This is a genomic window from Pseudomonas sp. MWU12-2345 (genome assembly GCF_023242385.1).
Lineage (GTDB): Bacteria > Pseudomonadota > Gammaproteobacteria > Pseudomonadales > Pseudomonadaceae > Aquipseudomonas > Aquipseudomonas gingeri_D.
Map to the genome: position 1 here is coordinate 1 of NZ_JALLJA010000011.1, position 114715 is coordinate 114715.

Consider the following 114715-nt stretch of genomic DNA (forward strand, 5'->3'; position numbering starts at 1 on the left):
GTAAACAAGATCACCGACAACACCAACGCCATCGCTGACCTCAGTAAAGAAGTCTCCGATATGAGGCAGAACAATGCCCAACTGGAACAAAAGCTTATTGCCGCTCAAACCACAAACCAGCCCCAGCAGGATGATCCAAAGGGCGGACAAGGCGGCAATGTCGGCCAACCATTCCCCAGGCCGGTCGATTCCCCACTGCGCACGGCCCTGAACAAACTGGGCACGGCGGCAAAAAGAGACGCCCGCATGCAGCTTTCCGGCGCCGGCAATGCCAGCCTGGGTGCAGCCACCCTCAGTGGTGCCAGCCAGGTGGGCAACAGCGCCCTCGCGGCCATGCGCCAGCTCGGCAATGACCCCACCCAGCGCCTGCTCGCCGGACAAAACGGCGCGCCCGGCCAGGTCTCGCTGTCGGGGCGTTCGGAAATCAAGCCCAATGAAAGTCGTGTGTGGGTAGACGCCCTGAACAACGCCAGCGCCTTCGATCAACCGGCAGGCCAGAAGGCCTTCGAACAGGACACCCGAGGCCTGGTGGTGGGCGTCGACTGGGCCCTGGACAATGAATGGCGCATGGGCCTGCTGGGCGGCAAGTCGCAATCCAAGCATAAAGCCAACCGCTTCGAAGGCGGCCTGGACAGCTGGCATGTCGGCACCTACGCCCTGCACCAGAGCGGGCCCGTGGCCCTGCGCCTCGGCGCGGTCCACAGCCAGCACTATGGCAAGACCGAACGCAACGTGGAGTTCAGCGGTTACAAGGACCGTCTCACCGGCAACTACAACGCCAACAGCCAGCAGGCCTTCGCCGAACTCGGCTACAACCTGGGCAGCGGCAGCCTGAGCGCCGAACCTTTTGCCAGCCTCGGCTACCAGCGCTACTCGCGCCAGGGCTATACGGAAAAAGGCGGTGAAGCCGCGCTGAAGGCCGATGCCCAGACCCAGAGCAACTTCAACACCACCCTGGGCCTGCGCACCGCCAGCATCAAGCACATGGACAACAAGATGAGCCTGGCCCCGCGCCTGAGCGCGGGCTGGAAACACCTGTACGGTCCGGTCGAGAGCACCAGCACCCAGTCCAATCAGGTCACCGGCGACGTCTTCAACACCAAGGGGATCACCCGGGACCGCGACACCCTGGTGGTCGAAGCCGGGCTGGATCTGAACCTGTCGGCCAGGCACTCCATCGGCGTGGCCTACAACGGTGAAGTAGGCAATAGCAGCCGGACCCATGGCGTCATGGGGCAGTGGAAGATGAGTTTTTAATCCCTTGAACCTAAGGACTTATCCCGCCTGTCGGAGGTAAAAAGGCCGACATTTATCGATTAAATACATAGATAGATTTCCGGCCCCGAATCAATCCGAGGCCGGAAATCCAATGCCCCCCACCCCTCATCGCCTAGCACTCGCGGTCACGCTGGCACTCACGACTATCGTCTTGCGCGACACACACGCCAGCCCCACGCCCTCAGCCCCTCAACAGCAGGGGAATGTCAGCCACCTGCACGCCGAGAAAGGCCATGCGGTCTTGCTGAGCGAGTCGTCAATCGGCTACACCAATCAACGTGATGGCAACATTCAAGCGATCACCGGAAGCGCCATCAAGGTCATCGGACGCGTTGAGGGACGCATCGTCAACGACGGGAAAATCAGCAGTGAACATCATGACGGCATAGACCTGGGCCCCTCCGATATCACCCTGATCAATGTCGGCACCCTCTCGGGCGGGCGTCACGGCGTCAGCACCCGACGCGCGGGAGAACTCACCAACCGCGGCCAGGTGAGCGGATTCAATGGCGCGGGATTCCATTCCACGGGCAATGGCAAGGTCACCAACTCCGCCAGCATCACCGGTGATGCACGCACCCTGGATGCCGACGGCGATGGCATACGGATCATCGGGGATGCGGAGATTTACAACGTCGGCAAGTGTCTACGCCCTGCGCCAAAGCGGCCCGCTGGCCCTGCGGCTCGGCGCGGTGTACAGCAGCCATTCCGGCAAGACCGGACGCAACGTGGCGTTCAATGGCTACCGTGATCGTTTCAAAGGCGACTACGACGCCAACAGCCAACAAGCTTTCGCCGAAGTCGGCTACAGCTTCGGTGGCGCCGACCTGCGTGTCGAACCCTTCACCGGCCTCGGTTACGAACGTTATCACCACGACCGCTTCACCGAGCGCGGCGGCGAAGCGGCCCTGGCCGTCGGCAGTCAGACCCACGGCAACCTCAGCAGCACCCTCGGCTTGCGCGCGAGTAGCGTCACCCCCTTCGACAATAAAATGAGCCTGACCCCACACCTGAGTGCTGGCTGGAAGCATCTGCATGGCGACGTTGGCAGCACGACCCAGCAGAAATTCACGGTGAACGATCGCAGCTTCAAGGTCAAAGGCGCCGCCCTGGACCGCGACAGCCTGCTGCTGGAAGCGGGCCTGGACCTGAAGCTGTCGCCCAGCCAGAACCTCGGCGTCGGCTACACCGGGGAAGTCAGCAGCAACCAGCGTAATCATGGGGTCATGGGTCAATGGAGGCTGACCTTTTAAACAAGGTTCCCGCCACCCGGCCGGGTCAGGCCGGGCCGCGGGAAGGTGTCAATCCTGCCCAGGACCAAACATCGCTCAAACAAGGACGTGTCTCGCACAGCAGGAGCCCAAGGCCCGACATCCGCCAGGGAAACGAATAATTACATTCTCATCTCAATTGAACTTGAGGTGACAAGGAATGCAATTTACTCAGCCTCGTTTAAGCATCGCCGTGACGCTCGCCCTCGGCATAACGGCGACACAACACACTCAAGCCTCCGACATCGTCAACAGGGGCATCATTTCCAATAACTCCCATGGCCTTACCAGCCAAGAGGATCTCTTGCTGTTCAATGCGGGAACAATCGTCGGTCGAGACGGGGCCGGCGTCTATGCCCAAGGCAATGGCAACGTGGACAATAAGGGACGTATCACCGGTAGTCTCGGAGAGAAGGGCAGCCCTCTCAATGACGGCATCCGCATCGGCAAGGTCGCCCGTATCTCGAACGCCGGGACCATTGAAAGCACCCACCCGCTCGGCTCAGGCCTGGTGATCGGCAACGGTAGCGTTACAAACGGCTCGTCGGCACTGATCAGCGGCAAGGGCTACGGCATTCTGGCAAAGGGCGGCGGTACGACCCATGTGACAAACTCGGGAACCATCCAGGGTGCCCGAGGCATAAAGTTCGAAGGCAACTTCAATGACGTCGTCGTCAACAGCGGTTCAATCATCGGTTCCGGAGGCGGTCCCACGATTGACCTCGGCGGTGGCGACGATGTGCTGTCCCTCCACAGCGGCTCCCGAATCGGCGGATTTATCGACGGCGGTCAAGGTTACGACCGGGTGGTTCTCAATGGCGCCGGGAGCGGAACCCTCAGAGACACCCTCAGGTTCGAAAAGCTCCATGTCGATTCAGGGACCTGGACGCTGCTCAGCCGCGGCGACTTCAGTGACGGCGCCGAGATTGCCTGGGGCGCGAAGCTGATCAACCAGGGTGCGATCACCGGGCAGACCCTGGTCAAGGGTGAGTATACCGGCCAGGGTTACACCCATAGCTTGCTGGTAAAGGGTACGTTGCGGGTCAATCGGGCATCGGGCGCTGCCAGTATCGGTCAGGACCTCACCTTGAGCCGAGGTTCGAAGTTGATCTACGGGGTCGACGCCAATGGTGGCAGCGCCACCGTCCAGGTCGGGGGAACAGCGAATTTGGGTGGGGCCACATTGCTGGTAAACGCGACGGGAGGCCGTGCGCCCGTGAACAGCCAGCACACTCTTCTGCGAGCGGGCAACGTGGAGGGTACCTTCGGCCAGGTCACCACTGACCTGGCGCTGATGACCCCGGAGGTCCGCTATGGCAAAACGGAGGTTGGACTGAGCTACCGGCGTAACGATGTCGCCCTTGAGAGTCTTGCGCAATCCGATAATGCCAAGAGCGTTGCCAGACACCTGGAACCCCTGACACGTTTTGGGAAAGTAACCACCGGGATCAAGGGCCAAGCCGTCAACCGCGAGGAATTTTTCTCGGACGGCATGAACAAATCCATCATACGAAAGCGCAGGAGCCTGGACGACGACATGGACAGCGATCTTGAGCTGGCGATGGCTGATGTCGAGGAGATGGACGATGTCCCGGCCGTGGGCGCCGCCCTGACCACCAGTAATGAAGCCACGCTGACACGCGCCTTGGAGCAACTCGCCAGCAGCCACACTGCCAACCTGGGTAACGCAACCTTGAGTGGTGCCAGCCAAGTGAGCAGCAGCATGCTCTCGGCCATGCGGCAACTGGGCGACCCCGCCAATCGACAGACCCTGAGTTCGACCGCCCTCGCCACCGGCGATTCGAGTCGTAACGGTGCCAATGGCCGACTCTGGGTCCAGGGCCTGGGCAACTCCGGAAAGTTCGAGCGCAGCCAGAGCAGCCAGGTGCTGCAGCAGAACACCTGGGGCCTTCTCCTCGGTGCCGATTGGGCGCTCGATTCGGAATGGCGCCTGGGGGTGCTGGGCGGCAAATCACAGACCCGCCTCAAGGGCACCGACTTCGGGGGTGACCTCGATAGCTGGCACCTGGGTGCTTATGCCCTGCGCCAAAGCGGCCCCCTGGCGCTGCGTCTCGGCGCGGTACACAGCATCCACGAGGGCAGAACCCGGCGCAACGTGGACTTCGCCGGCCTCAGTGATCGCCTCAAAGGCAACCACCGTGCCGACAGCCAACAAGCGTTCGCCGAACTCGGCTACAACCTGGGTAGCGGCAACCTGCACGCGGAGCCGTTCGTCAATATCGGTTATCAGCGCTACCACCACGAGGGTTTCAAGGAAAAAGGCGGTGACACGGCCCTGAACGTCAAGGCACAGACCCAGGACAATCTCAGCAGCACCTTCGGTGCCCGCCTGGCCAATCAGTACACACTGGACAGTGGCATGCGCCTGACCCCACACCTGAGCGCCGGCTGGAAACATCTGTATGGCCGCACCACCCACCAGACTGAACAGAACCTGATGGCACTGAACGACGATTCGTTCAAGATCAAAAGCAGTGCATTGGACCGCGACAGCCTGGTGCTGGAGGCCGGCCTCGACCTGAAGTTATCGCCCCGCCAGAACCTCGGCGTCGGCTACAGCGGGGAAGTCGGCGGCAACAGCCGCAAGCATGGCGTCATGGGGCAGTGGGCGCTGGCCTTTTAACCGGGCTTGGGCTGTTCGGCCAGTCGTCCGCCGTGCAAAAGGTGGCGCGAACCCGTCAGCCTGAAGTCTTGCGAAGTCGCACCACGCCCATCTGCAACCCGAAGGGTTTGAACACCGAGTTCAACGACTTGAGCGTCGGATTGCCCTCCTCGTGCTCGATATGAACAAGGGTCCGTACCGAAATCCTGCACATCCGAGCAAATTGAGTCTGGTGCAAGCCGGTGACCTCGACACGCAAGCGCCTGACCGCCGCGCCGATACCGATCACGCCCTGGGTAAGCTCGTCTTGAATGGCTTGAATCAGCAGTGCACGGACATCAAGGCTGAGGGTCATTTCAGCCCCTAAGTCCAGTTCGCATAAATCTGGAGTGTCAGTGTGTACATGGCCCAACCTGCAATTTAATGCGTCCGATGAGCAAAGATCGTCGACAGAACTGCAATATAGTACAGATCAGTCCATCTTCATTACCTCGCGAACGCAATAAAATGCATTTTTAGGCCGCCAAGTGGTTGATAGACGCAATAAAATGCAGATTTCAGACCGTTTGCCATCGCTCACGGAAGGAAGCGGCTCATCAACCGATATCGCCAACAAACACCTCATCAATCCTGGCCAGATCGCCCTCATTCAGAATGCCCGCATGGAAACGCAACTTCACCCACGCCATCAGATAATCGTAACGGGCCTTGGCCAGCTCGCTACGGGTACTGAACCGTTGTTGCTCGGCATTCAGCAGATCGAGGTTGACCCGCTCGCCCCCCAGCAAGCTCTTTTGCGTCGAATCCACCAACGACTCCGCTGAAGCCAGGGCCTTCTGATAAGCGCGTAATTTGCTCTCCCCCGACAGGCAAGCGCTGAACTGGCGACGCAACTCGATCAACGTCTCACGGGTCTTGGCCTCCAGTTCGTACTCCGTTTGCTCAAGGCTCCGACTGGCCTTGCGCACGGAGGCCGAAACGCCGCCCCCCGCAAACAACGGCACGCTCAACTCGACACCAATGCTATTGGTGCTGTTGCGCTGGTCATAAGTGCTGCTGCTATCGGACTCCGATTTGCGCAGGCTGGCGTAGGCCGTGACCTTGGGCAGGTGTCCGGCACGGCTGCGCTCCACCTCGAACCTCGCCACCTCGACCGCCTGGCGTTGAGAAGCCAGCAACGGGTTCTGGACCAGCGCCATGCGATGCCAATGATCAAAGGTCGCCGGCTCCATGGGAAAGGCCTGGAAAGTCGCGGATAGCGGCGCCAGATCATTGATGGCGATCCCTGGTTTGCCCATCAAGGCCCCCAACTCCCGCAAGGCGGCCTCCTGTTCGTCATGGGCCTCGATCTGCTGCGCCGTTGCCAGCTCAAGACGCGATTCGGCTTCGAGAATATCGGTACGCGTGCCCTCTCCCTGGTGAAACAGGTGGGTATTGCGCTGGAACTGCTGCTCAAAGGCCTTTTTTCGGGCCTGGGCAATTTCGATCTGGTCCTGGGCCAACAAGGCCCGGGTGTAGGCACTGAGTACCCGTAGCAGCAGCTCCTGGCTTTTGCTGCGAAACACCTCATCGGCAAACAGCGACTGGGCGACGCCTTTGCGATAAGCCGCATAGGCTTCGTAATCGAGCAGCGGTTGCTGCAGGGTCAGCGCCGAGGTGGCACTGCGATAGCGGCGCTGGTCATGGCTGCTGCCCGCCTCCCTGAGCTGGGTGACCCTGGATTCATTACGCCCCAGGTTGTGGCTGTAGGACAGCCGAGGCAGCAGCCCCGCCCGGCCAATGGCATCGCTTTCCCGCCCGGCATCGCGCGCCTTCATGGCCCCCTGGAACACCGGGTCATGCAGCAAAGCCGACTCATACACTTGAAAGGGTCCCAGGGCATGGCTCTCGAGGCTGGCGATCAACGCGAGCAGCGCAACAGGTATCAAAACTATTTTCATGACGGCAGACCCTCTTCCTATTCGGTCAACGAGGCGCTCACGCGATCCAGCAGCGGTTTGAACAGGTAGTTGAGGAGCGAGCGCTCCCCGGTACGGACGAACATCTCGGCCGGCATGCCGGGCTTGATCACCAGTCCATTGAGCTGTTCCAGGGAGGCTTCACTGACCGAGCTGCGTATCACGTAGTAGGGCGCGCCGGTTTTTTCGTCGAGCAACTGGTCGGCCGACACCAGGCTGACCTCGCCCGCGACACGGGGCGTCACGCTCTGATTGAACGCCGTGAACAGGATGCCCACCGGCAGGGCCGGACTGACCTTGTCCACCAGGCTGATCGGCAAGCGCCCCTCCACCTCCAGATGCTGGCCTTGAGGGACTATCTCCAGCAACGTGTCGCCGGCACGCACCACGGCGCCCTCGGTATGCACGCTCAAGTTGACGGCAATCCCTTGCGCCGGCGCGTTGACCTCGGTGTGCTGCAAGTCAAAACTCGCGGATGCCAGCTGTTGTTCCAGGGTCAGGCACTTGAGTCGCACCTCGGCCAACTCGCCACGGACTTCGGTCTGATACTGCTCGACATGCCGGGACAGCTTGAGCTGCGACTCGAGTATTTCCTGTTCGAGAAAGCCGATTTCCCCCTTGTTCCGCGCGATCTGCTGCTGAACCTGGGACAACTGGCGCTCCTGCTCCAGCAGACGATTACTCGCAATATGTCCCTCATCCGCCAGAGGGCGCAGTTTCTCCAGTTGCCGGCGCAATGATCCGGCTTGGGCATTCAGATCATTGCGGGCTTGGCGCAGGCCGGACAGTTGGGCCGTCGCCCCGTCGATGCGGGCACGGATGCCCGCCTGCTCGCGAGAAAAGGCTTCGCGCCGACTATTGAAAAGCTGCCGCTGCCCTTCCAGCACAAGCGCCAACAATGGATCGGTATCGGCCATCAACTCGTCTGGAAACTGAACTTGCGCCAGATTGTCCCGCTCGCTCTGCCAGCGGGCCTGGGTGGCCAGGGCTTGGCGGTACTGGGCCTGCAAGGATTGGACAGTGGCCGACAGTTGCGTGCGATCCAGGCGAAACAGCACCTGCCCCTTCTCGACCTTCTCTCCTTCTCTGACCAGAATCCCACTGACGGCTCCCCCGCCCAGGGACTGGACGGCCTTGCGCTTGCCGGACACCACGACCGTGCTCGGCACACTGACGCCTTGATCCAGCGGTGCCAGGGCCGCCCAGCTGAAGAAACCTCCGGCACCGAACACCACCAGTGCCCAGCCCAATCTGACGAAAAACGCGGCCCCGCGCTGCGGACACGAAGTGAGCGCAGGGTGATGTGGCGTGATGCTCTCTGAACTCATGCGCCTGTTTTCCTTGGCGATTGAATGGCAGCTTTCGAAGCCGACTCCCGGGTTCTCGATAAACTGTCGAGCACCTCCGAACGCGGACCGAAGGCCCGCACTTTCCCCTCTTCCAGCACCATCAACTGATCGGCCTGGACCAGAACGTGGGTGCGGTGGGTCACCAGAATCACCGTGCTGCCCTGGGCTTTCAGTTGGGCAATGGCCCGGGTGAGGGCCGCTTCACCCTCGGTATCAAGGTTGGAGTTCGGCTCATCGAGCACCACCAGGCGAGGCCGGTCATAGAGCACCCGGGCCAAGGCCACGCGCTGCTTCTGGCCTCCGGAAAGGCCGGCACCGGCGTCCCCCAGCAGCGAGTCATAACCCTGTGGAAGACGCAGGATCAACTCATGAACACCCGCCTGCCGGGCTGCCTCGACGACCTTGTCCGGGTTCGGCGCGCCGAAACGGGCGATATTTTCAGCCACGGAACCGCTGAACAACTCGATGTTCTGGGGCAGGTAGCCAATATGAGGACCCAGTTCGTTGCGGTCCCAGCGATGGATATCGGCACCGTCCAGCCGCACCACCCCGCCCTGGACCGGCCAGATGCCCAGCAGCACGCGAATCAGGCTCGACTTGCCCGCGCCGGAGGCCCCCAGCACCCCCAGCACTTCACCGGCCGCCAGCTGGAAACTCACTTGATGCAAGGTCGTGCGCTGCTGGCCGGGAGGCCCGGCACTCACCTGCTCGAAGGCCAGTTGCCCCTTGGGAGCGGGCAAGGCCATCGCTCCCGCCGATTCGGGAAACTCATTGAGCAGCGCGCCGAGACGCTGATAAGCCGACCTGGCGGCATTCCAGTGCCTGGAGGTGGCAATCAACTGGTCGATGGGCAGCAACACCCTTCCCATCAGGATGGAACCGGCAATCATCATCCCGGCGCTCATATCGCCAATGATCACCAGCAGCGCACCGAGCCCCAGCACCAGGGATTGCAGGCACTGGCGAAAGCCTTTGCTCAGATGGGTCATGACCGCGCCCGTGTCGCCGGCCCGGCTCTGTTGCGAAAGAAAATGGGCGTAGGGCTCGAACCAGCGTTGGCGCAACACACCCAGCATGCCCATGGCCTGAATGGTCTCGGCATTGCGCAAATGGCTGGTGGCCAGGCGACTGGCCTCTTGTGAATGGCGGCCGGCTTCAGCCAGCGGCTTCCTGGTCAGCCACTGATTGAGCAGCGCCATGCTCACCAGCAGCACAGCTCCCACACAGGCGAAGACACCCAGCCAGAAGCTGAACATAAACATCACCGCCAGGTAGATCGGAAACCAGGGCGCATCGAAAAACGCGAACAAGGCCGGGCCGGTCAGGAACTGGCGAATATGGTTCAGATCGCCGAGGGCCTGCGCGCCATGCCCGTCACCGCGGACCAGATTGCGCTCGAAAGCAGCCTGGTAGACCCGCAGGTTGAAACGCTGATCGAGATGCCCGGCGACACGGCTGACGACAAAGTTGCGAACGGTCTCCAGCAGCCCGATAAAAACGAAGAATCCCACGATCATCAACGTCAACATAACCAGCGTGGTCTGGTTTTGCGAAGTCAGGACCCGATCATAAACCTGCAGCATATAAATCGAGGGGGCCAGCATCAGCACATTGATCAAGGCGGTAAAACAGCCCACGCTGATCAGAATACTCTTATATTCCCCGAGCACTTCTATCAACGGTGCCGTAGGTGTTGTCGCCAAGGGTTTCATTGACTTCCTTGAGTAGTATTTCGCGTGCGTAAAACATCAGAAGAGCAGCGCCCAGGGCACTGCTCTTGGTGAGTTCAAACGAATAAACTGACCGGGCTATTTATAAACCGGCGAGAGGGCTATTACGCCGCCATATCCAAAATATCAGGGAGCGGGCCCTTATCAACAGGACCGTCGTAATAGCTGTCGGCAAAGTCGCTATAGGCATCAGGCTGATTGAAAACGAATTCATACTCATTAAACGCTGAGAAATTACTTTCTCCCTGGCCAGAATCTGCTTCAAGCCTGTCAAACGCGTCCCTGCCGGGGCTCTCCTCGCCAATAAACCCTCGATGTTGCGGCTGCACCTCATCTAAACCGTCTTCAGGCTTGCCAAACTCAAAATGGCTGAGGTCCTGGTCGTCTATGAGCCCCCTATGTTGCGCTGGCCTATAATTTAAAACCACGTCAAGCAGCGCCTGGATTTCCATAAGATCTCGCTGCAAATTTTCTGAAACCTTGGTAACTTTTGCGCTCCAGCCAACAAAATCAAAAGTGGCATTTGTGCTACTGAAATTAGGATTGGTAGCAGCCGGTTGCCCGCGCTCAGATACTATCCATGGCAACTTGTTCTCGAAAGGCGAGAACATCCAATCGTTTGCACCGTTGGTTTCCACTGACATAAATCACTCCATATAACGACGAGTTAATGAGCGCCCGATACCCATCAGGCGTGCTCGTCGTCTATTTAATGAAACTTATGAAGTGAGGGTTATATAAATAGATATCACCACTCTTCCATGGCAAATCCAGCGTAAAAAAAAGGGGAGCACATGCTCCCCCGAGGAAAAACGTTGGTAGTCGAAGGCCTTCGATCAGCCTTCGATCTCGATCAGGATCTCGCCCGGATTGACCCGGTCGCCCTTGGCCACATGGATGGCTGTGACCTTGCCCGCCACGGCGGCCTGCACTTCGGTTTCCATTTTCATGGCCTCGGTGATCAGTACGGCCTGGCCGGCTTTCACGGTGTCGCCTTCCTTGACCAGCACATCGACGATATTGCCCGGCATGGTGGTGCTGACATGGCCCGGCGCGCTGGCCTGCTTGCGCTTGCTGCTGCCACCGCCGACAAACTCGTTGAGCGGTTCGAACACCACTTCTTCCGGCATGCCGTCGATGGACAGGTAGAAGTGCCGCTTGCCTTCGGCCTTGACGCCGACACCAGTGATGTCCACACGGTAGGTTTCGCCGTGCACATCGATCACGAACTCGGTCGGCACGCCCTCACCGCCCGCCGAACGCACGCCACCGGCCTCGGGGATCGGCAACAACACCTCAGGAACCAGGGTGCCGGCCTCACGCTCTTCGAGGAATTTGCGCCCGATATCCGGGAACATGGCGTAAGTCAGCACGTCTTCTTCCGACTTGGCCAGGGCGCCGATCTCACCACGCAACTTGACCATTTCCGGCTTGAGCAGGTCGGCCGGGCGCACGTCGATCACTTCTTCGCTGCCGATGGCCTGGCGCCGCAGCTTCTCATTGACGACGCCCGGTGCCTTGCCATAACCGCCTTGCAGGTACAGCTTCACTTCGTTGGTGATGGTCTTGTAGCGCTCGCCGGCGAGGACGTTGAAGAACGCCTGGGTGCCGACGATCTGCGAGGTCGGGGTCACCAGCGGCGGGAAGCCGAGGTCTTCACGCACTCGCGGAATTTCCGCCAGCACTTCGCCCATGCGGTTCAAGGCGCCCTGCTCTTTCAGCTGGTTGGCGAGGTTGGAGATCATCCCGCCCGGCACCTGGTTGACCTGCACGCGGGTGTCGACGGCGGTGAATTCGCTTTCGAACTGGTGGTACTTCTTGCGCACGGCGTAGAAGTACAAACCGATTTCCTGCAGCAGTTCCAGATCCAGGCCGGTGTCGAATTCGCTGCCTTTAAGGGCCGCGACCATCGACTCGGTGCCCGGATGGCTGGTGCCCCAGGCGAAGCTGGAGATCGCGGTGTCGATATGGTCGGCACCGTTTTCCACCGCCTTGAGCTGGCACATCGCGGCCAGGCCGGCGGTGTCGTGGGAGTGGATAAATACGGGCAGCGATTGTTCGCTCTTCAGCGCCTTGACCAGTTCGCCCGTGGCGTAAGGGGTCAGCAGGCCGGCCATGTCCTTGATCGCCACCGAGTCGCAACCCATGGCTTCCATCTGCTTGGCCTGGGCCACGAATGCCTCGATGGTATGCACCGGGCTGGTGGTGTAGGCGATGGTGCCCTGGGCGTGCTTGCCCGCCGCTTTCACCGCCTCGATGGCGACCCGCAGGTTACGCACGTCGTTCATGGCGTCGAAGATGCGGAACACATCGATACCGTTGACCGCCGCCTTGGCAACGAAGGCCCGGACCACGTCGTCGCTGTAATGGCGATAGCCCAGCAGGTTCTGGCCGCGCAGGAGCATTTGCAGGCGGGTGTTGGGCAAGGCCGCGCGCAGTTGGCGCAGGCGCTCCCACGGGTCTTCTTTCAGAAAGCGCACGCAGGCGTCGAAGGTCGCGCCGCCCCAGACTTCCAGGGACCAGTAGCCGACCTTGTCGAGCTTCTCGCAGATCGGCAGCATGTCTTCGGTGCGCATGCGGGTGGCGAGCAGCGATTGGTGGGCGTCGCGCAGGATTGTGTCGGTAACGTGGATTTTTTTGGAAGAAGTCATTGGAATAGTCCTCACAGGCCTGCGTGGGCGGCGATGGCGGCGGCGATGGCCAGGGCCAGCTCTTCGGGTTTGCGCTTGATCGAGTAGTTGGTCAGTTCAGGGTGGCTTTCAACAAAGCTGGTATTGAACTGGCCGCTACGGAATTCCGGGTTACGCAGGATTTCCTGGTAATAGGCCGCGGTGGTCTTCACCCCCTGCAGGCGCATGTCGTCCAGGGCCCGCAGGCCACGGTCCATCGCTTCTTCCCAGGTCAACGCCCAGACCACCAGCTTCAGGCACATGGAGTCGTAGAACGGCGGAATGGTGTAGCCGGTGTAGATCGCCGTGTCGGTGCGCACGCCGGGACCGCCGGGTGCGTAGTAGCGGGTGATCTTGCCGAAGCTGGGCAGGAAGTTGTTCTTCGGGTCTTCGGCGTTGATCCGGAACTGCAGGGCAAAACCGCGATGGATGATGTCTTCCTGCTTGACCGACAACGGCAGGCCGGAGGCGATGCGGATCTGTTCACGGACAATGTCGATGCCGGTGATTTCTTCGGTGATGGTGTGTTCCACCTGCACCCGGGTGTTCATTTCCATGAAGTACACCTCGCCCTCGGCGAGCAGGAACTCCACGGTACCGGCGTTCTCGTAGCCCACCGCCTTGGCCGCGCGCACCGACAGGTCGCCGATATAGGCGCGCTGTTCCGGGGTCAGCTGGGGGCTGGGGGCGATTTCGATCAGCTTCTGGTTGCGGCGCTGGATCGAGCAGTCACGCTCGAACAGGTGCACCACGTTGCCGAAGCTGTCGCCAAGAATCTGCGCTTCGATGTGCTTGGGATTGACGATGCATTTTTCCAGGAAGACTTCCGCCGAACCAAAGGCCTTGGTCGCCTCGGAAATCACCCGGGGGAAGGCCTGTTCCAGTTCTTCGCGGCTGTTGCAGCGACGGATACCGCGACCGCCACCACCGGAGGTGGCCTTGAGCATCACCGGGTAACCGATACGGTCGCCTTCGGTGAGAGCTTCGGCGATGTCGGCAACGTTGCCTTCGGTGCCCGGGGTGACCGGCACGCCAGCCTTGATCATGCTGCGGCGGGCTTCGGTCTTGTCGCCCATGCGGCGGATCACTTCCGCCGACGGGCCGATGAATTTGATTCCACGTTCGGCGCAGATATCCGCCAGTTCGGCATTTTCCGACAGGAAGCCGTAACCGGGGTGCAGCGCGTCACAACCGGTTTCCACCGCCAGGTTCACCAGCTTGCGCGGGTTCAGGTAGCCGGCCAGGGGTTCGGCACCGATGCTGTGGGCCTCATCCGCGCGCTTCACATGCAGGGCATGGCGATCGGCGTCGGAATAGATCGCGACCGAGCGAATGCCCATCTCGGCGCAGGCACGCACGATTCGTACGGCAATTTCACCACGGTTGGCGATCAGGATCTTTTTTATCACTTGGAAATTCCTAAGCCGCTGGAACAAACAACCCTTGGGTGCAACCGGAAAACGGGTCGGCGCGTGACTAAATGTTTCAAGCCAGTCGCGCAGTCCACACTAGACCTACCCAGTGATAAACCAAAATCAATAATTATTGGGTCGCTCATAAGTAAAAGCTTATAGTTGAGCGATTCGCGGCTTTCATGAGTGTTTATAAAATGCGTAAGTCCTTGATGCGTATGACATTACGCCAGCTCAAGATTTTTAATGAGGTCTGCGATCTGCGTTCCTACAGCCGCGCAGCTGATGAAATGTCTCTCACACAACCGGCCGTAAGCCTACAAATTCGCCAGCTGGAAGAGCTGATCGGCCAGCCTTTATTCGACTACGTCGGCAAAAAGCTCTACATGACCGAGGCGGCTGAAGCGTTACAGCGGGCCAGCCGGGACATTTTCGGTCGGCTGGAAAACCTCGATATGCAGCTCTCGGACATGCAGGGCTCGCTGCAAGGGCAGTTGAAACTGGCGGTGGAATCCAGCGCCAAGTATTTCGTCCCGCACCTGTTTGCCGCGTTCAAGCGCCAGCATCCCGAGGTCAATCTGCACCTGACGGTGGTCAACCGCGCGCAGGCGCTGCGGCGCCTTTCGGACAACCGTGACGATCTGCTGATCATGTCGATGGTGCCCCAGGACATGGGGCTCGAATTCCTGCCGTTCCTGAACAACCCGATTGTCGCGGTGGCGCCGCCCGATCACCCGCTGTGCCACGGCGGCCCGCTGCGCTTGCAGGACCTGGAGCCGTATACGTTGTTGATCCGCGAAGCGGGATCGGGGACGCGGATCGCCTGCGAGGAGTATTTCAAGGAGAAACGCGTGCACTTCTCGCAGACGCTGGAAGTGACCTCGGGCGAAGCCCAGCGCGAGTGTGTGGTGGCGGGGCTGGGCCTGGCCCTGTTGACGCGCCATGCCCTGAGCCTGGAACTGGCGACCGGCGTGCTCCGAGAACTGCCGGTGGAAGAACTGCCGCTCTATCGCAGTTGGTGCCTGGTTCAGGCCAAGGACAAACGCCTGTCACCGGTCGCCCATGCGTTCCTGGGGTTTATTCGCAGTGAACGGTTACAAATCAGCGGGCTGGTTGAGCGCTTCGACGGTCGGATGCCGAGTCTGCCTGCCAGTAATTGAGTGCGGCGATTTCCTGTTGCAATTGGCGCAGTTCGGTGCGGTCTTCGATTGCGCGACGAAATTCCATGCGGCGCTGATCTTCCTGCTGCCGACGGGTTTTGACGCTGCTTTGCTCTTCGTGGTGCCGGGCCATTTCGAGTCTCCCAGGGTGGGTACGGGAGCTTCAAGATGGACGTCCGGCGTTACGGTTTGGCGGCAGGTGGGTGACAGACTGATGAAATCATCGGTCAGTCGTCGAGGGCCTTCACCGACTTGGGCGACAGGCGCAGGCTGCGCAAGCTGCGTTTGACGCTCTTGAGGTGGTTGACCAGGCTCGGCCCACGGGCCATGGCCACGCCCATGGCCAGCACGTCGATCACCACCAGGTGGGCGATACGCGAGGTCAGCGGGGTATAGATCTCGGTGTCTTCGTGCACGTCGATGGCCAGGTTCACCGTCGACAGCTCGGCCAGCGGGGTCTGGCTCGGGCACAGGGTGATCAGGGTCGCGCCGCTTTCACGCACCAGGTTGGCGGTGATCAGCAGGTCCTTGGAACGGCCCGACTGGGAAATGCAGATCGCCACGTCGGTAGGCTTGAGGGTCACCGCCGACATCGCCTGCATATGCGGGTCGGAATACGCCGCCGCCGTCAGCAGCAACCGGAAAAACTTGTGCTGGGCATCCGCCGCCACCGCACCGGAAGCGCCGAAACCATAGAACTCCACCCGCTGCGCCGCCGACATGGCGGTCACGGCACGTTGCAACGCGGCCGGATCGAGCTTTTCGCGCACGTCCATCAGGGTGTGCAGGGTGGTGTCGAAGATCTTCAGGCTGTAGTCCGCCACCGAATCGTCTTCGTGAATCGCGAACTGCCCGAAGCTGGCGCCGGCCGCCAGGCTCTGGGCCAGCTTCAGTTTCAGGTCCTGGAAACCCGAGCAACCGATGGCCCGGCAGAAACGCACAATGGTCGGTTCGCTGATGCCCACGCTGTGGGCCAGGTCAGCCATGGAACTGTGCATCACCGCCGCTGGATCGAGCAGGACGTGATCGGCGACCTTGAGCTCCGACTTGCGCAGCAGGTTGCGAGACTGGGCGATGTGTTGCAACAGATTCAAAGGTCTGGACTCATTGTTATGGGCGAACGCCTGGGATGTAGCAGTCTTGTAGTTATACTACAAGAATTCGCGAATTGCCCGCTCCATTACGTAACCCGCCTCCCCGCTAGCGTAGTGCGGGGAGCATGTAGCCACTCTCGACGCCTAGGGAAAGCCATGGCGTAGCAGTCGCATCAATTCCTGCGCCGCCACCGGCCGGCTGATCAGATAGCCCTGCACTTCATCGCAGCCCTGGGCCTTGAGGAAATCCAGTTGCTCCTGGTTTTCCACACCCTCGGCCACCACCTTCAGTTCCAGGCTGTGGGCCATGGCGATGATCGCCCGGGTGATCGCCGCATCTTCACTGCCGTCCCCCAGGCCGCGAATAAAGCTCTGGTCGATCTTCACGTAGTCCACCGGGAAGCGCTTGAGGTAACTCAAGGACGAATAGCCGGTGCCGAAGTCATCGATGGCCAGTTTCACCCCCAGGTCGCGCAGTTGCTGGAAGGTGGCGATGATATGTTCGACGCTGTCGAGCAGCTGGCTTTCGGTCAGCTCAAGCTCCAGCAGTTCCGGGGCCAGGCCGGTTTCCTCCAGCACCTGGCGCACCAGGCTGACCAGCTTGCCCTGGCGCAACTGATGCACCGACAGGTTTACCGACACCCGGATCGGCGCCAGCCCCTCGCGCAGCCATTCGCACGCCTGCCAGCAGGCCTGGCGCAAGACGAACTCACCGATCGGCCCGATCAACCCGGTTTCCTCGGCCAGGCCGATAAAGTCCGCCGGCGGCACCTGGCCCAGGGTCGGATGCTCCCAACGCACCAGCGCCTCGGCGGCGTTCATCCGCCCGGTGGCCAGGCACAGCTTGGGTTGGTAGAAGACGCGCAATTGCCGCTCTTCGATGGCCTTGCGCAGCTGGTTCTCCAGCTGCAAGCGCTCCAGGGTGCTGGCCTGCAGGCTCTCGGTGTAGAACTGGAAGTTGTTCCCGCCCAGGTGCTTGGCATGTTGCATGGCGATGTTTGACTGGCTGAGCAGCACCGGTATTTCCCGGGCATTATCCGGCAACAGGCTGATGCCCATGGACGCGCTGACCACCAGCTCATGCTCGTCGATAGTCACCGGCACCCGCAACTTGCCGAGCAGGCGCGTCGCCACCCGGGCCAGGCTGGAGAGGTTGCCGTAGGCATCGAACAGCACCGCGAACTCATCCCCGGACAAACGGGCAATGGTGTTGGCTTCAGGCAAGGCGTTGACCAGGCGCCGGGCCATCTGCTGCAGCAACTGGTCGGCGATTTCATGGCCGAGGCTGTCGTTGAGCAATTTGAAACGGTCCAGATTGATGTGCAGCAACGCCAGGCTGCGGCCACCCTGGCGCACTTGCTGGTGAGCCTCGTACAGACGCTCGCGAAACAACGAACGATTCGCCAGCCCCGTCAGTTCGTCGTAGTGGGTCAGGTAGCGCATGCGCTCTTCGGATTCGCGGCGAGCCGACAGATCGGCGAAGAAGCCGACGATATGGCTGACATTGCCCCGGGTATCGCGCACCACATTCAGTTGCAGCCATTGCGGGTACAGCTCGCCGTTCTTGCGCGCCTCCACCAGTTCGCCCTGCCAGCTGCCGTGCTGTTCCAGGGCCTGGCGGATGGTCGAATAGTGACGCCGGGCATCACGACTGCCCGGCAGGTCGACCACATTGCGCCCGAGCATGTCCTCGAGCAGGTAACCGGTTACCCGGCTGAAGGCCTGGTTGATCGCCAGCAGGACGTAATTGGGGTCGAAAATCACAATACCTTCGCTGGCCGCCTCGAACACCGTCGCGGCCAATTGGCGCTGGGCTTCCTGCTCCTTGTGCGCACTGATATCGCGACGGGTGCCGACCATGCGCAACACTCGACCGCTGGCGGTGTGCTCGACCGCGCGACCGCGGTCTTCGATCCAGACCCAGTGACCATCGCCATGCCGTACCCGGTACTCGATCAGGTAATCCTCGCTGCGCCCCTTCAGGTGCTCCACCAGCGCACGCTTGAGCGCCGGCACGTCCTCGGGGTGCAGGCGCGGCTTGAGGTGGCTGAGCACGGCGGTCACGTATTCCGGGTCGAGGCCGAACAGCTCCTTGATCTGGGTGTGATGCACTTCATCGGTCTGCAGGTTCCAGTCCCACAGCCCGAGGGCGCTGGCCTGCAACGCCAGGGCCAGGCGCGTTTCGCTTTTGCTCAGGGCCTTGTTCGCCACATCCAGCTCCAGGCTGCGCTGGACCACCCGGCTTTCCAGGCCGACCTGGGCGTCGCGCAGTTCCTGTTCGGCACGACGACGCTGATCGATTTCCCGCGCCAGTTCAAGATTGAGTTGTTCGCTGCGGGTGTGCGCCTGTTGCAGGCTCTCGATCAGCGCCTGGTTCTGGAAACGCCGCAACAGGCCGCGGCGGATCAGCCGATTGACCTGCAAGGCCACCACGCTCAGCGACACCAGCAGGATCAGCCCGAGCCAGGCCCAGCCTTGTTGTTCCTCGGTCCCGCCCCAGAACAGATAGACGATGGCCGGCAACAGGCAGGGCAAGGTAAAGGTCAGGAACGCCGGGATGCTCACGGCGTAGGCCACGCTGGCGGAGAGGGTCGCTGCGCCGATCAGGCCGAAGACCCAGGCCTGCTCGAGAAAACTGTCGGTGGGCACCAGGGCGATGCCGGCGCAGGCCAGGGTCAGGCCGCTGACCGCCGAGCCCAACAGGAAGGTACGGCGCCAGATTGGCTGGGCCTGGCGGCTGGGCATCGCCGAGTCGAACGCCGCCACCTGGATCACGCGCAAGGCCACCAGGGCCATCAACCACACCAGCCAGACGCTGACCAGCAGGTAGCGCTGCGGGCTCCAGAGCAACCAGGCGCAGACCAGACCGTTCAACAACATGAATAAAGTCGGCAGCAACGACCCCTGGTACAGCAGGCGCGTACGCTCGACTGTCAGCTCAGTGGCGAATTGCTTGCGGATAACCCGCCCAGCCTCCATCGAGGGGCTCAGCGCGTCAAAGCTCTGGGTCATGGGCAGTATTCTTATAATGGTTAGCCATAAACGTGGCAGGAGCATACACAAGCATCCGGCAGGACCAAACTGCCTCAGGTCATAAAATGTAATGAATTGATCGGTGGCCAGACCCCTTACCGAGGCCCAGAGCAAGACACACTGCCGCCTGTAGCCGATGACTGACCGGTCGTCACAGCCGTTTTTTTTATCTGTCGCGGGGCGTGCCCCGGTATAAGAGCCGCCGCTCAGCATTAGGGTTTGCCCGCCCAGGCCCGGCACCCTAGAATGCGTCGATGCGCGATGATCTCTCCTTTCTGCTGAACTCCCTCAACGATGCCCAACGCCAGGCCGTAGCCGCCCCCGTTGGCCGTCAGTTGGTCCTGGCCGGTGCCGGCTCGGGTAAAACCCGGGTGCTGGTGCACCGTATCGCCTGGTTGATCCAGGTCGAAAATGCCTCGTCCCATTCGATCCTGTCGGTGACCTTCACCAACAAGGCCGCTGCCGAGATGCGTCATCGCATCGAGCAGTTGCTGGGCATCAGCCCGGCCGGCATGTGGGTCGGCACCTTCCACGGCCTGGCACACCGCCTGTTGCGGGCGCACTGGCAGGAAGCCGGCCTGAGCCAGACCTTCCAGATCCTCGACAGCGACGACCAGCAACGACTGGTCAAGCGGGTGATCCGCGACCTCGGCCTCGACGAACAGCGCTGGCCCGCCCGCCAGGCCCAGTGGTTTATCAACGGCCAGAAGGACGAGGGCCTGCGCCCACAGCATATCCAGGCCAGTGGCGACCTGTTCCTGGCGACCATGCGCAGCATCTATGAAGCCTATGAGGCCGCCTGTGCCCGCGCCGGGGTCATCGACTTCTCCGAGCTGCTGCTGCGCGCCCTGGACCTGTGGCGCGACCATCCGGGCCTGCTGGCGCACTACCAGAAGCGCTTCCGGCACATCCTGGTGGACGAATTCCAGGACACCAACGCCGTGCAGTACGCCTGGCTGCGTTTGTTGGCCCAGGGCGGCGACAGCCTGATGGTGGTCGGCGACGACGACCAGTCGATCTACGGCTGGCGCGGCGCGAAAATCGAGAATATCCACCAGTATTCCGCCGACTTCGCGGACGCCGTGACCATCCGCCTGGAGCAGAACTACCGCTCCACGGCCGGCATCCTCAAGGCCGCCAACGCCCTGATCGCCCATAACACCGGGCGTCTGGGCAAAGAACTGTGGACCGATGGCGGCGACGGCGAGGCGATCAACCTCTACGCCGCCTTCAACGAGCACGACGAAGCGCGCTACGTGGTGGAAACCATCGAAAGCGCCCTGAAAACCGGCCTGGCCCGCAGCGATATCGCCATTCTCTACCGCTCCAACGCCCAATCCCGGGTGCTCGAAGAAGCCTTGCTGCGCGAACGTATTCCGTACCGCATCTATGGTGGCCAGCGCTTCTTCGAACGGGCTGAAATCAAGAACGCCATGGCCTACCTGAGGCTGCTGGAAGGGCGTGGCAACGACGCGGCGCTGGAGCGGGTGATCAACGTCCCGGCCCGTGGGATCGGCGAGAAAACCGTCGAGGCCATCCGCGAACACGCCCGCCACAGCGAGCTGTCGATGTGGGAAGCCATGCGCCAGCTGGTCGCCAACAAGGGCCTGGCCGGACGGGCCGCCGGTGCCCTGGGGGTGTTTGTCGAGCTGATCGAGGACCTCGCGGCGAAAACCCGGGAAATGCCGCTGCACCTGATGACCCAAGTGGTCATCGAGCAGTCCGGGCTGATCGCCTACCACGAAGCGGAAAAGGGCGAGAAAGGCCAGGCCCGGGTGGAAAACCTTGAGGAACTGGTCAGCGCCGCCCGCAACTTCGAGGCCGCCGAAGAAGACGCCGAGCTCACGCCGCTGGCCGCCTTCCTCGGCCACGCGTCGCTGGAAGCCGGCGACACCCAGGCCGACGAGCACGAAGACAGCATTCAGTTGATGACCCTGCACAGCGCCAAGGGCCTGGAATTCCCCTACGTGTTCCTGGTGGGCATGGAAGAAGGCCTGTTCCCCCACAAGATGAGCCTGGAAGAACCCGGCCGCCTTGAGGAGGAACGCCGGCTTGCCTACGTCGGCATCACCCGGGCGATGCAGAACCTGGTGCTGACCTATGCCGAAACCCGACGCCTGTACGGCAGCGAGACCTACAACAAGGTCTCGCGTTTCGTGCGCGAAGTGCCGAAAGGTCTGATCCAGGAAGTGCGCCTGTCCAACAGCGTCAGCCGACCGTTCGGCGGCGCCCAGGCCCAGGCCGGCAGCAGCCTGTTCGGTGGCAGCGACATCCCGGACACCGGTTTCAGCCTCGGCCAGACCGTACGCCACAGCATCTTCGGCGACGGCGTGATCCTCAACTTCGAAGGCGCCGGCGCCCAGGCCCGGGTCCAGGTGAACTTCAGCGAAGGCAGCAAGTGGCTGATGCTCGGCTACGCCAAGCTGGAAGCGGTCTGATCACGACCTTCAAGCGTTTCCGCACCCAGTGTGGAAACGCTGTCCGCCCACCTCGACAGCACGCCATGCCGGTCTAATTACTCAACCGAGGTCGCGATAACCATGGGTTCAGGCTTTTTTTCTTCGTGGACATTCTGGGCCCTGCTGTCGGCGACTTTCGCCGCCCTGACGGCGATCTTCGCCAAGATCGGCATCGACAACGTCAATTCGGACTTCGCCACCCTGCTGCGAACCATCGTGGTATTGGTCAGCCTGGCCTTGATTTTGTACGCAACGGGCCAATATCAGTCATTGAGTTCGATTTCCGCCAAGAGCTATCTGTTCCTGCTGTTGTCGGGCCTGGCGACCGGTGCCTCGTGGTTGTGTTACTTCCGCGCGCTGAAGGTCGGCCCGGCCTCGCTGGTGGCCCCGGTGGACAAGCTCAGCGTGGTGTTCGTCGCCGTCATCAGCGTGCTGCTGCTGGGCGAGAAGCTCGACCTGCGTCAATGGGGCGGTATCGGCCTGATTACCGCCGGCGTGGTCATGCTGGCTTTCCGACGTTAGTCGGGGGCATTTCACACAACGCTTATCGACTCGCCTTACGAAACAAACGGTATCGGCGCAATGGCCTTTCATGAAACCTTCAGGTGGGGCATGAGAGGATCAGGCAAAAGCCGGAAACACTCTCGCGCTAGCCAGTAACATTTCACCTGTGCAGTATGGCGCGCGTGCACTCCACAAACGGGAATACCCTTATGCAACGTTTTCTCAGTATCGTCTTGGCGCTCTGCATCGGTCTGACGATGAGCCTCGACGCGAACGCCAAGCGCTTCGGCGGTGGCAAAAGCATGGGTTCGGCGCCCAGCCATCAAACCAGCCAAATGGCCCCAGCCGCGGGTGCCGGCGCTGCTGCCGCAACCGCCGGTGCTGCCGGTGCCGCGGGCGCTGCTGCCAAAGCCGGCGGTGCTTCGCGCTGGCTCGGCCCTCTGGCCGGCATCGCCGCCGGTGGCCTGCTCGCCTCCATGTTCATGGGCGGCGGCTTCCAGGGCATGCAGTTCTTCGACATCCTGATCATGGCGGTCATCGCTTTCGTGATCTTCCGCTTCATTGCCGCCCGTCGACGCAAGCAGCAGGAGCACATGGCCCCGGCCGGCGCGCCGTTCCAGCGTGAAGTGTTCGAGCAACCGGCTCAGCCGCAGAACGCGATCTTCGGTGGTTCCGCCCCCGTCGCCCCACGCCGCGTGATCAACGCACCGGCCTGGTTCAACGAAGAGCGCTTCCTGGAAGCCGCCCGCAGCCACTTCCAGGCGCTGCAGCAGCACTGGGATGCCAACGAGATGGACAAGATCGCCGAATTCGTCACCCCGCAGATGCTGCAGTTCCTGAAACAGGAACGGGCGAACGAAGGCGACGGTTTCCAGTCTACCTATATCGAAAACCTGCATGTGCAGCTGGACGGCCTGGACGATCGCGCCGACAAGACCATCGCCACCCTCACCTTCAGCGGCGTGTCGAAGAACTCGCGCTTCGACCAGGGCGAAGCCTTCAGCGAAAGCTGGAACATGGAGCGTCCACAAGGCGACAACCAGCCTTGGCTGGTGGCCGGTATCCGCCAGAACGGCTGATCCACGGCTCGCGGTTGAAAAAAGCTACAAAAACCCCGGACTCGTCCGGGGTTTTGCATTTCACAATTGTACTTTTTGCAAGCTACTGTATAAGACCCGTGATACGAACCGCGCCATAAAGCAAGAGGATTGAGGCCGTGGAAGAAGTCATTGAACAATTGCGTGAAGCCAACGAACCCGTACCGGTGCCTTTGGAGTTGCCCGACGAGGATCAGTTGGTCGAAGTCGAAGAGGAGTTGTTCATCAACATCCCCTTCGTTTTCAAGGAATTCCTGCTGACCGTCAGTGACGTGGTGTTTGGCAGCCTGGAACCGGTGACGGTGACTGATCCGCAGTCGCACACCTACCTGCCCGATGTAGCCGCCAATGCCTGGGATTCTGGTGTGCCACGGGACCTGATCCCGATCTGCCAGGACGGTGACAACTACTACTGCGTCGAGGAAGACGGCACCGTGGTGCTGTGGTCCGGCGAAGAAGAGCTGATCACCGAAGAGTCCTGGGAATCGGTATGGCACTGGGCGCGGGATGTGTGGCTGGAAAGCTGATTGACCCTGTCCGTTGCTGCTCCAATCACGCTACCTTGGGTTGACTCGGACCTGTAGGAGCAGGGCTTGCCCGCGAAGCTTTTGGCGGCCTCAAGGGCCCCTTCGCGGGCAAGCCCTGCTCCTACAAGGGTTCGGCGCCTGAACCTCAGTGCCCCGCCGAATCGCTCTTGTGCTCCAGGGTCTCCAGCAAGGCGACCTGCATCCGCGTATGCACACGCACAAACCAGCGCCACAACACCGCCGCGACCGCCGCCGCAACCACCGCGATCAGCACCAGCAACTCGCTGGTGGGCAGAATGCTCGCCGACAGCGCCGACAGCAGCAGGAAAATCACCAGCAGCGACAGCAGCGGAATCACCTCGGCGATCACCCTTCTGACCCGCTGGGTGTGCCGTCCCGCCACCTCGGCTTTCACGCCCATCTCCGCCAGCAGCATCGACAGCGCCTTGAGCTTGCGGTACGCCGCAATCAGGAAGGGTAGCGACAACAGCAGCGCCCCACCCCAGATCAGGCCGTTGTGCCAACTCGGCTCATTGATCCAGTCGGCCAGATAATCGGCAATCGGCGCCGCGAAGAAGCCCCCGGCAAAGAAGATCGCCATCACCAGCGCCAGGTTGACCCCCACCTGCAACAGAATCCGCCGGATCATCGATGCCAGCAGCGCGCCCTCGCCCTGGGGCTGGATGCTGCGCAACCATTCACCGTAGAGGCTGAACACCCGTGCCAGGCGTCGCGGCATCACCGCCGCCAGCTTGAGCGACAGTGGGTCCGCGGCGCGGATCAGATAGGGCGTGAGCAGCGTGGTGATCACCGAGACCGCCACCGCGACCGGATAGAGAAAGTCACTGGTGACCTGCAAGGTCATCCCCAGCGCCGCGATAATGAAAGAGAACTCGCCGATCTGCGACAGCCCCATCCCGACCCGCAGCGACGTACGGCCATCATTGCCGGCAATAAACGCCCCCAGCCCGCAGGAGAGCATCTTGCCCAGCACCACCGCGACGGTGATCACGGCAATCGGCCAGGCGTAATCGAGGAGGATCGCCGGATCGATCATCAAGCCGATGGCAACGAAGAAGATCGCGCTGAACAGGTCGCGAACCGGCTCGATCAGGCGTTCGATTTTCAGCAACTGACGGGACTCGGCCATGATCGCGCCAATCAGGAACGCCCCCAGGACCATGCTGTATTCCAGCTTGACCACCAACAGGCAGAAACCGAAACACAGGCCGAGCACGGTGATCAGCAGCATCTCGTTGCTTTCGAAGCGGGCGACGTAAGCCAACAGCCGCGGCACCAGCAGGATGCCGACCACCAGGGCGACGATCATGAACAGCGACAGCTTGCCCACGGTGGAGAACACCTCGCCCGAGCTTACGGTGCCGCTGACCGCGATGCTCGACAGCAAGGCGATGATGCCGATGCCGAGGATGTCCTCGACGATCAGTACGCCGAAGATCAGCTGGGCGAAGCGCTGGTTCTTCATCTTCAGGTCGTTGAGCGCCTTGACGATGATGGTGGTCGAGGAAATCGCCAGGATCGCGCCGAGGAACAGCGAATCCATGGTGTTCCAGTCGAACCAGCGGCCGATTTCGTAGCCGATCCAGATCATCAGCACGATTTCCAGGAACGCCGCGATAAACGCCGTGGCCCCGACCTTGAACAGCTTGCCCAGGCTGAACTCCAGGCCCAGGCAGAACATCAGGAAAATCACCCCCAGCTCGGCCAGGGTCTTGATGGTGTCTTCGTCGTGGATCAGGCCGAACGGTGGCGTGTGCGGCCCGATGATAAAGCCGGCGACGATATAGCCGAGCACCACCGGTTGCTTGAAACGGTGGAAGAGGATGGTCACCACACCGGCCACCAGCATGATCACGGCCAGGTCCTGGATAAAGCTGATGGCATGCATGACGTGGCGCTCCTTGCTGTTGGGAAAGCGGCCATGGGACAGCCTTTTGAGCCGTCAGCAATCACCGTTCCTGGTGTGAGAACTTTCTATGGCATGGCTTTCTGAAGGTTAACACCGCGACTTCCGACAAAAAGCCGGTGCAATATGTAGAAACAGATCCCTTGAAGCGTGACGATGCCCCCATCAACGGCGTCCCGTTATCGAGTGTCTGTGAAAATGAAGGAAGCGCCCGTAGAGGTGCCTGAGCCAATCCCTGCCTACCCAACCGTGAGCGTGCTATGGAACCCGGAAATGCCCAGCTGTCGATGACTGTTTTGATGACCCCGGACATGGCCAACTTTTCTGGCAATGTCCACGGCGGCACCTTGCTCAAGTACCTGGATGAAGTGGCTTACGCCTGCGCCAGCCGTTATGCCGGGCGTTATGTGGTGACCCTGTCGGTGGACCAGGTGATTTTCCGCGAGCCGATCCATGTCGGCGAACTGGTGACCTTCCTGGCCTCGGTCAACTACACCGGCAACACCTCCATGGAGGTGGGCATCAAGGTGGTGACGGAGAATATCCGCGAGCGTTCGGTGCGCCACACCAATAGCTGCTTCTTCACCATGGTCGCGGTCGACGACCAGCGCAAGCCGGCCGCCGTGCCGCCGTTGCAGCCGCAAAGCAGCGAGGACAAGCGTCGCTACGTGCAGGCGCAACAGCGTCGGCAGATTCGCCAGGAGCTGGAAAAGCGCTACCAGGAAATCAAGGCCGACGGTGAAGGCGACTGAAACCCTGAAGACAGGGCCTACAGGCTGATCGACTCCGCCTCGAACCGCACCCGCGGATGCACGATGCGGTCCTGGGCCCGCACCAGCTCCAGCTCGTAGCTGGCGCAGGCCTGGGTTTCCAGCAACACCTCATGCACCGCCGAAGCGGCGAACTCGAACGCCGCCACCAGGCTGTCGCCCAGCAGCACCCGCGCCAGGAACAGCCCCGAGGTCAGGTCGCCGACGCCCACCGGCTGCTTCGGGAAGGCCAGCAAGGGCCGTCGCAGGTGCCAGCTGCCCTCGGCAGTGACCAGGAGCATCTCGAAACTGTCGGCCAGCTTGCCCGGATAGGCCAGGTGCTTGACCAGCACCGCCTTCGGTCCCCGCGCCAGCAGGCTGCGGGCCATGGCCAGGCAATCGAACAGGGAGCTCGGCGTACGCCCGCAGAAGCTATCGAGCTCAAGCTGATTGGGGCAGAGGAAATCGGCCATGGCCGCCGCTTCTTCCAGCAGGAAATCACTGACCTCGGTCGGCACGCTGCAGCCTTTCTCCGGATGGCCCATCACCGGGTCGCAGAGATACAGGGCATTGGGGTTGATCGCCTTGATCCGCGCCACACCGGCGAGGATCGCCCGGCCCTGGGCCGCACTGCCAAGGTAGCCGGACAACACGGCATCGCAGTTACCCAGTTCACCGATGGCGGCGATCCCCTCGACCAGCTCGGAAATCCGCTGCGGCGCCAGCACTTCGCCCGCCCACTGCCCGTATTGGGTGTGGTTGGAGAACTGCACGGTGTTCAGCGGCCAGACATTGACCCCGACGCGCTGCATGGGGAAAACCGCCGCACTGTTGCCGGCATGGCCGAAAACCACGTGGGATTGAATGGCGAGCAAATGGGGAGTGCGTTTCATTCCGTATTCCAGAAAGGCCAATGGATTCAAGCCGCTGAGTATGCGACTAAACGGAGCCTGTACGACAGGCCGGGGAGCCAGTTAAGCTGAGCTGACTTTGTTGGAGTGGCGTTCATGCTGACCCTCGGAAATATGTTCGTGCTGATGTTGCTGGCGACCGGCGCTGCCTGGCTCTGGCACAACCATGGCCTGCGCGAGCGGGCGCTGGAGCGGGTCAAGCAGCACTGCGCCAAGCTCGACATCGAGCTGCTCGATGGCGCCGTCGCCCTCAAGCGCATCGGTTTTGTCCGTGACGCCCATGGTCGGCGGCGTCTGGCGCGGATCTATAATTTCGAGTTCACCGTCACCGGTGAGCAGCGTCACGCCGGGACCATCACCCAATTCGGCGCCCACAGCGCCCATATCGAGCTGGCGCCCTACCCGTTCGAAGCCAAACCGGAAGTACGCAGCGCCGAAGTGATCGAATTGAGCCAATGGCGCCAGGATCACGCCAAGGACCATAACAATTTGCGTCGTTGAACGGCCCGGCGGTGGTTTGCCAGTGAGTGCGATGCAAGATGCAATGCCGCTCGCCCTACAAACGACAATGCACCATTCCCGCCTTTAACGACTCGATCTCCTGCTTTTCAGCGAAAATCAGCTCAATACGCGAATCCCGCCGCCACTCGCTGGGCTGCCACTGCACTGCCGAGTTATCCACAGCGTTGGCGGAAACCCAGCCGTCCGGGCTGTGGATAACCAGTTTGGCCCGCAACCAATCCAGCCCGGACAACCAGCGCTGGAGCTTTTCCGTATCGAAGCGCTGGCTCGGGTGCCAGCGCCAGCCGATGCTCCAGTTGCCGTCCTGGGCATGATCCAGGCAGATCGGTTGGGCCGGGTCGGTCCAGATCGCCGCCAGTGGGGCATTGACCGGTGCGCCTGCGGAGGGCGCGATATCAGCGTAGGTATGAGCCTGCTCGCGATGACCGTTATCCAGGGCGAGCAACTCGGCCAACCCCAACACGCCCTGCTCCGTCCAGTGCACGGGTCCTTCAGGCAAGCGGGCCAGCACCCGCTGCCGTTCAACCTCGTCCAATCCTTCGGACTTGTTCAACACCCGTAACCCCGCCAACTCCAGCGCTTCCTGCTGGGAGTCCGGCAACGGCTTGCCCGCCGCCAGGGCCCGGGCGTCCAGCACCAGCACGCAAGGTTGCAACGCCAGGACGCCCAGCCAGGGCGCCTCGGTCAGTTGCCTGAGAATCTGCACCGGATGCCCCAACCCGGAGGGCTCGATCAACAACCGATCCGGTCGTGCCTTGCGCAACAGTCGGGTCAATCCAACCTGGAACGGCGCGCCGTTGACGCAGCAGACGCAGCCGCCTGCCACTTCCCCCAGTGCGATACCATCGTCGCCTTGGGTCAGCAGTGCGGCGTCCAGGCCGATCTGACCGAACTCGTTGATCAGCACCGCCCAGCGCTCGCCTTCCGGCTTTTGTGCCAGCAGTTGCCGAATCAGGCTGGTCTTGCCCGCGCCCAACGGACCGGCGATGACATGGGTGGGAATGTTCTGCAACATAGAGGGCCGATGGTCTGAAAGAGATGAAAGAATGATGCGCCTGATCTGCCTGGCGTTGCTGTTCGGCTCGGGCCAGGTGCTGGCCCAGGCCTGCGTGGTGCATAGCCATGGGCAGCGGCTGGACGTCAAAGTCTGCCAGGAAAACGTCAATATCCCGGCCAAGCTGTTCAGCGACGGCTTCTGCCAACCGAACCTGCCAGGGCAGAAGGTCGAGGTCGAGTACGTCGAACAGTGCCCGGGCGGTTCCTTCGGCGTGTGCGGCAACGCGCAAGTGGCCAATATGCCTTATCGGCAGAATATCCACTATTACGGCGTGGCAAGCGATGCCGCCTACCTCAAGCCGTTCTGTGAAGGCCAGAGCGGCGGACAGTGGAAAACCCCGTAATCAAGACCGCCACATATCCCCTGTAGGAGCCGGCTTGCTGGCGATAGCATCCTTGAATTCAACGCTGGATTCACTGGCCCCATCGCCAGCAAGCCGGCTCCTACAGTACGGTGTGAACCCGCACGATCAGGCCAACCAATCCAGCGTCAGGATCAACCGCCGCTCGCCCTCCGGTACAGGCGGCGAACGGTGCACCAGGCCAAAACCTTCATTCCCATGCCAGCGCTCGCCCTTGAGCAACGCCACCGCGCCGCTATCCACCTGCTGGATCAGCGCCGGCTCACCAGGCTCCGCCACCGCATTGCCCAGCAGCCGACGATCGATCGCCCCTTCCGCCAGCCACTGGCTGCCCACCCCCGCATAGGTGGTGATCAAGCGCACCGGCACATGATCGACATGAAAACGCGGGCACATGGCCTTGTCCAGCATCCGCAAACGCAGACCGATCCGCCGCGCGCCGAGCAGACAGGCATAAGCGCTGACCAGCCAGGACACATCGCTCAAGAACCCTTCATAACCCTCCAGATCGCTAAACCCCGAAGCCAGGCCCTGCAGATTCGGCCGCGCCTCGTCATCCGGCATTTCCAGGCTGAGGGATTCGGCCAACGGCTCGTTCAACGACAACAACAGGGTCGCGAAATCGGCAATATGCCCTGGCAACCGACGCTGCCAGACCGCCAGGTTGACCCCCTCGTCGAGAATCTCGCCCAGCACCGTCGGCGCTTCGCCCTGCACCTGCCGAATCGTCGGCAAGGCCTTCCAACGTGGCGCCAGCATCAGGCGGCCTCCTCTTCATGCCAGGCGCCGAACGGATCGGGCAGCACGCTCCAACCCTCGACCCCAAGGGCCATTTCCTCATCGTTCAACAGGCAGTCATCCAACCGCGCGGTCAGCTGCGCGAAGTCGATGTTCTGCCCGATAAACACCAGTTCCTGGCGGCAATCGCCGGTTTCCGGCGTCCAGTGCTGCATGATCGCCGTGACGCTTTCCTGATCCTGCGGCCACTGCGGTTTCGGCACGAAGCGCCACCAGCGCCCGGCAAAACCATGGCGCATCAGGCCACCGGCCTGGGACCAGCTGCCGGCCTCCTGGTACTTGCTGGCCAGCCAGAAAAAGCCCTTGGAGCGCAGCAGCTTGCCGTTCACCCAGGGCCGGTTGATAAAGTCGAAAAAGCGCTCGGGATGAAACGGCCGCCGTGCCCGGTACGCCGTGGAAGCAATGCCGTACTCCTCGGTTTCCGGCACATGCTCGCCGCGCAGTTCCTGCAACCAGCCCGGCGCCTGGGCCGCGCGCTCGAAGTCGAAACGGCCGGTGTTGAGGATCTTCGCCAGGGGGATCTCGCCCATCACCATGGGAATGATTTCCGCCTGGGCGTTCAGGCGCTGCAGAATCGCCATCAACTCCAGACGTTCGCTGCTGCTGATCAAGTCGATCTTGCTGATCAGGATCACGTCGGCAAACTCGATCTGCTCGATCAGCAGGTCGGTGATCGAGCGCTCGTCCTCTTCGCCCAGGGTCTCACCGCGGGAGGCGAGGCTTTCGGCAGCCTGGTAATCGAGCAGGAAATTCATGCCGTCGACCACCGTGACCATGGTGTCGAGCCGGGCGACATCCGCCAGGCTCTGGCCGCTTTCATCACGAAAGGTAAAGGTCTCGGCCACCGGCAGCGGCTCGGAGATGCCGGTGGATTCGATCAGCAGGTAATCGAAACGACCGTCGCGGGCCAGCTTGCCGACTTCCTCCAGCAGGTCTTCGCGCAAGGTGCAGCAGATGCAGCCGTTGCTCATCTCGACGAGCTTTTCCTCGGCGCGATTGAGGCTGACATCGCGCTGCACTTCGCTGCCGTCGATATTGATTTCGCTCATGTCGTTGACGATCACGGCCACCCGCAGGTTTTCGCGATTGCGCAGCACGTAGTTGAGCAGGGTACTTTTACCGGCACCGAGAAAGCCGGACAGCACGGTCACGGGTAGACGTTGGGTCATGGGGTTTTCCTCATCAGGTCGGCCGGGTCAAAGCGCCCGTTTATGGCGTTCGCGCAGCTCTTCACGTTCTTTGGCTTCAATGCACAGGGTCGCGGTGGGCCGCAGCAGCAGGCGCTTGAGGCCGATCGGTTCGCCGGTTTCGCGGCACCAGCCGTATTCGCCGCGGGCCAGGCGTTCAAGGGATTCATCGATCTTGTCCAGGAGCTTCTTCTCGCGCTCCAGCACCCGCAGTTGCCATTGCCGGGTTTCCTCGGCACTGCCGATATCCGCCGGGTCGCTGCTGGTCTCTTGCTCGCGCAACTGGTCGAACTCACCGCTGATGCGTTCCTGCAGCTCAAGGCGCTGGCCGCGCAGCAGCTCGCGGAAAAAACCCTGCTGGGCATCGTTCATGTAGTCCGCCTCGGGCTGGGCGAGCAGTTCGTGTTCGGTCATGGCAGGTCGGGTCCGGGATTTATTTAATGTTATATTATAACAATGCAAATAATCCAATCCCCCGCTTGATCGCCGCGACGAAGAGCGCAATGCTGGTATCGATCCCGTTGCCGAGAATGCCGATGCGTCCTGCCCTGAACTATCTGTTGCCGGTCCTGTTGTTGGTGGCGGCGAACGCCGAGGCCCAAGTGCCGGCCCCTACCCAGACGAACTGCACCCGCAGCGCCAACCTGCTGGCGTGCAAGGATGGGCTGGGCAACGCCTATGGCGTGGCGACCGAGGGCAAGACGATTTATTTGCAGGGCTTTGAAGTGATCGGCAAGCGCTACTGGGCGCAGACCAGCAGCCGCTATGGGCAGTTGACGTTCTTCACCGGGATAGCTTCGGACGGTGAAGCCTGGGTCGGTTACAGCCGGCGAGTGGGCTGGACCACCCAGAACCGTTTTTCCAGTTCAGGCGGGTTGAGCAAGAAGTTTGTCTGTGACCGGATGGTGGGGTGCTAGGCACCCCTGGGCCGCTCTACACCAACCCTTCCTGCACCTGCTGCTGTTGCCAGGCGATATAGCTGTCCGCCGGCGGGTTCTTCTCGAAGTAACGCTTCAAACCCTCGAACAACCCATCGGCAATCGCCTGCTGGTGCCGCGCCGTGACCAACCGCTGGCTGTCGCGGGCATTGGAGATAAAACCGGTCTCCACCAGGATCGACGGCACGTCCGGCGACTTCAGCACCGCGAACCCCGCCTGTTCCACACGCTTCTGGTGCAGGGTGGTGATGCCTTCCAGGCTGCCCAACACGCTGTGCCCCAGCTGCAGGCTGGAAGCGATGGTGGCGTTCATCGACATATCGAGAATCACCCCGGCCAGCATCGGGTCCTTGTCCTTGAGATTGAGCAGACTCTGCGCGCCCAACAGGTCGGCACCGTTTTCGCGCTGGGCCATAAACCGCGCCGTGGTCGACGTCGCCCCGCCTTCCGACAGGGCAAACACCGAAGCTCCCGAAGCCGTAATCCGCGGCGCGGCATCGGCATGCACCGAGATAAACATGTCGGCGTTGTTCTTGCGGGAGAACTCCACCCGCTTGCGCAGGGGCACGAAGAAGTCGTCGTTGCGCACCAGGCGCACATCGAAGCCCTTCTCACGCTTGAGACGCTTGGCCAACAGTCGGCCAATGGACAACACCACGTCTTTCTCGCGCTCGCCCTTGGAACCCACCGCCCCCGGATCCTTGCCGCCATGGCCAGGGTCGACCACCACCATGATGTCGCGCTTGCGATGGGTGTTGCTGCTCGCCTCTTCATGCCGCACAGGCGGAGGCGCGACGACCGCCGGTGCCGCCGCCAGGGCTGCCGCCGGCACCCCGGCGCTGCCATTGCTGGTCAGGTCGAGCACCAGGCGATGGCCCTGCGTACCCTCGGGCGGCAACAGGAAACTGTTGAGCTGAACCGGGTTGGCCAGGTCGAGGACGATCCGCGTATCGCCCTGGCCGAAATGCCCGGAGCGGATCGAACGGATCACCGTATTGCCCAGCGCCAGCTGTCGGAAATCGCCCGTCAGCTTGGCGCCGCTCAGGTCGATGATCAGCCGCTCGGGCGAGGTCAGGGAAAAAGTCTTGTATTGAATCGGACCACTGAGGTCCAACACCAGCCGCAGCTTGTTGCCGTCGCGCCACAGCCGCGCATTCTGGATCTGCGCCGCCGACACACCGAACGGCAAAACCACCGCACCGGCCAATAAAAAGTTGAGCAACTGACGTCTATGCATAACAGGTACCGCGGATAAGGGAGCGTCCGTACTCGTTGTCGCTGTGTAAAGCCCCAGCAAAAAAGGCATCGTCGACTGAATAGTTATAATATAACATGTCATTTTAACTCCGACGATGGACCTGCTCATGAATGCGTTGACGCTGCCGGATATCGCCGCGCAGTCATCCCGGCAAGCCTTGCCCCTCGAGTGGGTGGGCATGTGCGGCATTGCCCTGCCCGTCTCGATTGACGGCCACCGCCTCAGCGCCAAAGCCGATGCGGGTGTCAGCCTCGACGATGGCGAAGCGCGGGGCATTCATATGTCACGTCTGTACCTGGCCCTGGAACAACTGGAACAGGAAGACCTGACGCCCGCGCTGATACGAGAAGTATTGCAGCAATTTCTCGACAGCCACGACGGACTTTCCAGCAACGCCTATCTACGCATCCATAGCGATCTGCTGCTCAAACGCCCGGCGTTGGTCAGTCCGCTGGCCGGCTGGAAAACCTATCCAGTCAGTGTCTTGGCCGAACTGAAAAACGGAGTGTTCCACGTGGAACTAAAAATTGACGTGGCCTACTCCTCAACCTGCCCGTGCTCGGCCGCCCTCGCCCGGCAGTTGATCCAACAGCAATTCATCAACGACTTCGCCGACAAGCCCCTGGAGCACAGTGACGTCCTCAGCTGGCTCGGCGGACCGCAAGGCGTCGTCGCCACACCTCACAGTCAGCGCAGCATTGCACAATTGCATATTCATTTAGATGAAAAAACGTATCGGTTTCCCTTCGAGGCCCTGATCGACGACGCCGAGGCCGCCCTCGGCACTGCCGTGCAGACCGCGGTGAAACGCGCGGACGAACAAGCCTTCGCCCTCGCCAATGGCCAGAACCTGATGTTCTGCGAAGACGCGGCGCGCCGCCTCAACCTGGCGCTCAAGCGCTCGGACGCGGTCAACGGCTTCCACTTGCGGGTGGTTCACGCCGAAAGCCTGCATGCCCATGACGCCGTGGCTGAGAGCCGCTGGAATTGGAGGCAGGCATGATCCGTTGCCAAGGCCTGCGCTGGGGCGCCCCGGGCCAGCCCCTCACTCCTGCCGTGGATTTCGAACTCGCCGCCGGCAGCCTGACCGCTGTGATCGGTGCCAACGGCACCGGAAAAAGCAGTCTGTTGAAAGTCATCGCCGGGCTGCAAAAACCGCTGTCCGGCAAAGTGCATCTGGATGTTCCACGGCGCGGCAGCCTGTCGTTCCTGCCGCAGCAACAGCATCTGGACCGGCAATTCCCCATCAGCCTGCAAGAGCTGGTGGCCGCCGGGTTCTGGGGCATCAAGCAAACCCCGCAACAGCGCAGCGAACGCCTGCAAGCCGTGCTCGAAGACTGGCACCTCGGCGGCCTGGAACATCGCCCGCTGATGGCCTTGTCCGGCGGTGAATTGCAGCGCGCCCTGCTAGCCCGCATGAGCCTGGCCTCGGCGCCGGTCCTGTTGCTCGACGAACCCCACGCCGCCCTCGACGAAGATGGCCAGGCGCTGCTGTGGAAACATATCCACGCCTGGCACGCCGAAGGTCGCACCCTGGTGGTGGTCTGCCATGACCTCGCCGCCGTGCGCCAGCACATCCCCAACGCCTTGCAGATCAAGAGCAGCGGTTGCGTCCTGGCGCCCAGCACCGAGCTGATCCGCCAACAACCCATTACGCAGGTAGCCTGATGTTGATGTTCGCCAGCCACCTGTTGCAACCGTTCCAGGATTTCGTGTTCATGCGCCGAGCGTTGATCGGTGGGCTGGTCCTGGCCTGCAGTACCGCGCCACTTGGGGTGTTCCTGATTTTGCGGCGCATGAGCCTGATCGGTGACGCGGTCGCCCACGGCATTCTGCCGGGCGCCGCCATCGGCTTCTGGATCGCCGGCCTGAGCCTGCCGGCCCTGACCCTCGGCGGCCTTGGCGCCGGCATGGGCATGGCCGGGCTCTCGGCCTGGATCACCCGCCGCACTGGCCTGCGCGAAGACGCCAGCCTGGCGGCGATCTACCCGATCTCCCTGGCCAGCGGCGTGCTGATCCTCGGCATCGCTGGCAAACGCCTGGACCTGCTGCACCTGCTGTTCGGCTCGGCCCTGGCAGTCGACGGTCCGACCCTGACCGGCATGCTCTGGGTCTGCAGCATCAGCCTGATAGTGATGGCGCTGATCTATCGCCCGCTGCTGCTGGACACCCTCGACCCGCTGTTCCTGCAAACCGTCAGCCGACTCGGCCCCCTCGCCCACGGGGTGTTCCTGACCCTGGTGGTGCTGAACCTGGTGATCGGTTTCCAGGCCATCGGCGCGCTGATGGTGGTCGGCCTGATGATGTTGCCGGCGATCGCCTCGCGCTTCTGGAGCCGCAACCTGCCGGTGCTGATGCTGATTGCGGCAGTGATCGGCTGTGTCTCGGTCACCCTCGGTTTGCTGCTGTCGTTCTACTACTCGCTGCCCAGCGGCCCGGCCATTGTGCTGGTGGCAGGCGGCTTTTATCTGCTGTCCGTGGTCTTCGGTCCGGTGCACGGTTTGCTGCGCCGCCCGCCCTTGCTTACATCCCAATGAGGTGTCACCCGATGCGCGCTCTACTCGTCCTGTTCAGCTCCGTGCTGGCCCTGTCGCTGAACCTGTCCACCGCCCAGGCCGCAGACAAACTCCCGGTGGTCGCCAGCTTCAGTATCCTGCGAGATATCACCCAGCAGATCGGCGGCGACCATATCGCGGTCATCGGCATGGTCGGCCCGGACGCCGATGCCCACACCTACGAACCGACGCCGGATGACGCCAAGGCCCTGCTCAACGCCAAGCTGATCGTCAAGAACGGCCTGGGCTTCGAGCCGTGGCTCGACCGCCTGGTGACCAGCACCGAGACCAAGGCACCGGTGGTCACCGCCAGCAAGGGCGTGATCTCCCACACCATGGTCGACGACGGCGAAACCATTCCCGACCCGCACGCCTGGCACAACCTGGCCAACGCCGAAATCTATGTGAACAACATCACCAAGGCACTGATCAAGGTCGACCCGGCGAACAAGGACGACTACACCCGCAACAGCCAGGCCTACCTGAAAGTGATCCACAGCCTGTTGGCCGAAGCCAAGGTCAAGCTCGGCAACCTGCCGGCCGGCAACCGTCGCATCGTCACCTCCCATGACGCCTTCGGTTACCTGGGCCAGGCCTACGGCATCCAGTTCATGGCGCCACAGGGCCTGTCCACCGAACGTGAGCCGTCCGCCGCCGAAGTTGCTGCGCTGATCACCCAGATCCGCAAGGACAAGGTCAAGGCCGTGTTCATGGAAAACATCAAGGACGCCCGCCTGCTGCAGCAGATTGCCGACGAAAGCGGCGCGCAGATCGGCGGCACCCTGTATTCCGACGCCCTCGCCGCCGAAGGTCCGGCCAGCACCTTTACCGGCCTGTTCGAATACAACATGAACACCCTGCGCGCGGCACTGAGCAAATGACCGCGCGGCCGCCCTTGTCGATGCTCGATCTGGAGAGCGCCGCCCTGGGTAGCCGCTGGCCTCTCGCGGCGGTGCTCGATGCACTGCCGTGGAACGAGGACGGACTGATCGCCGCGATCACCCAGCAACACGACAGCGGCGAAGTGCTGATGCTGGCCTGGATGAACCGCCAGGCCCTCGGCGAAACCCTCGAGAGCCGCCAGGTCTGCTACTGGTCGCGCTCACGCCAGCGCCTGTGGCGCAAGGGCGAAACCTCCGGGCACCGCCAGCACCTGATCGAGGCGCGCCTGGATTGCGATGGCGACGCGGTGCTGCTGCGGGTCGACCAGCAAGGCCCGGCCTGCCACACCGGGCGTCCCAATTGTTTCTACAACGCGATTCGTGACGGCGAGGTGCACGTCATCAGCGCCCCTCAGGAGAACGCTTCATGATCCGCAAGAATCCTTCCGGCCACCTGCCCGTGATCGCCGAGTCTGCTTACGTGGACAAGACGGCAATCATCTGCGGCAAGGTGGTGATCGGTGAAAACGTCTTTGTCGGCCCCTACGCGGTGATCCGCGCCGACGAAGTCAACGCCCAAGGCGAGATGGACCCCATCGTCATCGGCGCCAATTCGAATATCCAGGACGGCGTGGTGATCCACTCCAAATCCGGCGCGGCGGTGACCATCGGCGAGTTCACCTCCATCGCCCACCGCTCCATCGTCCATGGTCCCTGCACCGTCGGCGACCGGGTGTTTATCGGCTTCAACAGCGTGCTGTTCAACTGCGTGGTGGGTGACGGCAGCGTGGTCCGGCACAACTCGGTGGTGGACGGTCGCGACCTGCCGCCGGACTTCTACGTGCCCTCCACCACCCGCATCGGCCCGGGCACCGACCTGTCGCAATTCCCGCCGGTAAGCGTCAGCGCCTCGGAGTTTTCCGAAGACGTGGCACGGACCAACGTTGATCTGGTGCGCGGCTACAAGGCCCTGCAAAACGAGTTCTGAACATGAGCAGCCTGCTGATCCGCAACGCCCGCGTGGTGAACGAGGGGCGTGAATTCGACGCCGATATCCGGGTCATCAATGGCCGGATCGAGACCCTCGCCACCCAGATCCACAACGCCAGCGCCGACCTGGAAATCGACGCCGCGGGCCAATGGCTGCTCCCAGGGATGATCGACGACCAGGTGCATTTCCGCGATCCCGGCGCGCCGGCCAAGGGCAGTCTCTACTCCGAGTCGCGGGCAGCGGTGGTCGGCGGTATCACCAGCTATATGGACATGCCCAACACCCAGCCGGCGACCCTGACCCTCGAAGCCCTGGCCGACAAGCAACGCAAGGCCGCACAGCACTCGGTGGCCAACTACGGCTTTCACTTCGGGGTCAGCAACGACAACCTCGATACCATCGCCGCCCTCGATCCGACCGGCGTGGCCGGGGTCAAGGTGTTCATGGGCGCGTCCACCGGCAATATGCTGGTGGACGATCCGCGAGTGCTGGAGAGACTGTTCGCCGAAGTGCCGACGATCCTCCTCGCCCACTGCGAACACACGCCGACCATCAAGGCCCGCGAGGAAAACCTGCGGGAGCTGTTCGGCGGTGCCATTCCCGCCGACGCGCACCCGTTGATCCGCAATGCCGAGGCCTGCTATCGCTCATCGTCAATGGCGGTGGACCTGGCCCGACGCCATGGCACGCGCCTGCACGTCCTGCACCTGACCACCGAGCGCGAACTTTCGCTGTTCGAGAACAAGCCGCTGAGTGAAAAACACATCAGCGCCGAGGTCTGCCTGCATCACTTGCTGTTCGACGACCGCGACTATCCGCGCCTGGGCAACCTGATCAAATGCAATCCGGCCATCAAGCACCAGTCGGATCGCGATGCCCTGCGCGAAGCCTTGCTGAGCAACCGCCTGGATGTGATCGGCAGCGATCACGCGCCGCACACCTGGGAAGAAAAACAACGGCCCTACAGCGAGGCACCGTCCGGCTTGCCGCTGGTCCAGCATGCGCTGCCGGCCCTGATGGAGCTGGTGGCCGCGCGTGTCCTGCCGTTGACCACCCTGGTGGAAAAGACCAGCCATCGGGTCGCCGACCTGTTCGCCATTCCCGACCGCGGCTACCTGCGCGAAGGCTACTGGGCCGACCTGGTGCTGATAAACCGTGAACCGCTGTCGCGGCCGGTGAGCGCCGAGCCGCTCCTCTCGCAATGTGGCTGGACGCCCTTCGTCGAGCGGCGCTTTCGCCATTGGGTCAGCACCACGGTGGTGTCCGGCCAGGTGGCCTGGCATGCCGGGAAAATCCACGACACCTGCCAGGGCCAGCCCCTGCGCTTTCTCCGTTAATCCGTTCCAGCGCCCGACCGACCAAGGACAGCACCGATGATCCGCATTACCCTCCCCGACGGCTCGCAACGCGAGTACGACCAACCGCTGACAGTGCTCGAAGTGGCCGCCAGCATCGGCAGCGGCCTGGCCAAGGCGGCTGTGGCCGGTCGGGTAGACGGCGTCCTGGTGGACTGCGGCACCTTGATCGAACAGGACGCGGCCGTGAGCATCGTCACCCCACGGGACACCGAGGGACTGGAGATTCTGCGGCACTCCTGCGCGCACTTGCTGGCCATGGCGGTGAAACAGTTGTACCCCTCGGCCCAGGTCACCATCGGGCCGGTGATCGAAGACGGCTTCTTCTACGATTTCGCCTATGAGCGCGCCTTCACGCCCAAGGACCTGGAACTGATCGAAGCGCGCATGCAGACCCTGGCCGCGACCAATCATTCGGTGCGGCGCCGTGAGTTACCGCGCGATGAAGCCATCGCCAGCTTCGAAGAGCGCGGCGAACACTACAAGGCCGAGTTGATTCGCGCGATCCCGGAAGGTGAAGTGCTGTCGCTGTATCGCCAGGACGATTTCGAAGACCTGTGTCGCGGTCCCCATGTGCCGTCGACCGGGCTGTTGCAAGCCTTCAAGCTGACCAAGGTGGCGGGCGCCTATTGGCGCGGCGATGCCAACAACGCGCCGCTGCAACGGATCTACGGCACCTGCTGGGCCAACGCCAAGGATCTCAAGGCCTATCTCACCCGCCTCGAAGAAGCCGGCAAGCGCGATCACCGCAAGCTCGGCGCGCAACTGGACCTGTTCCATTTCGACGACTGCGCGCCGGGCTCGGTGTTCTGGCACGCCAAGGGCTGGACCCTGTTCCAGCAACTGATCGGCTATATGCGCAAGCGCCAGGAACAGGCCGGCTATATCGAGGTGAATACCCCGGATGTAATGGATCGCGGGCTGTGGGAAACCTCCGGGCATTGGCAGAACTACCGTGACCATATGTTCACCACCACCACCGAGGATGAGCGGGTGTTCGCCCTCAAGCCGATGAACTGCCCCGGCGCGGTGTCGATCTTCGGCCATGGGCTCAAGAGCTATCGCGACCTGCCGCTGCGCATCGCCGAGTTCGGCAAGGTCCATCGCTACGAACCGTCCGGGGCCTTGCACGGCCTGTTGCGGGTACGCCATTTCACCCAGGACGATGCACATATCTTCTGCACCCCGGCGCAGATGCAGGCCGAATGCGAGACGGCGATTGCCCTGGTGTTCGATATCTACAGCGAGTTCGGCTTCGACGATATCGTGGTGAAGCTCTCCACGCGGCCGGCCAACCGGATCGGCAGCGACGATACCTGGGACCAGTTGGAAGGCGCGCTGATCGGTGCCCTCGGGCAGATGGGCATCGAATACCGGATCAATCCCGGCGAAGGAGCGTTCTATGGGCCGAAGCTGGAGTTCGTGCTGCGTGATGCCATCGGTCGCGACTGGCAGTGCGGCACCTTGCAGGTCGATCTCAACCTGCCGGAACGCTTCGACATTGGCTATATCAGCGAAAGTGGCGAGCGCCAACGGCCGGTGATGCTGCACCGGGCGCTGTTCGGTTCACTGGAGCGATTTATCGGCATTCTGATCGAGCATTACAGCGGCGCGCTGCCGGTCTGGCTGGCGCCGTTGCAGGCGGTGGTGCTGAACATCAGCGAGGGCCAGGCCGAATATGCCCGGGATGTCGCCGAGGGCTTGAAGATCCGCGGCCTGAGGGCCAGCGCGGATCTGCGCAACGAGAAGGTCGGCTACAAGATCCGCGAGCACAGCCTGCAGAAAGTGCCGTACCTGCTGGTGGTGGGCGAGAAGGAAAAGGCCGCCGGGCAGGTCAGCCTGCGCAGTCGGCAGGGTGAAGACCTGGGGGTCATGAGCCTGGAGGCGGCGTTTCAGCGGCTGACCTCATGACCCCGGGACGTTGATCAGGTACGCGGTTTCACCGGCCCGCAATCCTGCCCCATCCACACCGCCCGGGTTTCCATGCTGCCGTTCTGCTGGATGCCGGTGGCATTGAAAGTCCCGCTGACCTTGGTGCTGAACTCGCGGTCACTGACAAAATGCGCCACGCCGCTGCCCTGGGCCTTCGGACAGCTGAAACGGAATTTCCAATCCGGGCCGTTGCGCTCGGTGACCTGCTGCTGGCAACCCGATTGCGGATCGGTCAGCGGAATCGACTCGGATGCCACCTGTTGCGGCGTCAGGCACACTCGCACGCCCTCGCCGCCCAGGTTGACCCCCTGCTTCTCCAGCGCCGCGCGCTGCTCCGGGGTGGTGTTCTGTTTCAGCATACCCATCAGCATGCCGACATCCAGCTGTTGGTTCTCGACCTGCACATTGCTGGAGGTCAGCTCCCACAAGCCCGGTTGCAGCACCTGCGCCTGGGCAACGGGAATCATTGAGCCAAGGACAAGGGCCAGGCCCGGCAGACGAAGGTTCATCAAGTAGCTCCTAGAGAATGGGGTCCATCTTGGACGTCAAAATCATGCGAGGGTTGCGTCAAGAATTAAATAGCGACAATAACCCCGGAACATGGTCTGTTAGAGATTGAAGACGCCTGAGCAGGAGCGCCCATGGATTTTTTTGGCCCACACCTTTTCGCCTACCTGATTGCCCTGATCCATTCCCTTGGCCTGATCGCCGCCATCCATGCCGTATTGACCGTGCGCACCGCCCAGGGCGCGATTGCCTGGGCCCTGTCGCTGATGTTCATCCCGTACCTGACGCTGATTCCCTACCTGGTCTTCGGCCGCAGCAGCTTCGACGCCTACATCAAGGCCCGGCGCCAGGCCAACGTGGAAATGCGCAAGGCCATCGCCGATCTGAACTGGCGCCCCTGGGTCGAAGAGGCCCTGGCCGCGCGCAGTTCCCAGGCCTATGCCTCGCTGCGGGCGATGCCGAAACTGGGGCGCATGCCATGCCTGGCGAACAACCAGGTGCAACTGCTGATCAATGGCGACGCAACCTTCGAGGCGATTTTCCAGGCCATCGACCAGGCCCACGAAGCAGTGCTGGTGCAATTTTTCATTATCCATGACGACCAGCTAGGCCGACGGTTGCAGAAAAAGCTCCTGGAAAAGGCCGCCGAAGGGGTGGCGGTCTACGTGCTCTACGACCGTATCGGCAGCCATGCCCTGCCCCACACCTACGTCGAGGCCCTGCGCGAGGGCGGTGTGCAGATCCGCGCGTTCGCCACCCGCAGCGGTTGGTTGAACCGTTTCCAGGTGAATTTCCGCAATCATCGCAAGGTGGTGGTGGTCGACGGGCTGGTCGGTTTTGTTGGCGGGCATAACGTCGGCGACGAGTACCTGGGGGCCAAACCACCGCTGTCGCCCTGGCGCGACACCCATGTGCAGGTGAGCGGACCGGTGGTTGCCTGCTTGCAGGAGTCATTCGCCGAAGACTGGTTCTGGGCCTCGCGCAAACTCCCGCCGCTGATCCTGCCGGAGTCCTACCCGGACGGCGGTGTGCTCTGCCAGTTGCTCGCCAGCGGCCCGGCCGACCCGGTGGAGACCTGTTCGCTGTTCTTCGTCGAAGCCATTCATGCGGCCCGGGAACGGGTCTGGATCACCAGCCCCTACTTCATCCCCGACGAAGCGGTGTTCGCCGCCTTGCGCCTGGCGGTGCTGCGCGGCGTGGATGTGCGCCTGCTGCTGCCGTCACGCCCGGACCACCGCATCGTCTACGCCGCCTCCAGCCTCTACGCTTTCGAAGCCGTGCGCGCCGGCGTGCGGGTGTTCCGCTACCGCCCCGGTTTCCTGCATCAGAAGGTGGTGCTGGTGGACAACGAAATCAGCGCCATCGGCAGTGCGAACCTGGACAACCGCTCGTTCCGGCTGAATTTCGAAGTGATGTTACTGACCGTGGACGAGGCCTTCGCCCGGAAAGTGGAACAGATGCTCGAGCAGGACTTTGCCCTGGCCCATGAAGTGGCCAAGGACGAAAGCCGCAAAACCCATCGCCTGCAACAGCTCGGCATGCGGGTCGCACGCTTGATCTCGCCGATCCTCTAGAGAGGAACCTCGGCGCAGGCGCCGCCCAAGGCCGCGCCTGCGCGGGGGTCAGCGATAAAGATCGTCGCGGGTCCAGGGCAGGTTGTGGCTGCCGTCGGAGAAGGCTTTTACCGCCAGGATCTGGTGCAGGTTGATCCAGCCCTTTTCAAAGGCGTAGGCGCAACCGGCCAGGTACAGCCGCCAGATCCGCAGGGCTCGTTCCGGCACTTCACGGCCCGCTGCCTCCAGGTTGTTTTCCAGGCGCTGGCTCCACTGCTCCAGGGTCCGCGCGTAGTGCAGGCGCAGGCTCTCCACGTCGACCACTTCCAGACCGGCCTCGCTGATTTCAGCAGAGATCATCGACAGATGTGGCAACTCACCGTTGGGGAACACATAACGATCGATAAAGTCGCCGGCACCTCGTCCCACCGGACGTCCGTCGGTGTGCTTGGCGGTAATGCCATGGTTCATCACCAGGCCGCCTTCGCGCACGGCACCGAACAGGACCTCGCAGTACTGCTTGAGGTTGGCGTGGCCGACATGCTCGAACATACCGACGCTGACCACCTTGTCGAAGCGACCGTCCTGGGGCAGGTCACGGTAATCGAGCAGTTGCAGGTCGACCTTGTCCTGCAGACCTTCGGCGGCCACCCGCTCCCTCGCCAATGCCAGCTGTTCCTTGCTCAGGGTGATCCCGAACACCTTGACCCCGAACTCCCGCGCCGCATAACGCGCCAGCCCGCCCCAACCGCAGCCGACATCCAGCAGGTACTCGCCCGGTTGCAGGCGCAGCTTGCGGCACAGGTGGCGGAACTTGGCTTGCTGGGCTTCTTCGAGGGTCGCGTCGGCGCTTTCGAAGTAGGCGCAGGAATAGACCATCTCGCGGTCCAGCCAGAGCTGGTAGAAGGCGTTGGAGAGGTCGTAGTGGTAGGAGATGGAAGCGGCGTCGGTGGCCTTGTCGTGGGCCAGGCGCGGCGGCGGGTTGTCCCCTTCATCCTCCAGCAGCGCCTGGCTCAACTCGTCGCAGACCCGCACGACTTCGCTGATCGGTCCTTCGAGTTCCAGCTTGCCTTCAACGAAGGCGCTGCCCAGCAAATCCAGCGTGGGATGGGTGAATTGCGCGACCAGTTGTGGGTCCTTCACAACGATGGTGACACTGGGCGTCGGCCCGAGATTGATTTCGTGGCCGTCCCAGAGTCTCAGGCGAAGCGGTAGCTGAAGATTCTGTAAGGCCGGTGGAAGTTGCGCGAGCATGAGTTATCCCCCTTGTTTCAGACGTCTGAATTAAGGGTAGCGCATTCACGGGATCTGTCAGCCTATCGAGATAATAGACTCGAACTATGGGTTTTGCCCGACACCGTTTCACGGGAAGAATGGCAGCGTCAAAGCCTGTGGCGTTGAGCAACCAGGCCGTCGCTCACCCATTGCTTGAGCCAGCTGACCGCCTGCAAAGGCGCCCCCTCTCCCAGGCTGGCCGCCAGCTCGGCGCACAATTCGGCGAAACTCCAACCGGCATTCACCATGCCGTCCAAGGCCTGAACTTCCGCCGGTTCCAGGCTGCGATAGTGGCAGACCAGGTCGGCACGCCAGACCAGGCAGACCTGGGGTTGTTCCAGTTCGAGGCTGTCGGGAAACTCCGTTTCGGCCTTCACCGCCCGCCACATCGCCAGGCTGTTGAACCGACCACTGAGCCATTGCACGCTGGGCAGCAACTCCAGTTGCAACGACGGCCAGGCCTCGGCCGGCAGGCCGGCCATGGCCGCGAGGGTCAGGGGCTCGCCCGGCACGGCATCGAAGGCCAGGGTAAAGGCCCACTCCAGGCGAATCAGTTCCGCCAGGGGCGCGCTCTGCTCCGGCACCAGATGACGCAGGGCAAACGCCTCGAAGCCGGCACCGAGCCAGCGCAGGCTGTAATGGGACGATGGGCATTCGCGCAGATAGGCTGCGGTCAGCGCATCGAACTCCTCGTCACCCAGCCAGTTCCACACCGTGGGAAAGTCGCTGCGCAGGGTTTCCTGCAAACGGGCGCGGTAAGCGTTGTGGTAAATCGCCAGGCCGGTTTCGACATCCAGGCTCGGCCCGCCGATCAGGCTGGCGCCCAAGGCGTCACTGGCCACGGCGTTTTCCCCGAGCAGGTAACGTTCAAAAGCCAGCTGCCAGTCATTCAGGCGCATAACGACCTCCGGGCCAGGGCGGTAGCGCCCAACTCACGGGCCTTGTCCAGCTCGTCCACCAGTTCACCCAGTGGCGGGAAATGATCGTCGCGCTCCAGCAGGGTCGCCACCGGTCCCAGGTGTTCGAGGGTCCGCTGATAGAGCTCCCAGACCGGATCGCAGACCGGATGATCATGGGTATCGATCACGTAGTCGCCATAGTCCTCATGCCCGGCCAGGTGCAATTGGCGGATCTTGCCTGCCGGCAGGCTGTGGATAAAAGTCCAGGGATCGAAACCGTGATTGCGCCCGCTGACATAGACATTGTTCACGTCCAGCAACAGCTCGCAGTCGCTCAGGCGACTGAGGGCTTCAAGAAACTCCCACTCGGAAAATTCATCGGAAGCAGCTCGCACATAACTGGAGACATTCTCCAGCACCAGCGGCTGCTGCAGCACGTCCTGCACCTGACGGACCCGGGCCGCGACGTAGTACAGGCTTTCTTCGGTGTAGGGCAGCGGCAGCAGATCATGCAACTGATGGGCGTTGCCGCGGCTCCAGCACAGATGGTCGGAAATCCACGCGGGATTGACCCGCCCGGCCAACTGCTTGAGTTGTTTGAGGTAGTTCATATCCAGCTCATGGGGCCCGCCGATGGACAGCGACACGCCATGCATCACCAGCGGATAGCGCTCGGCGATAGCATCCAGGTAGTACAGCGCCTTGCCGCCCTGGACCAGGTAATTCTCGGAAACGATCTCGAACCAGTCCACCGCGGGCAACTGCTCGAGGATTTCCTGGTGATAGTGACTGCGCAAACCCAGGCCATAACCCAGGCAGGGACGGGAAACGGACATACTGGACTCCTCGCTGAAGTGTCCGCAGCGGCGTCAGGGGCCGACCGCTGCGGGAGCACTCGGGCGTCGTTTATTCGCCGATTTTGCCACCGGCTTTTTCACAGGCCGACTTGGTCATGGCCTTGAAGCCGTGGCCTTTGCAGGAGCCCTGACCTTTGCAAGCGTTCTCCCTGGTCTTGCAGTCGTTCTGGCCTTTGCAGGCGTTGACACCATAGCAGTGAACCTGGGCATCGGCAGCCGACGCCTGGGTGACGACACCTGCAAACATAGTGGCGGCGGCGAGAGCGAGTGCAGCACCAGCAGCGGCGGTTTTGATCGACATGATTTTTATCCTCGAAAATGCGTTGGGGGTATCGGTCCGAACGGAATGTTCAGTCTCGACATGGCAGTAGAGAGCGGTCGCCGCCAGCCGTTACAGCCCCTTGCAATTTTTTTTGAAAATAATCCTCGACGCCCTCATCGACCGCCCGCTCCCGCCTGGGATGACCTGCAGAAGTATTGCGTTACTACATCACAGAAATTCCCTAACAAGTAATAATTAAAGCATTACCCGAACAGTGTAACCCGTATATCAATTAACCCAACAACACGGAAAACACTGACATTAATTTATCTGCAATCCCACTGTTCGAAACAACCAGAAAAATTACCGCCGGTTAACCGGCTACTCGTGTAACAAAATTCAACATCTGCGTGACTTGATTGGTATCCTGGCAATGACTAACATCCTTCTGACTTTAAATACCTCTATCGGTTCATTAAAAAATTCGTAACTTCCCGTATTGAAAAGCGTTCACCAAGGGTTCCGCGCCACGCCTAACCCCTTGAATAGACGGCTCGATACCCAAAACACTTATTGACCCTCGTACGCTCACCAACGCCACGAGGCCAGATAACTTATAACTATATGCCTCACCCTTAAAACACTTGACACCCTTTGTGCGCGCTGCCGACTAATAACATGCCCAACACTCGGCGCGCACACTTGAGCGACGGAGCCGCCATGAGCCACACCTTGAGTGAATACCATTATTTTCAACGCCCGCTGGGGACGATTCCGAGCGCAGAGACTTCCAGTTGCCTGACCATCAATCAACCCGGTTCGCCCCTGGGCCTGAGCAACCTGCTGGACTTGATCAGCCATGAGATCAGCCGCGAAGACAATCAACAGATTCACCGGCTCACCTTCAAAAGCGGTCAGACACTCTGCATAAAGGCCGACTCGCAACTGACCACCGTCCGTGGCCGGAGGATCAATTTTCACGCCGAGTCGACGTACCCCTACACCACCTTTCTGGAAGATCCGGCTTGAACCGGCGGCAGCAAGCCCTCCAGGTAATGCCTTGACCAATGTTGCGTACAAGGACAATATTATGATCATAATATTTTATGACACCTGCCTTTGTCCTTCTTCCTCAACGCGGTGTCTCCCAGGAGAACAGTCATGAGCAGCTACGACGTCGTCATCATCGGAGGCGGACCCGGGGGCTACAACGCCGCCATTCGCGCCGGCCAGCTGGGTTTGAAGGTCGCCTGCGTGGAGGGCCGCGCGACCCTCGGCGGAACCTGCCTGAACGTCGGCTGCATGCCGTCCAAGGCCCTGCTCCACGCGTCCGAGCTCTATGAGGCGGCCGTGGGCAGCGAGTTCGCCAACCTCGGGATCGAGGTCACGCCCAGCCTCAACCTCGCGCAGATGATGAAACAGAAAGACCAGAGCGTGGCCGGGCTGACCCAGGGCATCGAATACCTGTTTCGCAAGAACAAGGTCGAGTGGATCAAGGGCTGGGGGCGGATCGCCGGCCCTGGCAAGGTGCTGGTCAGTGCCGCCGACGGCAGTGAAACCACCTTACAGGCCAAGGATATCGTGATCGCCACCGGCTCCGAGCCGATGCCGCTGCCGGGTGTCGAAATCGACAACCAACGCATCCTCGACTCCACCGGCGCGCTGTCGTTGCCGGAGGTGCCCAAACATCTGGTGGTGATCGGCGCCGGGGTTATCGGCCTGGAACTGGGCTCGGTGTGGCGGCGGCTCGGTAGCCAGGTCACGGTGGTGGAATACCTGGACCGGATCTCCCCCGGCGTCGACCTGGAAGCCGGCAAGACCTTGCAGCGCTCGTTGAGCAAACAAGGCATCAACTTCCTGCTCGGCTCCAAGGTCACCAGCGCCACCCGCTCCGCGACCGGCGTACAGTTGCGCGTGGAACCGGCGGCCGGTGGCGAAGCGCAGTTGATCGAGGCCGATTACGTGCTGGTGGCCATCGGCCGTCGCCCCTTCACCCAAGGGCTTGGGCTGGAAAACGTGGGGCTGTCCACCGACAAGCGCGGCATGCTGACCAACCAGGGCCACCGCACCGAAGCCGCGGGCGTCTGGGTGATTGGCGACGTCACCAGCGGCCCGATGCTCGCCCACAAGGCCGAAGACGAGGCCATGGCCTGCATCGAGCAGATCGTCGGCAAGGCCGGCGAGGTCAATTACGCGCTGATCCCCAGTGTGATCTACACCCGGCCGGAACTGGCCAGTGTCGGCAAGACCGAAGAACAGCTCAAGGCCGAGGGCCGCGCCTACAAGGTCGGGAAATTCCCCTTCAGCGCCAATAGCCGGGCCAAGATCAACCACGAGACCGAGGGTTTCGCCAAGGTCCTGGCCGACGAGCACACCGATGAGATCCTTGGCGTGCATCTGGTGGGCCCGAGTGTCAGCGAGATGATCGGCGAATACTGCGTGGCCATGGAGTTTTCCGCCTCGGCCGAAGATATCGCCCTCACCTGCCATCCGCACCCGACCCGCTCGGAAGCCCTGCGCCAGGCGGCGATGAACGTCGAAGGCCTGGCCACGCAGATCTGAGTCAGTCGGGCAGATGATCCAACGGCAGCGGTCCGGGCGCCTTCACCGCCTGGATCGCGAAGTTGCTGCGGATATCACGTACACCGGGCAGGCGCAGTAGTTGACCATTGAGGAAGCGTTCATAAGCCCGCAGGTCGGGCACCACCACTTGCAGCAGGAAGTCCGACTCGCCGGACACCAGGAACGCCGAGATCACCTGGGGCAAGGCCATGACCGCCAGGCGAAAGGCCTCGGCTTCGGCCTCGTGGTGCCGCTCGACCTTGACCCCGACGAACACCGTCAACCCCAGCCCGACTTCATCGCGGTCCAGGTTCACCTGATAGCCGCGAATCACCCCTGCCTCTTCAAGCATGCGCACCCGACGCAGGCACGGTGACGCCGAGAGGCCGATTTCGGCGGCCAATTCGACATTGCTCAGGCGCCCGTCCCGTTGCAAAGCCGCGAGGATTTTACGGTCGTAGGCATCGAGTTTTATTTTTGGCATATCCGACTACCCGCTTCGACTGTATTGGCAGAAAGCACCAAGTCTAAGCCTTTCACGGGTTGAATACGCAAGCACCTGCCCTGGCCTTCCGACATAGAATTTTCTCCGGTTATCCCTTCTTGGAGAAACAGCACGATGCTCCTCTACCTGTTCGCACTGGCGATGGTTTATCTGCTTCCCGGCCCCGACATGATCCTCCTGCTGCAAACCGGCGCCCGCCATGGCCGCAGCCAGGCCCTGACCACCGCCCTCGGCCTGGGCATCGCCCGCGCCTGCCATGTGGCGCTGGCGGCCCTGGGCCTCGCGGCGCTGTTCAAGGCAGCGCCGTGGACCTTCGATATCGTACGCCTGGCAGGTGCCGCCTATCTATTGTGGATCGGCCTGCGCATGCTGCGGCCCGGGTCGCTGGCGTTGCTGAACGCGGATCACCAGGGTACCCAACAAACCTTGAGCTGGCGCGGCACCCTGCAACAAGGACTGCTCACCAATCTGCTGAACCCCAAGGCGTTGCTGTTCTGTTCGGTGCTGCTGCCGCAATTTATCGACGCTCATGCCGGCCCGGTGGCCGCGCAGTTCCTCGGACTCGGCGTAACCCTGGTGGCGGTCGGGCTGCTATTCGATAGCTGTTACGCCCTGGCCGGTGCCTGGATCGGCCAATGGCTCGATAAGAGCCCACGGGCTCAACGCCTGCAGCAATGGCTGTTCGGCGGCCTGTTGATCGGTTTTGCCGTCCGATTGGCGTTTATCCAGCAAGCCTGAGGCCGTTGTGCAAAAGAAACGCCGTTAGCAGGTGAGCCGACGGCGTTTTTCTTATACATTTTGCCTCCTACTCCCACGGACAAGTGTTCCAACCATGACCAGCACGCTCGATCGTCTTATCGCCGGCACACCATTTCTCTACGCGGGTAACCGGGTTTCCCCGGTGCCGCCGGAATTGGCCGAGCGTTTTCAGCCGGGCGATCATCTGCTGGTGGACCAGGCCAGCGGCGAACTGCTGCTGATTCCCCATGCCGTGCAACAGATCGCGACCCAGGCCATCGACACTGCACAAACCGCGTTCACCGCACTGGCCCAAGTCTCGGACGAGGCCATCAGCCAGTTCTTCGACCTGTTTGCCCAACATCTGGAAGCACCGGCTTCCTGGGCATTGATCGAGGCCGCGAACCAGGCCGATATCGCCCAGGCCAAGGCCCGTGGGCGCTCCACCACCCGTCTGCTGGCAAGCGAGGCCATGCGTCGCGACATGATTGCCGGGCTACGGGCCTGGCGTGATGCGCCGCTGATTCGCGGTCGGGTCCGTGAGTCCGTGGAACATGAGGGTTGGAAGGTTGAGCAAGTCGTCGCGCCCCTGGGCGTGGTGGCATTTGTCTTTGAAGGTCGGCCGAATGTGTTTGCCGATGCTGCCGGCGTTCTGCGTACGGGTAATACCGCCGTGCTGCGGATCGGCAGCGACGCCCTCGGCACGGCCCAGGCGATTGTTCGCCATGCACTCAATCCGGCGCTGCACGAAGCCGGTTTGCCGGCGGGTGCGGTGTCCCTGGTGGAAAGCAGCGATCGGGCAGCAGGCTGGGCGATGTTCGCCGACCGCCGCCTGTCCCTGGCGGTGGCCCGGGGTTCGGGCCATGCCGTAAAGCAGCTTGGCGGAATCGCCCAGCAGGCCGGCACTGTGGTCAGTCTGCACGGCACCGGCGGCGCCTGGCTGGTGGCCCATCAGGACGCGGACGCCAAGCGCTTTGCCGAAGTGGTGCGCAACTCCCTGGATCGCAAGGTCTGCAACACGCTTAATGTCTGTGTGATTCATCGCCAGCGCGCAGCCGAGCTGGTGCCGTTGTTCCTTGAGGCGCTGAAGGCTGCCGGCGAAGCACGCGGCCAGCGCTGCAAGCTGCATATCGTCAGCGGTGATGAAAGCGTGCTGCCGGCCGAGTGGTTGCACGCGCGGGTGCAGGTCCAGCGTGCCGAAGGGTATGAGGAAGAAGCACAAACCGAGTCGTTGCCCGAAGACCAACTGGGCCGCGAATGGGAGTGGGAAGAGACGCCGGAAGTCAGCCTGAAAATCGTCGACGACCTGGATCAGGCGGTTGCCCTGTTCAATCGCTACAGCCCGCAGTTCACCGTATCGCTGATCAGCGCCGACCGTGGCGCCCACGATTACTTCTACAACAGCATCAACGCCCCCTTTGTCGGCGATGGCTTCACTCGCTGGGTCGATGGCCAGTACGCGCTGAACAAGCCGGAACTGGGGCTTTCGAACTGGGAGAACGGGCGCTTGTTTGCCCGTGGGGCGATCCTCTCCGGGGATGGAGTGTTTACCTTGCGCAGTCGGATGAGCCAGATCGATACCAGCCTGCGACGCTGAAAGCCGTTACAGATCCAACACCAGCGGTTCCGTGCTTTGCGCCGGAATCGCGCAACAAATCAGCACCTGCCCCTCGCCCGGCAACTGCGCGGGCGGCTGTGGATAATGTACCTGCCCGCTGATCAAGCGCGTGCTACAGGTTCCACAGGACCCGCCCCGGCAACTGAACTCCGGCTGCAAGCCACGGCTTTCCGCCAAGACCAGCAGGCTCTCACCTTCCGGTCGCCAACGCGCCTCCTTGCCCGAACGATAGAACACCACCGGCACCGACTGCGTAGCCGCCGGCGGCTGCTCGATTTGCGCTACCCCCGGATCCTGGCGACGGCGCAATGTCGACGGGCCAAAAGTCTCCGCATGAATACGCTCATCGCGGATATCCATATCCCGCAGTTGATCGTACAGCCCCTGGGTAAAACCACCCGGGCCGCACAGGACAAAATCCACCGAATCATAGTCGTCGACCATCAGCACGGCCTTCAACACCTCGACATCCAGTCGGCCTTGCAGATGGAAATCCTCACCCGGCACTGCCTCAGGCTCCGGTTGACTCAGCAGACGCACCACCTGAACCGTATCGCCCGCACGTTCCATCAGTTCATCCAGCTCGGCCCGAAACGGCAGCTCCGCCAACGACCGGGCACTGTGGAACAAAACCGTGGGCCGCATCCGCCGGGTACGCTTGCCCTGATACACCACCTCCCGCAACATCGATAACAGAGGTGTAATCCCCACCCCCGCCGCCAGTAATACCAGCGGACGCTGCTCATGGGTCGCCACAGTGAAATGGCCCTGCGGCGCGCGCGCCTCAAGCACATCACCGACCTTGAGCTGGTCATGCACATGGGACGACACCCGCCCGTCGCGTTTGACGCTGATTCGGCAGAACGCATCCGAAGGAGCGCCCGACAGACTGTAGGTACGAATCTGCGTCTGCCCGCCCAGATCGAAACGCAGCGGCAGATGCTGCCCGGCCTGAAACACCGGCAACCCCGCCCCGTCCGTCGGTTCCAGGTACAGCGAACGAATGTTGCTGCTTTCATCGACAATCCGGCTGATCCGCAAAGGCCGCCAAGCGTTGCCCAGCGCTTCGGCTTGCAAGCGCGCAGCCGCCTGATCCCAATTGCCGGTCATCAGGCTGTTGGGTGAAAAGCCTTCGAACTTCCAGCGCAAGGTCGAAGCCGCCGGACGCCGCACACAATGTTCCACGTGGAACGTCCACAAACGCTCGGCGCCTTGAAAGGCTTTCACCAGCGGTCCGTCGAGGATAACTTCGGTGCGCCCACTGAGCTGCAGCAGGTCACCCGTATTGAAATCGATAAACAACAGGCCCGCATGGGGATTGATCAGCAGATTGCCCAAGGTGTTGAAGTGCAGGTTACCGGCGAAGTCCGGGATGGTCAGGCAGTCGCCCTCGACCCGGACAAAGCCGCTTTGCCCGCCGCGATGGGAGACATCCACCGAGCGAGCGCCGTCGATATCCACATAACTGGCGACAAAGAACGTATCGGCGGCATGGATCATTGCCACGGCCTCGGCGTCCAGGCCTTGCGAGCGATGAACCACTTGCGTGGCCGGGTCCGGCGCGGGCACCCGTTCGAACTGACGCAACTGGATGTACTGCGGACAGTTACCGAAGGCATGTTCCACAGACACGCTCAGGGTTTTTCCAGTCAGCGCCGCCACACGCCCATTGATACGGTTGCGTCGCCGGGTATGCAGCTCCATTCCCAGCAAGCCGATGGCCGCGCCGGCTCGCAGGGCTGAATAGGTGGGGTCCGCAACCTGTGGAAAACTCGTCACCTGCAACAACCTGGGATCGGGAGAAAAGGCAAAGCCCGGCTCGCCCTCAAACAGGCTGGCCCAGGGATTGCCCTGATCGTCGACAGTACCGAACAGCAGGAACGGCAACTGGCGATAAAAGTCACGATGCTGGTCCGGCATGTAGTCACGGATCACCCTCGGACCGAGTTCAGCCATCCGTTCGGCGACACCGACCTGGGTCTGCATCTGCAGTTCACCGACGTGCCAGGGTGATGCGCTGGGTGTATTCATCGCGACTTCTCCACAGGAAACCCTCCCGGCCGAAGTGGCCGGGAGGTTTCATCGATCTCAGGCGGTCTGCAATCCGGCGACGGTACGCGGCATCGGCACAAAGCCCGGCAAGGCTTCGATCCGCGCCAACCAGGCCCGTACATTGGGGTAGTCCGCCAGCGAGACATTGCCTTCCGGAGCATGGGCGATATAGCTGTAGCCGGCGACATCGGCGATGGTCGGTGTGTCACCCACCAGATAGGACGACTGGTTCAGTTCATGCTCGACGACCTTGAGCAAGGCATGGGAACGGCTGATCGCGTCCTCGGCGTCAAAGGGTGCACCGAAGACCGTGATCAACCGGGCCCGAGCCGGACCGAAGGCAATCGGCCCCGCCGCTACCGACAGCCAGCGTTGCACATGGGCGGCGCCAACCGGGTCGGTGGGCAGCCAGTGGCCTTGCCCATACTTGAGTGCCAGGTACACCAGAATCGCCGCTGAGTCGGCGAGGACCAGGCCTTGATCATCGATGACCGGCACCTGGCCGAAGGCATTCAGGGCCAGGTATTCCGGGGTCTTATGGGCACCGCTGGGCAAGTCCACATGAATCAGTTCCACCGGCAGGCCGAGCAGGGACAACATCAGTTCGGCGCGATGGGCGTGGCCGGAGCGGGAAAAGTTGTAGAGCTTGATGGGGGTCTGGGACATGGCGGGACTCCACGGGGGCGGAAGCGCAACCCGGGATGGTTCGCGCTGATGGAGTGATCTTGCTCCTTCAGCGAAAACAACAGAATCACCAGAAACGGCAATCCATTCTTTCAAAAACTGAAATACTCATCCGCCTCTCAGGTTTGGATGTTCACGCAAGGCCGCGACCACGAAATCAACAAAACTGCGCACCCGTACGGAGACCGTGCGGCCCCCTTGATACACCACATGGATTGGCAGCGGCGGAAACTCGAAATCTTCCAGTACGATTTCCAGCTCACCGGCCGCCAGCTTGTCGGCGACTTGATAAGACAGCACCCGGGTCAGGCCAAGGCCCAGGCAGGCCGCGTGGATCGCCGCCCGATTCGCGGTCATTGCCAATCGCGGTTCCAGACGGATGCTCAAGGGTTTGTCGCCTTCGAGGAATTGCCAGCTCCTGACCTGCGAAGCCGAGGCGGCCATGACGATCTGCGCCTGGCGCAACTCGTCCGGATGTCGGGGACGGCCCTGTTTGTCCAGATAGGCCGGTGAAGCGCAGACCACCCGGCGGACCTGCCCTACCCTGATGGCGTGGTAACCGCTGTCGGGCAACTCGCCAATCCGCACCGCGACATCGATCCCATCCTCGACCATGGGTACCACGCGGTCCAGCAGCAGCGCGTTGATATCCACCGCCGGATACTGCTCCAGGTAACGCACCATCACCGGCGTGACATACAACTCGCCGAACAGCACCGGCGCGGTCATGGTCAGTTGGCCGCTGGGACGGGCGTGACTGTCGGCGGCCGAGGCCTCGGCTTCCTCCATGGCGGCGAGGATGCGTCGGCAGTCTTCCAGATAACGCTGCCCGGGTTCGGTCAGGTGCACGTTGCGCGTGGTACGCACGAGCAACTGGGCGCCGATGCGTTTTTCCAGCGCCGCCACCGCCCGGGTAACGCTTGGTGCCGAGAGACTCAGTCGTCGCGCCGCCGCCGCGAAGCCTTGCTCCTGGGCGACGGCAATAAACACCTGCATTTCCTGGAATCTGTCCATGGGTTGGCTACTCGCTACTCCGGAGGATCGCGCTGACTATGCAGGCAGCTCGGATAGGAATGCCAACAGCGCATCGTTCACAAATGTCGGGTTTTCGATGCTGGAGATATGCCCGGCCTCCGGTATCCCGATGTACTGGCAACCGATCAACTCGGCCATCTCCCGAGCCTCGCTCGGTGGCCGTGGCTTGTCCTGCTCGCCGCACATCACCAGGGTGCTTGCGGCATCCAGGCCCGCCAGCGCGGCCAGGCGATCATCACGACCGAAGATCAGCCGTCCCAGCGGGACGACGCTGTCACGCAAGCGCTCGCTCGAATAAGTCGTCAGGGAGGTACGAAACGCCTGGTAGTACGGCAGTTGCGGATCGATACCCGCCCTGAAGAAAATCGGCGTGATTGCATCGAGCAAAGGCGGCGGAATACTGCCGGCGTCCTCGATCATCTTCAGCATCGAGAAATAATATTGCTGGGTCGGTGCAGGTTCTTCGCCGGCATAGGTATCCATCAACACCAGGCCACGGACGCGCTCGGGCGCTGCCAGGGCCAGGCGCGCGCCCCACATGCCGCCGACCGACAGGCCGACCAGGGTGAAACGCTGAACTTCCAAGTGATCCAGCAAGGCCAGCACCTGATTCGCCAGATCGTCGAGGCTACGAGTGTTCTCCGGCAGCTGTCCGGACTGCCCATGGCCCCAGAGCTCCGGCACTATCACTCGGTAGTGTTGCGAGAGTGCCGCGATCTGCGGTGCCCACATGCCGCTGTCCCACAGGTAGCTGGAGCCCAGCACCACCACGTCGCCCACGCCCTGGTCGAGGAAATGGAGTGATTGTCCATCGATCGTCACAAACGGCATTGAGTTCCCCTTCGCTAATGGATGAAACAACGAGTGCCCAGGCCCCTCGCACTCGGAATCAAGAGATCGGACAGCGTTGCCCGCACGCGTTCAAATGTCCAGAGGTATGGGGGCTCATTCATATTCGGCATAGGTTTTATGCCAGTGACCGGCGTTCCCGGTTTAAATCATGGAGCAGACACTTGGGCCCTCACCACGAGGCGAGTGGCCACCCTGGGCACTCCCTCAGTTCTACCTTCCTGAGGGCATTACCATGAACAAGCTTCAAGGCAAGATTGCAGTTATCACCGGTGGCAGCAGCGGCATCGGTCTTGCGACCGCCCAGCGTTTCGTTGAAGAAGGTGCTTATGTCTTTATCACCGGCCGGCGCCAAGCCGAATTGGACAAGGCCGTCGCATTGATCGGTCGCAACGTGACAGCCGTGCAGGGCGACGTCTCCAGCTCCGAAGATTTAAACCGACTCTACGAGGTCGTTGAACGCGAGAAAGGCGGCATTGACGTGCTCGTCGCCAACTCGGGCATCGTGGACCCCACCTACCTCAATGACGTCAGCGTCGAACACTATGACGGGACGTTCGATATCAACGTCAAGGGCCTGTTGTTCACCGTACAAAAAGCACTTCCCTTGATACGTGATGGCGGCTCGATCATTCTGACCGCTTCAATCGCCGCCACCAAAGGCATTCCCGGCTACGGCACCTACAGCGCGACCAAAGCGGCCGTCCGCTCGTTCGCACGGACCTGGACACTGGAGCTGCAAGACCGTGGCATTCGGGTCAACAGCCTGAGCCCGGGCCCGGTTGATACGCCGATCATGGAAAGCCAGGCGTCCACCCAGGAGCAGGTCGATCAGTTGAAAGCATCGTTCGCCAAAGCCGTTCCGCTGGGGCGCCTTGGCCGCCCGGAAGAAATTGCTTCAGCCGCGCTGTTCCTGGCCTCGGACGACAGCAGTTTCGTTGCGGGCATTGACCTGTGCGTCGACGGTGGCATGGCTCAAGTCTGAGACCGGCATCGCCCTGGATCAGATGACTGCCACTGAGGTGACGTTTCCCATCAACTGTTCTACATAGGCCACAAACGCACGGGCCTTGGCACTTGCCATGCGCCCGGTCGGGAAGATGGCCCAAAGGTCCATTTCGGGAAGCTCCCAGTCCTGAAGAACGGGCACGACCTCTCCGCTGGCCAGCTCAGGGGCGAACATCCACTCAGAGGAGAGTGTCAGGCCGTAGCCTGACAATACCGTTGTCCGAATACCCTCGGCAGCGGTGACTCGTACACGGCCGTTGAGGGTAACTGACTCCTCGGTCGTGCCTTTTTTGAATAACCACGATGCCCCCCCTCCGCCCAGGGAATAGATCACCGCTTCATGGTCCGCCAAATCCGCGGGCGACTCGGGCACACCGCGTCGTTTGAAATAACCGGGCGTAGCCATTACCAACCGTCGGCATCGGGCAATCCTTCTGGCCGTCAAACTCGAATCGCTGAGGTTGCCCATGCGCAAGGCGATATCGATCCCCTCTTCAACAAGGTTCACCGATCGATCGTCAAGCAGCACGTCAAGGTCAAGCAGAGGGTGCATCTCCAGGAATCCCCCCAAATGGGGAAGAATATGCAATCTGGAAAAGGTCACTGTCGTGGAAATGCGTAATGTCCCGGTCAATCCGGCACCCGCCCCGCGCGCGGCGAATTCAGCTTCGTTGGCCTCCTCGATGACCCTCTTCGCCCGTTCAAAAAAGAGCGTGCCGGCCTCGGTCGGAGATAACCCTCGCGTCGAACGGGTCAGCAAGCGAACCCCCAGGTGCTCTTCAAGCTGCGCGATGCTTTTTGAAACAGCAGGCTGTCCGACGTTCAGACGTCTGCCTGCCGCGGAAAAGGACCCTGTCTCCACGACGTAGACGAAGGTTTCCATCGCAGCCAACCGATCCATCTTATTCTTCCTCGGAATGATTCACGTCACTTCGAGCAGTCTGCCGGTATTGCCTGGGAGCGTGCAAAATTTTTCTGTCGGCCGTCAGACCTCGGAAGAAAGGCCGCGCACTTCAACGAGAACGACGCGGTGATAAATCGCGGGGAAAAAAAGCCGCCTTGATCGGCGGCTTTATACAGAACAGCCAAACCCGCAGCCTTACTCCACCGTCACCGACTTCGCCAGGTTACGCGGCTGGTCGACGTCCGTGCCCTTGAGCACCGCCACGTAGTACGACAGCAGCTGCAGCGGGATGGTGTAGAGGATCGGCGCCAGGGTGTCGTGGATATGCGGCATGGTGATGACATGAGTGCCTTCACCATTGACCATCCCGGCGTGTTCGTCGGCGAAGACGATCAGTTGACCACCGCGGGCGCGCACTTCCTGCAGGTTGGATTTGAGCTTCTCCAACAATTCGTTGTTCGGCGCCACGGTCACGATCGGCATGTCGTTGTCCACCAGGGCCAACGGCCCGTGCTTCAGCTCACCCGCCGGATAGGCTTCGGCGTGGATATAGGAGATTTCCTTGAGCTTGAGCGAACCTTCCATCGCCACCGGGTACTGTGCGCCACGGCCGAGAAACAGGGTGTGGTGCTTGTCGGCGAACAGCTCGGCGATTTTCTCGACCTTGGTGTCCATGGCCAGGGTCTCGCCCAGGCGAGTCGGCAGGCGACGCAGCTCTTCCACCAGTTCGGCTTCGACAGCCGGTGCCAAGGTGCCGCGGACCTGGCCCAGGGCCATGGTCAGCAGCAGCAGGCTCACCAGTTGGGTGGTGAAGGCCTTGGTCGAGGCCACGCCGATTTCACGACCGGCCTGGGTCAACAGGGTCAGGTCCGATTCGCGCACCAGCGAGCTGATGCTGACGTTGCAGATCGCCAGGCTGCCGAGGAAGCCCAGCTCCTTGGCATTGCGCAGGGCCGCCAGGGTGTCGGCGGTTTCACCGGACTGGGAGATGGCGACGAACAAGGTGTCCGGCTGCACCACCACCTTGCGGTAGCGGAACTCACTGGCAACTTCGACCTGGCACGGGATACCCGCCAGACCTTCGAGCCAGTACCGCGCAACCATGCCGGCGTGATAGCTGGTGCCGCAGGCAACGATCTGCACATTGCGCACTTTGGCGAACAACTCCGCCGCCTGGGGGCCGAACGCCTGTACCAGGACCTGGTTCGGGCCGAGACGGTTTTCCAGGGTGCGCTGGACCACGGTCGGTTGTTCGTGGATTTCCTTGAGCATGAAGTGGCGGAACGCGCCCTTCTCGGCCGCTTCCGCGCCATCGCGGTACTGCACGGCTTCGCGCTCGACCTGACGACCATCAATGTCCCAGATCTGCACGCTGTCGCGGTGGATCTCGGCGATATCGCCCTCTTCCAGGTACATGAAACGATCAGTGACCTGACGCAACGCCAACTGGTCGGAGGCGAGGAAGTTTTCCCCCAGGCCCAGGCCGATCACCAATGGGCTGCCACTGCGGGCGGCCAGCAGGCGATCCGGTTGCTGCGCGTTGATCACCGCCAGGCCGTAGGCACCATGCAGTTCCTTGACCGTGGCTTTCAGGGCCTTGGTCAGGTCTCCCAGGTCCTTGAACTTGTGGTTCAGCAGGTGGGCGATGACTTCGGTGTCGGTTTCCGAGGTAAAGACGTAACCCAGACCCTTGAGCTGTTCACGCAAGGCTTCGTGGTTCTCGATGATGCCGTTGTGTACCACGGCAATATCGGAGCCGGAGAAATGCGGGTGGGCATTGTGTTCGCACGGCGCGCCATGGGTTGCCCAGCGGGTGTGGGCAATCCCCAGGCGACCGGCCAGGGGAGCGCCGGCCAGGGCCTGCTCCAACTCGCTGACCTTACCGGTGCGACGGGTGCGCTCCAGCGTGCCGTTATGGCTGAAAACGGCGACACCGGCGCTGTCGTAGCCGCGGTATTCCAGACGCTTCAGGCCTTCGACCAGGATGGCCGTGATATTACGTTCAGCAACTGCACCGACAATTCCACACATGCTCTATTTCTCCTGGCTGGCAACCGCGCAAATGACAGTGATGCCACGGGCCTGAATCTGTTCGCGTACCTCTTTGGGCAAACGATCATCGGTAATAAGGGTATGGATACTGCTCCAGGGCAGCTCCAGGTTGGGAATCTTGCGGCCGATCTTGTCGGACTCGACCATCACCACCACTTCCCGGGCGACTTCCGCCATCACCCGGCTCAACCCCAGCAGTTCATGGAAGGTGGTGGTGCCACGCTCCAGATCGATGCCGTCGGCGCCGATGAACAGTTGGTCGAAGTCGTAGGAGCGCAGGACGCGCTCGGCGACCTGGCCCTGGAAAGACTCGGAATGCGGGTCCCAGGTGCCGCCGGTCATCAGCAGCACCGGCTCGTGCTCCAGTTCACTGAGGGCACGGGCGACATGCAGGGAATTGGTCATCACTACCAGGCCAGGCTGCTGGCCCAGCTGCGGGAGCATCGCGGCGGTGGTGCTGCCGCTGTCGATAATGATACGCGCGTGCTCACGGATACGTCCCACGGCAGTTCGGGCAATTGCCTGCTTGTAGCGGGAAATCGCCTGGGCCGGGTCGCTGAACAGTTCGTGGGGAATGGTGATTGCACCGCCATAGCGGCGCATCAACAGGCCGTGGCTTTCCAGGGCCGCGAGGTCCTTGCGAATCGTCACCTCGGAGGTTTCGAAGCGCTTGGCCAATTCATCCACACTGACTTCGCCCTGGTCATTGAGCATGGCCAGGATATTGTGGCGACGTTGAGGAGTGTTGCGTTTCGATATGGTCACTTAAGTTTCGATTCGAAAGATAACATGGGCAATAAGACCTTCGAATCGAAACTTAGTCAAGTGAAATGATCATTGCCTGTGGGTAAATCAACCTGCGCCGGCGCTGTGGATAACTCAGGGCTTGTTGATCTTCACCGGACGCTTCCAGCCATCGATATTGCGCTGGCGGGCACGGGCCACGCCCAACTGCCCTTCACCGACATTCTGGTTGATGGTCGACCCCGCCGCCGTACTCGCGCCGGAAGAGATATCCACAGGCGCCACCAACGAGTTGTTGGAACCAATGAAGACGTCCTCGCCCAATACCGTCTTGTGCTTGTTGACCCCGTCATAGTTACAGGTGATGGTGCCGGCGCCGATATTGGTCCGCGCACCAACTTCGGCATCGCCGAGGTAGGTCAGATGCCCGCACTTGGCGTCTTCACCCAGGTGCGCATTTTTCAGTTCGACAAAGTTACCCACATGGGCCCGGGCGTCGAGCACGCTCCCCGGACGCAGGCGCGCGAACGGACCGGCATCGCTGCCCTCGCCCATGATCGCACCGTCGATATGGCTGTTGGCCTTGATGGTCACGCCCTTGCGCAGGGTGCTGTTCCTGATCACGCAGTTCGGGCCGATAACCACGTCGTCCTCGATCACCACCCGCCCTTCGAGAATCACGTTGATATCGATCAGCACATCACGCCCGACCGTCACCTCGCCGCGCACATCGAAGCGCGCCGGATCGCGCAGGGTCACGCCCTGGGCCATCAGCTGCCGACCCGCGCGCAGCTGGTAGTTACGTTCCAACTCGGCCAACTGCTGGCGGTCGTTGGCGCCCTGCACTTCCATCGCATCCTGGGGTTGCTCGGTGGCGACTGCCAGGCCATCACCCACCGCCATGGCAATCACATCGGTCAGGTAGTACTCGCCCTGGGCATTGTTGTTCGACAGGCGGCTCATCCACTCACCCAGGCGCTTGGCCGGCACCGCGAGAATCCCGGTGTTGCCCTCGGTGATGGCCAGTTCCGCCGCGCTGGCGTCCTTCTGCTCGACGATGGCGGCGACCTTGCCGGCGGCATCGCGCACGATCCGGCCATAACCGGTCGGGTTGTCCAGCTCGACCGTCAACAGCCCAAGCTGCTCGGGACCGGCCTGTTCCAGCAGACGGCGCAAGGTCTCGACTTCGATCAAGGGCACGTCGCCGTAGAGGATCAGCACAGTGTCGGCGCTGATAAACGGCACCGCCTGGGCCACGGCATGGCCGGTGCCGAGCTGCTGGTCCTGGAGGACAAAATTCAGGTCATCGGCGGCCAGGCGCTCGCGCACCAGGTCGGCACCATGGCCGATCACCACATGGATACGCTGTGGATCAAGTTGTCGGGCGCTGTGGATAACATGTCCCAACATCGAATTGCCCGCGACCGGGTGCAGCACTTTAGGCAGCGAAGAGCGCATACGGGTGCCCTGACCCGCGGCAAGGATAACGATTTCGAGAGACATGACTGGCTACCAATCCTGGGTGGTCAGCGACTGTGACCACGTGATAAACGCGGAAAAGAAAAAAGGGTAGCCGAGGCTACCCTTTTTAATCAATCACACAACAAGCCCTGGCTTAACCGCCGAACTTCTTGCGGATCTGCTGGACGGTGCGCAGCTGAGCTGACGCCTCGGCCAGACGTGCGGCGGCGGAACCGTAATCGAACTCCGCGCCACGTTCATGCAGGGCCTTCTCGGCAGCCTTGACGGCTTCCTGAGCGGAGGCTTCATCCAGGTCGGCAGCGCGTTGCACGGTATCGGCAAGCACCTTGACCATGTTCGGCTGAACCTCGAGGAAACCACCGGAGATGTAGAACACCTCGGCTTCCCCGCCTTGCTTGATCAGGCGGATCGGACCCGGTTTCAGATTAGTGATCAGCGGCGCGTGACCCAAGGCGATACCAAGATCACCCAGTGCACCGTGCGCAATCACCATCTCGACCAGGCCGGAGAAGATCTCCCCTTCCGCACTGACGATATCGCAATGGACTGTCATAGCCATCTGATTGCCTCAACCTAAATTAGCGCCCGTTGCCAGGCGCCGGGATTACAGTTTCTTGGCTTTCTCGATCGCTTCTTCGATGCCGCCAACCATGTAGAACGCTTGTTCTGGCAGGTGGTCGTAGTCACCGTTGAGGATGCCTTTGAAGCCAGCAATGGTGTCTTTCAGGGAAACGTATTTACCCGAGGCACCGGTGAAGACTTCAGCCACGAAGAACGGCTGCGACAGGAAGCGCTGGATCTTACGAGCGCGGGATACCAACTGCTTGTCGGTCTCCGACAGCTCGTCCATACCCAGGATCGCGATGATGTCCTTCAGCTCTTTGTAACGCTGCAGCACGTACTGAACGCCGCGAGCGGTTTCGTAGTGCTCGTTGCCGATCACGTTCGGGTCCAGCTGGCGCGAAGTCGAGTCCAGAGGATCGACCGCTGGGTAGATACCCAGGGAGGCGATGTCACGGGACAGTACGACGGTGGCGTCCAAGTGGGCGAAGGTGGTCGCCGGCGACGGGTCGGTCAAGTCATCCGCGGGAACGTAGACGGCCTGGATCGAGGTAATCGAACCGTTCTTGGTCGAAGTGATGCGCTCTTGCAGCACGCCCATCTCTTCAGCCAGGGTCGGCTGGTAACCTACTGCCGAAGGCATACGGCCCAGCAGTGCGGATACTTCGGTACCGGCCAGGGTGTAACGGTAGATGTTGTCGACGAACAGCAGAACGTCGTTACCTTCGTCACGGAACTTCTCGGCCATGGTCAGGCCGGTCAGGGCGACGCGCAGACGGTTGCCCGGCGGCTCGTTCATCTGACCGTAAACCAGTGCCACTTTGTCCAGAACGTTGGAGTCCTTCATCTCGTGGTAGAAGTCGTTACCCTCACGGGTACGCTCACCCACACCGGCGAACACGGAATAACCGCTGTGCTCGATGGCGATGTTACGGATCAGTTCCATCATGTTTACGGTCTTGCCGACACCGGCACCACCGAACAGACCGACTTTACCGCCCTTGGCGAACGGGCAAACCAGGTCGATAACCTTGATGCCGGTTTCCAGCAGGTCGTTGCCGCCTGCTTGTTCCGCGAAGGAAGGCGCAGGACGGTGAATGCCCCAGCGCTCTTCGGTATCGATCGGGCCAGCTTCGTCGATCGGGTTGCCGAGGACGTCCATGATCCGGCCCAGGGTCGCTTTACCGACCGGTACGGAGATGGCAGCGCCAGAGTCGACAACGTCCAGACCGCGCTTCAAGCCTTCGGTGGAACCCATCGCAATGGTACGCACCACGCCGTCGCCCAGCTGCTGCTGGACTTCCAGGGTGGTTTCCGCGCCTTGTACTTTCAGCGCGTTGTAGATGCTCGGTACGCTGTCGCGTGGAAATTCCACGTCGATAACGGCGCCGATGATTTGAACGATACGTCCGCTACTCATAGCTGGATCCTCTGAATATTTGAACCGTTAAACCGCGGCAGCGCCGCCGACGATTTCCGAGATCTCTTGGGTGATCGCAGCCTGACGCGCCTTGTTGTAGATCAGCTGCAAATCGCTGATCAAATCACCGGCGTTGTCGGTAGCGTTCTTCATCGCGATCATCCGCGCCGCTTGTTCAGCCGCGTTGTTCTCGACCACCGCCTGGTAGACCTGCGACTCCACGTAACGCACCATCAGGCCGTCAAGCAGCTCTTTGGCGTCCGGTTCGTAGAGATAGTCCCAGTGGTGCTTGAGTTCTTGATCCGGGGTCGCCACCAGAGGAATCAACTGCTCCACTGTAGGCTGCTGGGTCATGGTGTTGATGAACTTGTTGGACACCACGGACAGGCGGTCAATACGGCCGTCCAGGTAGGCATCCAGCATCACCTTGACGCTGCCGATCAGATCGTTGATCGACGGCTCTTCACCCAGGTGGCTGATAGCGGCGACGACGTTACCGCCGAAGTTGCGGAAGAATGCCGCACCCTTGCTACCGACCACACACAGATCAATCTCGACGCCGTTTTCGCGGTTTACCGCCATGTCCTTGACCAGGGCCTTGAACAGGTTGGTGTTCAAGCCGCCGCACAGACCACGGTCACTGCTCACCACGACATAGCCGACGCGCTTGACGGCGCGGTCGACCATGAACGGGTGGCGGTATTCCGGGTTGGCGTTGGCCAGATGCCCAATTACCTGGCGGATACGCTCCGCATAAGGACGGCTAGCAGCCATGCGCATTTGTGCCTTGCGCATTTTGCTGACCGCCACTTTTTCCATGGCGCTGGTAATCTTTTGCGTGCTTTTGATGCTCGCAATCTTACTGCGAATCTCTTTTGCGCCTGCCATGTAACACCTATCAGGTTAGCAAGCGGGAGCCTTGCGGCTCCCGCTGCGGCTTACCAGGTTTGGGTGGCCTTGAACTTCTCGATACCAGCCTTCAGGCCAGCGTCGATCTCGTCATTGAAGTCACCCTTCACGTTGATCTTGGCCAACAAGTCGGCATGATCGCGGTTGAAGTAAGCAATCAGCGCTTGTTCGAAGCTACCGACCTTGGCGATTTCGACGTCAGTCAGGAACCCACGCTCAGCGGCATACAGCGACAGCGACATGTCGGCAATCGACATTGGCGCGTATTGCTTCTGCTTCATCAGCTCGGTAACGCGCTGACCGTGTTCAAGTTGCTTGCGGGTCGCTTCGTCCAGGTCAGAAGCGAACTGGGCGAATGCCGCCAGTTCACGGTACTGAGCCAGGGCGGTACGGATACCACCGGACAGCTTCTTGATGATCTTGGTCTGAGCGGCGCCACCTACGCGGGATACCGAAACACCGGCGTTCACAGCAGGACGGATCCCGGAGTTGAACATGGCCGATTCCAGGAAGATCTGACCGTCGGTGATGGAAATCACGTTGGTCGGAACGAACGCGGAAACGTCGCCAGCCTGGGTTTCGATGATCGGCAGCGCGGTCAGGGAACCGGTCTTGCCAGTCACTGCGCCCTTGGTGAACTTCTCTACGTACTCTTCCGAAACGCGGGATGCGCGCTCCAGCAGACGGGAGTGGAGATAGAACACGTCGCCTGGGTAGGCTTCACGGCCTGGTGGACGGCGCAGCAGCAGGGAAATCTGGCGGTAGGCCACTGCTTGCTTGGACAGATCGTCATAAACGATCAGCGCGTCTTCACCGCGGTCGCGGAAGTATTCGCCCATGGTGCAACCGGAGTACGGTGCCAGGAACTGCAGCGCAGGAGATTCCGAAGCACTGGCCGCCACGATGATCGTGTTGGCCAGGGCGCCGTTTTCTTCCAGCTTGCGAACCACGTTGGCGATGGTCGATTGTTTCTGACCGATAGCCACGTAGACGCAGAAAATGCCGCTGTCTTTCTGGTTGATGATCGCGTCGATCGCCAGAGCGGTTTTACCGATCTGACGGTCACCGATGATCAGCTCGCGCTGGCCACGGCCGACCGGGATCATGGCATCGACAGCCTTGTAGCCAGTCTGTACAGGCTGGTCTACCGACTTACGCCAGATCACGCCTGGAGCAACTTTCTCGACCGCGTCGGTCTCGGTGTTGTTCAGCGGACCTTTGCCATCAACTGGGTTACCCAGTGCGTCGACAACGCGACCCAGCAGTTCCTTACCGACCGGAACTTCGAGGATGCGGCCGGTGCACTTGGCGCTCATGCCTTCAGCCAGACTGGTGTAAGCGCCCAGTACCACGGCACCTACGGAGTCTTGCTCGAGGTTGAGGGCCATACCGTAGACGCCGCCCGGAAACTCGATCATCTCGCCGTACATGACGTCGGCCAGACCGTGAATCCGCACGATACCGTCAGACACGCTGACGACAGTGCCTTCGTTACGGGCTTGGGAGGTCACATCGAGCTTGTCGATGCGGCCCTTGATAATTTCACTTATTTCGGAAGGATTGAGTTGCTGCATTGCTCTGCTGCCCCTTCAAACTCAAGATTTCAATGCTTCGGCCAGGTTCGCGAGTTTGCCGCGAACCGAGCCATCGATAACCAGGTCGCCGGCGCGGATCACGACGCCACCAATCAGGGCGGCGTCCTCCGCAACTTGCAGGCGCACTTCCCGATTGAGTCGTGCACTGAGAACCTTGGCGAGTTTGTCTTGCTGTTCTTGGTTCAATGCAAAAGCACTGGTGACTTCCACGTCTACCGATTTCTCTTGTTCGGCCTTGTACAGGTCGAACAGAGCGGCGATCTCCGGCAACAGCAGGAGACGGTCGTTTTCAGCAACGACATGGATGAAATTCTGTGCCTTGACATCGAACTTGTCGCCACACACGTCAATGAACGTGGTGGCCTTTTCTGCGCTCGTCAGTCGCGGGGCCTTGAGCACGCGCTGCATGGTGTCGTCTTCCGACACCGCTGCTGCCAGGCCGAGCATGGCTGACCAATTGGCCAGTTGCTGGTGGGCCTGAGCGTGCTCGAAGGCCGCCTTAGCGTAAGGTCGGGCCAACGTGGTCAGTTCTGCCATGATCGCCCTCGCTTAGATTTCAGTAGCCAGTTGTTTAACCAGCTCTGCGTGCGCGTTTTGATCGATTGTCTGGCCCAGAATCTTCCCAGCACCTTCGACGACCAGGCTACCCAATTGGGTGCGCAGCGCGTCTTTGACACTGTTGAGTTCCTGTTCGATCTCGGCCTGAGCCTGAGCCTTCACACGGTCAGCTTCGACGCGAGCCTGTTCACGGGCCTCGTCGACGATCTGGTTACCGCGTTTCTTGGCTTGCTCAATGATTTCGGCTGCCTGAGCTTTCGCATCGCGCAGTTGATGACCCGCTTTCTCTTGGGCCAACTCCAGGTCGCGAGCTGCTCGGCTGGCAGCGTCCAGTCCATCCGCGATCTTCTTCTGACGTTCGTGCAGTGCCGCAATGACCGGAGGCCACACGAACTTCATGCAAAACAGTACAAAAATGAGGAACGCAACGGACTGGCCAATCAGGGTCGCATTAATGTTCACGCCAACACCTCGCTCGTTCGTTGTCCATCACACCAATCAACTCGAAACATCCGAGTGATCAGCCAGCGAGTTGACCGACGAAGGGGTTCGCGAAGGTGAAGAACAGAGCAATACCGACACCGATCATGGTCACGGCGTCGAGCAGACCGGCAACGATGAACATTTTGACTTGCAGCATTGGGACCATTTCTGGCTGACGCGCGGCGCCTTCCAGGAACTTGCCGCCCAGCAGGCCGAAACCAATTGCGGTACCCAGTGCGCCCAGGCCGATCAACAGTGCAACAGCGATAGCGGTTAGACCAACTACAGTTTCCATCTTTCCTCCCGACTTTTACGTCGTATGGTTTAGGTTTTTTTAATTTAAAGCGGTAAAACAAATCGTTTCGCGGCCCCTTGCGGGGCCACCCCGCGCCGAGGCGCCGGGGACATCAGAGCCGCCGAGACGGCTCTTAATGGTTTTCTTCGTGTGCCATCGACAGGTAGACGATGGTCAGCATCATGAAGATGAACGCCTGCAGGGTGATGATCAGGATGTGGAACACTGCCCACGCCCATTGCAGCACCACGCCCAGGCCGCTGAGCCAGAGCAGGCCGCTGCCGAACATCACGGCGATCAGGATGAACACCAGCTCGCCGGCATACATGTTGCCGAACAGTCGCAGGGCCAGGGAGATCGGCTTGGCGATCAGGGTGACGAATTCCAGCAGGAAGTTCACCGGGATCAGCAGGGCTTGAACGAAGATGTTCTTGCTGCCGAACGGGTGCAGGGTCAGTTCGCCGATGAAACCGCCGAGGCCCTTGATCTTGATGCTGTAGAAAATGATCAGTGCGAAGACCGAGAAGGCCATGCCCAGGGTCGCGTTCGGGTCGGTGGTCGACACGGCGCGGAACGGGATGTGCTCGTCACCGGTGATCAGCATCGCCAGGTGTGGAATCCAGTCGACCGGGATCAGGTCGACGGCGTTCATCAGGAACACCCAGACGAAGATGGTCAGGGCCAGCGGTGCAATCACCGGGCTACGGCCGTGGAAGCTGTCCTTCACGCTGCCGTCGACGAACTCGACCAGGACTTCGACGAAGTTCTGCAGGGCGCCGGGTTGACCAGAGGTGGCTTTCTTCGCCGCCATGCGGAAAAGAAGGATGAAGATCAGGCCCAGTGCGACAGACCAGCCCAGAGTATCCAGGTGGAATGCCCAGAAGCCCATGGCCTTGGCCTCTGCTGCGGAATGGGCAAAGCCCCAGCCGCCAGTAGGGAGCTGACCGAAGGTCAGGTTCTGCAGGTGGTGCTGGATATAGCCCGAAGCGGTTGTTTCTGCTGACATGGTTGCCTCAAACGCCCTAAGGTCTCGAAAGTCTTGTTTTCATTAGCACGGGTGCGAACCAGCTGACCGACTGGGTCAGCACGAAGACACCGAAGACTGCTATCGGCGCCAATGGCTTCACACCTGCGAACGTCAGTGCAAACAGCACTGCCGTCAAAATCAATTTACCCGCCTCGCCGGCATAAAAAGACCGGACGATGGACTGGGCTGCTCGGGCGCCGGAAAACCGAAAGGCCCTGTGAGCAAAATACACATTGGGGAGCAAGGCTATCAGGCCTCCGCAGAGTCCTGAGTATCCGGCAACGACACCGCGCCATTGCCAAAGCGCCACAGCGGCCACCAGCAAAACGACAAACTGGGCCAACAAAACCGGAAATACCGCCAAGCGATGGAACGGCAACCTGTTTGGCCTGCGGGTTTCCATCACTCACGCTCCTCAAGGGTCGGCTGCCAACCATCAATAACTTGGCATAAATTGTGCCGACAAAATGCGCGCAGAGTATAGGGGCGGTTCAGCCCCTATTCAACTGTCGGGTAGTGATTTCCGACTGCTCGCTACATGAGGAAATGTTTCAGCAGATTTAGCGGATATGGGCGAGTACCCCTTGTAGTTCATCCAGGGAGTTATAGCGAATCACCAATTGGCCTTTTCCTTTCTGGCCGTGGCGAATCTGCACCGAAGAGCCCAGCCGCTCTGCCAGGCGCTGTTCCAGGCGACTGATGTCCGGGTCGACCTTGGCGGGCTCGACAGGCTCCTGTTTGCCGCTCAGCCACTGGCGAACCAGTGCCTCGGTTTGGCGCACCGTGAGCCCCCGTGCGACAACATGTCGCGCCCCTTCGACCTGCCGGTCATCCGGCAAACCGAGCAAGGCCCGGGCATGACCCATTTCCAGGTCGCCGTGGGACAACATGGTCTTGATCACTTCCGGCAACGCGATCAGGCGCAGCAAGTTGGCCACGGTTACGCGGGACTTGCCCACGGCTTCGGCAACCTGTTGCTGGGTCAGCTGGAATTCCTGCTGCAAGCGCTGCAGGGCCACGGCTTCCTCGATCGGGTTGAGGTCTTCGCGCTGGATGTTCTCGATCAGCGCCATGGCGATGGCGGTTTCGTCCGGCACATCGCGGACCATGGCCGGAATAGTTTCCTGCCCGGCCTGCTGGCTGGCGCGCCAGCGGCGTTCGCCGGCAATGATTTCAAAGCGACCGCCGCCGACGGGGCGTACCACGATCGGCTGCATCACGCCCTGGGCCTTGATCGACTGCGCCAGTTCTTCCAGTGCCTGGGGGTCCATGTCGCGGCGCGGCTGGTACTTGCCGCGCTGGATCAGGTCCAGCGGCAGGTGCTGCAACTCCCGTTGATCGGCCTGGACGGCCTGTTCTTCCAGCGAACTGATAGTCGGACCACTCAGCAGTGCATCCAGTCCACGTCCGAGACCTCGTTTCTTGACGGCCATGGGGATTCCTTAAGTTGCCGGAGCTGCGGTGCGTGAAGGGCGGCGTTGACGACGAACCATCTCGCCCGCCAGGGCCAGGTAGGCCACGGCGCCACGGGATTGTTTGTCGTATGCCAGCGCTGGCATGCCGTAGCTGGGAGCTTCGGCCAGACGGATGTTGCGCGGGATCACGGTGTCGTACAGCTGATCACCGAAATGTTCCTTGAGCTGTGCGGAAACGTCGTTCATCAAACTCAGACGCGGGTCGTACATGGTCCGCAGCAAGCCTTCGACTTTCAGCTCCGGATTGAGCAACTCGGCGATGCGCTTGATGTTATCCACAAGGTCGCTGAGTCCTTCCAGGGCAAAGTATTCGCACTGCATGGGGATAATTACCCCATCGGCGGCCACCAGCGCATTGAGGGTCAGCATCGACAGCGACGGCGGGCAGTCGATGAGGATGAAGTCGTAATTCTCGCGAATCGGCGCCAGGGCGTTGCGCAGACGGCTTTCCTTCATCTGCATTTCCAGCAGCACCACTTCGGCCGCCGTCAGGTCGCGGTTGGCCGGCAGCAGTTGATAACCGCCGTGCTCGGAGAAGTGCATGGCCTGGGCCAGGTCGCATTCGCCAATCAGCACATCGTAGATGGAGTTTTCCAGGCCGTGCTTATCCACACCGCTACCCATGGTGGCGTTGCCCTGTGGATCGAGGTCGATCAGCAGCACCCGACGCTTGGTGGCGACCAGGGATGCTGCGAGGTTGATGCAGGTGGTGGTCTTGCCCACGCCACCTTTCTGGTTCGCTATCGCGAATACCTTAGCCATTCTTGCTTGTGTTCCCAATCATGCCGTGCGGCGCAGTATCAGCAGATGGCGTTGGCCTTGGCAACCGGGTACGGCCAAGGCGTGTTCGCTATCGAGGTGGAAGTCTGCCGGCAATGCTACCAGCTCATCGGCGGGATGGACGCCCTTCATTGCCAACCAGCGTGTATCAGCGTCGCCGAGGTGGCGAGTCCAGCCGGTGAAGTTCTCCATGCTGCTGAAGGCCCGGGAAATGATCCCGTTGAACGGCTGCGGCGGCTGGAAGGCTTCGACCCGGCTGTGGATAACTTGCAGGTTATCCAGTTTGAGTTCGAGTTTGACCTGGGTCAGGAAACGGGTTTTCTTGCCGTTGCTGTCCAGGCAGGTCACTTGTGAATCGGGAAACAGGATCGCCAGGGGTATCCCCGGCATCCCGCCGCCGCTGCCGACATCGAGCCAGCGGCCGTTTTCGACGAAGGACATCACGCTCAGGCTGTCGAGCAGATGGCGCGAGACCATTTCGTCAGGATCGCGAACGGCGGTGAGGTTGTAGGCCTGGTTCCATTTGATCAACAGGGCCAGATAACCCAGCAGCAAGGCGTGCTGGGTTTCACTCAACTCGATGCCGAGCTGGCGGGCACCTGTGGATAACTCTTCTGCGTGTTGCGAAGTAACCAACGAACTCAAGCGCTTTGCTCCAACTGACGGCCGGCGCCGCGTTTTTTCAGGTGAATCATCAACAGGGAAATCGCCGCCGGCGTCACACCGGGGATTCGCGAAGCCTGGCCCAGGGTCTCCGGACGGGTTGCGCTGAGCTTGCTCTGGATCTCCTTGGACAGCCCGGAAATACCGGTGTACTCGATATCCACAGGCAGCTTGGTGTCTTCACTGGCGCGCAGACGAGCGATTTCGTCCTGCTGGCGATCGATATAACCGGCGTATTTGGTCTTGATCTCGACCTGCTCGGCGACTTGCGGATCCTCGGCGCCCTGCCCGGTCACGGCGACCAGACCAGCGTAGTCGATTTCCGGACGGCTCAGCAGGTTCAGCAAATTGTATTCGTGGGTCAGCGGCGTGCCGAACTTCTCGGCAATGGCATCGCCCTGCTCGGTGCCCGGGCGGACCCAGGTGCTTTTCAGGCGCTGTTCTTCCAGCTCGATGCTTTCGCGTTTCTTGCAGAAAGCGGCCCAACGCACGTCGTCGACCAGACCCAGCTCGCGACCTTTCTCGGTCAGGCGCAGGTCGGCGTTGTCTTCGCGCAGGATCAGCCGGTATTCGGCGCGGGAGGTAAACATCCGATACGGTTCCTGGGTACCCAGTGTAATCAGGTCGTCGACCAACACTCCGATGTACGCCTCGTCGCGACGCGGGCACCAGCTGTCCTTGCCCTGGGCGCGTAGTGCGGCGTTGGCCCCAGCGAGCAAACCTTGGGCGCCGGCTTCTTCGTAACCGGTGGTGCCGTTGATCTGCCCGGCGAAGAACAGACCGCCGATCACCTTGGTTTCCAGGCTGTACTTCAGGTCACGGGGATCGAAGTAGTCGTATTCGATGGCATAACCGGGACGCACGATATGGGCGTTTTCCATGCCGCGGATCGATTGGACGATCTGCAACTGCACGTCGAACGGCAGGGATGTGGATATCCCGTTCGGGTACAGCTCATGGGTGGTCAGGCCTTCGGGTTCGATAAAGACCTGATGGCTTTCCTTGTCGGCAAAGCGATGGATCTTGTCTTCGATGGACGGGCAATAACGCGGACCGATGCCTTCGATCACCCCGGAATACATCGGCGAACGATCGAGGTTCGCAGCAATGATTTCGTGGGTGCGGGCGTTGGTGTGGGTAATCCAGCAACTGACCTGCCGTGGGTGCTGCTCTTTCGAGCCCATGAACGACATCACCGGGATCGGTGTATCCCCAGGTTGTTCGGACATCACCGAGAAATCCACAGAACGGCCGTCGATACGCGGTGGTGTACCGGTTTTCAGGCGGCCGACACGCAGTGGCAACTCCCGCAGACGCTGGGCCAGGGCAATCGACGGTGGATCACCGGCACGGCCGCCGGAATAGTTCTGCATTCCGATGTGGATAAGTCCACCGAGGAAGGTGCCGGTGGTCAGGACCACGGATTCGGCGAAGAAACGCAGTCCCATCTGGGTGACAACACCACGAACCTGGTCCTGCTCGACGATCAGGTCGTCAGCGGCCTGTTGAAATATCCACAGGTTCGGCTGGTTTTCCAGGATCTCGCGTACAGCCGCTTTGTACAGAACGCGGTCGGCCTGGGCGCGGGTAGCGCGCACGGCTGGGCCTTTACGGCTGTTCAAGACACGAAACTGGATGCCGCCCTTATCGGTGGCGATGGCCATCGCGCCGCCGAGGGCATCGATTTCCTTGACCAGATGGCTTTTGCCGATCCCGCCGATCGCGGGGTTGCAGCTCATGGCACCGAGGGTTTCCACGTTATGCGTCAGCAGCAGGGTTTTTGCCCCCATGCGTGCGGACGCCAGTGCTGCCTCGGTACCGGCATGACCGCCGCCGATGACGATCACTTCAAAACGGGAAGGGAAATCCACCACGCACCTCGTGCCTGCTTCAAGTAGGTAATTAGGAATAGGGTCGGCCCACTTTTTTGAGCCAGGTCGTCAAGTATAGGGACTTCCCCCCTCCTAAAGAACCCTTTGCACAAAATTTAACCAGCTGTGGATGACTGGCGGATAATAGAAATTAAAAAGAAAGAAATTTATAAGATCTTTGTTTTTATGTTTATTCTTAGTGGACACCCTTTCTGTGGATAAGGTGCTACAGGCCTTATTTATCAATGTGTACAGAGATTCAAAAGTCTGTGGTCATCTGGCCACGAGGGTTTGGGATAACCGGCCTGAGCCTGTGGATTAAACCGGTGGTTATCCACAGACGGGTTCATCCTCAGTTTTCAGGCCTTGTTATCAACCGAGCTGAGGCAGGGTTATTCACAGGGCTTAATCCACAGAAAAAACGTCTGATGGGGTAAATCCCAGGCAGCCGAAAGCCGCCGGAACGATCTGGAATCATCCGGCCGGCAAAGAAATGTAGGAGCGAGATCGATCTTAGGGCGCCGCAATACCTGACGTAGCGGCATTCGATCTTGGGAACACAACGAAACCTGTAGGAGCATGGCTTGCCAGCGAAGCTTTTAGCGATCTCGGGAACGCTTTCGCGGGCAAGCCCTGCTCCTACAAGGGATACGGTTGCTGCAGGTAAGACTATTTACCGATGCAGAAGCTGGAAAAGATCCGCCCCAACAGGTCATCCGAGCTGAATGCGCCAGTAATCTCGCCGAGGAACTGCTGAGCATGACGCAGATCCTCCGCCAACAGCTCGCCGGCACCCGCCAAGGTCAACTGTGCGTGACCGTGCTCCAGGGCCGCACTGGCATGCCGCAGGGCTTCCAGATGGCGGCGGCGGGCGCTGAAGCTGCTTTCGGAGGTCTGTTCATAACCCATGCAGGCCTTGAGGTGCTCGCGCAACAGCTCCAGCCCCTCGCCACCGACCTTGGCGCTCAGGCTGATGGTGACATGGCCATCTTCGCTGACTTCCATCGCCATGGCTTCGCCACTCAGGTCAGCCTTGTTACGAATCAGGGTCACCTTGGCCGGATCAGGCCGCTGTTCGAGGAATTCCGGCCACAAGGCAAAAGGATCCACAGCCTCCGGCGCCGTTGCATCTACCACCAGCAACACCCGATCGGCCTCGCCAATGGCCTTGAGCGCACGTTCCACGCCAATTTTTTCCACCTGGTCGTCGGTATCCCGCAAACCGGCGGTATCCACCACGTGCAGGGGCATGCCGTCGATGTGGATATGTTCACGCAGGACATCGCGGGTGGTGCCGGCAATCTCGGTGACGATCGCCGCCTCGCGTCCGGCCAGGGCATTGAGCAGGCTGGACTTGCCGGCATTCGGCCGGCCGGCAATCACCACCGTCATGCCGTCGCGCAACAAGGCACCCTGCCCGGCTTCACGCATCACTGTGGATAACTCGTTGCGCACCGCATCGAGCAAGGCCAGCACATGACCGTCGGCGAGGAAGTCGATCTCCTCCTCGGGAAAGTCGATGGCCGCTTCCACATAGATCCGCAGGCCGATCAGTTGTTCGGTGAGGTTATGCACACGCATGGAAAACGCACCTTGCAATGAACGCAGGGCATTGCGGGCTGCCTGTGCGGAACTGGCCTCGATCAGATCGGCAATCGCCTCCGCCTGGGCCAGGTCGAGTTTGTCATTGAGAAAGGCCCGCTCGCTGAATTCACCTGGCCGGGCCAACCGGCAGCCCAGCTGCAGGCAACGTTGCAGCAGCATATCCAGGACCACCGGACCACCGTGGCCCTGCAGCTCGAGCACATCTTCACCGGTAAAGGAGTTCGGACCCGGGAAATACAGCGCGATGCCCTCATCGAGCACATCACCGCTTCCATCCAGAAACGGACCGTAGTGGGCGTAGCGCGGTTTCAACTCGCGGCCGGCGATGGACAGCGCCGCGGTGTGCGCCAAAGGCCCGGAAATTCGGACAATACCGACCCCGCCACGGCCCTGGGCAGTGGCAACGGCAGCGATGGTTTCCCGAGGAATGCTCATGACGCAGGTCTCGACACTAAGAAATGACAGATAGCAAAACGCCCCACTAGGGGGCGTTTTGAGTGGTTATCCACAGAGTAGGTTACGCAGTGGCTTTCTTGGTAGCCGCTTCGATCTTACGTGTGATGTACCACTGTTGGGTGATGGACAGGCAGTTGTTCACAACCCAGTACAGCACCAGACCTGCAGGGAACCACAGGAAGAAGAAGGTGAAGATGATCGGCATCAGCTTCATCACCTTGGCCTGCATCGGATCCGGCGGAGTCGGATTCAGACGCTGCTGGATAAACATGGTTGCGCCCATGATGATCGGCAGGATGAAGAACGGATCCTTGATCGACAGGTCGGTAATCCACAGGATGAACGGTGCCTGGCGCATTTCAACGCTTTCCAGCAACACCCAGTACAGGGAGAGGAAAACCGGCATCTGCACCAGGATCGGCAAGCAGCCGCCCAGTGGATTGATCTTCTCTTTCTTGTACAGCTCCATCATGGCTTGCGACATTTTCTGCCGGTCGTCGCCATGTTGCTCTTTCAGTGCCGCCAGTTTCGGTGCCACGGCACGCATGCGCGCCATCGATTTGTAGCTGGCCGCCGACAATGGGAAGAACAGACCCTTGATCAGCATGGTCAGGACAATGATCGAGAAGCCCCAGTTACCCAGCAGGCTGTGGATATGTTGCAGCAACCAGAAGATCGGTTGGGCGATAAACCACAGGATGCCGTAGTCGACCGTCAATTCCAGACCTGGGGACAACTGTTTCAGCACGGCCTGGCTTTTCGGGCCGGCGTACAGAATGGCGCTGGTTTCGGTTTTCTGGCCTGGGGCCAGGGTCAACGAAGGACCGGTGTAGCCAATGATGTAGTTGCCCTGGCTATCCTTGCGGGTAGTCACGACATTGCTGTCGCCCTTGGCTGGAATCCAGGCAGTCACGAAGTAGTGTTGCAGCCAGGCAACCCAACCACCTTGAACGGTTTCCTTCAACTGGCCCTTGTCGATATCTTTCATCGACACTTTTTTGTACGGCTCGGAACTTGTCCACAGGGCGGCGCCCAGGTAAGTCGCGGTACCGGTGGCAGTGCTGGAGGATGGATCGGCGCTGTTGTCACGTTTCAGCTGGGCGAACATCGCACCCGACCAGGGCTGGGCGCTTTCGTTGTCGATCAGATAAGACACGGTTACGTCATACAGGCCGCGTTTCAGGGTGAAACGCTTGATGTAATTGACACCGTTCTCGCTGAATTTCAGGTCGACGGACAGTTGGTCCTGACCGTCAGCCAGTTGATAACTTTTCTGTGCCGAAGCGTACAGCGGGCGACCGGCCGAACTTGCATCCGGGCCGTTGGCGCCAATCAGGCCGCTCTGTGCCAGGTAGGTACGCTCGCCACCGTTGTCGAACAACTGGAAAGGAATTTCCGGATGGTCCTGACGACGTGGATAAAGCGGCAGCTTCAGCTGGGCAACATCCCCACCTTTTGGATCGATAGCCAGGTCGAGCACATCCGTTTTGATATGGATGAGGTCGTTGCTGGCAGCCACCGGTGCTTCAACAGGTGCACTGGTGTCATTGGCTGCACGTGGAATGTCATCACTGGCGCTTGTTTTGTTGCCAGATACCGAATCCGGCAAGCCGGGAACGGTGGTGCTGGAAGCGACATTCTGGGTCGGCAGGGCAGCTTGACCGTAGTCCTGGTTCCATTTGAGGACCCCGACATAGGTCACGATTGCCAGGGCGACGATCAGGATCGTGCGTTTGATATCCATGATTACTCGGCCATCGAAGAAGAACGGGAGGTAGGGATTGGTGGAACCGGGTCATAACCACCGGCATTCCACGGATGACAGCGACCTAAGCGACGAACGGTCAGCCAGCCACCGCGCAGGAGTCCATGAGTTTCGATGGCTTCATACGCGTAGCAAGAACAACTGGGGTAGAAACGACAGTGATTGGCCATCAAGGGACTGATGGCATAGCGATAAAACTGGATCGGAACGAGGGCCAGTTTACGCATCTGGGCTGTCTACCCCCACAGTTTCGGTTTTGACTACAGGTGCCGCTGGCGCCGTACGGGCCAAGCGTTTCCAGAGTTTGCCGAAATGCTGGATCAATTCAGGGTTTTCGATATCGCCCAGACCTTTGCGCGCGACGATAACTATGTCCCAGCCGACCAGTGAATCCTGGTGCAGTCGGAACGACTCGCGCATCAGACGTTTCAGGCGATTGCGCTCAACGGAGAGCTTGACGCTCTTTTTTCCGATAACCAGCCCCAGACGGGGATGATCCAGATCGTTGTTGCGCGCAAGGAGCAGGAGATTTTTCCCCGGAACCTTGCCGGTGGGGGAGTCAAAGACTGCCTTGAAATGCCGAGGAGTAAGCAGACGCTTTTCCCGACTGAAGTCCTGACTCACCACCCGCGCCGGATTATCAAACTGCCAGACGAGCACGGCCTTTGGCGCGGCGACGCGACAAGACGGCACGACCGTTTTTGGTGGCCATGCGAGCACGGAAGCCGTGGGTGCGGGCGCGTTTGATAGTGCTGGGTTGGAAAGTACGTTTCATGGCGTTGCTACCTGGTTCGTCACAACGGGCCGGAATGGCCCCCGTTTTAAGAGACCGGGGATTCTAGAGAAAGCAAGCCCGCAGGTCAATTTCCAACCAGCTTTTACTTCATATAGATATTCGGCCCGATCTGCCTGGTACCCACCATGACCTAGATATAAGAATAAAGAAGGGAATTATTTAAAGCTTTTCTGTAAAGCTTATAGAAGCTTAGGCAGCCATTATCTGTGGATAAGTACCTTGAGGCCATGAAACACCTACTGTACAGAGGATGACAACTGGGTGGGTAAGCAGTGCTCCGCCTGTGCCGCGCTGTCGGATAAGCTGTGGGTGGAATGCCATGTTATCCACAGGCCAGTTACCCACAGACTTTCGCCCCCACTTGTGCAACGCCCTCAGGGGCGGTTATCCACAGAGCTTATGCACATACCATTGGTCGCTTTGTCCACCGATAAGCGGTTGATTCTTCAGGTTGTCCCTGCAACCTACATGTGGATAAGTGCTCGGCCTGCCGGTACAATGGCCGCTTGTTTTTGCCTCACCGGCTTTCAACTTAGGGGATATCCGTGTCAGTGGAACTTTGGCAGCAGTGCGTGGAGCTTCTGCGTGATGAGCTGCCTGCCCAGCAATTCAACACCTGGATCCGTCCACTACAGGTCGAAGCCGAAGGCGACGAGTTGCGTGTCTATGCACCGAACCGTTTTGTGCTCGACTGGGTCAATGAAAAGTACCTGGGACGTTTGCTCGAACTGTTGAACGAGCATGGCAACGGCCTGGCGCCCGCGCTTTCCTTATTAATAGGCAGCAAGCGCAGTTCCGCTCCGCGTGCCGCGCCCAATGCCCCGTTGGCCGCCGCGGCTTCCCAGGCCATGGCCGCCAGTGCTCCGGCGCCCGTTGTGGTGACTGCCACGCCGACCGCGCAGCCGGCACCGACCCCGAAGGCGGCGGTCGAGGTCAGCCAGGAACCGTCCCGCGACAGCTTCGATCCGATGGCCGGCGCCAGTTCGCAACAAGCCCCGGTGCGTGCCGAACAGCGCACCGTCCAGGTAGAAGGCGCGCTCAAGCACACCAGCTACCTGAACCGCACCTTTACCTTTGAGAACTTCGTCGAGGGTAAGTCCAACCAATTGGCCCGGGCCGCGGCCTGGCAGGTGGCGGATAACCCCAAGCATGGCTACAACCCGCTCTTCCTTTATGGCGGCGTCGGCCTGGGTAAGACCCACTTGATGCACGCCGTGGGTAACCACCTATTAAAGAAGAACCCGAATGCCAAGGTGGTCTACCTGCATTCGGAGCGTTTCGTCGCGGACATGGTCAAGGCTTTGCAGCTCAACGCCATCAACGAGTTCAAGCGCTTCTACCGTTCGGTGGATGCCTTGCTGATCGACGACATTCAATTCTTCGCCCGCAAGGAACGGTCCCAGGAAGAGTTTTTCCACACCTTCAACGCCTTGCTTGAAGGCGGTCAGCAGGTGATCCTGACCAGCGACCGTTATCCGAAAGAGATCGAAGGCCTGGAAGAGCGCCTGAAGTCGCGTTTCGGCTGGGGCCTGACCGTGGCGGTCGAGCCGCCGGAGCTGGAAACCCGGGTCGCGATCCTGATGAAGAAGGCCGACCAGGCGAAAGTCGAACTGCCCCACGACGCGGCGTTCTTCATTGCCCAACGTATTCGTTCCAACGTCCGTGAACTCGAAGGCGCGCTGAAGCGGGTGATCGCTCACTCGCACTTCATGGGCCGCGACATCACCATCGAGCTGATCCGCGAATCGCTGAAAGACCTGCTGGCGCTGCAAGACAAGCTGGTGTCTGTGGATAACATTCAGCGCACGGTGGCCGAATACTACAAGATCAAGATTTCCGACCTGCTGTCCAAGCGCCGTTCGCGCTCGGTGGCACGTCCACGCCAGGTCGCCATGGCCTTGTCCAAGGAACTCACCAACCACAGCTTGCCTGAAATTGGTGATGTCTTCGGCGGGCGCGACCATACTACGGTCTTGCATGCATGCCGCAAGATCAACGAACTTAAGGAATCCGACGCGGACATCCGCGAGGACTACAAGAACCTGCTGCGAACACTGACCACTTGATGACACCAGCGCAGCTTATTAAGGCAAGGGACTAGACCATGCATTTCACTATTCAACGCGAAGCCCTGTTGAAACCCCTGCAACTGGTCGCAGGCGTCGTCGAGCGCCGCCAGACCTTGCCGGTGCTCTCCAATGTGTTGCTGGTCGTCGAAGGCCAGCAACTGTCGCTGACCGGTACCGACCTGGAAGTCGAGCTGGTCGGTCGCGTCCAACTCGAAGAGCCAGCGGAACCGGGTGAAATTACCGTACCGGCGCGCAAGCTGATGGACATCTGCAAGAGCCTGCCCAACGACGCCCTGATCGACATCAAGGTCGACGAGCAGAAGCTGGTGGTGAAAGCCGGCCGTAGCCGCTTCACCCTGTCCACCCTGCCGGCGAACGATTTCCCGACAGTGGAAGAAGGCCCGGGCTCGCTGACTTGCCAGCTCGCCCAGAGCAAGCTGCGTCGCTTGATCGAACGCACCAGCTTCGCCATGGCCCAACAGGACGTGCGTTACTACCTCAACGGTATGCTGCTGGAAGTATCGGCCGGTATTATCCGTGCCGTGGCCACCGACGGCCACCGTCTGGCCATGTGCTCGATGCAGGCCGATATCGGTCAGCCGGATCGCCACCAGGTGATCGTGCCGCGTAAAGGCATCCTCGAATTGGCCCGCCTGCTGACCGAGCCGGAAGGCAACGTGAGCATCGTTCTCGGTCAGCACCACATCCGGGCAACCACAGGCGAATTCACCTTCACCTCCAAACTGGTGGACGGCAAGTTCCCGGACTACGAGCGTGTTCTGCCAAAAGGCGGCGACAAGCTGGTCCTCGGCGATCGCCAGGCACTGCGTGAAGCCTTCAGTCGTACCGCGATCCTGTCCAACGAGAAGTACCGTGGTATCCGTCTGCAACTGGCCAGCGGTCAGTTGAAGATCCAGGCCAACAACCCTGAGCAGGAAGAAGCGGAAGAAGAAATCAGCGTCGACTACAACGGCGGTTCGCTGGAGATCGGCTTCAACGTCAGCTACCTGCTGGACGTGCTGGGCGTGATGACCACCGAGCAGGTGCGTCTGATCCTGTCCGACTCCAACAGCAGCGCGCTGGTGCAGGAGTCGGACAACGACGACTCCGCCTACGTCGTCATGCCGATGCGCCTGTAACGGTGTCGCGCCTGCCCATGTCCAGCCAACGCTAGATGTCCCTCAGTCGTGTTTCGGTCACCGCGGTGCGTAATCTGCAGCCGGTGACCTTCTCCCCCTCCCCGCGTATCAATATCCTTTACGGCGCCAACGGCAGCGGAAAAACCAGCGTGCTCGAAGCGCTGCATCTGCTCGGGCTCGCGCGCTCGTTTCGCAGTACCCGTCTGCTACCGGTGATCCAGTACGAACAACTCGCCTGCACGGTCTTCGGTCAGGTGGAGTTGGCCGAGGGCGGGCACAGCGCGTTGGGGATATCACGGGACCGCCAGGGCGAATTCCAGATCCGCATCGATGGGCAGAACGCCAAGAGCGCGGCGCAACTGGCGGAAATCCTGCCACTGCAACTGATCAACCCGGACAGCTTCCGCCTGCTTGAAGGGGCCCCGAAGATCCGCCGCCAGTTCCTCGACTGGGGTGTGTTCCACGTGGAACCTCGTTTCATGTCGACCTGGCAGCGCTTGCAGAAGGCCCTGCGGCAGCGGAACTCATGGCTGCGGCATGGTACACTTGACGCCGCTTCGCAAGCGGCCTGGGACCGGGAACTGTGCCTGGCCAGCGCCGAAATCGATGAGTACCGCCGCGCTTACATCAAAGTCTTGAAACCAGTCTTTGAGCAAACCTTGAGCGAGCTAGTCGAACTCGAGGGCTTAACGCTGAGCTATTACCGTGGTTGGGACAAAGAGAAGGAACTGAGCGCCGTGCTCGCCTCTTCCCTGCACCGGGACCAGCAAATGGGTCATACCCAAGCCGGACCACAGCGAGCTGATTTGCGTCTTCGATTGGGGGCACACAATGCCGCGGACATCTTGTCCCGGGGTCAGCAGAAACTGGTGGTCTGTGCCTTGCGCATTGCTCAGGGGCACCTGGTCAGTCAGGCCCGGCGCGGTCAGTGTATTTATCTGGTGGATGACCTGCCGTCCGAGCTGGACGAGCAACACCGTCGTGCACTCTGTCGCTTGCTGGAAGACTTACGCTGCCAGGTGTTTATCACCTGTGTAGACCACGAATTATTGAGGGAAGGCTGGCAGACGGAAACGCCAGTCGCTTTGTTCCACGTGGAACAAGGCTGTATCACCCAGACCCACGACCATCGGGAGTGAAGGCATGAGCGAAGAAAATACGTACGACTCGACCAGCATCAAGGTGCTGAAAGGTTTGGATGCCGTACGCAAACGTCCCGGTATGTACATTGGCGACACCGATGATGGTAGCGGTCTGCACCACATGGTGTTCGAGGTGGTCGACAACTCCATCGACGAAGCCCTCGCCGGCCATTGCGACGAAATCAGCATCATCATCCACCCGGATGAGTCCATCACCGTACGCGACAACGGTCGCGGCATTCCGGTAGACGTGCATAAAGAAGAAGGCGTTTCCGCGGCCGAGGTCATCATGACCGTGCTGCACGCCGGCGGTAAGTTCGACGACAACTCCTATAAAGTCTCCGGCGGTTTGCACGGCGTGGGTGTGTCGGTAGTGAACGCCCTCTCCGAATTGCTGGTGCTGACCGTGCGTCGCAGCGGCAAGATCTGGGAACAGACCTACGTCCACGGTGTGCCACAGGAGCCGATGCGAACCGTCGGCGACAGCGAAACCACCGGTACCGAGATTCACTTCAAGGCCTCCGCCGAAACCTTCAAGAACATCCACTTCAGCTGGGACATCCTGGCCAAGCGGATTCGTGAACTGTCTTTCCTCAACTCCGGTGTCGGCATCGTCCTCAAGGATGAGCGCAGCGGCAAGGAAGAGCTGTTCAAGTATGAAGGCGGCCTGCGGGCGTTCGTTGAATACCTGAACACCAACAAGACCCCGGTCAACCAGGTTTTCCACTTCAACGTCCAGCGTGAAGACGGCATCGGCGTGGAAATCGCCCTGCAGTGGAACGACAGCTTCAACGAGAACCTGTTGTGCTTCACCAACAACATTCCGCAGCGCGATGGCGGTACTCACCTGGTGGGTTTCCGTTCCGCACTGACGCGTAACCTGAACACCTACATCGAAGCGGAAGGCCTGGCGAAGAAGCACAAGGTCGCTACCACCGGTGACGATGCCCGCGAAGGCCTGACCGCGATCATTTCGGTCAAGGTACCGGATCCGAAGTTCAGCTCCCAGACCAAGGACAAGCTGGTCTCGTCCGAAGTGAAGACCGCGGTCGAACAGGAAATGGGCAAGTACTTCTCGGACTTCCTGCTGGAAAACCCGAACGAAGCCAAGCTGGTGGTCGGCAAGATGATCGACGCCGCCCGTGCCCGTGAAGCGGCGCGTAAAGCCCGTGAGATGACCCGTCGTAAAGGTGCGCTGGATATCGCCGGCCTGCCGGGCAAACTGGCGGACTGCCAGGAAAAAGACCCTGCCCTTTCCGAACTCTACCTGGTGGAAGGTGACTCTGCTGGCGGTTCCGCCAAGCAGGGTCGTAACCGTCGCACCCAGGCGATCCTGCCGTTGAAGGGCAAGATCCTCAACGTGGAAAAAGCCCGTTTCGACAAGATGATCTCGTCCCAGGAAGTGGGCACGCTGATCACCGCGCTGGGCTGCGGTATCGGCCGCGACGAGTACAACATCGAGAAGCTGCGTTACCACAACATCATCATCATGACCGATGCCGACGTCGACGGTTCGCACATCCGTACCCTGCTGCTGACCTTCTTCTTCCGTCAGTTGCCGGAGCTGATCGAGCGTGGCTACATCTACATCGCCCAGCCGCCGTTGTACAAGGTGAAGAAAGGCAAGCAAGAGCAATACATCAAAGACGACGACGCCATGGAAGAGTACATGACGCAGTCGGCCCTGGAAGATGCGAGCCTGCACCTGAACGAAGACGCACCGGGTATTTCCGGTGAAGCGCTGGAACGTCTGGTGAATGACTTCCGCATGGTGATGAAGACCCTCAAGCGTCTGTCGCGCCTGTACCCACAGGAACTGACCGAGCACTTCATCTACCTGCCGGCGGTGAGCCTGGAGCAGTTGGGCGATCACGCCGCGATGCAGGAATGGTTGGCCAAGTACGAAGTCCGTCTGCGTCTGAACGAGAAGTCCGGCCTGGTCTACAAAGCCAGCCTGCGTGAAGACCGTGAACGTAACGTCTGGCTGCCGGAGGTCGAACTGATCTCCCACGGCCTGTCCAACTACGTCACCTTCAACCGCGACTTCTTTGGCAGCAACGACTACAAGACCGTTGTGACCCTAGGCGCGCAGTTGAGCACCTTGCTCGATGACGGCGCCTACATCCAGCGTGGCGAACGCAAGAAAGCCGTGACCGAGTTCAAGGAAGCCCTGGACTGGTTGATGGCCGAAAGCACCAAGCGCCACACCATCCAGCGATACAAAGGGCTGGGTGAGATGAACCCGGACCAGTTGTGGGAAACCACCATGGACCCAGCGGTTCGCCGGATGCTGAAAGTGACGATCGAAGACGCCGTCGGTGCGGACCAGATCTTCAACACGCTGATGGGCGATGCGGTAGAGCCACGTCGTGACTTTATCGAGAGCAATGCGTTGGCGGTGTCGAACCTGGATTTCTGATGGTGTGTAGGTTCACAGAATAGTTGCGCATTTTCACAAATAAAGGGATCGGCCAACCCCTCGGGGTTGACTGACCATGCTCAAAGGAGGCCCGCGCGAGCGGGCTTTTTTTGGCGTGCGATAAGGTTGGCCGAAAGAGCGTCTCGATACGGTGGCAGTAGCTGACTTATTTTGCTGTCGGCGGCTTCGTCTGTTCGGGAGCGCTGATGTTTAACCGTGTGCAGATTGCTGGATCAGGGGTTAAATGGTCTCGTACTTTATCGGACAGCGCATAACCATAAAGCTCCGGGTTGCAGCGAGCCGCCTGGGCTATCCATTCTGTTCGGTTGGTGACGACCAATACTCCGCTCAGAGCTGCGCCGATTAGGGCCAACGCGCCGTAACTAAGTACCACTTTGTCTAACTGGGGAGGAGCGCCTGGAATTGGTATCAATAGTGCGCTTCGTGCAATTGGCTCAAGCTTGCTGACGGTGTACCCGGTAAAAAGTAGGCCTAATGAGCCGCTAATCGACGAATAGACGGCGCCATCAACCCCGTTGAAGGGCGCCGAGAGGATGGCGGCAATACAGCCAACAACAAGACCTATCAGTAGAAATAGGCAGCGGTTGATGCGGATATAGGCGTTGGCGGCTATCCACGGGCTTCCATTGGGCCCCGGTACTCCCATCCCATAGCACAGCAGAAGGGCTAACAGTAGGCAGATAAAGAAAGCGGCATCCGTTATGAGCGCGGTGAAACTAGGGTAAGTGTGGCTGAGCGACTTGATGATTTCATTCATTGAGGTGTGCTCCCGTTCAATCGGTAAGTAACAGCTCTCGTCGCCCAGAATGCTACGTAACCTTGAGAAATGCCGAAGAGTGCTCCTCAGCTTAGTCCGCTTTTTCTGGGAGGTTTTCGATGACGGGGCAAAATATTAGCTTGAAGGCCCTCCATCGAGGCTACACGTGTGCATTTCATAGCATTCTCCCTTCACGATTTAAAAGCAAAATCCCCCTTCTGTATTCAACAAGCCCGTCTACACTCTAGGATCTATGCCCATAGGTGGCATTGTGCCTCACCCGGAAACTGAACTGTTTTACCACTATCCGACGACTGACCCCGCACCACCCTCAAGGGAGCGGGCCGTTGGCGGATAACCTTGTTGTGCAGTGGAGCTTTGTTCAACTGATTCAGGGAGGAACCTATGTCGTCATCCGGCAACCTGCAGCTACCGCGGCCTGCTCCTCAGGCGAGCGCATTTTTCTGGATACCCCTTATCCCCGCCGCCCTTGGTGTGTGCGTGTTGCTATTGAGCGACTGGCGCCCTGCCAACCTGGCCTGGTCGGCATGCCTGCTGGTGGTGGGGGGGCTCGCCGGACTTTTGAACCAGCGTCATTACCGGCAATTGTCAGCCCGGCTACTGAGTGACGCCCAAGCCGTTCAGAGCACCATCGACACGGCGCCAACCGGTGGCCTTGAGGCCGTCTGCCTCGAAGCCATTCCCATCTGGTCCCGGCAAATCGAGAGCTCTCGCACCGAGACCGAAACCGCCATCATTGAACTGACCAGCCGTTTCAGCGCCATTGCCGAACATCTGCAACAGACCGTTGATAACTCCCAGGCGACGGCGGGCGATCTGGCCGACCACAACCAGGGCAGTGCATTGGAGGTCCTGGCCCAGAGCGATGCCGAGTTGCTGCATGTGATCGAGTCGCTCAAAACCATTCAGAAAAGTCGCGACGAGATGCTGGTACAGGTCCGCAACCTCACCGGCTACACCGGCGAACTGCGGGCCATGGCCGGTGAAGTGGCGGCCATCGCCCAGCAGACCAACCTGCTGGCGCTCAACGCCGCCATTGAAGCCGCCCGCGCCGGGGAAGCCGGGCGTGGCTTTGCCGTGGTGGCCGATGCGGTGCGGACCCTCTCCAGCCAATCCAGCGAAACCGGGCAGAAAATGTCCGCCAAGGTCGACATCATCAACGGCGCCATCACCCAACTGGTGGAGGCCGCGGCCAGCAGTACCGATCACGACAAGGATTCGGTGGCCGAGTCGGAAGCCAGCATCCAGGGCGTCCTGGAACGCTTCAAGAGCATCACCGGCCAACTCTCCGAATCCGCGGCCCTGCTGCAACGCGAAGGCCTGGGGATTCGCGACGAGGTCACCGAAGTGCTGGTCAACCTGCAATTCCAGGACCGGGTCAGCCAGATCCTCGCCCAGGTCCGCAACAACATGGAAGCCCTGCTCCGTCACTTGCGCGAAGCCCAGGTGCCGGGTTCCACGGTGGTGGTCGATGCTCCCGCCTGGCTGGCGGAAATGGAGCTGACCTACGCCACCGATGAACAGCGGCGCAATCACCGCACGGGCAAGGTCAACGTCAATAAACCCACGAGTACCCAGGAAATCACCTTCTTTTAGGAGCCGGTCATGGCAAAAAATGTAATGGTGGTCGACGATTCAAGCAGTGTTCGTCAGGTAGTCAGCATCGCGCTCAAAAGCGCGGGATACGACGTAATCGAAGCCAGTGACGGCAAGGACGCCCTGGGCAAGCTGACCGGGCAGAAAATTCACCTGATCATCAGCGATGTGAACATGCCGAACATGGACGGCATCACCTTCGTCAAGGAGGTGAAAAAGCTGCCCAGCTACAAATTCACCCCGATCATCATGCTCACCACCGAATCCCAGGAAAGCAAGAAGCAGGAGGGACAGGCTGCGGGGGCACGGGCCTGGGTGGTCAAGCCGTTCCAGCCGGCGCAGATGCTCGCCGCCGTATCCAAGCTGATCCTGCCCTGAGCCCGGGCACTACCAGGACCGGGCAAACAGGGAGATTCGCGTATGCCGATCATTTGCCAAGCAGATACTTCGACTCCACACCTGGGGATCGAAGGCGAGATGACCATCTATACCGCCGCAGAACTCTATGGGGAACTGGCGCCATTCCTGACGTTGGGCAGCCCCCTGGAGATCGACCTCTCGCAGGTCACTGAAATCGATGGCGCGGGCCTGCAACTGTTGATGCTCGCCAAGCGTGAAACCTTGCGTACGGGCGTTGCGCTGCAACTGAGCGGACACAGCCCGGCAGTGCTTGAGGTATTCGAACTCTGCGACCTGGGCGGGACGCTGGGGCAGCCGTGATCCAGGGCTACAAGCTTCCGCGGTTCTCTGACCCCGGGGCGATAAAAAGGACTCTATCGTGACGATCAATCTCGACCAGGCACAGCAGACTTTCATCGTCGAAGCACGCGAGCTGCTTCAGGACATGGAGTCATCGTTGTTGCAGCTGGAGTCCGAACCCGATGACAACGATGCCATCGGCGCGATCTTCCGTGCGGCGCATACCATCAAGGGGTCCGCCGGACTGTTCGGCTTGAGCCCCATCGTCGGGTTTACCCATATCGTCGAAGACGTGCTCGATCGCTTGCGCGACGGGGCCATCCAGGTCGATGGCGAGTTGATCGCCCTGCTGCTCAGAAGTGCCGACCATATGCTGGAGCTGGTTGAGGTCGTGGCCGGCGCGGGTGAGGCGATGAGCGACAGCGCCCAGGAGCGTGAGGTGGCGCTGCGCCAGGGATTGCAGAACTACCAGGCCGTCCGGGCGGCGTCTGTGGTGCCGGCATTGATCGATATCCCGGTGGCCCAGCCGGTACCCGGCCAGGACTCGGTCAGCTCCGGCTATTGGCACATTTCCCTGCGTTTCGGCGCGGATGTGTTTCGCAATGGCATGGACCCGCTGTCCTTTCTTCGCTACCTGAATACCCTGGGCGAGATCGTCCATATCGTCACTCTCGCCGATACCCTGCCCGCCCTGGAGCAGTTCGATGCCGAGAGCTGTCACCTGGGCTTCGAGATCGACCTGGATTCCGATGCCAGCCGTGAAACCATCGCCGAGGCCTTCGATTTCGTGCGTGACGACTGCCAGATCCATATCCTGGCGCCCCACAGTCGGATGGAAGAGTACCTGCGACTTATCAATGCACTGCCTGAAGAACCGGCTCGACTGGGGGAAATCCTGACCCGATGTGGCGCACTGACAGCCAAGGAACTGGAAGACGGTTTGCGCGCCCAGCGCGAGCATGCCGAGGCGGCCGGGACAGCGGCCATGCCACTGGGGGAAATCCTGATTGAACAACGGGTGGTCGAACCGGCCGTGGTGCAGTCCGCACTGGAAAAACAGGGCCGGCAGCGCGAGCAGCCCCCCCAGGCTACGGCGGTCGAGGCTCGCTTTGTCCGGGTCAATGCCGACAAGCTGGACGAGCTGATCAATCTGGTGGGCGAACTGGTCATCGCCAGCGCCGGGGCCAACCTGTTGGCGCGCGGCAGCTCGAACGGACCGTTGCAGGAATCCACTTCGGTGGTGTCGGGACTGGTGGAGGAAATCCTCGACGGCGCGTTGCACCTGCGGATGATCCCCATCGGCGACACCTTCAACCGTTTCCGTCGTGTGGTCCGGGATGTCAGCCAGGAACTGGGCAAGGACATCGAACTGCTGATCAGCGGTGCCGATACCGAGCTGGACAAGACCGTGGTGGAAAAAATCGGCGATCCGCTGATGCACCTGCTGCGTAATGCGATGGATCACGGCATCGAATCCCCGTCGCTGCGCGAGGCCGCCGGCAAGCCCGCCAAGGGCCGGTTGCAGCTCAACGCCTTTCACGATTCGGGCAGCATTGTCCTGGAAATCGCCGACGACGGCGCCGGGCTGAACCGCGACCGGATTCTGCAAAAAGCCGTCGAGCGCGGCCTGGTCCCTGTCGGGGCGAACCTGACGGACCAGGAAATCTACAATCTGATTTTCGAAGCAGGGTTTTCCACCGCCGAAGCGGTGACCAACCTGTCCGGGCGCGGCGTGGGCATGGATGTGGTCAAGCGCAACATCACCCTCTTGCGTGGCACGGTGGATCTGGATAGCCAACCCGGACAAGGCACGGTCATTCGTATCCGCCTGCCCTTGACCCTGGCGATCATCAACGGATTCCTCGTGGGCATCGGCCAGATCCACTACGTGGTGCCGCTGGAAATGGTCCAGGAGTGCATCGAGTTGAGTGCCGGGCAGCGTCAGAATCTGGCGGGTAACAACTACCTGGACCTGCGCGGGGAAGTCCTGCCGCTGGTGCGCTTACGCGACCACTTCGATCATGCCGGGCTCAGTCTTCGCCGCGAGAACGTGGTGGTAGTCCGTTGTGCCGAGCAGAAGGCCGGACTGGTGGTCGATGAGCTGCTGGGGGAATTCCAGACCGTCATCAAACCCCTCGGCAAGCTGTTCAATGCACTGCGTGGCATCAGTGGCTCCACCATTCTGGGCAGCGGCGAGGTCGCGCTGATTCTCGATGTTCCGGCGTTGCTGGGGGAGCTGGTCCAGCGTGAAACCCGGCAAGCCGCTGCTTATTCCTTGACCGATAGCAAACCTGGCAACTCAGCCAACCACACCGCACATGGAGGGGCCCTTCAATGAAATGGTTCTACGATCTGAGAATAGCAACCAAGCTCATCGCTTCGTTTCTGCTGGTGTTGGTCCTGATGGCGCTGATGGGAGCATTTGCTGTCATTCAACTGGGCCAGGTCAACCAGACCGCCACCGACATGCGCGACAACTGGCTGCCCTCCGTGCGCCTGTCCTCGGGCATTCGGTTTTTTGTCGCCAACTATCGGATCAAGGAGATTCGTTATCTGCTGGCCGAAGATTCGACGGAGCGAGCTCAGTATGAACAAGAGACTACCGATGCCCGCAAGGAGGTCGACACCCGCATTGTCCGCTATGAGAAGGACGGCCTGATTTCCGGCCCCGCGGAACAAGCGCTGTTCGATACGTTCAAGAACGACTGGGAGACCTACCTGGCCAGCAGCAAGAAGATGCTCGCCGAGTCCCGGCAGGAGGGTGGGCGCGAGCAAGCCATGGCTGTTCTCAGGGGGGACTCGAAGCGAACCTTCGAATTGATATCCGCCGATCTGCTGAAAATAATCGAACTCAACGACACCGGGGCGACGGCCGCCAATCAACGGGGTAACGAGATCTACGCCAACGGACGGATGTCGATCATGGCCGCGGTGATCGTGGCCTTGCTCATTGGCATTGCCCTGGCGTTGTTCATTTCGCGGATCATTGCCACCCCGCTAAAAGCCGCTGCCGGTGTTGCCGGCCAGTTGGCCGAGGGTAATCTGGCGGTAACCATTGCATCGGGTTCCAAGGACGAGACCGGTCAGGTGCTTACGGCGATGCAGACCATGGTCGGCAAGCTCTCGCAGATTATCGGCGAAGTGCGCACCGCCGCCGACAACCTGGCCAGCGCGTCCGAGGAAGTCAGCGCCACCGCGCAGTCCATGAGCCAGGCCACCAGCGAGCAGGCGGCCAGTGTCGAGGAGACCAGTGCCTCCGTCGAGCAGATGAGCGCCAGCATCAACCAGAACACCGAGAACGCCAAGGTTACCGACGGCATGGCGAGCAAGGCGGCCAAGGAAGCCACCGATGGCGGCGACTCCGTGCAGCAGACCGTCCAGGCGATGAAGAAAATCGCCCAGCGCATCAGCATCATCGACGACATTGCCTACCAGACCAACCTGCTGGCCTTGAACGCGGCCATTGAAGCGGCGCGGGCGGGAGAACATGGCAAGGGCTTCGCGGTGGTGGCGGCGGAAGTACGCAAATTGGCCGAACGCAGCCAGGTGGCCGCGCAGGAGATCGGCGAGCTGTCCACCAGCAGTGTCGAAATGTCCGAACGGGCCGGACGCTTGCTGGATGAAATGGTGCCTTCGATCAACAAGACCTCCGATCTGGTCCAGGAAATTACCGCCGCCTCCGAAGAACAGGCCGCCGGCGTGGCGCAGATCAATACCGCGATGAACCAGCTCAACCAGGTCACTCAGCAAAATGCTTCAAGCAGCGAAGAGCTGGCCGCCACGGCCGAAGAGATGAGCAGCCAGGCTGAACAGCTGCAGCAGGCGATGAGCTTTTTCACGCTGGAGGCGGCCAATGCGAGCGTGAACGTGGCGCAAGGCAAATCGCGCGCGGCCGGTGGCATGGCGCGATCGGTCGTACGGGCACCGCAACCGGCCCTGCACAAGAGTTTCGCCCAGGCCGTCGGCCCTGACGAAAGCGAGTTCACCCGGTTCTGAGCGACGCCTGGACGCGGACCCTTTTCATGCAGGAGAGCAACATGGGTGCATTAATGACTACCCGCCAGGCGGTGGCGGTGCCAACGCAGGAGGCGCAGTACCTGACGTTCCTGCTGGCCGGCGAAATGTTCGCCATCGGCATCCTGGGAATCAAGGAAATCATCGAGTACGGCCATGTCACGCCAGTGCCGATGATGCCCGCCTTCGTCCGTGGCGTGATCAACCTGCGCGGTGCCGTGGTGCCGGTGGTGGACCTGGGCGCGCGCTTCGGGCAGCAGTGTTCGAGCGTGACCCGGCGCAGTTGCGTGGTGATTATCGAAGCCAGCGATGATGACGGCCGGGCCCAGGATATCGGCTTGCTGGTCGACACGGTGTCCGAGGTGCTGGAAATTCCGGCGGCCGAGGTCGAACCGCCGCCGAGCTTCGGTGCGCGCATTCGCGCCGATTTCATCAGTGGCATGGCCAAGGTCGAAGGCAAGTTCGTCATCGTCCTGGACGTTGACCGGGTGTTGTCGGTGGATGAGATGTCGCAGCTGGCGGAGGCCGGTGGTAGCCACATACACCCGGTGCCGTGAGTGGTGAAGAAGGAGCGTCAGGTTGAACGGCATCAAGCTCGAGGATCGCGAATTCACCCAGTTCCAGACCTGGCTCTACGGGGCGGCGGGGATCAGCTTGTCGGCCGCGAAAAAGGCCCTGGTCGCCGGGCGTCTGTTCAAGCGCCTCAAGCATCACGAACTGGACAGTTATGATGCCTATTTCAAACTGATCATGGGCAAGGAGAACGCTGGTGAGCTGCAGGTGGCCCTCGACCTGTTGACCACCAACGAGACCTACTTCTTCCGCGAACCCAAGCACTTTGACTTCCTGCGCCAACAGGTATTGCCCCGCGCCGCGCCGGGAAAGACCTTCCGGGTGTGGAGCGCGGCCAGCTCCTCGGGCGAAGAACCCTACAGCCTGGCCATGACCCTGGCCGAGGGCCTGGGCAGTACGCCGTGGGAGGTGATCGGCTCGGATATCAGCACCCAGGTATTGGCCAAGGCCCGCAGCGGGCACTACCCGATGGAGCGGGCGAGCAACCTGCCGTCCGCGTTGCTGAGCCGCTATTGCCTCAAAGGCATTGGTCAGCAGAGCGGCACCTTCCTGATCGACAAGAGCCTGCGTCAGCGGGTGAGCTTTATCCAGGTCAATCTGAACGACACCCTGCCGCAACTGGGGGAGTTCGAGGTTATTTTCCTGCGTAACGTAATGATCTACTTCGATCAGGAGACCAAGCGCAAAGTGGTCAACCGTCTCTTGCCGTTTCTGCGGCGCGGCGGTTATTTCATCATCAGCCATTCGGAAAGCCTGCACGGCGTCAGTGACGCGTTCAAGCTGGTGGCTCCCTCCATCTATCAAAAGCCATGAAGGCCGCTATTGCCATGGACGTCGAAGAAATCTACCTGGCTCCCGGAAGTCTGTGCTTTCGCAACAGCCCTACCCGTATCCACACCCTGTTGGGGTCGTGTGTTTCCATGATCCTCTGGCATCCGGTGCGTAAGCTCGGCGGGATATCCCATTGCCTGCTGCCCGGCCGCCGACAGCGCGGCGAGGTCCTGGACGGTAGTTATGTCGACGAAGCTTTCGAATGGTTGATGCTGCACATTCAGGGCTATCGGAGCGAGGCCCGCGAGTATCAGCTGAAGTTGTTCGGTGGTGGTGAGATGTTTCCGCAACAGTCGCGTGACTATGCCGCCGGTGATATCGCCGGCCTGAACTGCGCGGCCGTCACCCAAATCGCCGAGCGTCTGCGCTTGTCACCCAGTGCCATGGACCTGGGGGGAACCGGGCACCGCAGCCTGGTCTTCGACACCTGGAGCGGCGATGTCTGGGTTCGGCATCTCTCTTTGCAAACGCTGGAAGGCAGTCATGAAAAAAATAAGCGTTTTGCTGGTCGATGATTCCGCCGTGGTTCGGCAGGTGCTGATGGCGATTCTCGGCCAGGCCCCGGATATCGAAGTGACGGTCGCCGCCGACCCGATCTTCGCCATGGATAAAATGGCCAAGGCCTGGCCGGACGTGATTGTGCTGGATGTGGAAATGCCCCGCATGGACGGCATCACCTTTCTGAAAAAGATCATGGCCGAGCGCCCCACCCCGGTGGTCATCTGCTCCTCGCTGACCGAACGCGGCGCCGAGACCACCTTGCAGGCGCTTGCGGCCGGGGCTGTGGATATCATCACCAAGCCACAAGGCGGCGTTAAGAACTTCCTGTTGGAGTCCGCCGCCCATCTGCTCGGCGCCGTTCGTGGCGCGGCCGGTGCCAATGTCAGGAACCTCGCCCCGCGCGCGGCGGCGCCACGACTTGAGGTGGCCAGCAAGCTGAGCGCCGATGCGATGTTGTCGGCGGCCGGCAGCCAGGCGATGGCCCAGACCACCGAGCGCATTGTCGCCATCGGCACGTCCACGGGTGGGACCCAGGCACTGGAGGCGCTGCTCACCGTGCTGCCCAGAGTCTGCCCGGGGATCGTCATCGTTCAGCATATGCCGGAGAAATTCACCGCCTCCTTTGCCCAGCGCCTCAACGGGCTGTCGCAGATTGAAGTCCGCGAGGCGCAGAACAATGATCGGGTGTTGCCCGGCCTGGCGCTGATCGCCCCGGGCGGCAAGCACATGATGCTGGTGCGTAACGGCGCCTACTACCACGTGCAGGTGGCGGACGGCCCGCTGGTCAATCGCCACCGGCCGTCGGTGGATGTGCTGTTTCGCTCGGTAGCCAAGTTCGCCGGGAAGAACGCCACCGGCATCATCATGACCGGCATGGGCGACGATGGTGCCCGTGGCCTCAAGGAAATGGCCGATGCCGGTGCCGCGACCGTGGCCCAGGACGAGGCCAGTTGCGTGGTGTTCGGCATGCCCAGGGAAGCCATCAAGCTGGGTGCCGCCAAACGTGTCCTGTCCTTGCAAGACATGCATCTGGCGGTGCTGGGCAAGTAGCCTGGGTTCACTCCGGTTCCAGCTCTTCTCCTGGGAATATTTCCCAATCAGCACATTTGCAATCCAGGCGCTTCAATCATTGCGCCAAGTCAGGAGTCATTCAGGACTCGGCTGTATGATGTTGCGCAATATTTAGTAATAGAATCTTTGATCCGTTTCCCCGGCCAGCCGCCTCCAGGATAAGACCATGTCCGACCCGCAGCCCTTGACTCCCCTGGAACCGGAAAAGTCTTCCGCCTCATTGGGCGAGCAAGCCCGCGCGATGGGCCTCAAAGCCAATCGTTTCGTTGCCCTCACGGGACTGCAAGGCAAAGGTCTGGCATTGGTGGTCGGGTTGCTGGCGTTTGTCTGGATCGTCGGTGGCATCTACAAGGTCCAGCCCGACGAGCAAGGTATCGTCCTGCGCTTCGGCAAATGGGTCGACACCACCGAGGCGGGTTTGCATTACCACCTGCCCTTCCCTATCGAAACGGTGTTGCTGCCCAAGGTCACCACGGTCAACCAGCTGCAATTGGGCCACGCTCCCGCGCTCGGCCTGAACGACAGCAGCCTGTCCCGCGACAAGCAGATGCTCACCGGCGACGAGAATATCGTCGAGGCCGATTGCGCGGTGTTCTGGCGGATCAAGGACGCCGGGCAGTTTCTGTTCAGCATGGACAAGCCCGAATTCGCCATCAAGCTGGCCGCCGAAAGTGCCCTGCGCGAAGTGATCGGGCGCACGCCGATCCAGGCGGCCCTGTCGGACAAGCGCCAGGAGATCGCCGAGGAAACCAAGACCTTGTTGCAAGGCTTGCTCGACGATGAAAAAGCCGGCGTGCTGATCACCCAGATCCAGTTGCAGCGCGTCGATCCGCCACCGGCGGTGATCGATGCGTTCAACGATGTGCAGCGGGCCCGGGCCGACCAGGAGCGCGCGCGCAACGAGGCCGAGTCCTACGCCAACGACATTCTTCCGCGGGCCAGGGGCGAAGCGTCCCATATCAACCAGGAAGCCGAGGCCTACAAGGCCCAGGCGGTCAATCTGGCCGAAGGCGACGCGAAAAGCTTCCTGGCGGTGTATGAAAGTTATGCACAGGCCAAGGAGGTGACCAGCTGGCGGCTGTATATGGAAAGCACCGATGAAGTGCTGAAAAAAGCCTCCAAGGTGATCATCGATACGTCCGGCAAAGGTGTCTCGGGCGTGGTGCCCTATATGCCGCTGTCGGAACAGGACAAGCGCCCGGCCAAGGAGCAGACCCGATGAAACCGCGGATTCGTATGGCCCTGGTGATCCTCGCGCTGGTTGTCCTGTGGACCCTCGGCGCCTCGCTGTATACCGTCGATGAAGCCCAGCAGGCCCTGGTGGTCCGGCTCGGCGCGCCGACCGCGCCGGTGCGTACGCCGGGGCTGAAACTCAAGGTGCCGCTGATCGACACCGTGATCTATTACGACACCCGCATCCTGACCCTGGCACCGCCTTCCGAGCAGGTGATCCTCGGTGACCAGAAACGCCTGGAGGTGGAAACCTATGCGCGTTATCGCATCGTCGACCCGCTGCGTTTCTATCAGGCCCTGCGTACGGTGGACCAGGCCAATGCGCAACTGGCCCAGTTGGTCAGCTCGTCGCTGCGCCGCGAGCTGGGGCAGGTGATGCTCAAGTCGCTGTTGTCCGCCGAGCGGCCGAAGATTGTCGAGCATATCCAGAGCGAGGTGGTGGAGAAGGCCAGGCCCCTGGGCATCGAGGTCACCGAAGTGCGTTTTCATCGCGCCGACCTGCCGTTCGAAACCAGCCAGGCGATCTATGACCGGATGAAATCCGAGCGTCAGCGCGAGGCCAAGGAGCTTCGCGCCCAGGGCTTCGAGTGGGCGCAACAGATCCAGGCCAATGCCGAGCGGGAACGGGCGGTGCTGATCTCCGAGGCGCAACGGCAAAGCCGCATCACCCATGGTGAAGCCGATGCCCTGGCGAACCAGATCTCGTCCCAGGCGTTCAACAAGGACCCCGAGTTCTACAAGCTCTACCGCAGTCTGCAGACCTATCGGCAGTCCTTGTCCGAGTCCGCGCCGACGCTGGTGCTGTCACCGGATACGGCGTTCCTCAAGGATTTCAAAAGTGGCCCGCAGGTGAATAGCCGACCCTGACACCCACCGAGGGTTGATGAACGGTTTTTTTGCCATCCACGGACGCACGCCATGAGCCGGGAACAGACATGATGCCAAGCATTTCAATCCGCTCGAGCCGGCTGCGCTTGATGGCCGCCGCCGTCGGCCCGGGGCTGGTGGTGATGCTGGCGGACACCGAGGCCGGCAGCGTGATCACCGCCGCGCAGAGCGGTGCGCAATGGGGCTATCGGCTGCTGTTGCTGCAGTTCCTCATTATTCCGTTGCTGTATACCGCCCAGGAACTCTCGATCCGCCTGGGGCTGGGAACGGGCAAGGGCTTCGGTGAACTGGTGCGCCTGCGGTTTGGTCGTGGCATTGCGTTGTTGTCCCTGGCAACGCTGGTGCTCAGTTGTTTCGGTGCCCTGGTCACCGAATTGAGCGGGCTGGCCGGGGTCGGCGAGCTGTTCGGCGTACCGCTATGGGAAACCATCGGCGTGTTGGTGGTGCTGATTTTCGCGATGGTCTGTACCGGCTCCTACCAGGGTGTCGAACGTATTGCGATTTGCCTGGGCCTGTTCGGCGTGGCCTTTATCGCCGTGGCCTGGAACGCTCACCCTGACCCTCGGAAAATCGCGGCGCAGTGGTACCAGATGCCATTTCACGACAGTTCCTACCTTTACCTGGTGGCCGCCAACCTGGGTACCAGCGTCATGCCGTGGACGGTGTTCTACCAACAGTCGGCGCTGATCGACAAAGGCCTGGGCGCCCGGCACCTGAAAGCGGCGCGCATCGAAACCTTTCTCGGCGCGACCCTCTGCCAGATGCTCACGGCTGCCGTGGTGATTGCCGCTGCGGCGTGTTTCAACCGCTCCGACGCGTCCTTCACCTTGACCAGCGTGCCGCAACTGGCCGATGCCTTTACCGCTTCCCTGGGCCAGACAGTCGGGCGCGGGGTTTTTGCGATGGGGCTGGCCGGGGGCGCGCTGGTGGCCACCATCGTGGTTTGCCTGACCGTGGCCTGGGGCGTCGGCGAGGCCACTGGCCGACGGCATTCCCTGGAGCAGCGTCCCGCCGACGCCCCCTGGTTCTACGCGGCATTCGGTGCCATGTTGCTGGGGGCCGGGGTGCTGGTGGGTTCCGGGGTCAATCTGGTCGAACTGTCGATCTTCACCGGGGTGGTCAACGCATTGTTGCTGCCGGCGGTACTCGGCCTGCTCTATTGGCTGGCCCGTACGCAGTTGGCCGGTGCGTTCAGGTTGCAGGGTTGGTATGCGCGGGTGGTGGGCCTGGTATTCGGATTTGCCTCCCTCGCAGGTCTGTTCTGTGGTGTCGGAGGTTTTTTGAATTGATGACGATGGTTGCGGGAGCGGCAAGATGATCGGCTTGGATACCGGTATGCAGGGGATCAACCTGACGTTGCAGGTGTTCCTGCTCGACCTGCTGCTGAGCGGCGATAACGCCGTGGTTATCGCCCTGGCCTGCCGCCACCTGCCGGCCCGGCAGATGCGCCAGGCGCTGTTCGCCGGGATGGGCGTGGCGGTCGGGTTGCGGATCCTGTTCACCTCGGTGATCAGCCTGTTGCTCAAGGTGCCTTGCCTGAAACTGGCAGGCATGGTCGCGCTGGTAGTCATTGCCATCAAGTTGTTGGTGGGGGAAGAAGACGCCGAACACTTGCCGCAGCGTCCGGGGTCGACACTCTGGTCGGTGGTCGGGCTTATCGTCTTTGCCGACCTGACCATGAGCCTGGACAATGTGGTGGCCCTGGCCGCCGTCGCCCAGGACAACATCGGGATTCTGGTGCTGGGGTTGCTGCTGAGCATCCCGATGTTGATGTACGGCAGTTTATTTGTGACCGGGTTGTTCAAGCGTTATCCCTGGTTGATCCCGGCGGGCGGCGCCTTGTTGGGCTGGGTGGCCGGGGATATCGGCATGTCCGACCCGCTGATCGCCGATTGGGTGGCGACCCAGGCACCGGGCCTGGTGCTGGCGATGCCGCTGGCCTGTGCGATTTTTGTGTTGGTGGAGAGCCGGATCATCCAGCGCAACCTGCGTTTGCTGCCCAGGCCCGAGCCGGTTTTGCGCCATGCCCCCATGGATGAGCCTGTGCTCGCCGAACCGTTGGCGGCCAGTGTGGTTCGGGTGGTCGCGGCGGCAGAGGATATCCCTGGGGTTCGTGAACCCATGACCGCCGAGTTACTCCCTCCCGAGGTGCCTTTGCCGCCTGTGGATAACTCTCCTGTCGAGCCTTTGCCAGGCGAATCCAGCCGCAAGCGCCGATGGTACTGGGCCGGGGCGTTGGCGGCGGTTCCGCTGCTGGCGTATATCGGTTATTCGGTGATCTATGTCGGCATCATCAACAGTGGCTATATGCCGACGCCCAGGCTGTTGAGCAGCTACGAGTGCCCTGGTTTGAACGGGCCGTTCGTCTTCTTCTACCAGCATGGCAAGGACACCGTGCGTATCCACAGCAGCGCTGGTTCGCTCGACGGCGCACTGATCAAGGGCCGGCTGGAGTGGATCAACGCGACCCGGGCCTCTTCGATGCTCGGCTTTACGCCGCCCCAGGAAATCACCAATGATGATGCCACCTCCATTCGCATCAATGGGGGGAGCTTTTCGCAAATGGTTTGTTTCAAAAAAGACCAGGTGATCGAGGTGGGGAGGAACTGAGAGTGTGCTCCACTTGAATAAAAACCAAGGAGCCGACGATTCGATGTCAGATACCACCTTGCTCTCCAGACAACTCCCCCTCTTTGAGCGAGAAGGCGAGCCAGAGCCCGGTATTGGAAAAATACCGATGGTATCTGGAAAATATAGCGATTTTATTGTTTACGTTGACGAAAGTGGCGACCATGGAATGCAAACACTGGATGCAAACTATCCAATGTTTGTGCTGGCTTTTTGCATTTTTCACAAGCGATATTATTGTGAAAAAGTTATTCCTGCGCTACAAAAATTCAAATTCAATCATATGGGGCATGATCTGATAGGGCTCCATGAGTTGGAAATACGAAAAGAGAAAGGTGCTTTTTCCAGCCTATTTGTCTCTCGACAACATAAAAACGAATTCCTGAACGAACTCACGAGCATCATTGACGCGAGTAATTTCATATTGATCAGCTGTGTGATTGATAAGATGAGCTTGCGCGAGCGGCAGGGAGCCGCACAGAATCCCTATCATCTAGCTCTGGGCTTCTGCTTGGAAACTCTTTACGAGTTTCTTGAGGAAAAGCGACAGACAGGTGTTTTGACGCATGTCATTTTTGAGCGCAGGGGAAAAAGGGAGGATAACGAACTGGAGTTGGAGTTTCGCCGTATGTGCGATGCTGCTAACAAGTTGAATATACAACTTCCCTTTGAAATAATTTTTGCCACTAAGCAGGTTAACTCCACCGGTTTGCAATTGGCGGATCTTGTCGCCAGACCAATTGGAATGAGCGTATTGCGCGCAGGACAAGAGAACCGTGCATTCGATGTGCTCAAGCGCAAGTTCTACTGCAGTGGTGGGCGTGAGAATGTGGGAACAGGTTTTGAAAACTGGGGCCTGAAGATTTTTCCCGTTCCAGAAAGCGAAAAGCCCCGATGAAACTCACCGAGGCTGCGACGCCGACCGGGATCCCCCAGTCCATTTGGCGCAGAGTCTAGGTTGACGTCTACTGACTGTCAATGATGCACATCTGCTGAACCGCCTCTTCTTATGGTGCCAGCAACACACCCTGCTCACTCGCACACAACGCCAGCAGAAAATCCCACACCACCCGCAAGCGCACGGACTTATGCAATTCCCGTCGGGTGCTGATCCAGTAGCTGCGCTGGATGGTCTCCTCCGGGAGCACGCGCACCAGCTGCGGGTCGCCCTTGGCCATGTAGTTGGGCAGCACCGCAATGCCCAGCCCGGCCCGCGCCGCCTGTTGCTGGGCAATGACGCTGGTGCTGCGAAAAATCACATTCGGTGTGCGGCAGAAGTTGTTGAGGAACAGCAGCTCCTCGCTGAACAGCAGGTCGTCGACATAGCCGATCCAGTTGTGCTGCGACAGATCATCCCGGTTCTGCAAGGCCGGCGCCCGGGCGAGGTAGTCCGGGCTGGCATACAGCGCCAGGCGATAGTCGGTCAGTTTGCGAGTGATCAACAGGTCGGCATTCGGTCGGTCAAGGTGGATGCTGATTTCCGCCTCGCGGTTGAGGATGCTGACGAAACGCGGCACTGCCACCAGTTCCACTTCCAGTCCCGGATAACGTTCGTACAGGCTGCCCATGCGCGGGGTGAGAAACATGATGCCGATCCCTTCGGTCACTCCCAGGCGAATCTTGCCCAGGGGCGCGATGGCCTGGGTGATTTCCTCCTGGGCCAGCAAGGCAACGTTTTCCATGGCCTCGGCATGCTTGAGCAAGGCCTGGCCCGAGGGCGTCAGCTCGTAGCCCTGGGCGTGCTGGACAAATAGTGCGGTGCCCAGGCTCTGCTCGATGGTCTCGATATGCCGGGCCACGGTGCTGTGGGTGGTGTTCAGTCGCTTGGCCGCGGTCAGCAGACGTCCGCTGCGCTGCAGCTCGAGAAAAAAACGCAGGTCGTTCCAGTCGAACATGGGGCTTCCTTGTGAATCACGGGGTTCACGGCCTTGCTTGAAAACGCACAGTACTTGCGCAAAAACGAAGGTTTTCATCTCGAAACTAATCAATAACATGAAGGGAGACAAGAACAATAAAAAAGGCGAGGTTGCCTATGTCATCCGCCCACCTGCCCTATGACTACGTGATAGTCGGTGCCGGGCCCGCTGGCTGTGTGCTGGCCAATCGGCTGTCCGCCGACCCGCAGAAAAATGTCCTGCTGCTCGAAGCCGGCGGCCAGGATAACTACCCCTGGATTCATGTGCCGGTGGGGTATCTCTACTGCATCGGCAATCCCCGTACCGACTGGTGCTTCAAGACCGAAGCGCAACCCGGCCTGCAAGGCCGCAGCCTCGGCTACCCGCGCGGCAAGGTGCTGGGCGGCAGCTCGTCGATCAATGGCATGATCTATATGCGTGGCCAGGCCGGCGACTATGATCGCTGGGCCGCGCAAGGTAATCCGGGCTGGGCCTGGAACGATGTCCTGCCGTTGTTCAAGCGCAGCGAAAACCATTTTGGCGGTGCCAGCGAATTCCACAGCGACCAGGGCGAGTGGCGGGTCGAACAGCAGCGCTATTCCTGGCCTATCCTCGATGCCTTCCGCGATGCCGCCACAGAAAACGGTATTGCCAGCGTCAGCGATTTCAACGCGGGCGATAATCAGGGCTGTGGATACTTTCAGGTCAACCAGCGTTCCGGTGTGCGCTGGAATTCGTCGAAAGCTTTTTTGCGGCCAATCCTCAAGCGTCCCAACCTGACGATCCTGACCGGTGTCCAGGTTGACCGGGTGAACCTGGAAAACGGCCGCGCCTGTGCCGTCGTCGCGCGTTGGCAGGGTGAGGAACATGTGTTCAATGTTCGGCGCGAGATTGTCCTGTGCGCCGGTTCGGTGGGTTCTCCCGGCATTCTCCAGCGTTCGGGCATCGGCCCGCGGCCCTTGCTGGAAAACCTCGGCATCGCAGTGCGCCACGAACTGCCGGGGGTCGGCGGCAATCTGCAGGATCATCTGCAACTGCGCCTGATCTACAAACTCAGCAATGCCCGCACCCTCAATCAGGTCGCCAATAGCCTGTGGGGCAAAGTCGGCATGGGCCTGCGTTATCTCTACGACCGCAGTGGTCCGTTGGCCATGGCTCCCAGCCAGTTGGGGGCGTTCGTGAAGTCCTCGCCGGAGCGGGCCTCGGCCAATTTGCAGTACCACGTGCAGCCCTTGTCGCTGGAGCGCTTCGGCGAACCGCTGCATCGGTTCCCGGCCTTCACCGCTTCGGTATGCAACCTGCGCCCCTTGAGCCGGGGGCGGATCGATATTCGTTCGGTTGATCCCGATGTGGCGCCCTTGATCGATCCGAATTACCTGAGCCATCCCGAGGATCTGAAAGTCGCGGCCGAGGCGATCCGGCTGACCCGGCGCATTGTCGACTCCCCTGCCCTGCGGCGCTTCAAACCCGAGGAATACCTGCCCGGGGCGGCGCTGCAAACCGAAGAACAGTTGCATGAGGCGGCCGCGCGGATCGGTACGACGATCTTTCACCCGGTGGGCACCTGCCGGATGGGCAATGGCGCACTGGATGTGGTGGATGCCCGGCTGCGGGTGCACGGCGTGCCGGGGTTGCGGGTTGCCGATGCGTCGATCATGCCGAATATCGTCTCTGGCAATACCTGTTCGCCGACGGTGATGATTGCCGAGAAGGCGGCGCAGATGATTCTGGCGGATGTCTCGGCCATTTCTGATATTCAAGCAGCACAGATCCCGGCGGGCACCTAGCATCCATACAGCAAAAAGCGGATTCCAGTGGCGGTCAGCCGGAATCCACAGTGGAACAACAACAATAATCACTGTGGCCCCCAGGGCCGAGGACATGGCAAATGTCGGACTACATCGAGCAACAGCCCGTGCGCGTTATCGCGAACACCGGCCGGGAAGAACGAAAGATCATTTTTGCGTCATCCCTCGGGACGGTTTTCGAGTGGTATGACTTTTTTCTCTATGGCGCCCTGGCGGCGGTGATCAGCAAGCAGTTCTTTGCAGGGGTCAACGACACCACGGCGTTTATCTTCGCCCTCATGGCCTTTGCCGCGGGCTTCCTGGTCCGGCCTTTCGGTGCCCTGGTATTCGGGCGCCTGGGGGATATGATCGGGCGCAAATACACCTTCCTCATGACCATCATCCTGATGGGCCTTTCCACCTTTGCCGTCGGCCTGTTGCCGACCTACACCAGCATCGGCATCGCCGCGCCGATCATCCTGGTCCTGCTGCGCATGCTCCAGGGCCTGGCGCTCGGCGGTGAATACGGCGGCGCCGCGACTTACGTGGCCGAGCACGCACCGACCGGCAAACGCGGTTCGTATACCGGCTGGATTCAATCCACCGCGACCCTGGGCCTGCTGCTGTCCCTGCTGGTGGTACTCGCCAGCCGTTATATCAGTGGCGATCAGTTCGAAGTCTGGGGCTGGCGCCTGCCGTTCCTGCTGTCGATCTTCCTGCTGGCGATTTCCACCTGGATCCGCCTGAGCATGCACGAGTCGCCGGCCTTCGTGAAAATGAAGGCCCAGGGCAAGGTCAGCCGCTCGCCGATCCGTGAATCCTTCGGCTCCTGGCAGAACCTGAAGATCGTCCTGACCGCCCTCTTCAGCATCAACGCCGGGCAGGCGGTGACCTTCTACACCGCGCAGTTCTACGTGCTGTTCTTCATGACCCAGATGCTCAAGATGGACCCGACCCAGGCCAATACCCTGCTGATCATCAGCGTGGTGATCGGTGCGCCGTTCTTTGTGCTGTTCGGCTGGCTGTCGGACAAGATCGGTCGCAAGCCGATCCTGATGTTCGGCCTGTTGCTGGCGACCGTGTGTTATTTCCCGCTGTTCAAAGCCTTGAGCCATTACGCCAATCCGCAGATCGACGCGGCCAGCCGCCAGGCACCGATCGTGGTGCTGGCCGATCCGGCAAGCTGCACCTTCCAGTTCGACCCGGTGGGCAAGGCGCGTTTCGACAGCCCGTGCGACAAGGTCAAGACCTTCCTGGTCAAGCAGGGCTTGCCCTACAGCTCGCAAGCCGCGGCACCGGGGACGAATGTGATGGTCTCGGTGGGAGAACAGAAGATCAGCGGGTACGACGAAGCGGCGATGCGTTCGGCAATCACCACGGCGGGTTATCCGGCCAAGGCCGATAGCGCGTCAGTGAATGAGCCGATGGTGGTGCTGCTGATCGTCTTGCTGATTCTGATTGCCACCATGACCTATGGCCCGCTGGCGGCGGTGATGGTCGAGCTGTTCCCGACGCGCATCCGCTACACCTCCATGTCGCTGCCCTACCATATCGGCAACGGCTGGTTCGGCGGGTTCCTGCCCACGGTGTCCTTTGCGCTGGTGGTCTACACCGGGGATATCTTCTATGGGCTGTGGTACCCGGTGCTGGTCACCGGAGTCAGCCTGGTGGTGGGGTTGTTCTGCCTGAAGGAAACCAAGGGCGTGGATCTGGACAAGGTCTGAGGTTGCCGACGACTTTGCAGACACCACGAAACCTGTAGGAGCAGGGCTTGCCCGCGAAGCTTTTAGCGTCCTTGCGGGCCCCTTCGCTGGCAAGCCAGGCTCCTACAGAGTTGTGGCGATCTCAAAGGCCTCTTCGTCGCTAATCGAGCGTCGAGCGGTGGACCCTATTTCAGTTTGAAAAACCGGCATCAAAGCCGGTTTTTTTATCGCCCGAAAAAACTTATGCACGATTTACGGCAGAAAGTCATACAGAGAAATAAGCAATAAAATCATATGCTTACATCGTATTTCTGAAAGAAATCAAAATCTTGTGCACAAGTTATCCACAAACCCATCAAATGGCGACAGGCGTCTCTACCGCCGGCGCCGGCGGCAATGAGCCCATGTCCCGCTGGGTCTGCTCGTTCCAGGCCTGGACCCGGTCATTGAGCTCGGCAATCGCCCGTGGCCCGCTGCCCTCGGCCATCATCGGCTTGCCGATCACCACCGTGATGGTGCCGGGTTTCTTCAGCCAGCCGGTCTTCGGCCAGAACTTGCCGGCGTTGTGGGCAATCGGCAGCACCGGCAGATCGGCGTTTACCGCCAGTGCCGTACCGCCCCGGGAGAACTTGCCGACCGTTCCGAACGGCACACGGGTGCCTTCCGGGAAGATCAGCACCCAGACATTGTCCTTGAGCAACTCGTCGCCCTTTTTCGCCACATGCTTGAGCGCTGCCTTCGGGTTGTCCCGGTCAATGGCGATCGGCCGCAGCATGGCCATGGCCCAGCCGAAGAACGGCACATACAGCAACTCACGCTTGAGCACCTGGCTCAATGGCGAGAAATAGGCCGAGAGGAAGAAGGTTTCCCAGGTGCTCTGGTGATTCGACAGAATCACGCAAGGGCGCTCGGGCACATTCTCCGCGCCCTGGATATCGACCGTGATGCCGAGGAAGACCTTGGTCAGCCACAGGGCACAACGGCACCAGTACACATTGATAAAGCGATAACGTGCCTTGAACGGCAGGAACGGCGCGATAAAAAAGCTCAGGGAGCACCACAACAGCGAACTGGTGCCCAGCAGCAGGTAAAAGAAAAAGGTTCTGATGGCCTGCAGGATCGACATAGCGGCATTTACCGTTGCGGGCATTGCCCGCCTATAAAAAGCGCTTCCCGAACAGTCCTTGGTCAGGAGGTCAGAAGAGCTTCAGTTGTGGATAAGTTCTGCGGCAACCGCCGCCAGATCGTCAAAAACCAGGGTGCCCACCGGCAGGGTTTTACCCAGTGTCTTTTCGCCTTTACCGGTTTTTACCAAAACAGGCTGACAGTCGACGGCCCGCGCCGCCTCCAAGTCACCGAGGGTGTCGCCGACAAACCATAGACTAGCCAACGACACCCCGTAATGCTCGGCGATGGTACGCAACATGCCGGGCTTGGGTTTGCGACAGGCGCAACCCTCATCCGGCCCGTGCGGGCAATACACCACCAGCCCCAGCGTACCGCCCTGTTGCGCCACCAGCGAACGCAGGCGCTCGTGCATGGCTTCCAGGGTGGCGATGTCGTAGTAGCCGCGAGCAATGCCGGACTGGTTGGTGGCCACCGCCACCGTCCAACCGGCCCTGCTCAACTGCGCGATGGCTTCGATCGCGCCGGGGAGCGGAATCCATTCCTCCACCGACTTGATGTAGGCGTCGGAGTCCTGGTTGATCACCCCGTCCCGATCGAGAATCAGCAGCTTCAAGACGCGCCCTCAGCCCAGCAGCGAAATATCGGCGACACCCAGGAACAGGCCTCGCAGACGCGCCAGCAGCGCATAACGGTTGGCGCGGACCTTGGCGTCCTCGGCATTGACCATCACCGCTTCGAAGAACGCATCCACCGGCTCGCGCAGGGCGGCCAGGCGTGCCAGGGATTCGTTGTACTGACGCGCCGCGGCCATCGGCTGGACCGCCTGGTCCGCCTGCTGGATCGCCGCGTACAGCGAGAACTCGTTGGCGTTGTCGAAGTACTTGGCTTCCACGGTGCCCGGGATGCTGCCTTCGGCCTTGCTCAGCAGGTTCGATACACGTTTGTTCACCGCTGCCAGGGCAGCCGCTTCCGGCAACTGGCGGAATTTCTGCACAGCTTGGACGCGTTGGTCGAAGTCCAGCGCCGAACCCGGCTTGAGGGCACGGACCGACAGGTAGGTCGCCACGTCCACGCCTTCGTCTTCGTAACGGGCACGCAGACGGTCGAAGATGAACTCCAGCACCTGGTCGGCCAGGCCGGCGGCCTTGACCCGGGCACCGAAGGCCTTGACCGCGAACTCGACGGTCTCGATCAGGTCGAGGTCCAGCTTCTTGTCGATCAGGATGCGCAGCACGCCGAGGGCGGCACGACGCAGGGCATAGGGGTCCTTGCTACCGGTGGGCAGCATGCCGATGCCGAAGATCCCGACCAGGGTGTCGAGCTTGTCGGCAATCGCCACCGCCGCACCGGTCAGGGTGCCTGGCAGTTCGGCGCCGGCACCGCGGGGCATGTACTGTTCGTTCAGGGCCAGGGCCACGTCTTGCGGCTCGCCGTCATTGAGGGCGTAGTAGTAACCGGCGACACCTTGCATCTCCGGGAACTCGCCGACCATCTCGGTGGCCAGGTCACATTTCGACAGCAGGCCGGCACGGGCCGCGCGCTGGGCGTCGCCGCCGATGCGTGGGGCGATGAAAGCGGCCAGCTTGGAAACACGTTCGGCCTTGTCGTAGACGCTGCCCAGTTTTTCCTGGAACACCACGTTCTGCAGGCGCAGGTTGAACTGCTCGAGCTTCTGCTTCTTGTCCTGCTTGAAGAAGAACTCGGCGTCGGTCAGGCGCGGGCGAACGACTTTCTCGTTACCGGCGATGATCTGTTGCGGGTCCTTGCTCTCGATGTTGGCGACGGTGATAAAGCGCGGCAGCAGCTTGCCGTCGACGTCCAGCAGGCAGAAGTACTTCTGGTTGTCCTGCATGGTGGTGATCAGGGCTTCCTGGGGCACGTCGAGGAAACGTTCCTCGAAGGAGCACACCAGCGGCACCGGCCATTCGACCAGGGCGCTGACTTCGTCGAGCAGGTCCGCCGGCATGATCGCCGTGCCTTCCTGCTGGGTCGCCAGCTCGGTGGTGCGTTGGCTGATCAGCTCGCGACGCTCGCTGGCGTCGGCCAGTACATAGGCGGCACGCAGGTCGCTCAGGTAGTTGGCCGGCGAGGTGATGCGCACGCTTTGCGGGTGATGGAAGCGGTGACCACGGGAGTCGCGACCGGCTTTCTGGGCGAGGATGGTGCAGTCGATGACCTGGTCACCGAGCAGCATTACCAGCCATTGGGTCGGACGCACGAACTCTTCCTTGCGCGCGGCCCAGCGCATGCGCTTGGGAATCGGCAGGTCGTTCAGCGAATCCTCGACAATGGTCGGCAGCAGGCTGCTGGTCGGCTTGCCCTGGATGCTCTGGGTGTAGCGCAGTTTCGGCCCGCTCTGGTCGATTTCGCTCAGTTCCACGCCGCATTTCTTGGCGAAGCCCAGGGCGGCCTGGGTCGGGTTGCCTTCGGCGTCGAAGGCGGCCTGGCGTGGCGGTCCGTCGAGGTTGATGCTGCGGTCCGGCTGCTGGGTTTGCAGCTGGGTCAGCAGTACCGCCAGGCGGCGTGGCGCGGCGTAGACCTGTTTGCTTTCGAAGCTCAGGCCGGCGCTTTGCAGGCCCTTTTCGATACCGGCGAGAAAGGCCTCGGCCAGGGTATTGAGGGCCTTGGGTGGCAGCTCTTCCGTGCCCAGTTCAACCAGAAAATCTTGAGCACTCATTGTGCTGCCTCCAACTTAGCCAACACTTCGTCACGCAAATCCGGGGTCGCCATCGGGAAGCCCAGTTTGGCCCGGGCCATCAGGTAGGCCTGCGCCACGGAACGGGCCAGGGTACGGACCCGCAGGATGTACTGCTGACGCGCGGTGACCGAGATCGCCCGGCGTGCATCCAGCAGGTTGAAGGTGTGCGAGGCCTTGAGGACCATTTCATAGCTCGGCAACGGCAGCGGCTGGTCCAGCTCGATCAGGCGCTTGGCTTCGCTTTCATAGAAATCGAACAGTTCGAACAGCTTCTCGACGTTGGCGTGTTCGAAGTTGTAGGTCGACTGCTCCACTTCGTTCTGGTGGAACACATCGCCATAGGTCACCTTGCCGAACGGACCGTCGGCCCAGACCAGGTCATAGACCGAATCGACGCCCTGCAGGTACATCGCCAGGCGTTCCAGACCATAGGTGATCTCGCCGGTGACCGGGTAGCACTCGATGCCGCCGGCCTGCTGGAAGTAGGTGAACTGGGTGACTTCCATGCCGTTGAGCCAGACTTCCCAGCCCAGGCCCCAGGCGCCGAGGGTCGGCGATTCCCAGTTGTCCTCGACGAAACGGATGTCGTGCACCAGCGGGTCGAGGCCCACGTGCTTGAGCGAGCCCAGGTACAGTTCCTGGAAGTTGTCCGGGTTCGGCTTGAGGACCACCTGGAACTGGTAGTAGTGCTGCAAGCGGTTCGGGTTTTCGCCGTAGCGGCCGTCAGTCGGGCGGCGGCTGGGCTGTACGTAGGCGGCGTTCCAGGTTTCCGGGCCGATGGCGCGCAGGAACGTGGCGGTATGAAAGGTGCCGGCGCCTACTTCCATATCGTAGGGCTGAAGTACCACACAACCTTGCTCGGCCCAGTATTGCTGGAGGGCGAGGATCAAGTCTTGGAAGGTACGCACGGCTGGCGTAGGCTGGCTCACGAAATTCACCTGTTACTTGGGCTGCGATTCAAAAGGCGGGAGTATACCCGATTCGGCCACGCGCACGCCCCCTGGAGCCTTATGCCACGCTGCTTTTGGTGCAACGACGATCCTTTGTACATGGCCTATCACGATCAGGAGTGGGGCGTGCCGCTGCACGATGGGCGGCGTCTGTTCGAGTTGCTTTTGCTCGAAGGGTTCCAGGCCGGTTTGTCGTGGATCACCATCCTGAAGAAACGCGAGCACTATCGGAAGGTGCTGTTCGGTTTCGATGTGCACAAAGTCGCGGCCATGGGCGACGCCGATATCGAGCAATTGATGCTCGATCCGGGGATCATCCGCAACCGCCTGAAACTCAATGCCGCGCGGCGCAATGCCCAGGTCTGGCTGACGCTGGAGGACCCGGTGGCGCTGCTCTGGTCCTTTGTCGGCGGGGTGCAGAAAATCAATCATTTCCAGGTGCGCGGCGAGGTCCCGGCCGTCACGCCCGAGGCCGAGGCCATGAGCAAGGCCTTGAAGAAACTCGGATTCAAATTTGTCGGCCCGACCATCTGCTACGCCTTCATGCAGGCCTCGGGCATGGTCATGGACCACACCACCGATTGTGATCGCTACGCCACATTGGCCACGCCACGGTTACAATAGCCGGCTGATAACAAGCTCGATCACGACAGGAGTGGCCTGTGGACAAGTTTAAAGGCGCCATGCTGGTGGGGGCGTTGCGGTTGTTTGCCCTGCTGCCCTGGTGTGCTGTGCAACGGGTGGGTGCGGCCATCGGCTGGATGATGTGGAAGCTGCCCAATCGTTCCCGCGACGTGGTGCGGATCAACCTGGCGAAATGTTTTCCGGAGCTCGACCCGGTGGCCCGCGAGCAGTTGGTCGGTCGCAGCCTGATGGGCATCGGCAAGTCCTTTACCGAAAGCGCCTGTGCCTGGATCTGGCCGGCCCATCGCTCGATGGAGCGGGTCCGTGAAGTCGAAGGCCTGGACATCCTCAAGGAGGCCCTGGCCTCGGGCAAGGGCGTGGTCGGCATCACCAGCCACCTGGGCAACTGGGAAGTGCTCAATCACTTCTATTGCAGCCAGTGCAAGCCGATCATTTTCTACCGTCCGCCCAAGCTCAAGGCGGTGGACGAACTGTTGCGCAAGCAGCGGGTGCAGTTGGGCAACCGGGTGGCCGCCTCCACCAAGGAAGGCATCCTCAGCGTGATCAAGGAAGTGCGCAAAGGTGGTGCGGTGGGCATTCCCGCTGACCCGGAACCGGCCGAATCCGCCGGGGTATTCGTGCCTTTCCTTGGCACCACGGCGCTGACCAGCAAGTTCGTGCCCAATATGCTTGCCGGCGGCAAGGCGGTGGGGGTGTTCCTCCACGCGCTGCGCCTGCCCGACGGTTCGGGTTTCAAGGTGATCCTCGAAGCTGCGCCCGAAGCCATGTACAGCACCGATACAGAGACCTCCGTGGCCGCCATGAGCCAGGTGGTGGCGCGTTATGTGCGGGCTTATCCGGACCAGTACATGTGGAGCATGAAGCGCTTTCGCCGACGTCCGGCGGGTGAGAAGCGCTGGTATTGAAACAGGATTGGCATGATCTGTGGATAAGTCAGCGACGGGGATTTATCCACAGATGTATTTTCAGGACGCAGTAGATGTCCAATAACAAGAATTCTCTACGCATCAAGATCCAACACCCCAGCATCGGCGAGTGCCTGGGGCACACGCGCAATCTATCCAGTAAAGGTGTGTATGTGACGCACCCGAGCTTGTCGCGCCTGACCACCGGCGCGGTGGTCTATGGCCAGGTGCAGGGTCTGCCCGCAGTGGCGCCGCGGATTCGGATGGAAGTGGTCCGGGTCGACGCCGACGGCATCGGCCTGCGCTTTATTGATCTTTGAGCGCGGCTTTTTCGAGTTTTTTCAGAAACACCGTCATTTCCTTTTCCGCCTGCTTGTCGCCATGGGCGCGGGCAGCTTCCAGTCCCTGTTCCCACGCCTCTCTGGCGGCGGCATTGTCGCCCGCGGCCTGATGCGCCTTGCCCAGCAGTTTCCAGGCGGCGGAGTATTTCGGGTCGAAACCGACGCAGCGTTGCAGGTGTTCGGCGGCCTTGGTGTTTTCCCCAAGGTCCAGGTAACCCTTGCCGAGGCCGAAGCGCAGCAGCGAGTTATCCACACCCTTGGCGAGCATTTTTTCCAGTGATTCGAGCATGGTGATCCTCGGTATGGGTCAGAAAAAGCTCAGGCCGACATGAAACAGCTTTTCCACATCGCGGATCTGTTTTTTATCCACAAGGAACAGGATGACATGGTCGCCGGCCTGGATCACCGTGGCATCGTGGGCGATCAGTACCTCTTCGTCGCGAATGATCGCACCGATGGTTGCCCCTGGCGGCAAGGCGATATCGGCGATGGCCCGACCCACCACCTTGCTCGACTTCGCGTCGCCATGGGCAATCGCCTCGATGGCCTCCGCCGCCCCGCGCCGTAGCGAGTGCACGCTGACGATATCGCCCCGGCGCACATGGGCCAGTAACGTGCCGATGGTCGCCAGTTGCGGGCTGATGGCGATATCGATCTCGCCGCCCTGGACCAGGTCGACATAGGCCGGGTTGTTGATCAGAGTCATGACCTTCTTCGCCCCCAGACGCTTGGCCAGCAGCGACGACATGATGTTGGCCTCATCGTCGTTGGTCAGGGCCAGGAACACATCGGTGTCGGCAATGTTCTCTTCCAGCAGCAGGTCGCGGTCCGAGGCGCTGCCTTGCAGCACCACGGTGCTGTCCAGGCTGTCCGAGAGGTGGCGGCAACGGGCCGGGTTTTTCTCGATGATCTTGACCTGGTAACGGCTTTCGATGGCTTCGGCCAGCCGTTCGCCGATCTGCCCGCCGCCAGCGATAACAATGCGCTTGTAGCGCTCGTCGAGACGGCGCATTTCGCCCATCACGGCGCGAATATGGGCCTTGGCGGCGATGAAAAACACTTCGTCGTCGGCTTCGATCACCGTGTCGCCACGGGGCATGATCGGCCGGTCGCGGCGGAAGATCGCCGCCACCCGGGTGTCGACGTTGGGCATGCGTTCGCGCAACTGGCGCAGTTGTTGCCCCACCAGCGGCCCGCCGTAGTAGGCCTTGACCGCCACCAACTGGGCCTTGCCTTCGGCGAAGTCGATCACCTGCAAGGCCCCCGGGTGTTCGATCAGGCGCTTGATGTAGTGGGTGACCACCTGCTCGGGGCTGATCAGCACATCCACCGGAATCGCGTCGTTGTCGAACAGTCCGGCGCGGGTCAGGTAGGCCGCTTCGCGGACCCGGGCGATCTTGGTCGGGGTGTGGAACAGGGTGTGGGCGACCTGGCAGGCGACCATATTGGTTTCGTCGCTGTTGGTCACCGCCACCAGCATGTCGGCGTCATCCGCCCCGGCCTGGCGCAGGATGGTCGGAAACGAGGCGCGGCCCTGCACGGTGCGGATGTCCAGGCGGTCGCCGAGGTCGCGCAGGCGCTCGCCGTCGGTGTCGACCACGGTGATGTCGTTGGCTTCGCTGGCCAGGTG

The 114715-nt window shown here is 61.0% G+C and carries 107 protein-coding genes (1 of these 107 cut by a window edge); 50 read left to right on the plus strand and 57 right to left on the minus strand.

Annotated elements, in window-relative coordinates:
- The first annotated feature begins 30 nt into the window (after positions 1–30).
- The 4 genes from M5C71_RS20705 (at position 31) to M5C71_RS20720 (ending at position 5193) form a co-directional block, all read left to right on the plus strand.
- The gene (locus tag M5C71_RS20705; protein WP_349294018.1) at positions 31–1257 is read left to right on the plus strand and encodes an autotransporter outer membrane beta-barrel domain-containing protein; all 1227 of its coding nucleotides are present in this window, start codon (positions 31–33) and stop codon (positions 1255–1257) included.
- A 112-nt stretch (positions 1258–1369) separates the two neighbouring features.
- Positions 1370–2029: a hypothetical protein gene (locus M5C71_RS20710; protein ID WP_248768698.1), complete on the plus strand. Its 660-nt coding sequence runs from the start codon at positions 1370–1372 to the stop codon at positions 2027–2029.
- On the plus strand, positions 1956–2531 hold the full coding sequence (locus tag M5C71_RS20715; protein WP_247263090.1) for an autotransporter outer membrane beta-barrel domain-containing protein: 576 nt from the start codon (positions 1956–1958) through the stop codon (positions 2529–2531). The genes M5C71_RS20710 and M5C71_RS20715 overlap by 74 nt, the downstream gene beginning before the upstream one ends.
- 178 nt (positions 2532–2709) lie before the next feature.
- A complete protein-coding gene (locus tag M5C71_RS20720) occupies positions 2710–5193 on the plus strand; it encodes an autotransporter outer membrane beta-barrel domain-containing protein (RefSeq protein WP_248768630.1) in 2484 nt (827 codons plus the stop codon).
- Between the two features lie 55 nt (positions 5194–5248).
- Here M5C71_RS20720 and M5C71_RS20725 read toward each other — a convergent pair whose 3' ends face one another.
- The 7 genes from M5C71_RS20725 to M5C71_RS20755 all read right to left on the minus strand — a co-directional run bounded on the left by M5C71_RS20725 (position 5249) and on the right by M5C71_RS20755 (position 14287).
- Positions 5249–5527 carry a helix-turn-helix transcriptional regulator gene (locus M5C71_RS20725; RefSeq protein WP_152736615.1) on the minus strand — a complete coding sequence of 93 codons (279 nt, stop codon included), beginning with the start codon at positions 5525–5527 and terminating at the stop codon, positions 5249–5251.
- Between the two features lie 241 nt (positions 5528–5768).
- Positions 5769–7112 (minus strand): TolC family outer membrane protein, encoded by a 1344-nt coding sequence (locus tag M5C71_RS20730; RefSeq protein WP_248768631.1) that lies wholly within the window; start codon positions 7110–7112, stop codon positions 5769–5771.
- Between the two features lie 17 nt (positions 7113–7129).
- On the minus strand, positions 7130–8458 hold the full coding sequence (locus M5C71_RS20735; protein ID WP_248768632.1) for an HlyD family type I secretion periplasmic adaptor subunit: 1329 nt from the start codon (positions 8456–8458) through the stop codon (positions 7130–7132).
- On the minus strand, positions 8455–10191 hold the full coding sequence (locus M5C71_RS20740; protein WP_248768633.1) for a type I secretion system permease/ATPase: 1737 nt from the start codon (positions 10189–10191) through the stop codon (positions 8455–8457). The genes M5C71_RS20735 and M5C71_RS20740 overlap by 4 nt, the downstream gene beginning before the upstream one ends.
- A gap of 122 nt (positions 10192–10313) precedes the next feature.
- Positions 10314–10853: a hypothetical protein gene (locus M5C71_RS20745; protein WP_103498472.1), complete on the minus strand. Its 540-nt coding sequence runs from the start codon at positions 10851–10853 to the stop codon at positions 10314–10316.
- Between the two features lie 192 nt (positions 10854–11045).
- Positions 11046–12860 carry a sodium-extruding oxaloacetate decarboxylase subunit alpha gene (gene oadA, locus M5C71_RS20750; RefSeq protein WP_103498473.1) on the minus strand — a complete coding sequence of 605 codons (1815 nt, stop codon included), beginning with the start codon at positions 12858–12860 and terminating at the stop codon, positions 11046–11048.
- Between the two features lie 11 nt (positions 12861–12871).
- Complete coding sequence (locus tag M5C71_RS20755) at positions 12872–14287, minus strand: acetyl-CoA carboxylase biotin carboxylase subunit (RefSeq protein ID WP_103498474.1); 1416 nt, start codon at positions 14285–14287, stop codon at positions 12872–12874.
- 200 nt (positions 14288–14487) lie between these two features.
- Between M5C71_RS20755 and M5C71_RS20760 the strand changes: the two genes are divergently transcribed.
- A complete protein-coding gene (locus M5C71_RS20760) occupies positions 14488–15450 on the plus strand; it encodes a LysR family transcriptional regulator (RefSeq protein WP_103498475.1) in 963 nt (320 codons plus the stop codon).
- Here the strand turns inward: M5C71_RS20760 and M5C71_RS20765 are convergent.
- The 3 genes from M5C71_RS20765 to M5C71_RS20775 form a co-directional block, all read right to left on the minus strand.
- Positions 15392–15583 carry a hypothetical protein gene (locus M5C71_RS20765; RefSeq protein WP_083875491.1) on the minus strand — a complete coding sequence of 64 codons (192 nt, stop codon included), beginning with the start codon at positions 15581–15583 and terminating at the stop codon, positions 15392–15394. The genes M5C71_RS20760 and M5C71_RS20765 overlap by 59 nt on opposite strands.
- A 94-nt stretch (positions 15584–15677) precedes the next feature.
- Complete coding sequence (hexR, locus tag M5C71_RS20770) at positions 15678–16544, minus strand: transcriptional regulator HexR (protein WP_040071809.1); 867 nt, start codon at positions 16542–16544, stop codon at positions 15678–15680.
- Positions 16545–16688: 144 nt separating this feature from the next.
- Complete coding sequence (locus M5C71_RS20775; protein ID WP_248768634.1) at positions 16689–19556, minus strand: GGDEF domain-containing phosphodiesterase; 2868 nt, start codon at positions 19554–19556, stop codon at positions 16689–16691.
- A gap of 275 nt (positions 19557–19831) precedes the next feature.
- On the opposite strand from M5C71_RS20775, the gene uvrD reads away from it, so the two are divergent.
- From uvrD to M5C71_RS20795, 4 genes are all read left to right on the plus strand, one after another.
- Positions 19832–22015 carry a DNA helicase II gene (uvrD, locus tag M5C71_RS20780; RefSeq protein WP_103498477.1) on the plus strand — a complete coding sequence of 728 codons (2184 nt, stop codon included), beginning with the start codon at positions 19832–19834 and terminating at the stop codon, positions 22013–22015.
- Between the two features lie 102 nt (positions 22016–22117).
- The gene (locus M5C71_RS20785) at positions 22118–22558 is read left to right on the plus strand and encodes an EamA family transporter (protein WP_152736610.1); all 441 of its coding nucleotides are present in this window, start codon (positions 22118–22120) and stop codon (positions 22556–22558) included.
- 191 nt (positions 22559–22749) lie between these two features.
- Complete coding sequence (locus M5C71_RS20790; protein ID WP_103498479.1) at positions 22750–23619, plus strand: Tim44 domain-containing protein; 870 nt, start codon at positions 22750–22752, stop codon at positions 23617–23619.
- A 137-nt stretch (positions 23620–23756) separates the two neighbouring features.
- Complete coding sequence (locus tag M5C71_RS20795) at positions 23757–24164, plus strand: SMI1/KNR4 family protein (protein ID WP_103498480.1); 408 nt, start codon at positions 23757–23759, stop codon at positions 24162–24164.
- Between the two features lie 145 nt (positions 24165–24309).
- Here the strand turns inward: M5C71_RS20795 and M5C71_RS20800 are convergent, their stop codons facing one another.
- Complete coding sequence (locus M5C71_RS20800) at positions 24310–26073, minus strand: cation:proton antiporter (RefSeq protein WP_103497127.1); 1764 nt, start codon at positions 26071–26073, stop codon at positions 24310–24312.
- A gap of 278 nt (positions 26074–26351) precedes the next feature.
- Here M5C71_RS20800 and M5C71_RS20805 point away from each other — a divergent pair, with 278 nt between their 5' ends.
- Complete coding sequence (locus M5C71_RS20805) at positions 26352–26843, plus strand: acyl-CoA thioesterase (protein ID WP_100939860.1); 492 nt, start codon at positions 26352–26354, stop codon at positions 26841–26843.
- 17 nt (positions 26844–26860) lie between these two features.
- Here M5C71_RS20805 and pdxY read toward each other — a convergent pair whose 3' ends face one another.
- Positions 26861–27733, minus strand: coding sequence for a pyridoxal kinase PdxY (gene pdxY, locus M5C71_RS20810; RefSeq protein WP_103497128.1), 873 nt, complete (start codon positions 27731–27733; stop codon positions 26861–26863).
- 114 nt (positions 27734–27847) lie between these two features.
- Here pdxY and M5C71_RS20815 point away from each other — a divergent pair, with 114 nt between their 5' ends.
- Positions 27848–28252, plus strand: a complete 405-nt coding sequence (locus M5C71_RS20815) for a DUF3301 domain-containing protein (RefSeq protein ID WP_100939862.1) — start codon at positions 27848–27850, stop codon at positions 28250–28252.
- Positions 28253–28307: 55 nt separating this feature from the next.
- On the opposite strand, the gene M5C71_RS20820 is transcribed toward M5C71_RS20815, so the two are convergent.
- Positions 28308–29288 (minus strand): CobW family GTP-binding protein, encoded by a 981-nt coding sequence (locus tag M5C71_RS20820; protein ID WP_248768635.1) that lies wholly within the window; start codon positions 29286–29288, stop codon positions 28308–28310.
- Positions 29289–29322: 34 nt separating this feature from the next.
- Here M5C71_RS20820 and M5C71_RS20825 point away from each other — a divergent pair, with 34 nt between their 5' ends.
- Positions 29323–29673 (plus strand): NADH:ubiquinone oxidoreductase, encoded by a 351-nt coding sequence (locus M5C71_RS20825; protein ID WP_248768694.1) that lies wholly within the window; start codon positions 29323–29325, stop codon positions 29671–29673.
- A 126-nt stretch (positions 29674–29799) separates the two neighbouring features.
- On the opposite strand, the gene M5C71_RS20830 is transcribed toward M5C71_RS20825, so the two are convergent.
- Genes M5C71_RS20830 through dksA form a run of 3 tightly spaced genes read right to left on the minus strand, consistent with a single transcriptional unit; the run spans position 29800 to position 32090 of the window.
- Positions 29800–30450, minus strand: coding sequence for a DUF1826 domain-containing protein (locus tag M5C71_RS20830; protein WP_248768636.1), 651 nt, complete (start codon positions 30448–30450; stop codon positions 29800–29802).
- Positions 30450–31658 carry a zinc metallochaperone GTPase ZigA gene (gene zigA / locus M5C71_RS20835; protein WP_152736604.1) on the minus strand — a complete coding sequence of 403 codons (1209 nt, stop codon included), beginning with the start codon at positions 31656–31658 and terminating at the stop codon, positions 30450–30452. Before zigA ends, M5C71_RS20830 begins: the two co-directional genes overlap by 1 nt.
- Positions 31659–31685: 27 nt before the next feature.
- Entirely contained in the window at positions 31686–32090 is a 405-nt protein-coding gene (gene dksA / locus M5C71_RS20840; protein WP_100939867.1) for an RNA polymerase-binding protein DksA, read from the minus strand.
- Between the two features lie 122 nt (positions 32091–32212).
- Between dksA and M5C71_RS20845 the strand changes: the two genes are divergently transcribed.
- Positions 32213–32593: a glutamine synthetase gene (locus tag M5C71_RS20845; RefSeq protein ID WP_248768695.1), complete on the plus strand. Its 381-nt coding sequence runs from the start codon at positions 32213–32215 to the stop codon at positions 32591–32593.
- 16 nt (positions 32594–32609) lie between these two features.
- Here M5C71_RS20845 and M5C71_RS20850 read toward each other — a convergent pair whose 3' ends face one another.
- On the minus strand, positions 32610–33851 hold the full coding sequence (locus tag M5C71_RS20850; RefSeq protein WP_248768637.1) for an N-acetylmuramoyl-L-alanine amidase: 1242 nt from the start codon (positions 33849–33851) through the stop codon (positions 32610–32612).
- A 127-nt stretch (positions 33852–33978) separates the two neighbouring features.
- Between M5C71_RS20850 and folE2 the strand changes: the two genes are divergently transcribed.
- Genes folE2 through thrS form a run of 8 tightly spaced genes read left to right on the plus strand, consistent with a single transcriptional unit; the run spans position 33979 to position 41565 of the window.
- Positions 33979–34875, plus strand: a complete 897-nt coding sequence (gene folE2, locus M5C71_RS20855; RefSeq protein ID WP_103497135.1) for a GTP cyclohydrolase FolE2 — start codon at positions 33979–33981, stop codon at positions 34873–34875.
- The gene (locus M5C71_RS20860) at positions 34872–35540 is read left to right on the plus strand and encodes an ATP-binding cassette domain-containing protein (protein WP_100939870.1); all 669 of its coding nucleotides are present in this window, start codon (positions 34872–34874) and stop codon (positions 35538–35540) included. Before folE2 ends, M5C71_RS20860 begins: the two co-directional genes overlap by 4 nt.
- 2 nt (positions 35541–35542) lie before the next feature.
- The gene (locus tag M5C71_RS20865; protein ID WP_103497204.1) at positions 35543–36409 is read left to right on the plus strand and encodes a metal ABC transporter permease; all 867 of its coding nucleotides are present in this window, start codon (positions 35543–35545) and stop codon (positions 36407–36409) included.
- 11 nt (positions 36410–36420) lie between these two features.
- The gene (locus M5C71_RS20870; protein WP_248768638.1) at positions 36421–37308 is read left to right on the plus strand and encodes a metal ABC transporter substrate-binding protein; all 888 of its coding nucleotides are present in this window, start codon (positions 36421–36423) and stop codon (positions 37306–37308) included.
- Positions 37305–37739 (plus strand): phosphoribosyl-AMP cyclohydrolase, encoded by a 435-nt coding sequence (gene hisI / locus M5C71_RS20875; protein ID WP_177104080.1) that lies wholly within the window; start codon positions 37305–37307, stop codon positions 37737–37739. The genes M5C71_RS20870 and hisI overlap by 4 nt, the downstream gene beginning before the upstream one ends.
- Positions 37736–38296 (plus strand): carbonate dehydratase, encoded by a 561-nt coding sequence (locus tag M5C71_RS20880; protein ID WP_103497138.1) that lies wholly within the window; start codon positions 37736–37738, stop codon positions 38294–38296. Before hisI ends, M5C71_RS20880 begins: the two co-directional genes overlap by 4 nt.
- Before the next feature lie 2 nt (positions 38297–38298).
- Positions 38299–39636 (plus strand): dihydroorotase, encoded by a 1338-nt coding sequence (locus tag M5C71_RS20885; RefSeq protein ID WP_218224702.1) that lies wholly within the window; start codon positions 38299–38301, stop codon positions 39634–39636.
- Positions 39637–39672: 36 nt separating this feature from the next.
- Positions 39673–41565, plus strand: a complete 1893-nt coding sequence (gene thrS / locus M5C71_RS20890) for a threonine--tRNA ligase (protein WP_248768639.1) — start codon at positions 39673–39675, stop codon at positions 41563–41565.
- A gap of 14 nt (positions 41566–41579) precedes the next feature.
- Here thrS and M5C71_RS20895 read toward each other — a convergent pair whose 3' ends face one another.
- The gene (locus M5C71_RS20895; protein WP_152736597.1) at positions 41580–42095 is read right to left on the minus strand and encodes a DUF3617 domain-containing protein; all 516 of its coding nucleotides are present in this window, start codon (positions 42093–42095) and stop codon (positions 41580–41582) included.
- 132 nt (positions 42096–42227) lie between these two features.
- On the opposite strand from M5C71_RS20895, the gene cls reads away from it, so the two are divergent.
- Complete coding sequence (gene cls, locus M5C71_RS20900; protein ID WP_248746955.1) at positions 42228–43667, plus strand: cardiolipin synthase; 1440 nt, start codon at positions 42228–42230, stop codon at positions 43665–43667.
- 48 nt (positions 43668–43715) lie between these two features.
- Here the strand turns inward: cls and cfaB are convergent, their stop codons facing one another.
- The 4 genes from cfaB to M5C71_RS20920 form a co-directional block, all read right to left on the minus strand.
- Positions 43716–44900 carry a C17 cyclopropane fatty acid synthase CfaB gene (gene cfaB / locus M5C71_RS20905; RefSeq protein WP_177104076.1) on the minus strand — a complete coding sequence of 395 codons (1185 nt, stop codon included), beginning with the start codon at positions 44898–44900 and terminating at the stop codon, positions 43716–43718.
- 128 nt (positions 44901–45028) lie between these two features.
- Complete coding sequence (locus M5C71_RS20910; protein WP_177104074.1) at positions 45029–45820, minus strand: DNA-binding domain-containing protein; 792 nt, start codon at positions 45818–45820, stop codon at positions 45029–45031.
- On the minus strand, positions 45811–46656 hold the full coding sequence (locus M5C71_RS20915; RefSeq protein ID WP_103497146.1) for a DUF692 domain-containing protein: 846 nt from the start codon (positions 46654–46656) through the stop codon (positions 45811–45813). Before M5C71_RS20915 ends, M5C71_RS20910 begins: the two co-directional genes overlap by 10 nt.
- 70 nt (positions 46657–46726) lie before the next feature.
- The gene (locus M5C71_RS20920; protein ID WP_152736593.1) at positions 46727–46978 is read right to left on the minus strand and encodes a hypothetical protein; all 252 of its coding nucleotides are present in this window, start codon (positions 46976–46978) and stop codon (positions 46727–46729) included.
- Positions 46979–47659: 681 nt separating this feature from the next.
- On the opposite strand from M5C71_RS20920, the gene M5C71_RS20925 reads away from it, so the two are divergent.
- A complete protein-coding gene (locus M5C71_RS20925) occupies positions 47660–47968 on the plus strand; it encodes a hypothetical protein (protein ID WP_248768640.1) in 309 nt (102 codons plus the stop codon).
- 132 nt (positions 47969–48100) lie between these two features.
- The gene (gene lpdA, locus M5C71_RS20930) at positions 48101–49501 is read left to right on the plus strand and encodes a dihydrolipoyl dehydrogenase (RefSeq protein ID WP_248768641.1); all 1401 of its coding nucleotides are present in this window, start codon (positions 48101–48103) and stop codon (positions 49499–49501) included.
- 1 nt (position 49502) lies between these two features.
- Here lpdA and M5C71_RS20935 read toward each other — a convergent pair whose 3' ends face one another.
- The gene (locus M5C71_RS20935; protein ID WP_178129708.1) at positions 49503–49976 is read right to left on the minus strand and encodes an Lrp/AsnC family transcriptional regulator; all 474 of its coding nucleotides are present in this window, start codon (positions 49974–49976) and stop codon (positions 49503–49505) included.
- A 144-nt stretch (positions 49977–50120) separates the two neighbouring features.
- Here M5C71_RS20935 and M5C71_RS20940 point away from each other — a divergent pair, with 144 nt between their 5' ends.
- Positions 50121–50744 (plus strand): LysE family translocator, encoded by a 624-nt coding sequence (locus M5C71_RS20940; RefSeq protein ID WP_248768642.1) that lies wholly within the window; start codon positions 50121–50123, stop codon positions 50742–50744.
- Positions 50745–50838: 94 nt separating this feature from the next.
- The gene (locus tag M5C71_RS20945; RefSeq protein ID WP_248768643.1) at positions 50839–52341 is read left to right on the plus strand and encodes an aldehyde dehydrogenase family protein; all 1503 of its coding nucleotides are present in this window, start codon (positions 50839–50841) and stop codon (positions 52339–52341) included.
- Between the two features lie 6 nt (positions 52342–52347).
- Here M5C71_RS20945 and M5C71_RS20950 read toward each other — a convergent pair whose 3' ends face one another.
- The 4 genes from M5C71_RS20950 to M5C71_RS20965 all read right to left on the minus strand — a co-directional run bounded on the left by M5C71_RS20950 (position 52348) and on the right by M5C71_RS20965 (position 56964).
- Positions 52348–54393: a pyridoxamine 5'-phosphate oxidase family protein gene (locus M5C71_RS20950; RefSeq protein ID WP_248768644.1), complete on the minus strand. Its 2046-nt coding sequence runs from the start codon at positions 54391–54393 to the stop codon at positions 52348–52350.
- 57 nt (positions 54394–54450) lie between these two features.
- On the minus strand, positions 54451–55080 hold the full coding sequence (locus tag M5C71_RS20955) for a glutathione S-transferase (RefSeq protein ID WP_248768645.1): 630 nt from the start codon (positions 55078–55080) through the stop codon (positions 54451–54453).
- A 126-nt stretch (positions 55081–55206) separates the two neighbouring features.
- Positions 55207–56112 carry a LysR family transcriptional regulator gene (locus M5C71_RS20960; RefSeq protein ID WP_248768646.1) on the minus strand — a complete coding sequence of 302 codons (906 nt, stop codon included), beginning with the start codon at positions 56110–56112 and terminating at the stop codon, positions 55207–55209.
- A gap of 36 nt (positions 56113–56148) precedes the next feature.
- Complete coding sequence (locus M5C71_RS20965) at positions 56149–56964, minus strand: alpha/beta fold hydrolase (protein ID WP_248768647.1); 816 nt, start codon at positions 56962–56964, stop codon at positions 56149–56151.
- Between the two features lie 253 nt (positions 56965–57217).
- Between M5C71_RS20965 and M5C71_RS20970 the strand changes: the two genes are divergently transcribed.
- The gene (locus tag M5C71_RS20970; RefSeq protein WP_177104057.1) at positions 57218–57967 is read left to right on the plus strand and encodes a glucose 1-dehydrogenase; all 750 of its coding nucleotides are present in this window, start codon (positions 57218–57220) and stop codon (positions 57965–57967) included.
- A gap of 18 nt (positions 57968–57985) precedes the next feature.
- On the opposite strand, the gene M5C71_RS20975 is transcribed toward M5C71_RS20970, so the two are convergent.
- From M5C71_RS20975 to rpmH, 22 genes are all read right to left on the minus strand, one after another.
- Complete coding sequence (locus tag M5C71_RS20975; protein WP_248768648.1) at positions 57986–58891, minus strand: LysR family transcriptional regulator; 906 nt, start codon at positions 58889–58891, stop codon at positions 57986–57988.
- Between the two features lie 198 nt (positions 58892–59089).
- The gene (gene glmS, locus M5C71_RS20980) at positions 59090–60925 is read right to left on the minus strand and encodes a glutamine--fructose-6-phosphate transaminase (isomerizing) (RefSeq protein WP_152736582.1); all 1836 of its coding nucleotides are present in this window, start codon (positions 60923–60925) and stop codon (positions 59090–59092) included.
- A 3-nt stretch (positions 60926–60928) separates the two neighbouring features.
- Entirely contained in the window at positions 60929–61705 is a 777-nt protein-coding gene (locus M5C71_RS20985; RefSeq protein ID WP_349294019.1) for a DeoR family transcriptional regulator, read from the minus strand.
- 120 nt (positions 61706–61825) lie between these two features.
- The gene (glmU, locus tag M5C71_RS20990; protein WP_248768649.1) at positions 61826–63193 is read right to left on the minus strand and encodes a bifunctional UDP-N-acetylglucosamine diphosphorylase/glucosamine-1-phosphate N-acetyltransferase GlmU; all 1368 of its coding nucleotides are present in this window, start codon (positions 63191–63193) and stop codon (positions 61826–61828) included.
- 112 nt (positions 63194–63305) lie between these two features.
- Complete coding sequence (locus M5C71_RS20995; protein WP_040071848.1) at positions 63306–63731, minus strand: F0F1 ATP synthase subunit epsilon; 426 nt, start codon at positions 63729–63731, stop codon at positions 63306–63308.
- A gap of 45 nt (positions 63732–63776) precedes the next feature.
- Positions 63777–65153: a F0F1 ATP synthase subunit beta gene (atpD, locus tag M5C71_RS21000; RefSeq protein ID WP_100939907.1), complete on the minus strand. Its 1377-nt coding sequence runs from the start codon at positions 65151–65153 to the stop codon at positions 63777–63779.
- A 27-nt stretch (positions 65154–65180) separates the two neighbouring features.
- Positions 65181–66041: a F0F1 ATP synthase subunit gamma gene (gene atpG / locus M5C71_RS21005; protein ID WP_152736580.1), complete on the minus strand. Its 861-nt coding sequence runs from the start codon at positions 66039–66041 to the stop codon at positions 65181–65183.
- Between the two features lie 50 nt (positions 66042–66091).
- Positions 66092–67636 (minus strand): F0F1 ATP synthase subunit alpha, encoded by a 1545-nt coding sequence (gene atpA, locus M5C71_RS21010; RefSeq protein WP_100939909.1) that lies wholly within the window; start codon positions 67634–67636, stop codon positions 66092–66094.
- 21 nt (positions 67637–67657) lie between these two features.
- Complete coding sequence (locus tag M5C71_RS21015; RefSeq protein ID WP_103497159.1) at positions 67658–68194, minus strand: F0F1 ATP synthase subunit delta; 537 nt, start codon at positions 68192–68194, stop codon at positions 67658–67660.
- Between the two features lie 12 nt (positions 68195–68206).
- Entirely contained in the window at positions 68207–68677 is a 471-nt protein-coding gene (locus M5C71_RS21020) for a F0F1 ATP synthase subunit B (protein ID WP_103497160.1), read from the minus strand.
- 58 nt (positions 68678–68735) lie between these two features.
- A complete protein-coding gene (atpE, locus tag M5C71_RS21025; RefSeq protein WP_002555987.1) occupies positions 68736–68993 on the minus strand; it encodes a F0F1 ATP synthase subunit C in 258 nt (85 codons plus the stop codon).
- 133 nt (positions 68994–69126) lie between these two features.
- A complete protein-coding gene (gene atpB, locus M5C71_RS21030; RefSeq protein WP_103497161.1) occupies positions 69127–69999 on the minus strand; it encodes a F0F1 ATP synthase subunit A in 873 nt (290 codons plus the stop codon).
- Positions 70000–70015: 16 nt separating this feature from the next.
- Positions 70016–70423, minus strand: coding sequence for a F0F1 ATP synthase subunit I (locus M5C71_RS21035; RefSeq protein WP_103497162.1), 408 nt, complete (start codon positions 70421–70423; stop codon positions 70016–70018).
- Positions 70424–70580: 157 nt separating this feature from the next.
- A complete protein-coding gene (locus M5C71_RS21040; RefSeq protein ID WP_248768650.1) occupies positions 70581–71453 on the minus strand; it encodes a ParB/RepB/Spo0J family partition protein in 873 nt (290 codons plus the stop codon).
- A 9-nt stretch (positions 71454–71462) separates the two neighbouring features.
- Complete coding sequence (locus M5C71_RS21045) at positions 71463–72257, minus strand: ParA family protein (protein ID WP_103497164.1); 795 nt, start codon at positions 72255–72257, stop codon at positions 71463–71465.
- A gap of 18 nt (positions 72258–72275) precedes the next feature.
- Positions 72276–72920, minus strand: coding sequence for a 16S rRNA (guanine(527)-N(7))-methyltransferase RsmG (rsmG, locus tag M5C71_RS21050; protein WP_103497165.1), 645 nt, complete (start codon positions 72918–72920; stop codon positions 72276–72278).
- On the minus strand, positions 72917–74809 hold the full coding sequence (gene mnmG / locus M5C71_RS21055; protein ID WP_100939917.1) for a tRNA uridine-5-carboxymethylaminomethyl(34) synthesis enzyme MnmG: 1893 nt from the start codon (positions 74807–74809) through the stop codon (positions 72917–72919). The genes rsmG and mnmG overlap by 4 nt, the downstream gene beginning before the upstream one ends.
- Before the next feature lie 669 nt (positions 74810–75478).
- Positions 75479–76849 (minus strand): tRNA uridine-5-carboxymethylaminomethyl(34) synthesis GTPase MnmE, encoded by a 1371-nt coding sequence (gene mnmE, locus M5C71_RS21060; RefSeq protein ID WP_248768651.1) that lies wholly within the window; start codon positions 76847–76849, stop codon positions 75479–75481.
- Between the two features lie 82 nt (positions 76850–76931).
- Positions 76932–78614, minus strand: coding sequence for a membrane protein insertase YidC (gene yidC / locus M5C71_RS21065; protein WP_103497167.1), 1683 nt, complete (start codon positions 78612–78614; stop codon positions 76932–76934).
- Between the two features lie 2 nt (positions 78615–78616).
- On the minus strand, positions 78617–78862 hold the full coding sequence (gene yidD, locus M5C71_RS21070) for a membrane protein insertion efficiency factor YidD (RefSeq protein ID WP_100939920.1): 246 nt from the start codon (positions 78860–78862) through the stop codon (positions 78617–78619).
- Positions 78855–79262 (minus strand): ribonuclease P protein component, encoded by a 408-nt coding sequence (gene rnpA / locus M5C71_RS21075; protein WP_177104019.1) that lies wholly within the window; start codon positions 79260–79262, stop codon positions 78855–78857. Before rnpA ends, yidD begins: the two co-directional genes overlap by 8 nt.
- A 13-nt stretch (positions 79263–79275) precedes the next feature.
- Positions 79276–79410, minus strand: a complete 135-nt coding sequence (rpmH, locus tag M5C71_RS21080) for a 50S ribosomal protein L34 (RefSeq protein WP_003213577.1) — start codon at positions 79408–79410, stop codon at positions 79276–79278.
- A gap of 566 nt (positions 79411–79976) precedes the next feature.
- Here rpmH and dnaA point away from each other — a divergent pair.
- The 4 genes from dnaA to gyrB are packed head-to-tail and all read left to right on the plus strand — an operon-like array spanning position 79977 to position 86200.
- Complete coding sequence (gene dnaA / locus M5C71_RS21085; RefSeq protein WP_248768652.1) at positions 79977–81497, plus strand: chromosomal replication initiator protein DnaA; 1521 nt, start codon at positions 79977–79979, stop codon at positions 81495–81497.
- Between the two features lie 38 nt (positions 81498–81535).
- On the plus strand, positions 81536–82639 hold the full coding sequence (gene dnaN, locus M5C71_RS21090) for a DNA polymerase III subunit beta (protein WP_152736577.1): 1104 nt from the start codon (positions 81536–81538) through the stop codon (positions 82637–82639).
- Positions 82640–82674: 35 nt separating this feature from the next.
- On the plus strand, positions 82675–83778 hold the full coding sequence (gene recF, locus M5C71_RS21095) for a DNA replication/repair protein RecF (protein WP_100939924.1): 1104 nt from the start codon (positions 82675–82677) through the stop codon (positions 83776–83778).
- 4 nt (positions 83779–83782) lie between these two features.
- Positions 83783–86200 carry a DNA topoisomerase (ATP-hydrolyzing) subunit B gene (gyrB, locus tag M5C71_RS21100; RefSeq protein ID WP_103497171.1) on the plus strand — a complete coding sequence of 806 codons (2418 nt, stop codon included), beginning with the start codon at positions 83783–83785 and terminating at the stop codon, positions 86198–86200.
- A gap of 166 nt (positions 86201–86366) precedes the next feature.
- On the opposite strand, the gene M5C71_RS21105 is transcribed toward gyrB, so the two are convergent.
- Positions 86367–86978 (minus strand): hypothetical protein, encoded by a 612-nt coding sequence (locus M5C71_RS21105; protein WP_103497172.1) that lies wholly within the window; start codon positions 86976–86978, stop codon positions 86367–86369.
- Positions 86979–87383: 405 nt separating this feature from the next.
- Here M5C71_RS21105 and M5C71_RS21110 point away from each other — a divergent pair, with 405 nt between their 5' ends.
- The 14 genes from M5C71_RS21110 (at position 87384) to M5C71_RS21175 (ending at position 101931) form a co-directional block, all read left to right on the plus strand.
- Complete coding sequence (locus tag M5C71_RS21110) at positions 87384–88595, plus strand: methyl-accepting chemotaxis protein (protein ID WP_103497173.1); 1212 nt, start codon at positions 87384–87386, stop codon at positions 88593–88595.
- A 9-nt stretch (positions 88596–88604) separates the two neighbouring features.
- Positions 88605–88973, plus strand: coding sequence for a response regulator (locus tag M5C71_RS21115; RefSeq protein ID WP_040071872.1), 369 nt, complete (start codon positions 88605–88607; stop codon positions 88971–88973).
- Positions 88974–89015: 42 nt separating this feature from the next.
- Positions 89016–89315 carry an STAS domain-containing protein gene (locus tag M5C71_RS21120; RefSeq protein ID WP_103497174.1) on the plus strand — a complete coding sequence of 100 codons (300 nt, stop codon included), beginning with the start codon at positions 89016–89018 and terminating at the stop codon, positions 89313–89315.
- Positions 89316–89373: 58 nt separating this feature from the next.
- Complete coding sequence (locus M5C71_RS21125; RefSeq protein ID WP_248768653.1) at positions 89374–91632, plus strand: chemotaxis protein CheA; 2259 nt, start codon at positions 89374–89376, stop codon at positions 91630–91632.
- The gene (locus M5C71_RS21130) at positions 91629–93290 is read left to right on the plus strand and encodes a methyl-accepting chemotaxis protein (protein WP_248768654.1); all 1662 of its coding nucleotides are present in this window, start codon (positions 91629–91631) and stop codon (positions 93288–93290) included. Before M5C71_RS21125 ends, M5C71_RS21130 begins: the two co-directional genes overlap by 4 nt.
- 41 nt (positions 93291–93331) lie before the next feature.
- Positions 93332–93865 (plus strand): chemotaxis protein CheW, encoded by a 534-nt coding sequence (locus tag M5C71_RS21135; protein WP_103497177.1) that lies wholly within the window; start codon positions 93332–93334, stop codon positions 93863–93865.
- Between the two features lie 22 nt (positions 93866–93887).
- Positions 93888–94694: a protein-glutamate O-methyltransferase CheR gene (locus M5C71_RS21140; RefSeq protein WP_103497178.1), complete on the plus strand. Its 807-nt coding sequence runs from the start codon at positions 93888–93890 to the stop codon at positions 94692–94694.
- A 14-nt stretch (positions 94695–94708) separates the two neighbouring features.
- Positions 94709–95227 (plus strand): chemotaxis protein CheD, encoded by a 519-nt coding sequence (locus tag M5C71_RS21145; RefSeq protein ID WP_248747430.1) that lies wholly within the window; start codon positions 94709–94711, stop codon positions 95225–95227.
- Positions 95196–96263, plus strand: coding sequence for a chemotaxis response regulator protein-glutamate methylesterase (locus tag M5C71_RS21150; RefSeq protein ID WP_103497180.1), 1068 nt, complete (start codon positions 95196–95198; stop codon positions 96261–96263). Before M5C71_RS21145 ends, M5C71_RS21150 begins: the two co-directional genes overlap by 32 nt.
- 187 nt (positions 96264–96450) lie before the next feature.
- Positions 96451–97506, plus strand: coding sequence for an FtsH protease activity modulator HflK (hflK, locus tag M5C71_RS21155; protein ID WP_177103984.1), 1056 nt, complete (start codon positions 96451–96453; stop codon positions 97504–97506).
- Positions 97503–98384 (plus strand): protease modulator HflC, encoded by an 882-nt coding sequence (locus M5C71_RS21160; RefSeq protein WP_103497181.1) that lies wholly within the window; start codon positions 97503–97505, stop codon positions 98382–98384. Before hflK ends, M5C71_RS21160 begins: the two co-directional genes overlap by 4 nt.
- 71 nt (positions 98385–98455) lie before the next feature.
- A complete protein-coding gene (locus M5C71_RS21165) occupies positions 98456–99694 on the plus strand; it encodes a divalent metal cation transporter (protein ID WP_248768655.1) in 1239 nt (412 codons plus the stop codon).
- Positions 99695–99719: 25 nt separating this feature from the next.
- Positions 99720–101015 (plus strand): TerC family protein, encoded by a 1296-nt coding sequence (locus tag M5C71_RS21170; RefSeq protein ID WP_248768656.1) that lies wholly within the window; start codon positions 99720–99722, stop codon positions 101013–101015.
- Positions 101016–101058: 43 nt separating this feature from the next.
- A complete protein-coding gene (locus M5C71_RS21175; protein ID WP_248768657.1) occupies positions 101059–101931 on the plus strand; it encodes a DUF3800 domain-containing protein in 873 nt (290 codons plus the stop codon).
- A 109-nt stretch (positions 101932–102040) separates the two neighbouring features.
- Here M5C71_RS21175 and M5C71_RS21180 read toward each other — a convergent pair whose 3' ends face one another.
- Entirely contained in the window at positions 102041–102928 is an 888-nt protein-coding gene (locus tag M5C71_RS21180; RefSeq protein ID WP_248768658.1) for a LysR family transcriptional regulator, read from the minus strand.
- 137 nt (positions 102929–103065) lie between these two features.
- Between M5C71_RS21180 and M5C71_RS21185 the strand changes: the two genes are divergently transcribed.
- Together M5C71_RS21185 and M5C71_RS21190 are read left to right on the plus strand one after the other, a co-directional pair.
- Positions 103066–104715: a GMC family oxidoreductase N-terminal domain-containing protein gene (locus M5C71_RS21185; RefSeq protein ID WP_248768659.1), complete on the plus strand. Its 1650-nt coding sequence runs from the start codon at positions 103066–103068 to the stop codon at positions 104713–104715.
- Positions 104716–104816: 101 nt separating this feature from the next.
- Positions 104817–106439 carry an MFS transporter gene (locus tag M5C71_RS21190; RefSeq protein WP_103497186.1) on the plus strand — a complete coding sequence of 541 codons (1623 nt, stop codon included), beginning with the start codon at positions 104817–104819 and terminating at the stop codon, positions 106437–106439.
- 334 nt (positions 106440–106773) lie between these two features.
- On the opposite strand, the gene M5C71_RS21195 is transcribed toward M5C71_RS21190, so the two are convergent.
- The 4 genes from M5C71_RS21195 to glyQ are packed head-to-tail and all read right to left on the minus strand — an operon-like array spanning position 106774 to position 111173.
- Positions 106774–107568 (minus strand): lysophospholipid acyltransferase family protein, encoded by a 795-nt coding sequence (locus M5C71_RS21195; protein WP_177103967.1) that lies wholly within the window; start codon positions 107566–107568, stop codon positions 106774–106776.
- Between the two features lie 57 nt (positions 107569–107625).
- Positions 107626–108159 carry a D-glycero-beta-D-manno-heptose 1,7-bisphosphate 7-phosphatase gene (gene gmhB / locus M5C71_RS21200; RefSeq protein WP_177103965.1) on the minus strand — a complete coding sequence of 178 codons (534 nt, stop codon included), beginning with the start codon at positions 108157–108159 and terminating at the stop codon, positions 107626–107628.
- Between the two features lie 9 nt (positions 108160–108168).
- Complete coding sequence (gene glyS / locus M5C71_RS21205) at positions 108169–110223, minus strand: glycine--tRNA ligase subunit beta (RefSeq protein ID WP_248768660.1); 2055 nt, start codon at positions 110221–110223, stop codon at positions 108169–108171.
- Positions 110220–111173 carry a glycine--tRNA ligase subunit alpha gene (gene glyQ / locus M5C71_RS21210; RefSeq protein WP_053253611.1) on the minus strand — a complete coding sequence of 318 codons (954 nt, stop codon included), beginning with the start codon at positions 111171–111173 and terminating at the stop codon, positions 110220–110222. The genes glyS and glyQ overlap by 4 nt, the downstream gene beginning before the upstream one ends.
- An 81-nt stretch (positions 111174–111254) precedes the next feature.
- Here glyQ and M5C71_RS21215 point away from each other — a divergent pair, with 81 nt between their 5' ends.
- The 3 genes from M5C71_RS21215 to M5C71_RS21225 all read left to right on the plus strand — a co-directional run bounded on the left by M5C71_RS21215 (position 111255) and on the right by M5C71_RS21225 (position 113064).
- Entirely contained in the window at positions 111255–111818 is a 564-nt protein-coding gene (locus tag M5C71_RS21215) for a DNA-3-methyladenine glycosylase I (protein WP_248768661.1), read from the plus strand.
- Between the two features lie 38 nt (positions 111819–111856).
- Entirely contained in the window at positions 111857–112744 is an 888-nt protein-coding gene (locus tag M5C71_RS21220) for a lysophospholipid acyltransferase (RefSeq protein WP_103497191.1), read from the plus strand.
- Positions 112745–112818: 74 nt separating this feature from the next.
- Entirely contained in the window at positions 112819–113064 is a 246-nt protein-coding gene (locus M5C71_RS21225; RefSeq protein WP_100939945.1) for a PilZ domain-containing protein, read from the plus strand.
- On the opposite strand, the gene M5C71_RS21230 is transcribed toward M5C71_RS21225, so the two are convergent.
- The gene (locus tag M5C71_RS21230) at positions 113051–113374 is read right to left on the minus strand and encodes a hypothetical protein (RefSeq protein ID WP_103497192.1); all 324 of its coding nucleotides are present in this window, start codon (positions 113372–113374) and stop codon (positions 113051–113053) included. The two genes, M5C71_RS21225 and M5C71_RS21230, sit on opposite strands and share 14 nt — an antisense overlap.
- An 18-nt stretch (positions 113375–113392) precedes the next feature.
- Positions 113393–114715 carry the 3' portion of a Trk system potassium transporter TrkA gene (gene trkA, locus M5C71_RS21235; RefSeq protein WP_103497193.1) on the minus strand. 51 nt of this gene lie beyond the right edge of the window, so the window shows 1323 of its 1374 coding nt (coding positions 52–1374); its start codon lies off the right edge, out of view; the stop codon is at positions 113393–113395.

Coding starts and splice junctions, on each gene's coding strand:
- M5C71_RS20710 (WP_248768698.1), top strand. CDS start 1,370: ATGCCCCCCACCCCTCATCGCCTAGCACTCGCGGTCACGCTGGCACTC.
- M5C71_RS20720 (WP_248768630.1), top strand. CDS start 2,710: ATGCAATTTACTCAGCCTCGTTTAAGCATCGCCGTGACGCTCGCCCTC.
- M5C71_RS20725 (WP_152736615.1), bottom strand. CDS start 5,527: ATGACCCTCAGCCTTGATGTCCGTGCACTGCTGATTCAAGCCATTCAA.
- M5C71_RS20730 (WP_248768631.1), bottom strand. CDS start 7,112: ATGAAAATAGTTTTGATACCTGTTGCGCTGCTCGCGTTGATCGCCAGC.
- M5C71_RS20735 (WP_248768632.1), bottom strand. CDS start 8,458: ATGAGTTCAGAGAGCATCACGCCACATCACCCTGCGCTCACTTCGTGT.
- M5C71_RS20740 (WP_248768633.1), bottom strand. CDS start 10,191: ATGAAACCCTTGGCGACAACACCTACGGCACCGTTGATAGAAGTGCTC.
- M5C71_RS20745 (WP_103498472.1), bottom strand. CDS start 10,853: ATGTCAGTGGAAACCAACGGTGCAAACGATTGGATGTTCTCGCCTTTC.
- oadA (WP_103498473.1), bottom strand. CDS start 12,860: ATGACTTCTTCCAAAAAAATCCACGTTACCGACACAATCCTGCGCGAC.
- M5C71_RS20760 (WP_103498475.1), top strand. CDS start 14,488: ATGCGTAAGTCCTTGATGCGTATGACATTACGCCAGCTCAAGATTTTT.
- M5C71_RS20765 (WP_083875491.1), bottom strand. CDS start 15,583: ATGGCCCGGCACCACGAAGAGCAAAGCAGCGTCAAAACCCGTCGGCAG.
- M5C71_RS20775 (WP_248768634.1), bottom strand. CDS start 19,556: ATGACCCAGAGCTTTGACGCGCTGAGCCCCTCGATGGAGGCTGGGCGG.
- uvrD (WP_103498477.1), top strand. CDS start 19,832: ATGCGCGATGATCTCTCCTTTCTGCTGAACTCCCTCAACGATGCCCAA.
- M5C71_RS20785 (WP_152736610.1), top strand. CDS start 22,118: ATGGGTTCAGGCTTTTTTTCTTCGTGGACATTCTGGGCCCTGCTGTCG.
- M5C71_RS20790 (WP_103498479.1), top strand. CDS start 22,750: ATGCAACGTTTTCTCAGTATCGTCTTGGCGCTCTGCATCGGTCTGACG.
- M5C71_RS20800 (WP_103497127.1), bottom strand. CDS start 26,073: ATGCATGCCATCAGCTTTATCCAGGACCTGGCCGTGATCATGCTGGTG.
- M5C71_RS20805 (WP_100939860.1), top strand. CDS start 26,352: ATGGAACCCGGAAATGCCCAGCTGTCGATGACTGTTTTGATGACCCCG.
- pdxY (WP_103497128.1), bottom strand. CDS start 27,733: ATGAAACGCACTCCCCATTTGCTCGCCATTCAATCCCACGTGGTTTTC.
- M5C71_RS20815 (WP_100939862.1), top strand. CDS start 27,848: ATGCTGACCCTCGGAAATATGTTCGTGCTGATGTTGCTGGCGACCGGC.
- M5C71_RS20820 (WP_248768635.1), bottom strand. CDS start 29,288: ATGTTGCAGAACATTCCCACCCATGTCATCGCCGGTCCGTTGGGCGCG.
- M5C71_RS20825 (WP_248768694.1), top strand. CDS start 29,323: ATGCGCCTGATCTGCCTGGCGTTGCTGTTCGGCTCGGGCCAGGTGCTG.
- M5C71_RS20830 (WP_248768636.1), bottom strand. CDS start 30,450: ATGCTGGCGCCACGTTGGAAGGCCTTGCCGACGATTCGGCAGGTGCAG.
- zigA (WP_152736604.1), bottom strand. CDS start 31,658: ATGACCCAACGTCTACCCGTGACCGTGCTGTCCGGCTTTCTCGGTGCC.
- dksA (WP_100939867.1), bottom strand. CDS start 32,090: ATGACCGAACACGAACTGCTCGCCCAGCCCGAGGCGGACTACATGAAC.
- M5C71_RS20845 (WP_248768695.1), top strand. CDS start 32,213: ATGCGTCCTGCCCTGAACTATCTGTTGCCGGTCCTGTTGTTGGTGGCG.
- M5C71_RS20850 (WP_248768637.1), bottom strand. CDS start 33,851: ATGCATAGACGTCAGTTGCTCAACTTTTTATTGGCCGGTGCGGTGGTT.
- folE2 (WP_103497135.1), top strand. CDS start 33,979: ATGAATGCGTTGACGCTGCCGGATATCGCCGCGCAGTCATCCCGGCAA.
- M5C71_RS20860 (WP_100939870.1), top strand. CDS start 34,872: ATGATCCGTTGCCAAGGCCTGCGCTGGGGCGCCCCGGGCCAGCCCCTC.
- M5C71_RS20870 (WP_248768638.1), top strand. CDS start 36,421: ATGCGCGCTCTACTCGTCCTGTTCAGCTCCGTGCTGGCCCTGTCGCTG.
- hisI (WP_177104080.1), top strand. CDS start 37,305: ATGACCGCGCGGCCGCCCTTGTCGATGCTCGATCTGGAGAGCGCCGCC.
- M5C71_RS20880 (WP_103497138.1), top strand. CDS start 37,736: ATGATCCGCAAGAATCCTTCCGGCCACCTGCCCGTGATCGCCGAGTCT.
- M5C71_RS20885 (WP_218224702.1), top strand. CDS start 38,299: ATGAGCAGCCTGCTGATCCGCAACGCCCGCGTGGTGAACGAGGGGCGT.
- thrS (WP_248768639.1), top strand. CDS start 39,673: ATGATCCGCATTACCCTCCCCGACGGCTCGCAACGCGAGTACGACCAA.
- M5C71_RS20895 (WP_152736597.1), bottom strand. CDS start 42,095: ATGAACCTTCGTCTGCCGGGCCTGGCCCTTGTCCTTGGCTCAATGATT.
- cls (WP_248746955.1), top strand. CDS start 42,228: ATGGATTTTTTTGGCCCACACCTTTTCGCCTACCTGATTGCCCTGATC.
- cfaB (WP_177104076.1), bottom strand. CDS start 44,900: ATGCTCGCGCAACTTCCACCGGCCTTACAGAATCTTCAGCTACCGCTT.
- M5C71_RS20910 (WP_177104074.1), bottom strand. CDS start 45,820: ATGCGCCTGAATGACTGGCAGCTGGCTTTTGAACGTTACCTGCTCGGG.
- M5C71_RS20915 (WP_103497146.1), bottom strand. CDS start 46,656: ATGTCCGTTTCCCGTCCCTGCCTGGGTTATGGCCTGGGTTTGCGCAGT.
- M5C71_RS20920 (WP_152736593.1), bottom strand. CDS start 46,978: ATGTCGATCAAAACCGCCGCTGCTGGTGCTGCACTCGCTCTCGCCGCC.
- M5C71_RS20925 (WP_248768640.1), top strand. CDS start 47,660: ATGAGCCACACCTTGAGTGAATACCATTATTTTCAACGCCCGCTGGGG.
- lpdA (WP_248768641.1), top strand. CDS start 48,101: ATGAGCAGCTACGACGTCGTCATCATCGGAGGCGGACCCGGGGGCTAC.
- M5C71_RS20940 (WP_248768642.1), top strand. CDS start 50,121: ATGCTCCTCTACCTGTTCGCACTGGCGATGGTTTATCTGCTTCCCGGC.
- M5C71_RS20945 (WP_248768643.1), top strand. CDS start 50,839: ATGACCAGCACGCTCGATCGTCTTATCGCCGGCACACCATTTCTCTAC.
- M5C71_RS20950 (WP_248768644.1), bottom strand. CDS start 54,393: ATGAATACACCCAGCGCATCACCCTGGCACGTCGGTGAACTGCAGATG.
- M5C71_RS20955 (WP_248768645.1), bottom strand. CDS start 55,080: ATGTCCCAGACCCCCATCAAGCTCTACAACTTTTCCCGCTCCGGCCAC.
- M5C71_RS20960 (WP_248768646.1), bottom strand. CDS start 56,112: ATGGACAGATTCCAGGAAATGCAGGTGTTTATTGCCGTCGCCCAGGAG.
- M5C71_RS20965 (WP_248768647.1), bottom strand. CDS start 56,964: ATGCCGTTTGTGACGATCGATGGACAATCACTCCATTTCCTCGACCAG.
- M5C71_RS20970 (WP_177104057.1), top strand. CDS start 57,218: ATGAACAAGCTTCAAGGCAAGATTGCAGTTATCACCGGTGGCAGCAGC.
- M5C71_RS20975 (WP_248768648.1), bottom strand. CDS start 58,891: ATGGATCGGTTGGCTGCGATGGAAACCTTCGTCTACGTCGTGGAGACA.
- glmS (WP_152736582.1), bottom strand. CDS start 60,925: ATGTGTGGAATTGTCGGTGCAGTTGCTGAACGTAATATCACGGCCATC.
- glmU (WP_248768649.1), bottom strand. CDS start 63,193: ATGTCTCTCGAAATCGTTATCCTTGCCGCGGGTCAGGGCACCCGTATG.
- M5C71_RS20995 (WP_040071848.1), bottom strand. CDS start 63,731: ATGGCTATGACAGTCCATTGCGATATCGTCAGTGCGGAAGGGGAGATC.
- atpD (WP_100939907.1), bottom strand. CDS start 65,153: ATGAGTAGCGGACGTATCGTTCAAATCATCGGCGCCGTTATCGACGTG.
- atpG (WP_152736580.1), bottom strand. CDS start 66,041: ATGGCAGGCGCAAAAGAGATTCGCAGTAAGATTGCGAGCATCAAAAGC.
- atpA (WP_100939909.1), bottom strand. CDS start 67,636: ATGCAGCAACTCAATCCTTCCGAAATAAGTGAAATTATCAAGGGCCGC.
- M5C71_RS21015 (WP_103497159.1), bottom strand. CDS start 68,194: ATGGCAGAACTGACCACGTTGGCCCGACCTTACGCTAAGGCGGCCTTC.
- atpE (WP_002555987.1), bottom strand. CDS start 68,993: ATGGAAACTGTAGTTGGTCTAACCGCTATCGCTGTTGCACTGTTGATC.
- atpB (WP_103497161.1), bottom strand. CDS start 69,999: ATGTCAGCAGAAACAACCGCTTCGGGCTATATCCAGCACCACCTGCAG.
- M5C71_RS21035 (WP_103497162.1), bottom strand. CDS start 70,423: ATGGAAACCCGCAGGCCAAACAGGTTGCCGTTCCATCGCTTGGCGGTA.
- M5C71_RS21040 (WP_248768650.1), bottom strand. CDS start 71,453: ATGGCCGTCAAGAAACGAGGTCTCGGACGTGGACTGGATGCACTGCTG.
- M5C71_RS21045 (WP_103497164.1), bottom strand. CDS start 72,257: ATGGCTAAGGTATTCGCGATAGCGAACCAGAAAGGTGGCGTGGGCAAG.
- mnmE (WP_248768651.1), bottom strand. CDS start 76,849: ATGAGCATTCCTCGGGAAACCATCGCTGCCGTTGCCACTGCCCAGGGC.
- yidC (WP_103497167.1), bottom strand. CDS start 78,614: ATGGATATCAAACGCACGATCCTGATCGTCGCCCTGGCAATCGTGACC.
- yidD (WP_100939920.1), bottom strand. CDS start 78,862: ATGCGTAAACTGGCCCTCGTTCCGATCCAGTTTTATCGCTATGCCATC.
- rpmH (WP_003213577.1), bottom strand. CDS start 79,410: ATGAAACGTACTTTCCAACCCAGCACTATCAAACGCGCCCGCACCCAC.
- dnaN (WP_152736577.1), top strand. CDS start 81,536: ATGCATTTCACTATTCAACGCGAAGCCCTGTTGAAACCCCTGCAACTG.
- recF (WP_100939924.1), top strand. CDS start 82,675: ATGTCCCTCAGTCGTGTTTCGGTCACCGCGGTGCGTAATCTGCAGCCG.
- gyrB (WP_103497171.1), top strand. CDS start 83,783: ATGAGCGAAGAAAATACGTACGACTCGACCAGCATCAAGGTGCTGAAA.
- M5C71_RS21105 (WP_103497172.1), bottom strand. CDS start 86,978: ATGAATGAAATCATCAAGTCGCTCAGCCACACTTACCCTAGTTTCACC.
- M5C71_RS21110 (WP_103497173.1), top strand. CDS start 87,384: ATGTCGTCATCCGGCAACCTGCAGCTACCGCGGCCTGCTCCTCAGGCG.
- M5C71_RS21115 (WP_040071872.1), top strand. CDS start 88,605: ATGGCAAAAAATGTAATGGTGGTCGACGATTCAAGCAGTGTTCGTCAG.
- M5C71_RS21120 (WP_103497174.1), top strand. CDS start 89,016: ATGCCGATCATTTGCCAAGCAGATACTTCGACTCCACACCTGGGGATC.
- M5C71_RS21130 (WP_248768654.1), top strand. CDS start 91,629: ATGAAATGGTTCTACGATCTGAGAATAGCAACCAAGCTCATCGCTTCG.
- M5C71_RS21135 (WP_103497177.1), top strand. CDS start 93,332: ATGGGTGCATTAATGACTACCCGCCAGGCGGTGGCGGTGCCAACGCAG.
- M5C71_RS21145 (WP_248747430.1), top strand. CDS start 94,709: ATGGACGTCGAAGAAATCTACCTGGCTCCCGGAAGTCTGTGCTTTCGC.
- M5C71_RS21150 (WP_103497180.1), top strand. CDS start 95,196: ATGAAAAAAATAAGCGTTTTGCTGGTCGATGATTCCGCCGTGGTTCGG.
- hflK (WP_177103984.1), top strand. CDS start 96,451: ATGTCCGACCCGCAGCCCTTGACTCCCCTGGAACCGGAAAAGTCTTCC.
- M5C71_RS21160 (WP_103497181.1), top strand. CDS start 97,503: ATGAAACCGCGGATTCGTATGGCCCTGGTGATCCTCGCGCTGGTTGTC.
- M5C71_RS21165 (WP_248768655.1), top strand. CDS start 98,456: ATGCCAAGCATTTCAATCCGCTCGAGCCGGCTGCGCTTGATGGCCGCC.
- M5C71_RS21170 (WP_248768656.1), top strand. CDS start 99,720: ATGATCGGCTTGGATACCGGTATGCAGGGGATCAACCTGACGTTGCAG.
- M5C71_RS21175 (WP_248768657.1), top strand. CDS start 101,059: ATGTCAGATACCACCTTGCTCTCCAGACAACTCCCCCTCTTTGAGCGA.
- M5C71_RS21180 (WP_248768658.1), bottom strand. CDS start 102,928: ATGTTCGACTGGAACGACCTGCGTTTTTTTCTCGAGCTGCAGCGCAGC.
- M5C71_RS21185 (WP_248768659.1), top strand. CDS start 103,066: ATGTCATCCGCCCACCTGCCCTATGACTACGTGATAGTCGGTGCCGGG.
- M5C71_RS21190 (WP_103497186.1), top strand. CDS start 104,817: ATGTCGGACTACATCGAGCAACAGCCCGTGCGCGTTATCGCGAACACC.
- M5C71_RS21195 (WP_177103967.1), bottom strand. CDS start 107,568: ATGCCCGCAACGGTAAATGCCGCTATGTCGATCCTGCAGGCCATCAGA.
- glyS (WP_248768660.1), bottom strand. CDS start 110,223: ATGAGTGCTCAAGATTTTCTGGTTGAACTGGGCACGGAAGAGCTGCCA.
- M5C71_RS21215 (WP_248768661.1), top strand. CDS start 111,255: ATGCCACGCTGCTTTTGGTGCAACGACGATCCTTTGTACATGGCCTAT.
- M5C71_RS21225 (WP_100939945.1), top strand. CDS start 112,819: ATGTCCAATAACAAGAATTCTCTACGCATCAAGATCCAACACCCCAGC.
- M5C71_RS21230 (WP_103497192.1), bottom strand. CDS start 113,374: ATGCTCGAATCACTGGAAAAAATGCTCGCCAAGGGTGTGGATAACTCG.